The sequence below is a fragment of the Yersinia canariae genome, from assembly GCF_009831415.1.
Lineage (GTDB): Bacteria > Pseudomonadota > Gammaproteobacteria > Enterobacterales > Enterobacteriaceae > Yersinia > Yersinia canariae.
In genome coordinates this window covers 1,899,421-2,014,763 of the sequence record NZ_CP043727.1, presented here as the reverse complement: position 1 = coordinate 2,014,763, position 115,343 = coordinate 1,899,421, and the positions used below count along the sequence as shown (strand labels likewise).

Genomic DNA, 115,343 nt, shown 5'->3' with positions numbered 1-115,343 from the left:
TTTGTTTGATAACTAATTGGCAGGCAACCAGATCAGAGACCAGTTCTTGGTCATTAGTGAACATTTCAGACATGAATAATTCCTTCACAATAATATCGCGCAAGGATATCACGCTCACTGACATATTTCTTTAGCTGGCAGTGTCATGCTCACTATTTTATCAATGAATATTATCTGTGACTAATGAATAACCTACAGAGATAATTCAATGCATTGAATCAGCATATGAAGAGTTTATGGCGGTAAAAAGACAGATACGGGGTATAATCTCGTGCAATTATCCCGGAGACAAAATTAGACGTAAAAAAACCAGGTATGATGGTTATCAATCACCTGGTTCCAGGGAGAAGTTATTGAATATATATTGGTCACAATATTCCTAGTCTCACAGTTCATCACCTCCTGCGCCTTTACCTTTGTGCAAAACCATTACTGGCATTTTTAGAAAAACGGTTACACCAACAACCGCTATCAGAGTCATAATCACTGTTATCAACATGCGATCACCTCATCATTTTCGATTTCTATTTTTCCAAACTCAGCCCTTTATCTTTGGGGTACACTCCCCTTTCAGATGACACTACCCTTTTACTATGGCACCAGAAAGTTCTTTTGCAAATATGCGCTGAAAAGTCTTTACGGTTCATTTCCGACAATCAAGGGCAATTTGGTGTTTTGTGTTGTTAGATTCAACTTGTGTATACTGCACTACTCCTAACCCAAAAAAACAGACTAAATAATGTCACAAGAAAATCATCTCGCGTTAGTCTGCGCCCTCAGTAAATGGGTCGAAACCCATCTGGGGCGGGTCATTTACCTCGAAGAACTCGCCGCGTACTCGGGCTATTCGCTTTGGCATATGCAGAAAATATTTAAAGAAGTCACCGGGATATCATTAGGTAAATACATTCGTGAAAGACGTTTAGCGGGGGCGGTCTACCAACTGAGAAGCAGTGATAGCACTATTTTTGATATTGCTTTAGATTTTGGCTTTGGTTCGCAGTCGCACTTTACTTACATGTTCAGAAAACGTTACGGTATAACCCCGTATGACTTTCGGCAAAATACAGATATTGACCTCAATATCGCCTTACCCTTGCATGCTATTCACCAGAAATTAGCGTAATTCCTACAATGGCATTATTCGCCTGAATGCATACGAGCGCTATTCGGCGAATATATTCTCAGTTTTTCTTGTAGCAATTCTGTACATCAATAGTTTGTATTTCGTTGCGTTGGCGATCTGCCATGTAGGTCATCACGAACATGGTGCTCACCACAATAAGTGAGGCCAACAGTAAACCAATCAATGCAATGACTTTATTGTCATCAAACAAGCTCTTGTCCATACATTCTCCCTAATTTCTATGGCGCATCAAATTAGCCATAAGATTACAATCAGCGTTATTGCAATCAACAAACATGATGTTGTAAGTAAAACCACGAGCGCAAATTGCGCATCGCCAATTCCCGTTGAATAGTCACTATTCGGGGTAATATTTTGTTGTTTTTTCAAAGCAATACCTACTGGTGAAACCGCACCAGCCGTAAACCTGCATAAGAAAAATCGCGTTTTATTGAGCGTGTTTTACCTAAAACCATCCAAACGCTAGCCAGATAACTGGCTTTTCCAACGCGATCCTGTCGTAGTCTGCGTTATAGATCAAGCCCATCCATTGTAAAAATAGGGGAATGTTCTAAACACATTAAGATAGATAATGTATTACAAGTCGTAGTCGGGCCATATTCTTCCCAGACTATTCGCTTAGTTTATCACACCGTAATTATGCCCGTCGCAAGACTGTATAGCGCAGCGGCAGCCGCAATGAGTGCCACAGCAAAAAGACATTTTTCAATAGCCGAAAAGACTAATTTCTTTTGCTCGCGTTTAGCGATAATAAACAGCAAGGTTCCTGGGCCATATATTACTGCCGATAATAATATGTATTTCAAACCGCCCGCATACACCATCAATACTGCATAGAACGTGGCTATCAGGGCAATAATAAAATCTTTCTTATGACCTTTCGGCTCCGTAATATAAGTCTCTCGGGTCCAGGCCAATTTCAAACCATATGCCGCGACCAAGAGATAGGGAATCAGAACCAGTGAGCTGGTTAACTCAAGTGCCAGCTGGAAAGCATATTCTGTGAAAAGCGTAACAATTAAGAATAATTGGATAAAAATATTCGACATCCAAACCGCTGCGGATGGTACTCCGTGTCTATTCTCCGTGGCCAATATGCTGGGCATGATATTACTTTTGGCTGCGCAATAAAGTGCTTCGGCAGCCAGCAAAGTCCATGACAGGTAAGCGCCCATGACTGAAATAATCAGCCCGATACTGATAAATATAGCCCCCCAGCGGCCCACAATATGCTCTAACACTCCCGCCATCGACGGTTGACGTAATGCCGCTAATTCAGGGCGCAGCAACACACCATAAGAGAGCATCGTCACCAACACCAGCAGACATAAAACGCCGATAAAACCTAAAACAGTCGCAATACCGACGTGTTTTCTTTCTTTGGCGTAGCGGGAATAAACACTCGCGCCTTCAATGCCAACAAAAACAAATACAGTGACCAGCATGGTGCTGCGAACTTGAGAAAATAACGTCTCAGAACCTGCGCCTATTTCTAATGCTGCATGGCCAGCATAACCATAATCATCCAGATGGGAGAGGTCACCAACAGTTCCCAAAGACTGGGTACCCCAGAAATTTAATGCAAAAGTATCGGTGTGAAATGCAAATGCCAAAACAATGATAAAAATAAATATCGGAATAACCTTGGCAAAAGTGGCAATGGTATTAATCGCCGCAGCCTCTTTGATGCCGCGTAACACCATAAAATGGAAACTCCACAAAATGAATGATGCAATTAAAACTGCGGATAAAGTATTGCCGTCACCGAATAGCGGAAAAAAAGCACCTAGCGTTGATTTAATCAATACAAAATAAGAGACACTGCCAATACACGCGCCGGCCCAAAAACCGATCGCCGATGCAAAACCGGCATAGTCGCCAAATCCGGTTTTAGCATAAATATAAACACCGGAGTCGAGATCAGGTTTACGTTGTGCCAATGTCTGGAAAACAAAGGCCAGAGTCAGCATCCCTCCGCCAGCAATCCCCCAAGCAATGAGTGCGCCAAAACCCCCAGTTGCCCGACCAAATGTTGCAGGTAAAGAAAAAATACCGGCCCCAATCATTGAACCGACAACCAATGAAGTTAATGACCACAATGACAGTTTTTTATTTAATGAGGCCGCCATATTTATATCCCTTTACATGAGTTAATCTCCTGTAAACCAGATTAACCTAATAAAAGATTAAGTCCTATAGATGCTATTCAGTGAAAATGTGAGCTTCCATGAAAAGCTGAATATTCATAGTTGAGTATAGCAAGATAGAATAATGCGCGTGGCCATTCTGAAAATGGTGTCGTGCATTTGTGAGCTTCTGAACTAAATGGAGTGCTAATCTATTGATAGGTGGCCGATGCCACCCGATCTTATCTCTATAAGCTTATATTCAGCTAAGCAGCTCTTTAGTCAAATAATAGCGATGATACTCATCCACGACATTTTCTAGCGCCATTTTCAATTGATATCCTTGTTTTTCATAGAAAGGGCGTGCTTGAAAACTGAATGTATCGACTTGGGCGAACTTACATCCACGTTGTATTGCCTCTTGCTCCACCGCCCGCATCAATTTACTGCCAGCCCCAGAATGGCGTAACGTATCTGATACCCACAGTAATTCAATACTCAAATAGTTACCTAAGGTATAGGCGGTAATTCCCCCTAACTTTTCACCATGCTCATCGGTTATAAACACGGCTAATGGTTTACGGCCATTATCACCGACAAAATTACGGTTAAACGCCTTCAACCCCGCCATAATTTCTGCCACATCCTCAGCCGCTGGGGTATCCGTCATCGTCAACTTCATTATCATTACTCCTCGCTATGAAAGCACTCACACCACTCGATTTTATCTTTACTTCTGGCATATTCTCACAGATAAGAATTTTATTATCAGTCAATAAATGGCAAAATAAACGCTATTGAGAATTATTTATATTTATCATACTGCAACCGTTTTTTCTTATTTTGTGTCGTGATTTCCCTCTGTAATTGTAAGGATGCCTGATGCTCCGCCGTTTTTTTTCTTATTACACCCCGTACAAAGGGCTTTTCTATCTGGATTTCGGCTGTGCCATTTTGGCCGGGCTGCTGGAATTGAGCTTCCCGATGGCCGTAAAACTGTTCATTGATAAATTGCTCCCTAACCAAGATTGGGTGTTGATAGTCTGGGCTGCTACCGGCTTGTTACTGATTTATCTCCTCAATACCGCGCTCATGGCGATAGTTAACTATTGGGGACATGCTCTCGGTGTCGGTATCGAAACTGATATGCGCCGTCAGGCATTTAGTCATCTGCAAAAGTTATCATTTAGCTATTACGATAATATGAAGACCGGCCATATCATTACCCATGTCACGAAAGATCTGGAGGAAGTTGGGGAAATTGCCCATCACGGCCCAGAAGACCTTTTCATTGCGGTGATGACATTTATTGGTGCTTTTATTCTGATGGCCTCCGTCCACCTGCCGCTGGCAATGCTTACGATTATTATTGTGCCGTTTATGACCTATCTGGTCAGTCGCTATGGTGCCCAAATGACAGAAACCTGGCGTCGACTCTTTGGTCAGGTGGGGAATTTTAATGCCCGTATTGAAGAAAGCATTGGTGGCATTCGCGTGGTAAAAGCTTTCGCTAACGAATCTCATGAGAAAAAGTTATTCGCCAAAGATAACGAAGACTACCGCACGACGAAATTGCGGGCCTACCGCATTATGACCACCAGCATGACCATGAGCTACCTCAGTACCCGCCTGGTACAGTTGATTGTGATGGTAGTCGGCACTTGGTACGTGGTTCATGACCAACTCAGTTATGGTGGCTTTGTCGGTTTTCTGTTGTTAGTTGAGGTCTTTTTCCGGCCAGTGGCAAAAATAACTTCTGTACTGGAAAGTTATCCGAAAGGAATCGCTGGATTTAAACGATTCACTCAACTGATTGACACATTGCCCGACATCGTCGATCAACCCCAAGCGCGCCCGGTCGGTCATCTGCGCGGAGATATCTGTTACCAAAATGTCAGTTTCGGCTATTCACCACAGAATAAAATCTTTACTGACTTAAACTTGCAAATCCGTGCAGGTGAAACTGTGGCTTTCGTCGGGCCATCGGGAGCCGGTAAGACCACATTGTGCTCATTGCTTCCGCGCTTCTATGAGCTTGATGATGGTGCAATTACTATTGATGGAATTAATATCCGTGACATGACACAGCAATCATTGCGCAATAATATCGGTATCGTTCAGCAAGATGTTTTCCTATTCGGCGGATCTATCCGTGAGAACATTGCCTATGGCAAGTTAGATGCCAACGATGACGAAATTATGGCGGCAGCACGGCAAGCTCGCCTGGATGATCTCATTGAAAGCTTGCCAGATGGCCTTGATACTGTGGTCGGCGAGCGCGGGGTGAAATTATCAGGTGGTCAGAAACAGCGCCTCTCTATTGCGCGTATCTTCCTGAAAAACCCGCCAATTTTGATTCTTGATGAAGCAACCTCTGCGCTGGATACCGCGACAGAACAAGCCATCCAACTGGCATTGACGGAATTATCACAAGGGCGAACCACTCTGGTGATTGCTCACCGTTTAGCCACGATTCAAAATGCGGACCGCATCATTGTGGTCGATAAAGAAGGTATTGTTGAACAAGGTGACCATCGCGAGTTACTTGCCCGTCAAGGGGCGTATGCCAAATTACATAATGCTCAGTTCAGTGCCGCCTAACACAGTAAAAACCCACCCGCAGATGGGCGCGAATGGTAAACTGGAGGAAAATTCCGCCAAAGCCATTCCATCGCGGGCTTAAATAGGGTACAAGGACGCCATGAAAATTCCAAAACGAATCCAACCGCTGGTTGATGACGGCTTGGTTGACGAAGTCATCCGTCGTTTAAAAAGTGGCAAAGAAGCTGATGTCTACGTTGTCCGTTGTGGGCAGGATATTCGCTGCGCGAAAGTTTATAAAGAGGCCGAGAACCGCAATTTTAAACAAGCGGTTCAGTATCAAGAAGGCCGTAAGGTACGTAATAGCCGCGATGCGCGTGCCATGGCCAAGGGGTCTAAATTTGGCCGCAAGCAACAAGAAGAAACCTGGCAAACTGCTGAGGTGGATGCGCTGTACTTGTTAGCTAATGCTGATGTTCGTGTGCCACAACCTTATGCTTGCCTCGACGGTGTGTTGCTAATGGAGCTGGTCACCGATGCAGACGGGCTCGCTGCCCCTCGGCTCAGTGATGTCCCTTTCAGCAAAGAACAGGCTCTGATTGATCATGCCATTATGATCCGCTATGTGGTGCGGATGCTGTGCGCTGGATTGGTTCATGGCGACTTGTCGGAGTTCAATGTCTTAATCGACAAAGACGGCCCCGTGATTATCGACTTACCACAAGCGGTCAATGCCGCAGCGAATAATAATGCTAAAGCCATGCTAGAAAGAGATGTGGCGAACATGACGCATTATTATGGTCAATACGCCCCTGAATTGCTTGGCAGTAAATATGCCAAAGAGATGTGGGCGCTCTATGAAGATGGCAAGCTGCATCCTGAGACCCCATTGACTGGCAAGTTTGCGGAAAGCACTCAAGCCGTTGATGTTGAAGGCGTACTGGAGGAGATTCAGGCGGTTATCGCTGAAGAACAAGAGCGCCTGCGCGAGGCGCAAGACCCTTACTAATCAATCATTAAATCATCAAAAATAGCGCGAGGGTGAAATATCATACTGAATTATTTCACCCTCCCCGTGTTGGGTTTATTGTCAGCCAGGCCAGTACACAATTAGCTATCTCGACATATACCGCACAGCCATATTATCTGATAGTTTCAAATTATCTGATAGTTTGTGGCCATAGCGTCGCAGACACTGCCCAACATTTTTTGATTAGCTCAGCGGCTCCGTTTCAACCCGATTTTTCCCTGCTGTTTTCGCCCGATAGAGCGCTTTATCTGCAGCTTTTGACAGATCTGCCGCCAGCAGGTGCTCACCCGGCTCAGAGACTGACGCCACACCAATACTGATGGTCACCCGCCCATAAGGGGACATTCCATGAGGTATATCCAGCTCCTCAATAGAGCGGCGCATGCGCTCAGCAACGACTTTCGCATCTGACAACGAGCTTGGTGCAAGCAAGACAATAAACTCCTCACCACCATAACGCGCCAGAATATCTGAACCGCCCCGGATAGATTTTGACAATGTCTCAACAATGGACTTCAAGCAGACATCCCCCATGGCATGCCCATAAAGATCGTTAAAACTTTTAAAATTATCAAAATCAATCATCAAAACTGACAGGGCTCCGCCTTCTGCTTGATTTTTCTGCCAAATATGCTGATAAATGTCATCAAAGTGCCGGCGATTGGCCACTCCCGTCAACACATCAGTTTGTGATAATGCTTTTAGGATCGATTCTGACTGTTTAAGTTCTGTAATATCAAAAAACGATCCATACCAGGTAACAGCGCCATCATCTTGTCGGGTGGGGAAAGACTCGCCATGGAGCCAATGCGTCCCTTTTCCCGGCAGCACAACACGGAAATCACAACTCCAGGCTGATAAATTCTCCTGAGAGGTGATAACAGCCTGTCTTAGCATTTCTATATCGTCCGTATGAATACGGCTAAATAACGGATTTTTCTCTTTCGGTATATGCAAAACATCAGCGGGCGAAAGACCAAATATTGGTTTTATCCCCTCACTGCAATAACTAAAATAAGATTCCCCGTCAGAATTCAAATAGTAAGCATAAATCATCGCCGGTAAGTTTTTAGTCAGCCTGTCCATCATCTGCTGACTTTTTTCCAATTCCATCAGTAAGGATTTTCTTTCTGAAACATCCGCGATGACACTGATGTAACCTAAAACGCTACCGTTCTCGGATGTTATTTCATGGATACTCAGTGTACCCCAAAAACGTTTGCCATCTTTACGTTGATAGCACCACTCACTGGCCTCACGCCGATTAAGTAATAAATCATCCAGCGCAGCTTGGGAATTACCGTTTTCGGGGATATGTAACACCTCAGAAATAGGCTTCCCGAGAACTTCATCCTTAGAATAGCCAAAAATTTTCTCGGCACCGACATTATATATAGTAATGCGGTTATCTAAGTCTGTTGTAATAATAGCAATCTGCTTCTCTGCATTCAAAAGCACATCCAGTTGAAGATTAGACAATTCATTTTTCCCATTACCTCTCTTCACTGGCCCACCTTTTGGGTGCTTACCAAATACTTTTCTGGAAAAGGAATCCAGGCAGTTATGATAAAAAGAAAGTAAAGACATAAGGATAAATCACCTATTATTCAATGGTAAAAAAATACAATTAATTTACTTGATATTATCAATAATAACATTGCGAATTATAACACATGATAATGAGCCAGTGTAGATCCGCCCGATAACATCATATGCCTCGATAAAACCTGACATTTAACTTGATAATATCATTACAAAACCCGCCAAGAAAACTGAGTCATCAATCCGTTATAGTCCCCATGATTTATGTTGAACAACTGGAGCGAACATGAAAACGTTATTTATGATATATATATCCGCAATATTATTTTTCAATACTGCCACCGGCTATGCTGCACAAACGGCTCATAATGAAATCAAAAAACCGTCAGGTGAAACATGCAAACGCCCTCCTGCCCCCCCTAAAGATAAAAATGGCCACCCGCTGCCTCCGCCTAGAGAAAATAATAGCCACGCGGCTAAAGGCCAGCCTCCTCATGAGGGTAAACCACTGTGCGCACCACCGCATGATAATAAAAAACCATAATATTGAGAAGCTATCACTTCCAATATTGGGGATATTTAAACTGTCGCAGATGAAAAGACAAATAGCATTTTCATCTGTATCTCACCATCTATTTAATAAGCAAAATATATATATTAAAGTAATTTAACTTATCTGTATTCTGGCAAAATATAAACTTATGGTTCATTCTAAATATCGGGTAGAAACACTCATTTCTCACTAACTTTATTGGATGAAACAAAACAGATTGATAAGGAATAAATTATGCTTTATAAATCATTAGGTCATATTTCCATTGCAGTCCTATTATTAACAACAATACCCCCACTGTCCGCCTCATCTACGACCCCGACAGAGATGACCTGTAAAGAATTTCTTGATCTTAATCCCAAAAGCATGACACCGGTTGCCTTCTGGATACTGAACGAAGATACTCAATATAAAAAAGGCGACAATGTTGATTTTCAGGAAGTCGATACTGTATATACGCCTAAAATCATTGATGTCTGTAAAAAATCACCGGATAAAAAAGTATCCGACATAAAACCAGATATTATGAAGGCGACTAGTAAATAAATGTAATATTATTCATAGCCCAGCCCAATCAGGAGGGGCTATCGTGACGTTTGATTATTATTAGGGAATCATCATGCTAAAGAAGAAAATTATGTTGTTATCATTACTGGTATTACCACTCGGCCAAGCATTGGCTGTTGATTGTCAAAAAGCGGCAACACAACTGGATATGAACCAATGTACAAATTCCGATTATAAAAAAGCCGATGCCGAACTGAATCGAACTTACAAAGAAGTTCTCGCCAAAACACCTGTCGCCCAAAGACCATTATTGAAGAGCGCACAACTGACTTGGATAAAATATCGTGATGCAGATTGCATGTTCCAAGCATCTGCAACCGAGGGAGGCTCAGTACATCCCATGATTATTTCTGCTTGCCTGACCCATAAAACTGAAGAGCGCACGACACAATTGAAATCACTCCTAAACTGCCCTGAAGGGGATTTAAGTTGCCCGTTGTAGTGTCAAGCTATCCACGCTCGCTATGATTAACGCTGCCTCATCACTGAGGGTGTTACTCCATAAGCTGTTTTAAAACAATTACTAAAGTGGCTGGCAGAGCTAAAACCACACTCCAAAGCAATATGAATAAGTGGCATTACACTGTTTCTCAATAATTGTTCCGCGCGAGACAAACGGACTTTCAGTACAAACTGATGCGGTGCCAACCCAGTGCTTTGTTTGAACATACGTGCGAAATGGAATTCACTCAATCCGGCCTGCTCAGCAAGATCTGATAATAACAGCGCTTGCGCGAGGTGGTCGTCAATAAACTCTTTCACCCGCTTTAACACAATCGGGGCCAAACCACCACGAACAGCAGGAATTGCCCACTGCAACTGAGTGTAATTCTTGAGTAAATGGGTCATCAGCAGAGTTGCCGCGCTGCTGAGCGCTAAATGATTTGCTTGTTCTTGCCAAGCACAATTCAATAAAAATTGGCGATATAACAGTGTAATTTGTGGATCTTCGGCAAAAATACGCTCATCGACCTGAATGGATTGAGGGCTACGTTCCCAGATTTGTTCTGCCAATAAGCGCAGATGTTTATCGGTGCAATACAAATGCACAAATGACAAATCATCTCGCACATCCCAACTCGATAAACTGCCCTTTGGCATAATACAAAAACGATCCGGGCCGCCGCCATTTTTCCACCCTGCCCGCGTTTTGTGGTAGCACTCATAACCATCGGCAACATACAAACTCAGAGTGTGATGATCCGGACTCTCTTGCGTAATGCAATCATCGCGATTTGACCAGGCCGCTAATTGAATACCCGAGCCAAGTTGCACACAATCATGCAAGCGAGCTTTATGTTCTCTAAGGGTTTCAAAGGCTTGGTAGCGTTCCAACATCACACGGACTTCCTGTTATAAAGCTGATGCAATCAGTTTAATGAGTTGCTGTGCCGCAAACCATGGTTTCCCGTTATTTATCTCAAAAATGCGCAAGATTTTGCAACTCGCAGCAACCTACTGAAAGCCGTGCCTGTCTGTCAGGTAGATACTGATGTTTTTTAGACGTGACGAGACATCACTATGAACGCGCTGCTTTATTTGCTGGTTGTATTGATTTGGGGAACAACATGGATTGCAATTACCCTGCAACAACAAGGAGATGTTGCTATCACGGTGTCTATATTTTATCGGTTTGCATTGGCGGCCGGTATCATGATGATTTTTTTGCTGCTCGTTCGCCGCTTGCGCCATCTCGCCCTACGTGACCATCTGTTTTGTGTCGTCCAAGGGTTTTGCGTCTTTGCCTTTAACTTTTACTGTTTTTATCATGCGGCGGCTTATATCAGCAGTGGTCTGGAGTCCGTCATTTTCTCCATGGCCGTATTATTCAATGCTATCAATGGTATAATTTTCTTTCGCCAACGTCTCAGCCCTAACCTGCTGCCCGCCAGTATTCTGGGGATGATAGGTATTATTGCTTTATTCTGGCAGGACCTCACTGCAACTCAACTGGCCCCCGAATTACTGAAAGGGATTGGCCTGAGTCTATTGGGGACTTACGGTTTCTCACTGGGCAATATGATAAGTAGCCGCCACCAGCGCCGAGGGTTGGATATTCTGTCAACCAATGCTTATGCCATGACGTATGGCGCGGTGCTAATGGGAGTGTTTAGCTTAATTCAGCATCACTCTTTTACTATTGAACTGACACCACGTTATCTTGGCTCATTACTCTATCTGGCTATTTTCGGTTCGGTCATTGCCTTTGCCGCTTATTTCAGCTTGATTGGCCGTATTGGTGCCAGTGGCGCGGCTTACAGCACATTGTTATTCCCTTTGGTTGCGCTAACCATATCAACCTTCTATGAAGGCTATCACTGGCACCTGAATGCTATTATCGGTTTACTACTTATCTTACTGGGTAATTTGGTTATGTTCTCCAAGCCGGGTATGGTGCAATCCTGGTTTAAACGGCCATATCTGGGATAATTCCCCATCACAGCGAAGTCTGTGCCGAATTAATACGCGAAAATGCACCCCAATTGTGAGGTGCATTTTATCTTCATGCTCAATCAACTTCTCATACTCTAACTCGGCGATCATTTAACAGAATGAGGCGCTCAATATCCCGCTGAGGGATAAAATTTTATTCTGTTTCATGTATATTTACCTGGTAAGAAATAAATTAAGTTTTTCAATCAGAAATTTATCTGTCTTTTTGCTGAAATCTTTTTAATGACTCAACATTAAATAAACATCGATGCTGAATAGAAAATATTTTTAATGGTGAATAAATTCAATTCCATATAGCCCACCGATGGCATTTATTGTTTCCAGTAAATGCGCGCCGTCAGCCGGCGGTAAGGCGGTATGATTCTCTGGTACAGATGTTGGCTGCCACCAAGAAAGTCCGGTAAACCATGCGGTAATCTTAGCCATTGTCGCCCCCACATTATTGAGTAAACCGAGTAGAACTGATGAGTTAAGAGTAAACGCTGAATCCATCAATAAATGAAATAAGCATTATTGCTTTCAATATGCAAAATTTAGCTATTAAAGAACTGACTTAGCGAATTTCGCATTTTGGGGATGCCAGTCGTACTTCAAGGCGTTATATTGAATACACATTTATCTTTAATAGATAACGCCCCTGAAGGAGTTCCGCATGTTTGTTGTCAGCTTGACTTACCATCAACCTATCGACGTCGTTGAATCACTGACTGAAAATCATAAAGAGTGGTTGAAAAAGTATTATGCTCAAGGCGTGTTTATCGCCTCTGGTCGTAAAGTGCCGCGCACTGGCGGTATTATTTTGGTGAAAAGTATTGAGCGTGAAGCGCTGGATAAGATATTGGCAGAAGATCCGTTTAATGCGGTGGCTAATTACAGTGTGACTGAGTTTATTCCTTCAATGGCTATTGAATCAGTCGAAGCGCTCAAAACACTGTAATCGCGAGATATAATAAGTCATCGCTACAGCCATGACTGATGCCATGGCTGCTTCACAAGATAAGCAGATTATAATGCGGCCCGCTGCTGCCGCTGCTCCATAATGCGAGGTAAATTCTCCTCAAGCCAGAGAGCCAATCCTTCAACCTGCTCCTGAACCTCTCTTCCCAATGAAGTGAGTTTGTATTCCACATGAGGTGGCACCACCGGATACGCAATACGGTCAATAAATCCATCTTCTTCGAGATTTTGCAGAGTTTGCGCCAGCATTTTTTCACTAACACCGCCAATTTTTCTTCTCAAGGCACTGAAACGTAAAGTTTCATTACTCAACGCGATGAGTATTAATACCCCCCAGCGGCTGGTAACTCGCTTGAGAATTTCTCTGGACGGGCAATTTACATTGAGCAATTCACCCCGCCGAAGTTGCTCCGGAAATGAAACAGTGTCGGCCAAATTTTGTGGTTTCATTATTTTCATACTAACCTTTTAGTGCGTACTTACTTTTAGTTAGTATATTGCATATGATGATCTTAAGGGCGAGTTTTTAGCACATTTCTTCGTGTTTTTGCCTTCAAAATAGCTCGTCACCTTCCCAATAGACCCAAAGTCATTGGCGTTCCAGGTTGGTAGCATGTGAATACCCCCTGTGACCTCAAGCACAATGGGGATAACCTCACATTTGGAGCGTCATAATGATCGCAGTAACTGGTGCCACAGGCCAACTCGGCCGCCTTGTTATTAACGCATTACTTAAAAAAGTACCTGCCAGTGAAATTATTGCCGCAGTCCGCAGCCCTGAAAAAGCCAGTGATTTGGCGGCATTAGGGGTTCAGGTACGCAAAGCTGATTATAGTCAACCCGCCACCTTGGAGGCCGCTTTCCAAGGGGTTGATAAACTGCTGTTAATCTCATCCAGTGAAGTCGGACAGCGGCTTACTCAGCATGCTGCCGTCATCAAGGCAGCCCAACACGTAGGCGTCAAATTATTGGCGTATACCAGTTTGTTACATGCCGATAAAAACCCACTGGGATTAGGTGAGGAACACCGCGCCACAGAAGCACTTTTACGTGAGTCTGGCCTGCCGGTGGTGCTATTGCGAAATGGTTGGTATACCGAAAACTATGCTGCAAGTATCGCGCCGTCTCTAGCGCATGGGGCATTCATTGGTGCCGTGGGTGACGGGCGGATAGCCTCTGCCAGTCGAGAAGATTATGCACAAGCCGCCGCTACCGTGCTGACCCAAGAAAACCAAGCGGGCAAAGTGTACGAATTAGCCGGTGATGACAGTTATACCCTGGCGGAATTCTCAGCAGAAATTGCCCGTCAATCAGGCAAACCTGTGATATATAAAAACTTATCTGAAGCTGACTTCAAGCAAGCACTGCTTGGTGCCGGTTTACCTGAGGAGTTCGCCGCCCTTCTGGCAGATTCTGATGCTGGGGCGGCTAAAGGCGGGTTATTTGATGATAGCCATACTTTGAGCAAGCTTATTGGCCGCCCAACCACACCTTATGCCAAAGTCATTGCTGCAACCCTGACCTCACTTTAGCTTTTTGGGCATAACTTTTTGACCGGTAACCCTTGCGCTACCGGTCAAAATCCATCGTTATCTTAAGATTTCGCCGCATCCAATGCTTGAGCCAGGTCATTGAGGATATCGTCAATGTGTTCAATGCCAATCGACAATCTCACCATATCCCGCGGTACACCTGCTTTAATAAGTTCTTCATCATTGAGTTGACGGTGGGTTGTTGACGCGGGATGACACGCCAATGATTTGGCATCACCAATATTCACCAACCGCACGATCAAATTCAGTGCATCAATAAATCGCCCACCCGCAGCCTGGCCACCATGAATACCGAATGACAATATCGCCGCCGGTTTACCCCCGAAATAGCGCTGGGCTAATTCATGCTCAGGATGATCAGGTAAACCGGCGTATTTCACCCAACTGACTTGCGGATGTTTTTGCAAATAATAGGCAACTTTCAATGCATTTTCTGTATGCCGCTCCATGCGCAAAGCAAGAGTTTCTAGCCCCTGTAAAATCAGAAATGCATTGAATGGCGACAGTGCCGCACCGGTATTTCTCAGCGGCACAACCCGGCAACGCCCAATATATGCCGCCGCCCCAAACTGCTCGGTGTAGGTCACGCCGTGATAAGACGGGTCCGGAGTATTTAATTGAGCAAAGCGCTCAGGATATTGCGCCCATGGGAACTTGCCGGAATCGACGACAATGCCACCAATGCTGGAGCCATGACCGCCGATATATTTGGTCAATGAATGCACCACAATATCCGCGCCATGTTCAAAAGGGCGACAAAGAATCGGCGTCGCGACAGTATTATCAACAATTAGCGGTACGCCATGGCGATGGGCGGCATCAGCCAGTTTTTTCAAATCAACAATATTGCCCGCAGGGTTGCCAATTGATTCACAAAAAACAGCTTTTGTCCGGTCATCAATCAGGGCTTCTATTGCTTCAATATCATCATGATCAGCAAATCGGGTTTCTACTCCATAGCGCGGTAACGTATGGGCCAGCAGATTGTAAGTTCCACCATACAGCTTAGCCACCGACACAATGTTATCCCCGGCTTCAGCAATAGTTTGAATAGCATACGTAATCGCCGCCATCCCGGAAGCAACAGCCAATGCCGCAATCCCCCCTTCCAATGCCGCAACTCGTTGTTCCAATACATCATTCGTCGGGTTCATGATGCGCGAGTAAATATTGCCCGCGACTTTTAAGTCGAATAAATCAGCACCATGCTGGGTGTCATCAAAAGCAAAGGAAGAGGTCTGATAAATGGGTACCGCAACGGCCTTGGTGGTTGGATCCGGAGAATAACCTGCATGAATAGATAATGTTTCTAACTTCATTTTTATCCCTTCTTAAATGACGATACCAGCCCGCTGCGAGTACGCAATAGTAGCCGAATGCGATAAAAGTTAGCGTTGATGAACAGCGGACGCGACGTAGAAACTTACAATAGAGGAATTAGTGAGCGGCACATACCTCCATAAGTAATTATTTAGATATTAATTATAATTAAATGATATCAACCACAGACTGAACCCGTCGGAGGCCCACACCTTCCATCTACTTACTTTACATTCCTACAATTGCTTTATATTCCTACAAATCAACGTGCTATAAAAAATACCTCATTAGCGCTTTCTCCCTTTCTACTTGTCACGTATACTGTATAAATACACAGTATATTACTCGCTAGCAGCTTTGGGTTATCACTCTCTCCCCTGTATCAGTCATTTGGAGGTTTTATGAGTGCATTTGGTAATGCTGCACAAGATTATATTGAAAAAAGAATAGATCTTAATGAGCACTGTATTGTTCATCCTGCCGCCACTTTTTTTATGACGGCTGAAGGCGAATCTTTGGCCGATGCCGGCATCCACCATGGCGCACTGTTAGTGATAGACCGCAGTTTGCAGGCGAAACATGGAGATACTGTCGTCGTCACTATTGGGGGGGAATTCAGCATTAAGCGCCTTTACTTACGGCCCTTCCTCCGCCTGGAAGCGCTGAATGCCAGTTCCCCGCCACTAAAACTGGCAGAGGGGGATGAAGAGTGGGCAATTTTTGGTGTTATTACATTTAGTATCAATAAGTTAAAATCATGTTCGCTTTAGTTGATGTGAATTCTTTTTACGCCAGTTGCGAAACCGTGTTTCGACCAGATTTGTATGGCCGGCCTGTCGTGGTGCTCTCTAATAATGATGGCTGTGTGATAGCCCGCAGTCGTGAGGCCAAAGCCGTGGGCATCCCAATGGGTGCTCCCTACTTTAAAATTCAACCAATGATGCGCCAGCATGGGGTGATCGCGTTCAGCAGCAATTATGCGCTCTACAGTGATATGTCTGCGCGCGTGATGACCATTCTTGAGCAATTGGTTCCAGGAATTGAAATTTACTCAATTGATGAAGCCTTTCTCAACCTTAAAGGTGTGCAACATTCCATTGCGCTGGAAGAGTTTGGTCAATATGTGCGAGATCATATCCGGAAATTGACCGGCCTAAATGTCGGTGTAGGCATAGCCCCCAGCAAGACATTAGCCAAGTTGGCAAACCATGCAGCCAAGTTATGGCATAAAACTAAGGGAGTGGTCGATTTATCTCACCCCGAGCGCCAACACAAGTTATTGGCACTGATGTCTGTCGCGGAGGTATGGGGAGTGGGCCGCCGTACGGCGAAAAAACTCGAGATGCTGGGGATTACCACCGCATTGCAACTATCAGAAGCCAACCCATCTTTTATTCGTAAACATTTCAGTGTCGTGTTGGAGCGCACGGTAAGGGAGTTACGCGGAGAAGCGTGTTTGGCTGTTGCTGAATTTGCCCCGACCAAACAACAAATAATTTGCTCACGTTCATTTAGCGAACGAATTATTGAATATCAAAGCATGCGCGAGGCGGTTTGCAGTTATGCCGAGAAAGCCGCAGAAAAGCTGCGAAAAGAGCATCAATATTGTCGTCATGTCTCGACGTTTATCAAAACCAGCCCCTTTGCGCCCAATGAGCGATATTACAGTAATCTTGCCAGTACCCACCTCACCTTTCCGACACTGGATTCGCGGGACATTATTACTGCGGCGCTTAAATGCCTGGCTGCGATTTGGCAACCCGGTCACCGTTACCTGAAAGCTGGGATCGTATTAGGGGAGTTTTCAAGTCAAGGTATCGCCCAATTGGGGCTGTTTGATGAGAGCAAACCGCGCATCAACAGTGAGCAATTAATGGCGGCTATCGACAAAATCAATCAATCGGGTAAAAGTAAAATTGCATTCGTCGGACAAGGAATTAATCAAGAATGGCAGATGAAACGCGAAATGTTATCACCTGCATATACTACCCGCGTTAAGGATTTCCCGACCGCCATCATCAGATGACATCACTTGACATGTACTCTGGCATGCCGTTTTATCAATAAAAAGCATCAGAAACATTGATGGCGAATAAACTGAAACTCAGTCTGGACGGCAGAAAGAAAGGAATATTATGAGCGAATTTACCGGTTTTACTCAGGACGGCCTTACCTTCTTGCAACTTATCAGTCAGAACAATAATAAAGAATGGTTCGAGGAGCATCGTGATATCTATGACCAACATCTGCTGCAACCCATGCGAAAACTGGTGACCGACTTAAGTTCAGATATGCTGACTATTGATGAATTATTTGAAGTTCGCCCGGCAATTGGTAAGACGATTTCTCGAATGAACCGGGACACACGTTTTTCTCATAACAAATCACTCTATCGCAACAATATCTGGCTGACCTTTAAAAGGTCGCGTAAGAACTGGACGGACGCGCCAACATACTTTTTTGAATTTGGCCCAGACTGGTGGCGATACGGGCTTGGCTATTACAGCGCATCCCGCACCACGATGACACTTTTCCGGCAACAATTGGCCCATGCTCCCGCAGATTTTCTTAAGATAGCGGAGTGCATTCACCCAAATTTCTCAATTGAAGGTGAAAGTTATAAACGGCCACTGATTAAAGACCAACCACCGGAACTGGCCGCATGGTACAACAAAAAATCATGGGCATTAATCAGCCATCACCGAGACATGGACGTCCTGTTTTCCGAGCAATTAGTTGATATTTTAAGCAAAGACTTTAGGCGACTTTCGCCTATCTATGACTTTCTGATGAAAATAGAAGGGTTGAAGAAAAACCAGTTAATGTTAAACGGGCTGTAATCTCGTATTCATCACCCCTGTTAACTTTTCGGTCCCTGTACCCGCAGGGATTCGGTATTCCTAATTAATATCTTTCAGGTTGATACATAAGGCAACTGTAACAAATAATTATCATAACATTCATAATTAACAAATATTATGAATTCAGCTCCCAACAAACATCACACCATGTAACTTTTAAGTAAAAACCCTGCATATTTAACTGCAATAAAATGCCAATAGAAAAGAAAATTAGTACTGATTTAATAATCTCACCAATTGCCCGCAAAGATAACAACAAAAATAAATGTAACACACTGTTTTTAAAATACTTATTTTGTTGTTTTATTATTTTAAAAACAAATGAAAAGTTAAGTATAAATAATGAATTCAACTAAACTCATCTATCAATAAATATTAAAATGCTCTAAAAAAGTGCAATTAGATTAATAAATAGCACCTTTATGGGGAATTGATAATTTAATAAATAAAAGTATAAAGTTTTATCTATGACTGCCGATTATCCTCAGTAACTATTGTCTTCCGCTGTTATAAATAAACGCCCCCCATTTACTGAGGTTATTATGCGAGTGAACAAACCTGTCAGCCGGCAGGAGTATCCCATTGATCGCGATACCACCTTGCAATCTACTACCGATACTCAAGGTAATATCACCTATGCCAATGCCGCCTTTGTTCGTGCCAGTGGCTTTGAATATCAAAACTTGCTGGGTCAACCTCATAATGTGGTGCGGCACCCGGATATGCCCCCAGCCGCATTTGCTGATATGTGGCAAACCTTGAATGCAGGCCTCTCCTGGTCATCATTGGTCAAAAACCGCCGGAAAAATGGAGACTATTATTGGGTTCGAGCCAATGCGACTCCATTGCGACATAATGGTCGTTTAACCGGTTATATTTCTGTGCGAATTGCACCAACGCGTGAAGAAGTTAAGCTCGCCGAAGCGCTATATAGTGATATTAACTCGGGCAAAACCCAACATCGCCGAATTGCATTATATCGAGGATTGATTGTCCGCACTGGCTGGCTCTCTTTCCTTTCATTATTTCAAACACTGCCATTACGCTGGCGTTTACGCGGTGCATTACTGATTGCCGCACTACTACCAACAGTAGCAGCGGCTGGAATGGGCATTACCGGTTTATCATTACTTGGGCTAGGAGCAACCACCCTTTTCAGTAGCCTGATAACCACCCTTTGGCTTGAGCGCCAGGTCGCCCAGCCGATTGCAGCGATTTTACAGCAAGCGCAGGATGTCTCCTCCGGGCAAGCAGGTGATTATGTTCAACTAAATCGTGTGGATGAAATTGGCTATTTAATGCGGAGTGTCAATCAGTTAGGGTTGAATCTTCGCTCGCTGACAGATGATGTCAGTGGTCAGGTTGATGGTATTAACACCGCCAGTCGTGAAATTGCCGCAGGTAACCGTGAGCTAAAAACACGAACTGAACAAGCCACTTCCAATTTGCAACATATTGTCAGTGCGACTGAACAATTAGTGGCAACAGTGCAAAACAGCGCCAATAGTGCCAATGAAACCACATCACTCGCCGCCATGAGCAGCCATGCGGCGGAGAAAGGCAGCGAATTAATGCATCAGGTGATTAAAACCATGGGCACGATTAATGATTCCAGCCATCGTATTGTCGATATTATCAGTGTGATTGAAGGTATTGCTTTCCAAACCAATATATTAGCGCTCAACGCCGCGGTTGAAGCGGCACGTGCCGGTGAACAAGGCCGTGGTTTCGCCGTAGTTGCCAGTGAAGTCCGCCATTTGGCCCAACGCTCTTCCACTGCGGCGAAAGAGATTAAGCACTTAATCGAAACCAGTGTAGAGCGCGTTCGCGATGGTAGCGCATTAGTCCAAAATGCCGGTGCGACTATGGATAATATCGTCAAACAAGCCGGTCAAGTCTCTACTTTAATCAGTGAAATCAGCACCTCAACTCATGAACAGACGCAAGCTCTTGGCCAAATTAGCCAATCGATTGGTCAGTTGGATCAAATGACTCATCAGAATGCGGCCATGGTGGAGCAATATGCCGGTGCAGCTGAAGAGTTAGCTCATCGAACTCTGCGCCTGACAGCAGCTGTCCGGATTTATCGCCCACTAAATTAAGACATATTCAAAGGATATCTCACTGAAATAGCCTGAATAAATCAAGAGGATAAGCACAACCGCGCATTATCTGTTATGGATGCTATGGCCGAGTATTCATCTGTCATAGCAATAAACAGAAACCCCGCTATAGTGGGTAAGTGGTTATTCAATTATTAAATAAGGAGTTTTATGTCATCACTTAATCAAACATCTGTTCGCGCTCAACAAGGTGAAACTGATGCAAACTTACCTGGTGAAGATCATTTGATCGCCCATGAAGCTTTGCTTGTTGCATTAATGGTTGAATGCGCTAATGAGTCAGATAATGATCAATTTCTGTTCAGCGTTCGGGAAACACTTAATGGAATCTTAAGCTCTTCCCGTTATCTTGATGCGAGCAAAATAGCTAATGGCTTGATTGATGAGGCTGATAATAAAGCCAACCAATAGTCTCCAGCCCTCAATCATGAGGGCTTTTTATTGGTAGCGAGCGCCAACACTGCCGCACGGGTTGATCAATAATGGCAAGATAACGATAATCAACCGATGAATGCGGCAACATAACTCATTGAGGAAAGTAATGGCTTCGCTGAAAGAAGTGGCAAATCTGGCGTCAGTTTCATTAATGACAGTTTCTCGGGCAATCAATAACCCAGAGCAATTGCGCCCAGAGACTTATCAGCGAGTGATGCAGGCCATTGAGGCCCTCAATTATGTGCCAGATTTCTCCGCGCGAAAAATGCGGGGAAATACCGCTAAAACGTCAACACTGGCAGTACTTGCGTGGGATACCGCCACTACCCCCTTTTCTGTTGAAATATTACTGTCCATTGAACTAACAGCGCGTGAATTTGGCTGGAATAGTTTTCTGGTCAATCTTACTTCACAAGAAGATAGCGAACGTGCAGTTAACCAGCTGCTGGCCCAACGCCCTGATGGCATTATTTTTACGTCGATGGGGCTGCGGCAGGTCACCATCCCCGAACGCCTTCGGGATAAAAACATTGTGCTGGCTAACTGTGTCAGTGAAAACCATACCATCCCCAGTTACATTCCTGATGATTTTGATGGCCAATATCAGGCGATGAAATTGCTGCTAGGCCGTGGCTATCAGCGGCCATTGTGTATCTATCTTCCCGAAAGCACTCTGGCAGGCAAAGCTCGGCGCGCAGGTGCAGAAAAAGCGTGGCAGGAATCAGCGCTGCCAATAGAGCAATTGCGTCAGTGTCATTTAGCATGGGGAGATGAGCATTATCAAGATGTTATCCCACTATTGGACCGCTACTGTCCGGAGGGGAAACCTGATTTTGATGTACTTATTTGCGGCAATGACCGCATTGCTTTTCTGGCCTATCAAGTACTTTTAGCGAAAGGTATTACCATCCCACAGCAAGTGGCGGTAGTCGGTTATGACAATATGGTCGGCATCGGTGAACTCTTTCTACCGCCGCTGACCACAGTGCAACTGCCGCATTATGATATTGGTCGGGAAGCGGCCCTTCACGTGATTGAACGGCGAGAATCACGGCTGACACAGCGGCTACCTTGCCCACTGCTCGAGCGGGCATCCATTTCAGTAATTTAAAGGTTAGCGGGTCACTAAATGCCAATATTCACCGCGCAGCAGTTCCGCCTGACCATTCTCGGCAAACAGTGATAGATAGCGCTCATGCTCAGTTGGGTAGATACGGCTACTCATACAGGCCAGCCCATCATTGATAAACACTTCAATCGATGAGCTATCAATAAAGACACGCAATGATAATAATCCCGACTCAGCCAGAGCCACACTGCGATACCCCGTCAAACCATGCTGCGGATAATATCGCGCCAGAATGAGTCGATTAGCCTGATTATCCACATAAACAGATACTTGCCCCCCAGTTCCATGGCTATCACCCAGCCGCAAACCATATTTTTCCGCCTGACTGGCTACGGTATTCCACGTCAACTGCACTTCCATACTCCGGCAGTTTTCCACCAAAAGGTGTTTATCTTGTACCCGAGTGGCGGGAAGGCGTGACTGATTGGACTGCCTTAATGTTTCAACTTCTCGTATTGGTTGCATCAATAACTGGCCTTGAGTATCAAGACTTAACTCCCGTGGTAATGTCAGGCAACCACACCAATTATCAGCTTTGGTCGGCATAGGGGACTGCCACATATCCATCCATCCAATAATGACTCGACGGCCATCAGCAGTCAGTAGGGATTGCGGCGCATAAAAATCATGACCATGATCCAGCTCAGTAAAAGGTTGAGATGGCGTAAAATCCCCACCTGGCTGCCATTTTCCACGTAAGACTCCACTTTGGAATAAGTTGCGATTGAGGTAACCCTTCGCAGCCAGGCCCTGTGGTGAAAACATCAAGATTCGCTCATCGCCCAATGGGAAGAAATCTGGGCATTCCCACATATACCCCATATCATCATCTGCGCGCGCCAAAACATGCATAAATTGCCATTCCTGCAGCGAAATGCCGCGATATAGCAATACTTCCCCATGATCACGCGCATCTCGGGCACCGACAACCATCCACCAATAATCATCCTCAAACCACACTTTAGGATCACGAAAATGCATGATGCCCTCAGGAGGGGTCAGTACAACGCCCTGCTTGGTAAAATGTATGCCGTCCTGACTGGTCGCCAGACACTGGACTTCGCGAATGGCACTGTCATCCCCCTCATCCTTAAGCCAAACATGCCCGGTATAAATCAGACTTAGCACACCATGATCATCGACCGCACAGCCGGAAAAACAGCCGTCTTTATCCCACGACTCTCCCGGTGCTAATGCAATCGGCTGATGCTGCCAACACAGCATATCGGGGCTGGTCGCATGACCCCAGTGCATTGGCCCCCAATTTTCATCATACGGATGATGCTGATAAAACGCGTGATATTGCCCGTTGAAAAAAATCAGCCCATTAGGGTCATTCATCCATCCCGCTGGCGGAGCCAAATGGAAATTGGGATAGAAATTCTGACAGACCTGAGAAGCTAAAATTTGCAGTGCATCATTTGCCTGCTCAATTAATGGATTCATAGTGCTCACTTAGTCGTTAATTGCAGAGAAGGATCGTCGGTTCGCGATTCATCCCGCAGCATAAAGCCGGAAATAATCGTCAACCCGAGGACAATGGCTCCCATTATCATGTAGGTATCCGCGAACCCAATCTGGTCGTAGCCAATACCGGCCAACGGTGAAAATATGCTGGCACACACTTGAGTAACAAACTGAAATCCCACCAGATATAACGTGGCAGACAGGCGTGGATCGAAATTGGCGGCGATATACTTAAACATCGCGATCAGTAGAATGGGTAACTCGACTGCATGTAAGAGTTTCATCAGTGAAATAGTGGCGGCATCTTGGGCCAATCCTGAGCCAAATATGCGCATGGCCATAATCAATCCACTCAGCAATAAACCTTTTTTGGCCCCAATGCGATTAACCAAAAATGGCGCAAGGAACATGCCGCCAGCTTCTAAGAATACTTGCAATGAATTAAGGAAACCGTACATCTCATTGCCATGCCGAGGATCGGCAAATAAAGAAGAAAAATACACCGGGAATTGCTGGTCATATACGTTATAAACACTGACTCCAGTCACAAATACCACCAAGGCCCAGAAACGTGGCAGACGGAATAATGACAATGTATCAGTCAGCGTCAGAGCACTGCTCTTGCCATATTCCAACTGCCCCATCGCCTCTGTTTTAACTTCATGCAACCGCCACAGCAACAGTAAAAACAGTGCTGCCGAAGCCGAAGCCATCCAGAAATTAATGTTAGGATTAATATTAAACAACATGCCAGCAAAGAAGGTAGCCCCCGCCCAGCCCAGAGATCCCCACATCCGAGCCTTACCAAATTCGAACCCACTAATTCGGCTAACTCGCTCGGTATAAGACTCAAGGGCACCAACGCCTGCAAAGAAAGTCATTCCCATATATAAGCCGCCTACGACGGCACCGGCGAGCATATTGACGTGCAATAAAGGGGCATAAATATAAATAAAAAAAGGGCCACTGATCAGCAGCAAAATACCAATAGCCCATAAAAGATGTTTTTTAAGCCCTAACTTATCTTGTATCACTCCATATAGCGGCTGTGCACATAGCGCCGTTATAGCAATAGCAGAGAAAGTCGCCCCTGTTTCTGCCCCTTTTAATCCTACATATTGGTTCAGCCATATAGAAAATAAAGAAAACGCTGATGACCAAGTGAAGAAAAACGTAAACAGTAAGCCACTTAAAATCAGATATTGATTGCGAGCAGAGTGTTTCATGGCGAATTCCTGTTGAAGATTTACGCCTATTGTTAACGTTAACTTCTGGTTTTTAAAAGGTCTGCCACGTCTGTTTCGTGATGTTAATCACCAATGTTAACGTTAACAACTGGTTTTTGCGACATGAATCACGAAAATATGCAGGTTATAGATTTCGAAAAACGGCACAGAGTAAATCTTTCGCGGTAAAGATCATATTTGATAACCCTGCCCATACGTTTATTATGGTTTAAGCTATCTTTACGCAATAGCGCGCCGTTGACATTCTGGGTCAATCAGGCAAGTTTATCGGCCCAAATGAAAAAGGAGGAAAAGTGCTGCTGGATAAAATCCTACTGGTTGTCCTTATGATTTTATTATCGCTTTTTGCCTGGATGTTTTTTTCGCCCTATCATATGTATTCAACAGCTTATGAGTTTCTTGAGTTGTTTGGGTTCAAAGAGGGATACAACACTTTAGGCTTCGGCCCTCAGCCGGAAACATTAGACTAAACAAAAAAACAGGTGCCACTTTGGGCACCTGTCTAACGATATAAAATAGCCTTTTATCCACCCGCGACTTTATTCTCTTTGTTCTGTTTCTATTAACTCTTTGGGAGGCAGAACTGAATAACTGGCCACAATCGCCGTAAGGATAATAAATAAGTGCCCTTCTGAAGAATCCAGTAAGAAGGAGTTAAACAGGTGGCAGGCCAGATAAGCGCAAAGTAACGCAACCAATACATTTCTCGTGTGGGTAGGTAAACGCCAGGCTGAACGGAAATAACACCACATCCACCCTAGGAATAAGGCTAAGCCAACTACGCCAGATTGTACTGTTTGCATCAGATATTCATTATGCGGGTTTATACTATATTCACCTTGCGAAATATTGAACCAGAAGCCCCCGGCACCATGTCCCAAAACAGGAGCCTGCTCTATCAACTTCACAGATTCAAGCATAAATGCCGTGCGTAACCCCATCGAACTGTCACAGGATGCTTTATCCCCGCCCACTTCAGTCACAGCCAAACAAGTTTTAATCTCGCTAACACCGAGCTGTAGACGTTCCACGGCGCGATTGGGCACTATCATCACGATGGTGGCCACGATAATTGCACAAACCACCATTCCCAAACGCTGACGGGTTGATAGCGACAGTAGCCCCCACACACCAAAAGCGGCGGCCAGCGCCACATAGCCCGTTCTGCCCTGCACCATAAACACAATGTTATAGACGGCCATACACACTAGCAGTGTATATCCCCAGCGCTTAAAACCCTGGCTACGGAAAGCCAAAGAGAGCCATATGACCGCGGCTAAAGCCATAAAGAAGTTATGTGTTATTTGTAATTTAAATACTGTCGGATTTAATGGATCAATATGGCCCAATGGCATATGAAGGACGCCAACCCACAAGCTCGCGAGCAAGATAACGGCATTTGCCAATAAAAAGCCTTTAGCGAAATAACTCGCCAGTGAGCGGGAAAGGACAAAAAACATGGCTAACGGCAAGATATACAACAGCTTTGAATACTTGCCAACCATCACTTTGCCGTACTGATTGTGATACCAAAGTAAAGATACCGCTAGCAGCAAAAACATCACTGCAGGCAACCAAATCAGTGGTTTTTTTGCCAATTCCTTCACATAACGGGTATCGCGGCTCAGCAGTAAACAGACAACAGCCAATACCATCGACAAATTCATTATAAAATTAGAAGTGGGTAGACCAATACCTAACAGGAATGCAGTTGCGCAAGACAAGATGCCAACATATCGATGAACTGGCGGCGAACCGGGCAAAGTAGCAGGAGAAATCATAAGTCACTCACTTCAGATTAATAACCAAGAGAGGCTGCGTGACATATGTGTACCCAATATTGCAGCCCCAAATCTATAATATAGCCAACCTGAGTATACCGGTTGGCTATGAGAAACATTTCAGATAAATGCAGTTATGCCGCGAGTGAACGGAACAGGTAACGGAACCACCATAATGGCCGCCACCAACCTTTACGTTCAGGCACTGTTGGCGGGCGTGAATGTACTTTCTTGATTTCCCAATTAAAGTTAAGGAATATTCGGCTATGACCATATTCCGCGCCAAAGAGAGCAATTTCATTTTTCTTGCGGTCATCAATCGGCGCGTTATGCGTCAAGTCACGATCCAGAGAATGATAGCTTTTCTTTCTATCAACATTGCGCTCAATACATCTGTATTGCTTAGGCAGATAGCGCGGCGTGGAGCCATGGTCTTTGTGGAACTTCACAAAACGATAATCTTCCGAACCATAATGGCCGGCAAACTCTTCGTCGTAGCCATAAAGTCTGAAGAATCTAGCTCTAGACATAAAGAACAAATTCGGATGACCACGATAGGCCTTGCCCGTTTTTTCATCAGTACGATAGATGCGATACAGGGAGCGCCCTGGATTACGAGCATTAACCAAATAACGCATCGTGTCTTCCGGTAGCAAGCAATCTAAATCGGTAATGATTATCTTGTCAGATTTAGCGTACGTCACACCCAGATTGCGAGAGCCAGCCTGATTCCACGGGATATCAGTGGTTATTCTTAACCACGTGAAATTCAAGTCATAATCTTTTACTTCGTACTCTAGTGGTGAACAATCATCTACGATGACAAATTCGACAGCATCTTTAATATCATCAGGATAAGATTCATATTCCTTCAACAAAGACTCAACGGAATCCATATTTCCCTGATTACAGTAAAAATGAGTTACATAAGTCAGTTTGATGTGCTGCTTATCTAACGGATGCCGTGCTTTAACGATTTCTACATCCTTCGTCACAATATAAACCTCTGTTTTAAGAGAGAAAATAAAAAATTTTTATAATTTCTTGAGTTCTGGTGATTAAATGACAGACATGTGCTAAATAACTTTGCCGTAAAGGATAAAGAGTTAACCTGCTCAGTCAATATTTTATTCATATTATTGTATTGATGATGATATGTGCGAATAAAAATCAGCTAACAGCTTAGGCCTCGAGTGCCTTTTCCCGCGAGTAAGGTTAGACCCGTAGTTACATCGCCATTGCGGTATCTGAAATTCGACGCATAGACGCAACCAATACTCCATGCAACAGGATTGTTTACATTGCTGAGTATGCTACAAGGGAATGTGAGGGATATTTAGATAGGATTAAAACCACGGAAGCCGAAGCCTCAGTGCGGTGTTACTTAAACTGCCGATTACATGTTCTGAATAATGGCGTCGCCAAATTCACTACATTTCAACAATTTAGCGCCATCCATCAAGCGTTCGAAATCATAGGTCACAGTCTTGGCCTGAATTGCGCCTTCTGTGCCTTTGATAATTAAATCAGCCGCTTCGAACCAGCCCATATGACGCAGCAGTAGATAGACCCAAAGCCAGTAACCAAATGATTTTAAAATGGTTTCTGGCTTTTTTATTTCGTTTTATTAAATAAAGTCAGTGATTGTAACCATATGATTATTAAGTAAAGAAAAATAGTTTTGCAGAAGCTATTCCCAATCTAAAAGGAATTTTGTACTGTATATGCGAACAGTTAAATAAAAGGCGTTCGTATGGCAATCAATCACAAAGACGAATTTACAGGAGACATGGGAAAGTGCAGATGACTGGTTTCAGGCTTAAATCACCCCCCTATCAGACCGGTGACCCATCAGCCAATATCCCCCTGATATATAACCAGTATTTGTGTTACAACTTATTCGTTCTATGATGCTCAACTAAAATTCAGATTTGGATGGTTATATGCTTCGCTTAATGTTGCTTCTATGCTTCACCCTAAATCTATTAGGGTGTACCTCGGTCGTAGATCAAAAGCAATCTTATGATAGCTATACAATAACTCCTGGTGTAGGTATAGAAAATCTTTCACTTGGTGATTCCATCGAACATGCAACATCAAACTTTTCAAAAGATTTAGTGATGAAAGATGGTTATCTACTCCTTCCAACGAAGGGGATAGATGCTTCGTACAACAATGAAGGAAAAATAGCCGCGGTCTTTCTGTATTACAGACTTCCAAAATACAAATCATTTGAAGGTATAACCGATAAAGGAATAGGCAAAAATAGCTCTATACAAGATGTATATAAAGCCTATGGAACCCCAACGAGAGAAGGTGATAGTGTAGTTTCAGAGTTTGGAGCAATGCCTGGAGCGCATGAACACACGATAACCTATCTTCACTCCGGCATAGAGTTTACTTTTTGGGATAAGAAACTTGCAGACGTCCGAGTAATTAGTCCACGCTAGTTGATGAGTATGTACTGCGAGAACTAGTTGTCTTATCTATGCATGGAAAACTTGAGATAAGTCGGGGAACACATTATCTAATCCACATCTAGCCCCCACATTTCTGGTTCAGTATCCATGATGAGACTGTATTAAGCGCCCCAGGCGAATATGAGTATTTCCCGGACAACAGAAACAATCCCTGTATCCACAAAGGCCACTGAGAGGCAAGCTGATAATCAAACCATCCGCTGCGTAAAAGCCCGTGAGTTGCCCCTGGTAATTGCCTGATACAACGGGGTGTGCTCGCTGGTAGTGCCTTGGTCCAGACCGCTACTGTTTCATCAGGGTCTACATTCCGGTCATCTTTACCCATCAGAATTAAAACCGGAGTGTGTATACCTGAAATATCTTTCGTCGCATCAGCCTGGGAATTCATGCGTTCGAAATTCTGTCGCGTACATTGCGAGTTACAAGGGATAATCGCAGCTTCTTCTGTAAACTGCCGATCAAAAACCACTGCTTCGTGCTTTTTAGCATCCAGAATTTCAGTTATGGTATAGCCCTCAGCTTTAAGCCTTTGTCCCGTATAGTATATTCCCTGATTTCGCCAGTTTATCGCAGCACCTATCAGCACAGCAAAGTCAGTTGTTGCCAGTTGGCTAGCCTGCGGTACGACCCAACCAGCTTGCGAGAACCCAAGATAACCTCCGCGACTTTTTTTCAGTTCTGGCTGTTCTCTCAGTTTGTGTAACGCTAAAACGGCCTCATCTGCGCGATCTGACATCGTCTGTGCCTGCCAGTTACCTGCACTTTCACCCACCCCTGGTTTATCCCACGAAAACACAGCAATTCCTTGTGATATAAAGAATTTAACCAACGGAATATATCCACCTTCTGACCAGCGGTCCTGAGGCCCATCCCCATGAATTAAAAGCACGAACGGCGGCGAAACCTTACCGGGAGGTAGAATTAACGTCCCCTCCAGGACATCTTGATGATGCTTAAAAGATATAATACGTTGCTGCCCGTAACCTGAAAGATCGAAATCAGATAGCCGACTGAACAAAAAAGTAATGAAAACGATAGTCATAATTGAAAATGATACAATATATTTAATCATATATAGTTCTTTTATGAGTTATAAAATATTAAAGATCATTTCATTCTTTTAATACTTTATAAACGGTTGAGCGCGCAATATTAAGTTCTCGTGATATTTTTGTTGCATTATTCCCATTGTTTATAAGGGTTATTATTTTTAATCGATCTACAGTTCGTTTACGTCCAAAGCGAATACCTTTCAGCTTTGCTTCCTGTCTGCCTTCATTCGTGCGCCCCAGTATTCTTCTGCGTTCAGCTTGCGCAATAGCACACAGAATGGTCACCACCATTCTTTCAATTGCACCGTCGGTAAAAATCCCTTAATCAATGAACCGGGCGGCCACATCCTGTGCATCAAATTCCTTTATCAGTTGGAGCATATCGGCAGTATCGCGGCCAATCCGGTCAAGTTTTTTGACCAGAATGACGTCGCCTTCCCCTACCTATCAAGTGACTGATGGCTGATTGATACCCGAGCGTAACCAAAAAGTCGCATAAATGTACCTTAAATTGAATATCGGACAGCTCGCATCTATTATGGCAAAAAACCGATTTAGTAGACAGCCATGTCCGCCATTCTATGCTGTATGATAATTTGTAATATTTCGGACGGTTACAAAATTGTACCCCCGTCCGGCAGGGGGAGGGCAATCCCCCCAGCCCCACCACTTTAGATAGGACAGTGACCGGACAGCATCATATAAACCAATGATTTATGATAAATAACCGGATGAAGCAATGACCTAGTTTGGACCAAAAAGGATACGCAAAAGATACGCGACTCTTTTAAAGATTAAGAACCTCTGTTAACCCAGCGGTTTTTTTTTCGCCCTTATATATTTCCCTGTTGTGGTGGGTGGTACATAATCGGACATCACACAGTGCCTTCATGGCATCTCTTTTTAGACTGAGAGGGAATTCTTAATAGGTGTACCACAAACGAAATTAGAATTGCTTTTAGCTATTGATAAAAGTTTCAGTAAATTAAATGGTTACCTTAATTCCATCCCGCTTGAACTTACGTTAGATAAATCAATGGAGGGTCACGCGAAAGGCACCGATATGAGTGTTCGTGATCTTGTATCATATCTGCTGGGATGGAATGCACTCGTTGTAAAATGGATTGTTCGTGATGCAAAAGGTCAACCTGTTGACTTCCCGGAAACCAATTATAAGTGGAATCAACTTGGGCTTTTGGCGCAAAAATTTTACAGTAATTACAAAGAATTAAGCTACTACTCATTAATAAATCACCTTCAATCAGTAAATGATAAAATCGTGAAGCTCATTAATGAGCGTACTGATGAAGACCTATATGGAAAGCCATGGTATGGCAAATGGACAATGGGACGAATGATCTCATTTAACACGTCATCACCCTATGCTAATGGAACGATGGAGTAAGCTGGAGATTAGTTACATTACCCTATATTAAAAACACCACCCTTTATTGCACAATAATAAAACAAGTAAAAACATCTATATTCTAACTTACTGAACGGAAATAAATTAAAAATGGTTTACAGGAGTAACTTCCGGATGGATTCAAGGAGTGAGATACAATTTAAATATTGTTGCACCACTCCTATTTTTCAAGTTTAAAACTTCAGTATTTAACCCTGTATTAAAAATAAATTATCTATTCGAAATTAGTCAGTTAACTCACGGCCTCATTCTCAAAATAATTTCATCATAACTATATCTTAACTTTCCTATTAATATAACTTTGAGTTCAGATAGCGCCCCACATTGGGAGTAGTTCAGAAAACTAGTTATCCAGATACCAAAATTGAGATTTTTTTAAAAAAATAAGAAAAACAAGAAAATTCCTACAAATGTAAGCTTGGCATCTGATGATTTCTTGATCTAAATCAGGTTATTGTGGTTCTATGAATTATCGTTGTAAGTAATAGTTTTGACGTTCGTATGTATTTTAAAAAGTAAACGAAAATTCATATTAATAAATCCACTTTTTTATCATATTTTACATCAGGGTCATTACTCAACATGAAATTGTTTAACTGCAAATTATCTTGTATCGCTTTAACTATTATATCTGCGATGAGTACCACAACTTCTTATGCTGACATCGGTTTTACGGGCGATGTAATACCTGACAATCCTGATTGGGATATTCCAGGTGTAATAATCGTTGGTAATACGTCATATGGTGCTATGGATATTTTTAATGGTGGGACTTTGACCAGCGGAAATGTAGCCGCTGGGCTATGGAGCTATATTGGCTATAGTTCTACAGCCACCGGTGAGGTAACTATTGTTGGCCCAGACGCTAAGTGGATAAATAACGGAGTGCTCTTTGTTGGTTATAACGGTAACGGCACATTACAGATATTGGATGGTGGCGTTGTAAATAATCCTGTTAACGCGACGCATGTTGGTTTTGGTGTTGGGGCTGTTGGCTATCTCGAAGTCAGTGGGGTTGGTTCACAATTGATCAACGGTGGTGAATTACGCATTGGTGCTGAAAATAATAGCAATGGCATGATGCGAATTGCCGATGGTGCTGTAGTCACTAACCAAAATGATGCTGATATTGCATACCATCCAGGCTCTACTGGCAGCGTTGAAGTCACAGGCCCAGGATCAATCTGGAATGCCGGAAACCGTATGTTTATCGGGCATGAGGGTGATGGCAGTCTTAAAATCACCGATGGTGGTGTTGTTACTACTGCTACGATGGCTCGGGTCGGTGCGGGTACCACCGCAACAGGCTACGTTGAGGTAAGTGGAGCAGGCTCCCGCTGGGAGTTAGGAGATTTACTGGATATTGCTACCAACGGCCCAGGAACTATGATTATTTCTGATGGTGGCGTAGTAACCAGTCGCTACGGTCAACTCAATGGCTCTTTAGGGTTAGTCGAAGTCACCGGTACAGGCTCTCGTTGGGACAACATCGATTCTCTAAACGTTGGCCGATACACCGGCAGTGATGGCACACTCAACATTTCGAATGGTGGTACTGTAACAAACTCTGTCGGCTATGTTGGTAATATGGCTGGGGCCACTGGCCGAGTTAATATCTCAGGGGTTGGTTCTTCTTGGCTAAACTCTAGCTTATTAATGGTAGGCACGAGTGGTGATGGTTCAGTTGTCGTCTCTGATGGTGGGAATTTAAGTAGCACTGGCAGCTATGTTGGCTTTATCTCAGGTTCCAAAGGTGAAGTTCTCGTGACAGGGGCTAATTCCAACTGGACTAACATCGGTGATATACGCTTTGCGGAGTATGGAGGGAACGCCTCACTGACTATCAATAACAGTGGGACCGTCCAGACAGATGGTTTAACAATTGCTAACGACGCAACTTCAACTGGAGTGTTAAATATTGGTAGTGCCGCTGGTTATGCTGCAACCTCTGCCGGTTATATTAATACACCACTTATAACCTTGGGTAGCGGCGATAGTTCAATTGTCTTTAACCATACCGATACCAATTATCAATTCAATTCTGCCATTAGTGGTAGTGGTAAAGTGGCAGTTTACAACGGTACAACTGTACTAGATGGTATAAATAATTACAGCGGCACCACAACTATTAATGGGGGTACTTTAAGGGCAGGTGCGGCAAGCAGTTTCAGTGCGGATTCTGATTATATTGTTGATACAGCGGGGCTACTGGATTTAGCTGGTTTTGACCAAACACTGAACAGTCTGAACAACAGTGGTACTGTAAGCCTTAACGGTGCACCAGGTACTGTATTGACAGTATCAGGCGATTACATCGGCAAGGGTGGTTTGCTCAATTTTAACTCTGTACTGAATAATGACACCTCGGCTACTGATAAATTAGTCGTTAACGGCAATACTTCGGGTACAACTCGCGTGGGTGTAACTAACTTGGGTGGCAGTGGTGCAGCAACATTGAATGGCATTGAGCTGATTGAAGTCAATGGGCTGTCGAACGGTGAGTTTGTTAAACAAGGACGTATTGTTGCTGGCGCCTATGATTACTCTCTGGCGCGTGGTGTCGGAACAAATGCAAGCAATTGGTACCTGACAAGTACAGTTATTCCAGTTGACCCAGTTAACCCAGTTAACCCAGTTAACCCAGTTAACCCATCATTAATGATCAAACGTCCTGAAGCGAGCAGTTATGCAGCTAACCTGGCTGCAGTCAATAACATGTTCGTGACGAACCTTAATGACCGCATGGGTGAAACACAGTATATCGATGCATTGACCGGTGAACATAAATTAACCAGCCTGTGGTTGCGTAACGAAGGTGGTCACAACCGCTCTCGTGATACATCAGGCCAACTGAGTACACAGGCTAATCGTTATGTCGTGCAATTGGGTGGTGATATAGCTCAATGGAGCAGCAATACAACGGACCGCTTCCATCTGGGTGTTATGGCTGGGTATGGTAATAGCAAAAGTACCACTGTTTCACGGGCATCCGGCTACAACGCTAAAGGGTCAACCGACGGCTATAGTACCGGTGTATATGGGACTTGGTACGCGAACAACGAAGATAAAGCTGGACTATACGTTGACAGTTGGGTGCAATACAGCTGGTTCAACAATACCGTTGAAGGCCAGAACTTAGCTGCTGAAGAATACAAATCCAAAGGGGTAACGGCTTCTGTCGAAAGTGGTTATACCTTTAAAGTGGGTGAAAATGCTGCTAAGAATGCCACCTACTTCATTCAACCTAAGGCGCAAGTTACCTGGATGGGTGTGAAAGCTGACGACCATAAAGAAGCCAATGGTACGAATGTGTCTGGAGAAGGTGATGGTAATATTCAGACCCGCCTGGGTGTAAAAGCCTTTATGAACGGCTACAACGATCAGGATAAAGGCAAAGACCGTGTATTCCAGCCGTTTATTGAAGCAAACTGGATCCATAATACTAAAGACTTTGGCACAACAATGGATAATGTAACCGTGAAGCAGGATGGTGCTGCAAATATCGGTGAGTTGAAAGTGGGTGTTGAAGGTAAAATGAATAAGAACGTCAACCTTTGGGGTAATGTTGGCCAGCAGATCGGCAACCAAGGTTATAGCGATACTGCGGTAATGTTAGGAGTTAAATATAACTTTTAATACTGATTGTGATATTAAAACTAAATAAGTTTACTAACCGGGCAATTAAGCCCGGTTTTGTATTTATTACTCCTGCACTACAGGCCAATCAATCTCCGGCGCTGCGTCAATATCAACACGATTCAACATCACCCGATATTTCTTCCATGATTGAAGCGCCGTAACTTCATCAACGGTAGCCATCTTCAGATCAACGGCATCTTGCAGCAGCGCCATTGCACTGCTTGCCTGAGACATTAGATCAGTCTTTTTATATTCAGCCTGAGCGATTAACTCAATTTCTGATGGTGGTTGCACATCAACCCAGCAAGGTAAGCCATCAACGCCTGATTTCCTTTCTTTATCCGCTGGTGCCGTAATAAACTCTTGGAATACACGCTCATTGACTTCAACAACATCGTCAGGCCAACTTCCTGCTGCAACATAGCTGGCCATTTAGTATTTCCGTGATTATGTCCCTATCGATACAACTATTTGATTGGGACCACGGCCCCAATTTTAAAATTGGTTAAATGCGTTATCGCCCGGAACCTTATCTTTATTTGGCGGGTCGCTTCGAACACGGCTTGTTGGGTCCAGTCTTAAAACAACACTGAGCCTGATTAATTGAGAAATGCACTTGCTGGATTTACTCTAAAATCGCCATATTAAGCAAAAGTTCGACTTTGTTAGTGGGTGTCATGATTGTTTTTAGATATGCCTTTTCTGCGCTCTACATCTTCCTTGGAGTCTTTATCTCATCATTTTTCGGCGCTTATGTTACTTATGGCCTTAGGGAATGGTCACTTGATGCGTTTACTCTGGAATCCACCAAATATATAGCGAAACAATGTGCTATCTATGGCTTTTGCACTGTTTTTAGTGTTGCCGTAGTGTTGCCCTCTATGTTTCTCATAAAGTATTACATCTGGCCAATGCTTAAATATGTCGGCCTAAAAATTCGATATTTTTTCCACGGTTTTTAGCTATTTCATGGTTATCCTCACAACCGAATTGAGAGCATAGAAAAAGCCGCATATGTGCGGTCAATTAATGAATTAGTCTCATTTTTATGATAAACACATGCTTACTATAAGAATTTTCTTAAACAGAGAAAAAATGAAAGCAAAATGGCTTTTGGGCGCAATTTTAGTAACTTATTCTTTCTGCCCGCATGCTGCCTCCCTCCAGTAATAGACGGTTGGTCATATGTAGCAGGCAATGACTATAGTTTTTTTACACTAAAGACAACTCTGGTCATTTTGAAGAAAAGACAAGAACTATGTTTATCCAAAATGTACCCACTGACAAAAATACCGATAAGAAAGTAAGGTATAGAAAATTATCTATTACAGAGAACGACTGTGAACAAGGATACGGTGCAATTTCGCTCCATACTCCATCGGGTAAATTAAGCAGCACTGTCGATTACGTAAAGGGCTGAGACAATATCGCATCCAACCTGGGAGACTCATTGTGTTTGGTGGACTTTTCTAACACAAAGCCCCGGTAAACTGAGGCTATGCTCTCATTTGACACCAGAAACGAAAAAAAACCGCCGAGGTAGCGGTTTATTTGACTGGATAAGCGCTACTGCACAACCAACTCTTATCACAATAGTATGTAAAATTCGTAACGAATAGCTTTTTATGGTTTTTTTGTATTAGTTCAAACTTACACTGACACCTATTGTACTCTAGGCTCAATCAGATCTGACAGTCAGCTTAGTGCTGTGAGTTCAACGGGTCGGTGCAACGCTATCCTTGATCAAGGGGGACGTTGCCATGAAACGAAGAACTCGCATTTACTACACGCCAGAACAAAAGGCGATTATCTGGGACAGATACAAGCAAGGTGATTCTCTGCATGATATCGCCAGAATGTTCGACAGATACCATTCTTCTATTATGCCCACTATCCATCAGACAGGTGGCTACCGTCCTCCCGTGCGAAAGCGGCATCGATTAGCGCTTACGCTTGATGAAAGAGAGGAGATATCCAGAGGACTGGTAGCAAAACTCAGTATCAGGGACATCGCTGCCAAATTATCAAGAGCACCCTCAACAATTAGCCGCGAGGTCAGGAGGCATGGAGGTGCCAGGCAATACCGTGCAGCAAAAGCCGATACTGCTGCGTGGGAAAATGCTCTGAGACCAAAACCTTGCAAGCTAATTGAAAGCCCCACATTGTGTAAAATCATTGCAGAGAAGATGCATCAGGACTGGTCGCCGGAACAGATCGCCGGTTGGCTGAAACGCTGTTATCCGGATAATCAGGAAATGCATGTGTCACACGAAACGATTTATAAAACGCTTTTTATACAAACCCGGGGGGCATTAAAAAAAGAGCTGCAGCAATGCCTCAGAAGCGGAAGAGCGGTTCGTAGATCCCGAACGTCATCACTTAAAGGGAAAGGATTAGGGAAAATCCCGAATGCGATACCTATCAGCGAAAGGCCACCGGAAGCCGCAGACAGAGCCATACCTGGTCACTGGGAAGGTGATCTGATCCAGGGCTCGAAAAACTCCTATATCGTCACCCTTGTAGAACGCCATTCCCGCTTTGTTATGTTGACCAAAATCAGGGACAACAAGACCATAACGGTTATATCTGCACTCATCAGACAAGCCCGGGAATTGCCTGTTGAGCTTTATAAAACATTAACCTGGGATCGGGGAGCTGAAATGACCAGCCACACCCGGTTTACTGTAGCAACAGACATCCAGATTTACTTCTGTGATCCTCAATCTCCCTGGCAACGTGGCTCAAATGAAAATACGAACAGGTTGCTCAGACAATATTTTCCAAAGGGAACTGACTTATCGGTTCACAGTCAGCAGAGACTGAACAGCGTTGCCAGACAGCTCAACGAAAGACCGAGAAAAACGCTAGACTATGAATCACCCGCAGAACGGTTCAATAAGTGTGTTGCGTCCATCAGTTGAACTCACAGCCATAAGCGGACATTGATGGAAGTTGAATTTGTTTAAATACCGCGATGTTTTTCTAATTTGATATCAGTGCCGTTAATATTTGTTTCATTGCCCCAGCCCAGTTGCATGTAGAATTTCGCCGCGCGACTATTTTTATCGGTTTCCAGCCAAGCAATCTCATGATGTTTGAATAATTCCTGCTCAGCTAGCAAAACAAGCCTGCGACCTACACCTCTGCCTTCATATGCCGGGAGAACAAAGGCTGCAAAAAGACAACCTTCATCCGGTAAAATCATTGTAAAACCGATGATTTTGTCGTTTTCAGTCGCAACCCATGCGCAATGATTCTTCTCAATCATATCGGCCACGACGATTTCGGTAATCCCCATCTGCCGCATTTCTTCACGACTCAGATGATTCTCGATTACCGATGTTCTCACTTCGAACATACCATCAATATCAGAAAGTTGAGCTGTTCTTACATTGATACTCATTAGTCTTACTCCATGTTTTATAATAAATTTTGATAATGATATCCGCCATTATCTTTAGAGAACCATAGGAATTTGAGCTCCAAGGCTGCTAATTATATCCGCTTTTCGCTGATAGCCGCCCTCTATACTGCCAGGAAGCCAAGTGCCTGTAGTGGACACCCCTACCAGCGAGTATCGACATGAATGTCAGTCAGTACATCGCAATCCGCGAAGTAGCAGGTTCAGCGCGGTAATGGCTTTTGTCAGCCGCGTCTCGCTTTCATCACCTTCGGCAATCCAGAATGCCGCTTCTGCCAGGCTACCGTAAATCAGCGAAGCCAATCCCTCCGGATCGACGTCATCAACGACACCGTGCTGAATCAGATTGCGAATCAGACACCGCATGGATTCCACGCAATAACGTTGCGATTCAGGTGAAGAACCGCCCAGTACCGCTTTTGCATCACGCAACACAATGCGCTGAAATTCAGGTTCCAGCGCCATCTCGAGGTAAGCCCGACAGCGATTGCAAAAACCCTCCCACGGATCCGCTGCATTACTGGAAATCCCCTGTAGGCGTTGATCCATCTCTTCATCGATCTGCTCCACAACTGCCGTCAGCAATCCTTTTTTGTCACCAAAATGATGATAAAGCGCACCACGGGTCAGCCCTGCTTGCGCAGTCAGGTCATCCATCGAGGTTTCAGCGTAGCCATATTCGCAAAAAACCTTACGGGCAGTTGCTAACAATGTAGCTCTTGTCTCTTCCATCTCAGCGCGGGTTCGGCGAACCATAATCCTCTCCTTACATACGATATGAATGATTATTTACAAACACTTCGTATGAATATAGAATTAGATTCATACGCGTTGTATGTATTGTCGCTGTGTCACCACGTTGTGGCAAGCAAATGCTACCGGAGATTATGATGGCTAATCTGTATCGAGACCTTTTTTCTGTCCCTGGCACGGGACATTTTGCCGTTGCTGGTCTACTTGCGCGGATCCCATTGCCGATGGCAGGCATCGGGATTATCACTCTATTTTCGCGGCAGAGCGGTGGTTATGCGCTGGCAGGAGCAATTTCCGCGACCTTTGTTCTGACCTACGCCCTGCTGTCACCACGGATCTCCCGATATGTGGATCGTTATGGGCAGCATCGAGTTTTGCCTGCGGCTTCGGCTATCAGTGTCACCGGCTTTCTCATCCTCATAGCCTGTTCCCACTGGAATGTTGCCAACTGGGTCCTTTTTTTCGGCGCAGTCCTGGCGGGGTTTATGCCCAGTATGTCTGCCATGGTACGGGCACGCTGGACGGTGCTGTACCGGGGCCAGCCGCGTTTGCAGACAGCCTATTCGCTTGAAACGGTGCTCGATGAGCTGACGTTTATTGTTGGGCCGCCCCTCTCGATTGGCCTTTCCATCGCGTTGTTTCCCCAGGCAGGTCTACTGCTCACGGCACTTTTGCTGTTTTTAGGCGTGTTTGCACTGGTAATACAGCGCGGCACGGAACCTCCGATTATGGCACCCTCCTGCTGCAAAATTGGCTCTGGTTCGGTCATTCATATGGCAAGCGTACGGCTGTTGGCGCTGCTGATGGTGGCAATGGGCGTCATTGTCGGCACGGTTGATATCGTGAGTGTCGCCTACGGAGGACAACTGGGGCACCCGGCAGCCGCCGGCCTGGTTTTATCAGCGTATGCCGTTGGTTCATGTCTGTCCGGATTAATCTATGGCTCACTCAAACTGAAAACCCCGCTCCATCGGCTGTTGTGGTTGGGCGGGCTGGCAACTGCCACAACCACTATCCCACTGATACTGGTCACAAATCTTACCGCACTGGCGGCAGCCGTCCTGGTGGCGGGCCTCTTTTTCGCCCCAACCATGATCGTGGCCATGTCGCTCATTGAACGGCAGGTGGCTGAAAGCCAGTTAACAGAGGGCATGACCTGGCTGCTGGCCGGGCTGAATGTGGGCGTTGCGCTGGGCGCCGCAATCGCCGGTCAGGTTGTTGATAGCAGTGAACCACGGATTGGATTTTACGTCGCCTTATGTGCCGGAATCCTGGTACTGCTCATGGCACTTTTAAGTCATTTCACCCTACACAAGCAGGATAATCGCACCTGAGCTGGGTGCGTTCTCCAGGATCTGAATGATGATTACATTTTCTACCATGAAATCTGTTCGCAACTCTTGGACAGCAGTGATTGCTGTCGGTCTGGCAACTTTCTCTGTTGTCACAACAGAAATGCTCCCGGTGGGCTTGCTGACATCCATAGCCGGAACACTCAACATCACCACCGGAAGCGCGGGTCTGATGATTTCCCTGCCAGCATTTCTGGCAGCTTTATTCGCGCCATTCGTCATCATTGCATCAGGTGGAATAGATCGCCGATGGATACTGTGTGGCCTGCTGGTGTTGCTGGTGATGGCAAATCTTGCCTCTGCACTAGCACCCAATTTGATCTTAATGCTCGCAGCCCGGATTCTGGTCGGCTTCTGCATGGGGGGAATATGGGCAATCGCGGGCGGTCTTGCCTCACGTCTGGTTCCGGAGAATGCTATTGGCCTGGCAACCTCCATTATCTTCGGTGGTGTTGCTGCTGCATCGGTATTGGGCGTGCCCCTGGGTGCGTTTATTGGCGATGTCATCGGCTGGCGCTGGGCATTTGGAATCATGGCACTTTTCAGCGCATTGGTGCTTGTCTTCCACCTTGTGGTCATTCCGGCGTTGCCCGTTACGGGTTCGGCTAATATTAGCCAGTTCATTGCCCAACTTGGCAACCGCAAAATACAAGCGGGCTTATTCCTGACGTTGCTGCTCGTAACAAGTCATTTCGTGGCCTTTACCTTTGTGCGCCCACTACTGATCTCAGTGTCAGGATTTGATACGCAGTGGATAGGTGCCATCTTGTTCGCCTACGGTGTTGCTGGCATCGCCGGTAATTTTTTGGCGGGCACCACCGCAGCGCGCTATACAACATTCACCCTGATTGTGATTGCGACAGGTCTTGTGTTAACGCCGTTACTGTTCATTACCACCGGGCAATCGGTCACAGGTGGTGGTGGTGTCCTCATATTCTGGGGGCTGGCTTACGGTGGGCTTTCTGTCGGACTGATGACCTGGATGATGAAAGCCGCACCCCGTGCCGTGGAGATCGCTGCTGCGCTTTATGTCGGGGTATTCAATACAGGGATTGCGCTGGGATCATGGAGCGGGGGTCAGATCGTAGATATGTTGGCCCTGACAGATACACTCTGGCTGGCCTGTGGGTTAGCAACTGCAGCCTTACTTTTGGCAGTGGCTGCTGGCCTGAATCGAGGTGATACGTAATAAGATCGGATCCTGCCTTGCCGAAGAGGCCATTACGGTCACTGACGTCCGCTTCTCGCTGTGAGTTCAACTGCCGCATGCAACTATTGCAGGCGGTTTTGTGCCAGAAGCAGACATCATAAGTACCACGAATGTGAAGACCAAAAAACAGGACCTTTTAGTTCTGTAATGCTTCGATATCACTGGACATTATTGCAGTAAGGTTTTGAGTAATCTTTTCTACGGGCCAATCCCACCACGCCAGTTTTTCCAGCGTTGCTATCGTTTCATCAGCAAAACGTTTCTTAATCACTTTGGCAGGATTACCACCTACAACCGCATATGCAGGTACATCAGAAGTAACCACCGAACGTGAAGAGATTATCGCCCCGTTGCCGATCTTTACTCCTGGCATAATCAGCGCTTTATACCCGATCCACACATCATTGCCGATCATAGTATCGCCTTTGTAGGGTAAATCACCGGCTTGGGGCATGGACTTTTCCCATCCATTCCCGAAAATATAAAATGGGAAAGTAGAGAAACCAGAAAGTTTATGGTTTGCTCCGTTCATAATGAACTGGACACCTTTTGCTATGGCGCAAAACTTACCGATAATCAGCTTGTCACCAATAAAAGGGAAATGATAGAGAACGTTGCGCTCGAAGTTTTCTGAGCCCTCTGGATCGTCGTAATAAGTAAAATCACCCACTATGATGTTTGGATTTGTCACAGTATTTTTGACAAAACAAACCTGAGGAAATCCCTTCATTGGATGTGTATTGGATGGATCTGGTCCGTACATACTCCCTCCCGCTATGAATGACTCTAATTTTTGAAGGCTAACGCATCATAATGTCAGTAGACCTTTTAGCTTGAGCGGAAAAATTTTGTGCATCGACTCGTTGAACTCACAGCCATTACCTGACGATGTATTCTTTTATGCTAACACCCTCAATGCTGTATATGCCTGTTCGCTTAATTCGCTTGCCTTTTTTATCAGTAATAGTGGCTTTAAGTGTGCTGCAGCGAATGGAATGACGTTCATCAAGCACCAGCCGAATTGCTTCTGAAGGATCTTCCACCTCTACAAGGTCCTCGGTCTTATCAAGGCCAAATGGTACAAGGTGGAAGGCGGTTTTTCCCGATGATTTTCTTGTTATCTTGGCAGGGTACAGCACGTCTCCACTTTTATGGATAAATTCAAGGCGTTCAATGTAAATCATGGCAATTCTCCTTAGTTTGTCTGCATGAATGTACAAACCGAAGATAGGAGATACAACAAAAAAGATAGGTAAAGCTAAAATAGCCCAAGATGCCTCATAACAAGTTGAATTAAAAGTATAATTTTGCAATCTATATGTAAGCAACTAAATCGTTGACTAGCCTTATAACCAGCTAAAGTGACCTGACCTGCTCGCTATGACTCAAGACACCTTGATGTCAGTATGCATTCCGAACTTCCTCTCCTCGCTCACAGCAGAACAAGGTCCAATCATTTGATGCTGTTCTTCCTTTAAATAAGGTGAGTGAACTCACTCTGCCCCGTAAGGGCCGTGAATAACTTCGTGATAATTGTCTATGTTTCTATCTGCCGTTCCGCGAGAACATGTCTAGCTGCGCTTGATGCCCATTCATCAGATTGATCAAGGTGTTCAATCTCTGACTCTGCTATCGGCGTTACGCGGATCAGCGAAACGGAACCGAAAGGCAGATTATCAATCCTACGGCCATCACGGCTGAGGATGATTCGGGTCATTGGGTTATATTCGTCTGTAAGAGTGCAAAACAGGATTGCGCCATATTTTTCAACATCAGCAGCAACCTGATACCCATCGGCAACGAGCTCACCCAGGTTAATCAAGAGATGAGCCCAGTCATCAATCTGGTGGCTGATGATAACGGTTACCCGTTGGTTAGATCGCTATCTCGCAATCCAGCAAGAACGTTACGACAGTGAGGAAATAAAGCTCAATACACTTAAGCAAAAAAGTGCGCCTGTCGAAGCGTTCAGCCGTCATTGTGGAATGTTACTCCTTCCTGATGTTGGCGCTAGGGATATAGCTTCTGTCATCGAAGAGTATAAAGACAAGGGACAAAAACGGATGGCACAGGTTGTCCGCATGGTGCTAATCGATGTGTACAAGGAAGCGCAACATGCTGGTGAGGTTCCTCCCGGCTACAATCCCGCGCTAGCTACCAAGCAACCAGCAAATAAAGTCACTCGCGTTCGTTTAAGTTTTGACGAGTGGAATTCTATATTTAGCACAGCGGCTGACATGCAAAACTATATCCAGAATTCAATGCTTCTTGCTCTGGTTACGGGCCAGCGGTTGGGGGATGTAGTGAATATGAAGTTCAGCGATGTTTGGGATAATCATCTCCATATAGTACAAGAAAAAACCGGTACCAGATTAGCTATACCGCTAAACCTAAAATGTGATGCCATCGGTTACACGTTGCAAGACGTTATAACACGTTGCCGTGATCTGATAGTTAGTCCATACATGCTCCATTACCACCATACAACATCAATGGCTAAGCGTGGCGGTAAGGTGTCAGGAAATGCAACCACCACGGGGTTCTCTGCTGCAAGAGATAAAAGTGGATTAGATTGGAAGGACGGTACACCTCCAACATTTCACGAGCAGCGGTCATTATCAGAAAGGTTATATCGCGATCAAGGGATAGACACTAAGACGTTGCTTGGACATAAAAACCAAGCTATGACTGATAAATATAATGATGACCGGGGTAAGGAATGGCTAGTTTTAACCGTTTAGTTTGGGTTGTTTTTTGTACAGTTTTGCAGAATGGTTTTGCAGAAGAAATGAAAAAGGGTTGAAAACCCACGGAAGCCGAAGCCTCCGTGAGGTGTTACTTAAACTGCCGATTACATGTGCTGAATAATGGCGTCGCCAAATTCACTACATTTCAACAGTTTAGCGCCATCCATCAAGCGCTCGAAATCATAGGTCACAGTCTTGGCCTGAATTGCGCCTTCTGTGCCTTTGATAATTAAATCAGCCGCTTCGAACCAGCCCATATGGCGCAGCATCATTTCCGCAGACAAGATAATAGAACCTGGGTTCACCTTATCTTGGCCCGCATATTTCGGCGCTGTACCGTGAGTTGCTTCAAACAATGCGCACTCATCACCAATGTTGGCACCAGGGGCAATACCGATACCGCCAACCTGCGCTGCCAATGCATCAGAAATGTAATCGCCATTCAGGTTCATACACGCGATAACATCATATTCAGCCGGGCGCAGTAGAATCTGTTGCAGGAAAGCATCGGCAATAACATCCTTAATAATGATGTCGTTACCGTTGTTTGGATTCTTGATTTTAACCCACGGGCCGCCATCGATCAGCTCACCACCAAATTCCTCACGCGCTAACTGGTAACCCCAGTCTTTAAATGCGCCTTCAGTGAATTTCATAATGTTGCCTTTATGAACCAGAGTGACTGATTCACGATCGTTGGTAATTGCATACTCAATTGCGGCACGTACCAAGCGCTTGGTCCCTTCTTCTGAACACGGTTTTACACCGATACCACATTGTTCAGGGAAGCGGATTTTCTTCACGCCCATCTCTTCACGCAGGAACTTAATCACTTTTTCAGCTTCTGGTGAACCGGCTTTCCATTCAATACCCGCATAGATGTCTTCCGCGTTTTCGCGGAAAATGACCATATTAGTCAGCTCAGGGTGTTTTACCGGGCTTGGGGTACCTTCGTAATAACGCACAGGGCGCAGGCACACATACAAGTCGAGTTGTTGGCGCAAAGCAACGTTCAAAGAACGAATGCCACCACCAACCGGAGTGGTTAATGGGCCTTTAATTGCAACGCGATATTCACGAATCAGATCTAATGTTTCTTCTGGCAGCCAAACATCTTTGCCATAAACATGGGTTGATTTCTCGCCGGTATAGATTTCCATCCAGGAGATTTTACGCTCACCTTTATAGGCTTTCTTAACCGCAGCATCCACCACGTTGATCATGGCTGGGGTCACATCAACGCCAATGCCGTCACCTTCAATAAATGGAATGATCGGATTATGCGGAACAACCAGTTTACCCTGAGCATCGACAGTAATTTTCTTACCTTCTGCCGGAACAACTACTTTGCTTTCCATCAACCTCTCCTTCAGCGCAATTTTGTTAATGCCTTGTAAGATTCGTGTCAATACTACTTGAATATTCGTTCCACGCCAATCCGAAACAGATTGAGGTATAATGCGCTAATCATTCGAAATCGCAATAATCATGAATAAATTCTCTGTTAAAAATCACAAAGTTAACCGATTCAGCACCAAGACACAGGCTAAACAGGCGAAGCCCATGGCCCCACGACGAGTATTGTTATTCAACAAGCCATTTGATGTTTTACCACAGTTCACAGATGAGTCCGGGCGCACAACTTTGAAGGAATTTATTCCTTTTACAGATGTTTATGCTGCCGGTCGGCTTGATCGTGATAGCGAAGGTTTACTGGTATTAACTAATGATGGCAAATTGCAGGCCATGCTCACGCAACCCGCCCAGAAAACCGGTAAAGTCTATTTTGTACAAGTCGAAGGGGTGCCGGGCGATGACGTGCTCAGCCAATTAAGGGCTGGAATCACCTTAAAAGACGGCCCGACATTACCCGCCGGTGCGGAATTGGTTAGCGAACCTACATGGTTATGGCCGCGTAATCCGCCAATTCGAGAGCGCAAAGCCATCCCCACAAGTTGGCTAAAGGTCACTCTTTTCGAAGGCCGTAACCGGCAGGTGCGCAGAATGACAGCCCATATTGGCTTCCCTACCCTGCGCCTGATACGTTTTAGTATGGGAAATTTAAGCCTTGATGATTTACAGCCCGGCGAATGGAAGGAGATAAAACATGTTTAAGCCCAATGTCACCGTGGCATGTGTTGTGCATGCTCAAGGGAAGTTTTTGATCGTCGAAGAGACTATCAATGGCAAAAAATTATGGAATCAGCCAGCGGGCCATTTAGAAGCTGATGAAACTCTACTACAGGCCGCAGAAAGAGAATTGTGGGAAGAAACCGGTATTCGGGCCACTCCGCAATCTTTTTTGCGTATGCACCAATGGCTAGCACCGGATAAAACCGCCTTTTTGCGTTTCGCTTTTGTTATTGAGCTACTGGCCCCCTTACCCACACACCCCCATGACAGCGATATCGACTGCTGCCTGTGGCTCACTGCTGATGAGATACTGCAAGCGGGTAATTTGCGCTCACCCTTAGTTGCTGAAAGTATCCGTTGCTATCAACAACCCGAGCGTTATTCGCTTGATCTGGTTGGCTCATTTAACTGGCCCTTATAAAAGGCTAATTTGATTTACTCAGGTAATTTTACCGAGAGTGCGAATCTACCATGCAGCAATGCAGTCAACGTGATAAAATCCGGCGCTTGTTTTTATAATGCCTTACCCGCGTTGAAAAGTTAGTCGGATAATGTCATCCGTCATCGCCTTCTCTGGGGCTGTAGGTATTTACGTTAGTGAGACTCCCATGTCAGATAACAGCCAGAAAAAAGTAATCGTCGGTATGTCCGGCGGTGTCGATTCTTCCGTTTCCGCCTACCTGCTCCAGCAACAGGGCTATCAAGTTGCCGGCTTGTTCATGAAGAACTGGGAAGAGGATGATGGCGAAGAGTATTGCTCAGCAGCGACCGATTTGGCCGATGCTCAAGCAGTATGCGACAAACTGGGCATGGAGTTGCACACCGTCAATTTTGCTGCAGAATACTGGGATAACGTGTTCGAACTGTTCCTGGAAGAATATAAAGCAGGACGCACTCCTAACCCTGATATTCTGTGTAATAAAGAAATCAAATTTAAAGCTTTCCTTGAGTTCGCTGCCGAAGACTTGGGTGCGGACTACATTGCTACCGGTCACTATGTCCGTCGTCAGGATGTCGAGGGTAAAAGCCGCTTGTTGCGTGGCCTTGATGGTAATAAAGACCAAAGTTATTTCCTTTACACCTTAAGTCACGAACAACTCGCTCAAAGCCTGTTCCCTGTCGGTGAATTAGAAAAGCCAGAAGTGCGCCGTATCGCCGAACAACTTGATCTGGTTACCGCCAAGAAAAAAGACTCAACGGGTATCTGCTTTATCGGTGAGCGCAAATTCCGTGATTTCCTGGGCCGCTATCTGCCTGCCCAACCCGGCCCAATCATGACAGTTGACGGCCAACATGTGGGTGAACATCAGGGGCTGATGTATCACACTCTGGGTCAACGCAAAGGTTTAGGTATTGGCGGCACGAAAGATGGCGGCGATGACCCTTGGTATGTTGTGGATAAAGATGTTGCCAACAATATCTTGCTGGTCGCGCAAGGACATGAACATCCTCGTTTAATGTCAGTGGGCCTGATTGCCCAACAATTACATTGGGTTGACAGAGAACCTGTCACCGCCGCTTTCCGCTGCGTGGTAAAAACTCGTTACCGCCAACAGGACATTCCTTGCACTGTGACGCCACTGGATGACGAGCGTGTTGAGGTACGGTTTGACAATCCCGTGGCCGCAGTAACGCCCGGCCAGTCTGCGGTTTTCTACCAAGGCGAAGTCTGCCTCGGAGGTGGTATTATAGAAGAGCGCTACCCACTGCCTGGTTCAGTTACAAACTAATTCAACCCATACCCTAAGTTGCGGGAAGGCGGGAAGTCGAGAGCAGAAAACGCACATGCCGCTTGAAGTATGACGGGTATATTAATGAACCAGAACGATTACAGGAGTGACCGTGGCGAAAAATTATTATGATATTACGTTGGCATTGGCGGGAATCTGCCAGTCAGCTCGCTTGGTTCAGCAATTGGCTCATGAAGGTCAATGCGACAATGATGCATTGAAAACGATGTTGAATGGGTTGCTACAAACTAACCCACCTTCAACTCTGGCGGTATATGGCGGTAATGAACAATCCCTAAAAATGGGGTTGGAAACACTGCAAAGTGTCTTAAACGCCAACCGCCAAGGGCCTGCGGCTGAATTGACCCGCTATACTCTGAGCCTGATGGTGCTTGAAAGAAAGCTCAATGCCAATAAATCGGCTATGAATACGTTAGGTGACCGCATCAGCCAGCTTGATCGCCAACTGGCACATTTCGATCTTGAATCTGAAACAATGATGAGTTCGCTGGCCGCTATTTATACGGATGTTATCAGCCCGCTCGGGCCACGCATTCAAGTTACTGGCTCACCCGCCATTTTACAAAGCACATTGGTGCAGGCAAAAGTTCGAGCCGCCCTGCTGGCGGGGATCCGCTCAGCCGTGCTTTGGCAACAAGTCGGTGGAAGCCGCTTGCAGTTAATGTTCTCGCGAAATCGTCTGTTTAAACAGGCGCAGAGTATTCTTGCTCATAATTAAAATCCTTTCTCAGGAGTTGCCACCGATGGAATTATCCTCACTGACCGCCGTTTCCCCTATTGATGGACGCTACGGCGACAAAGTCAGCGCACTGCGCCCAATCTTTAGCGAATTCGGTTTGCTGAAATTCCGTGTGCAGGTCGAAGTACGTTGGCTGCAAAAACTGGCCGCCTGTGCAGAAATCAAAGAAGTTCCCGCTTTTGATGCTAACGCAAACGCTTACCTTGATAAAATTGTGCAAGAATTCAGTGAACAAGATGCGCAGCGCATCAAAACCATTGAGCGCACCACAAATCATGATGTGAAAGCCGTTGAGTACTTCCTGAAAGAGAAAGTTGAAAGTGTGCCGGCATTGCATGCCGTATCAGAATTTATCCACTTTGCCTGTACTTCAGAAGATATCAATAACCTGTCACATGCCTTAATGTTGCAAACGGCGCGTCAGGATGTCGTATTACCGATGTGGCGTCAGATTATTGATTCCATCAAAGCACTGGCCCACCAGTACCGTGATTTACCGCTGCTATCCCGTACTCACGGCCAGCCGGCGACGCCGTCCACAATCGGTAAAGAACTGGCGAACGTCGCTTACCGGATGGAACGTCAATTCCGTCAACTGTCACAAGTCGAAATTTTAGGCAAAATTAATGGCGCAGTAGGTAACTACAATGCCCACATTGTTGCCTACCCTGAAGTTGATTGGCATCAATTCAGTGAAGCTTTTGTCACTTCACTGGGGATCAACTGGAATCCCTATACGACGCAAATCGAACCTCATGATTACATTGCTGAACTCTTCGATTGTGTAGCGCGTTTTAATACCATCCTGATCGATTTTGACCGCGATATCTGGGGTTATATTGCATTGAGTCACTTCAAGCAAAAAACCATCGCCGGTGAAATTGGCTCGAGCACCATGCCTCATAAAGTGAACCCAATCGACTTCGAGAACTCCGAAGGCAATCTGGGGCTGTCCAATGCAGTGCTCGGCCATTTAGCCAGTAAACTTCCAGTATCGCGCTGGCAGCGTGACCTGACCGACTCCACTGTGCTGCGTAACTTGGGCGTGGGCCTGGGTTATGCCGTGATCGCATATCAGGCGACGATGAAAGGCATTAGCAAGTTAGAAGTCAATGAAGCGCATTTATTGGAAGAGTTGGACCATAACTGGGAAGTTCTGGCCGAACCTATCCAAACCGTCATGCGTCGTTATGGCATTGAAAAACCGTATGAAAAACTGAAGGAATTGACACGAGGAAAACGTGTTGATGCAGCGGGTATGCAAGCATTTATCGACAGCCTTGCTCTACCGGAAGAAGAAAAAACCCGCCTGAAAGCTATGACACCGGCCAACTACATTGGTCGAGCCATAACCATGGTCGATGAATTGAAGTAATGTATTAGCCTCAAGTACAGGTGGCAAAACAATGCCACCTGTATAATTGCTTATTCCCCTGCGTACTGCCCCTGTTTAGCCCCGGTTTAGCCGCTGTCATTGATAATACAAGCGATGTCAAAAAGGACGTTACACTCGCTGGAGCTATTATCATTATGTTGAAGAAAACACTACTTTCTCTCGCCCTAATGGCGACCTGTACTGCCGCCATGGCCGCTGATTACACCTATGTCGCCGGTGGCCTGCAATATGGTTCAATCAGTAGTAATGACCGCTTTGATAAACAATTTAATCAAGGCCAATACAGCCATATCGGCAACCGTGATATGGGCGGAATCTACCTTAACGGCGGCTATGGTTTTGATAACGATCTGTTTATTGATGGCCGTATAAACAGTATTGCCAATAGTGACCGGGGTCTTGCGGAAGCCGTCCTTGGGTTGGGTTACCATGTTGCATTCTCACCCAATATTGATTTTTACACCTTAGTGGGTGGCAGCCGGCATGCCATGGTGTTTGATGCCAGCAAAGACGGTAAAAAAACCAATACTTACAATAGTGCTACTGGTGAAGTCGGCATCAAAAGCACGTTATCACAGGATATCGGGCTTGATGTTGCCTACCGTTTGGCAAACTATGATGGCCGGGCATTCCATGAAGCGCGGATAACAACAGACTATGCTCTGACAGAAAGCCTCGCCGCTGAAGTGGGTTACACCTACCATAACTGGAAAGTCAGTGATCAGGCGATGAAAGTAGGTTTGCGTTACACTTTCTAAGTCACTGTTTTAATTTTTACTTGTCGGGTAATATCATGTTACCCGGTTAACGTCTTATCGAGGAATGTTGCATGCGGGTTTTAGTTGTCGAAGATAATGCTTTGTTGCGTCACCATCTAACCGTGCAAATGCGTGAAATGGGTCATCAGGTTGATGCGGCGGAAGATGCCAAAGAGGCAGACTATTTCTTGCAAGAACATGCCCCAGATATCGCTATTATCGATCTTGGCTTGCCGGGTGAAGATGGGTTGAGTCTTATACGTCGCTGGCGTAGCCATCAGACAAATCTCCCGATTTTGGTGCTGACGGCACGCGAAAGCTGGCAAGATAAAGTCGCGGTGCTGGAAGCTGGTGCAGACGATTATGTTACCAAGCCTTTTCATCTGGAAGAAGTTATCGCGCGTATTCAAGCTTTGATGCGGCGTAATATCGGCCTGGCATCTCAGATAATTGAATTTCCTCCGTTTCAAATTGACCTTTCACGTCGAGAGTTGTGCGTCAATCAGCAACAGATTAAACTGACCGCTTTCGAATACACTATCATTGAAACTCTTATTCGTAATGCAGGAAAAGTCGTCAGCAAAGATACGTTAATGCTGCAACTTTATCCTGATGCAGAACTGCGTGAAAGCCATACCATTGATGTATTAATGGGCCGTTTACGTAAAAAACTGCAGGCAGAACATGAAGGTGAAGTGATTATGACCATCCGTGGTCAGGGATACCGTTTTGACGCCAACTAGACATCATGTTCAGGAAAAATAACAAGCCATTCTCTCTTCGTGCCCGTTTTCTTATGGCGACAGCCGGTGTCATCTTAGCGCTGTCGTTATCCTATGGTATGGTCGCCGTCGTCGGCTATATTGTCAGCTTTGATAAAAACACCTTCAGTGCCCATCGCGGTGAAAGTAATTTATTTTTCAGTTTGGCCCAGTGGCATGACAACAAGTTGAGCATCTCAGTTCCGCCAGAACTTGAACTGAACATACCTACACTGGTTCTGATTTACGATAAAAATGGCAATATTCTGTGGCGTCAACGAAATGTGCCCGAACTTGAGTCTCATATCGAAAAGAGTTGGTTACAAAAACCGGGGTTTTATGAGCTGGATACCGGTACACATATCAGTAGCATGATGTTGGGTGATAACCCGAAAGCGCAAGACCAGCTAAAAAAATATGATGATACTGACAGCAGCGCTCTCACTCATTCCGTATCCGTGAATACTTATCCCGCGACACCGCGTTTACCACAGCTCTCTATTGTGGTTGTCGATACGATTCCGCAAGAATTACAGCGCTCAGATTTGGTCTGGAACTGGTTTAGTTATGTCTTGCTAGCGAATTTACTGTTAGTTGTTCCTTTGCTTTGGCTTGCCGCCTATTGGAGCTTAAGGCCCATTAAAGCCCTGGCCAGTCAGATAGGTCAGTTAGAAAAAGGTGAGCGAGATCAACTGGATGAGAATCCTCCACGCGAATTGCAGAGCTTGGTTCGAAATCTCAATATTTTGCTAACCAATGAACGCCAGCGGTATACAAAATATCGCACAACGCTCTCCGACCTCACTCATAGCCTCAAAACGCCGCTGGCAGTATTGCAAACGACATTGCGCTCTTTGCGCACGGGGAAGCAGACGACCATTGAAGAAGTGGAACCCATTATGCTTGAGCAGATAAGTCGTATTTCTCAGCAAATTGGCTATTATCTACATCGGGCCAGTATGCGCTCCGAACATAACGTATTGATTCGCGAAATTCATTCTGTTCCCGCCCTACTTGATAGCCTGTGCAGTGCTCTCAATAAAGTTTATCAACGCAAAGGGGTGGTGTTGACGTTAGACATTTCACCTGAAGTGACTTTTTTGGGCGAACAAAATGACTTTATGGAAGTGATGGGCAATGTTCTGGAGAATGCTTGCAAGTACTGCCTGGAGTTCGTCGAAATAACGGCCCTGCACTCTGAAAAACAACTCACCATCGTCGTTGACGATGATGGGCCGGGTATCCCTGAAAGTAAAAGACAATTGATTTTCCAACGAGGCCAGCGTGTGGATACTTTGCGCCCGGGGCAAGGGCTTGGATTATCTGTTGCGGCCGAAATTATTGAACAATATCAAGGCAAGATAACCATCACGGAAAGCCCCTTAGGGGGAGCAAGGATGATGGTGATTTTTGGCCAGCAAAATGATTATCACGCTGATTAATAAATTTGCCTAACAACACCTGATACTAATGACAGGCATCCGTTATAATCGCAAGCAAGTTCACCCATATCCTGGAATAAACATGGATTACCAACTCAATCTCGATTGGTCTGATTTTCTGCAACGCTACTGGCAAAAGCGCCCCGTCATACTCAAACGTGGCTTTAAAAACTTTATTGACCCGCTCTCACCAGATGAGCTTGCTGGCTTAGCCATGGAGAATGAAGTCGATAGCCGGCTGGTGAGCCATGAAGATGGCCGCTGGGAAGTGAGCCATGGCCCATTTGAGAGTTTTGATCACTTAGGTGAAACTAATTGGTCATTACTGGTACAGGCCGTTGACCACTGGCATGAACCCGCCGCCGCCTTGATGCGCCCATTCCGCCCACTTTCTGACTGGCGGATGGACGATTTAATGATCTCCTTCTCAGTACCCGGGGGCGGTGTTGGCCCGCATTTTGACCAATATGATGTTTTTATCATTCAAGGCACCGGTCGCCGCCGCTGGCGAGTGGGTGAAAAAGCAGAAATGAAGCAGCATTGCCCTCATCCTGACCTGCTGCAAGTTGGGCCATTCGACGCCATTATTGATGAAGAAATGGAACCGGGTGATATTCTCTATATTCCACCGGGCTTTCCTCATGAAGGCTATGCACTTGAAAATGCACTGAATTATTCAGTCGGCTTCCGTGCCCCTAATAGCCGTGAGCTGGTCAGCGGCTTTGCCGACTATGTGCTTTCTCGCGAGTTAGGCAGTTACCGCTATAGTGATCCGGATTTACAATTGCGGGAACATCCCGCCGAAGTGCTACCACAAGAAGTCGATAAACTTCGGGCCATGATGCTTGATTTAGTCCAGCAACCCGAGGATTTCCAAAATTGGTTTGGCGAGTTTATTTCTCAATCTCGTCATGAGCTGGATATCGCCCCGCCAGAGCCGCCTTATCAGGCTGGTGATGTTTATGAACTTCTCAAGCAAGGTGATGAATTACAACGACTTACTGGTCTGCGTGTTCTGCGTATTGGCGACCAATGCTTTGCTAACGGTGAGTTAATTAATACCCCGCATTTACAAGCCGCCGATGCTTTGTGTCAACACTTCAGTGTTGATGCTGCAAAACTGGGTGATGCACTCGAAGATCCTTCCTTCCTGGCAATGCTTACCGCGCTCGTGAACAGCGGTTATTGGTATTTTAACGATTAATATTAGCCACTTATGATACACAAACGCCCCGATAAACGGGGCGTTTTAATTAGGCAGCCAGACTTATTACTCTTTAGCTCGTTTAGCCGTTAGCTCAGCAATACGCATGATAACTTCGACTGCTTTTTCCATCCCTTCCAAGGTTATAAATTCATGTTTACCATGATAATTATAGCCACCTGTAAAGATATTCGGGCAAGGTAAACCAAGGAAGGATAACTGCGCACCATCAGTGCCACCACGAATCGGTTTCATGATAGGTGTGATATCGCAATCGCGCATCGCCTGCTGTGCTATCTCGATGATATGTGGATGCTTAATTATATGCTCACGCATATTGTAGTAGCTATCGTCCATAATGATTTCGATATAACAATCGCGGTGTAAACCTTTGCCTACCCGTTTAGCAATATCCACCATGTTTTTCTTACGTGCTTCAAAACCATCGCGGTTAAAATCTCGTACGATATAGTGCATTTCAGCGCGTTCAACCGTGCCTTTAATGCTTTGTAGATGATAAAAACCGTCATAACCCTCTGTACATTCAGGAGTTTCATTCGCGGGTAATTCTTGATGGAAACGAGTTGCCAGCGACAATGCATTCACCATCACCCCTTTGGCGCTGCCGGGATGCACATTATTACCGACAATCTTTATCGTCACCGATGCCGCATTAAAGTTCTCAAATTCCAACTCACCGACACCACCGCCATCCACGGTATAAGCCCATTGCGCATTAAATCCTGCCACATCAAAGAAGCGCGCACCTTTGCCCACCTCTTCATCCGGCGTGAAAGCAATTCGGATCTCCCCATGCGGCACATTATTGTGTTTTAAGCGCACCATCGCAGTGATAATTTCGGCAATACCCGCTTTATCATCAGCCCCCAGTAAAGTCTTACCATCAGTGGTAATTAATGTGTGTCCGAGCAGTTGATGCAAAATGGGAAACATGACTGGGGACAAAATCTCATCACCCATCCCCAAAGCGATATCACCACCACGGTAGTTTTCTACAATCTGCGGGTTAACATTTTTACCCGAGAAATCGGGTGAAGTATCAAGATGAGCAATAAAACCAATGGTGGGGACCGGCCAGGAGACATTTGCAGGCAATGTTGCCATCACACAACCGTGGTCACTCACGCTAGTGTGAGAAAAACCCAGCGCCTGCAACTCATGTTGTAATACCAAGGCCAGCTTGCGCTGCCCTTCAGTGCTCGGCACGGATTTTACATTGGCTTTTGCTTGTGTATCAAAAGAAACATAGTTGAAAAAGCGGTCGAGTAATTTGTCCATGGTTCCCACCTTCATAATTGTGAATATCATTATGGGGAAGTGATCACCATCAAATATTGCGTCAGGTCAGTTTAGACAAACTTAAGCCAGAATAATAAAACGTCGTGAAGAGCCGAGCCGGATGAATTATTTCTCAACCAGCCCGGTTTATTGCTTATTCAGTCGCCATTTTGGCTCAATGAACACCGTGAATAACACTACGGCATACATTATGCCGAGTCATTTAGTCGCCCTGGCGATTCTCGCCTCGCGTTGTCAAAAATTCGCGTACATATTCAGGAACCACTTTGCTGGCTAATCCATAGTGTTTTTCATCAAACTGACTTTCCACCTGGCTTGGCTCCAGATTCAACTCGACAGTATGAGCACCATGCAAACTTGATTCATGAACAAAGCCGGCCGCAGGATAGACATGACCTGATGTACCAATTGAAATAAAGAAATCTGCTTCGGCCAGCGCCTGATAAATCTCATCCATTCCCATTGGCATTTCACCAAACCACACAATATGTGGGCGCAGAGGCGATGGGAATTGGCAACAATGGCAGCGCTCGCCCGCGCTGAGGTCACCCGGCCAGTCCAGAACTTGACCTGACTGTGTGCAGCGCACTTTTAGCAGTTCGCCATGCATATGAATTACGCGAGTGCTTCCCGCCTTCTCATGCAAATTATCTATATTTTGAGTGATCAGCACAAAGTTATCACCCAGAACAGCTTCCAAATCAGCTAATGCAAAATGAGCGGCATTCGGTGCAATGTCCGGCTGCTGTAACTGACGTCGACGTGCATTATAAAAGGCCTGAACTAATTCAGGATCACGGCGATACCCTTCAGGAGTAGCAACATCTTCCACCTGATGTTCTTCCCACAAACCATCTGCGGCGCGGAAAGTACGAATACCGGATTCCGCTGAGATACCGGCTCCAGTCAGCACCACCACAAACGGCTTTTTCATTTCTGATGTCGCGGCACTGTCTCGATGAAAAATACGGGAGCGAAAACGCTGATGCCGCAAGTGCTTATTCTTGCGAAACCGACATAGCCGATGACGAATGCGCATAACCTTTTGCCTCTATTTTAGCTATTTTTATTTGCTATTGATTAAATAACGCTCAGACAAATGCAGGAACGCCGCCCCACGAACACCGCCCGAATCACCATAACGCGCTTTCTCGATGCGCGGCAAGCGGGCTACTCGCAATAAGTGCTGCGGCAGCCGTTTTGGTAGTTCTTGATAAATATGCTCGAAATTAGATAATCCACCACCAATTACGACCAAATGCGGGTCCAGCATAGTCAATAAATTACCTAAACAAGCGGCCAGTACATCCATAAAGCGTTCAACATGTGCTACAGCTTTGGATTCACCGACATTATAGTTGGCAATAATTTCAGTCGCTGGCAAGGATTGCTGATTGAAGTGTTTGTACATCCATTCAAAGCCACGCCCTGAAATGTAATTCTCAATACAGCCGTTATGACCACAACCACATGCTACCCGCGGAATATCTGCCCCCAGAATATCCAATGCATCTACTGGCAAGCGAAAATGACCGAATTCGCCGGTGATATGGTTACGCCCACTGACAATATTGCCATTCACAATCAGCCCACCACCGACACCCGTGCCAAGAATCAGCCCTAATACTGTTGGATAGCGGCGAAAATCGGGATCCCAAGCTTCCGACAATGCAAAGCAGTTAGCATCATTATCAATGCGAACTTCGCGCTCAATCAATGTGGAGAGGTCGCTTTGCAATGATTGCCCCATTGCCGCAGGCACATTTGCCGTGAATACCGTCCCATCGTCCGCATTGGGTAGGCCAGGAATACCAATGCCCACACTGCCTTTAACACCGCAATGGGCGTCTGCTTCCAATGTTAAGTGATGTAATGTTTGCAATAACAGTTGGTAATCTTCACGCGGTGTAGGGACGCGCTTATGCCAGATTCGTTGCAGGTTAGCATCAAAAACGCCTAACTCTATCTTGGTGCCACCCATATCAAAACCGTAATACATAAGCTCGCCCCTTACCCATTATTGTCCAGAGAAATGATTACCAAAGTGACTTTTTTTAGATTCTTTTATTGCCCGCTTAGCACCCGCGCCGGATCAATACGGCTGGCACGACGAGCCGGATACCAACTGGCGATTAGGCTCAAAACCAACGCTGTTGCTAACACGCAAGCCACATCAAACCAGTGCAGTTCTGACGGTAAAAAGTCGATAAAATAGATATCACCTGACAGAAATTGATGGCCAATCAGCGTTTCCAATCCACGAATAATGTTGGTTAATTGCAAAGAGACAATCACTCCCACAACCGCACCACTAACACTGCCGATAAGCCCGGCTAACAAGCCATACCAGATAAAGATTGCCCGGACCAGGCCATCTTTAGCCCCTAATGTGCGTAACACCGCTATATCACTACTTTTATCTTTAACGGCCATGACCAGAGTGGAGACAATATTAAAACTGGCCACCCCAATCACCAAAATCATAGCTAAGTACATGATAGTACGGATCATTTGGATATCGCGATACATATAGCCGTAGGTGCCAATCCAACTGCTGATATACACATAAGCATTTGTGACTTCACCGGCATTGCGCACCAGTTTGTTGGCGTTATAGACATCATCAACCTTGATGGCTATACCAGTGACACTGTCACCCATATCCAGATATTGTTGTGCATCCGCTAAAGGTACCAATGCGAGACTATGATCCAGTTGCCCGCTTAATTGAAAGACGCCCGCCACCTGCAAGCGGATGCGCTTGGGCTGTAGCAATTTCATCTCAGGGTCACTATTAGGGATCATCACCGTCAGCCACGACCCCTGTTTCACACCCAAGGCATCGGCCAGACCTTTTCCTAAAATAATCTGTTGCTGACCTGCTTTAAAATTATTCCAGGCGTTATCAAGCACAAAACTGGGCAGTGCGCTGAGACGCTGCTCGGCCTCGGGATCAACCCCTTTGACCTGCACGGCGCGCAATTGCGTGGCATTTTCAATCAAGCCAGTGAAATTGATATAAGGTGCCGCGGCGACAATTCCGGGAACTTTTTCAATCCGTTGCAAGGTTTGTGGCCAACCACTGAAAGGCTGATTAACAACGGCAATTTCGCCATGTGGTACTACTGCCAAAATTCGGTTTTTAAGCTCACGTTCGAACCCATTCATAGCACTTAAGCCGACGATCAGTACCGCCACACCCAGGGCGATACCCAACGTGGAAATCACGGAAATTAATGACACCATTCCGCCGCGACGGCGGCCACGGCTAAAACGTAAACCGATGAGGAGTGAAAGTGGCGAAACGCCCATTCCCATTGCCACTATTCTGCCCCCACCAATGTCAAATGCTGTTGTAGCTGACCATCACGCATTTCTAACTGGCGACTCATGCGTTTCGCCAATTGTAAATCGTGGGTGACCACTAAAAAAGCCGTCCCCTGACGAACATTCAATTCACCTAACAAATTGAAAATGCTATCGGCGTTGCGCTGGTCAAGGTTACCTGTCGGCTCATCAGCCAATACCAGCGACGGGTTATTGACTAGCGAACGCGCAATCGCCACTCGCTGGCGTTCACCACCAGATAATTCGGACGGGCGATGCTTACTGCGCTTTTCCAGCCCCACAGCAACTAACATAGCCCGGGCTTTATCCTGTGCTTCACTCGGTTTAGCGCCGCCAATCAACAGTGGCATTGCCACATTTTCCAATGCGGTAAAATCGGGCAGCAAATGGTGAAATTGATAAATGAAACCTAATTCGCGGTTGCGTAATTCAGCTTTAGCCGTGGAAGACAATTGATTCAATGAGCGCCCTTGATAAATCACCTCGCCGGAAGTCGGTGAATCCAGACCGCCCAACAAGTGCAATAAGGTGCTTTTACCCGAACCAGAACTGCCGACAATGGCCATCAGTTCACCGGCTTCAATAGTAAACGACACATTGCGCAATACGTCGGTATGCAGTTGGCCTTCCTGATAGCGTTTGCACAGGTTTAAACACTGTAATAAAGGATGATTACTCATAGCGTAAAGCCTCGGCAGGTTGTGCGGCGGCAGCGCGCCAGGAAGGGTAAAGCGTAGAGAGCAAAGCAATCACCATCGCCAATAGGGCAATCACGGTCACCTGAACCGGATTAATCTCCACTGGCAAGGTCGCGCCATCAATCAGTAAACCGAGCACGGGGATGATGGTGTTCAATTGGCTGGCGAGCAAAATGCCCAGCCCCGCGCCAAGTAATGCGCCAATGACCCCGGCGGTTGCGCCTTGCACCATAAACACCAACATAATTTGGCGGCGGCTTAGCCCTTGGGTTTGCAAAATCGCCACTTCGCCCTGTTTTTCCATCACTAACAGGCCGAGCGAAGTAATGATATTAAAGGCTGCGACAGCAATAATCAGGCTGAGCAACAAGCCCATCATATTTTTTTCCATCCGCACCGCCTGGAAGAGTTCGCCTTTACGGTCACGCCAATCTTTCCATACCGTGCCTTCTGGTAGGGCTTGCTGGCTCAGGCTATCAACCGCCAATGGTTGTGAGAGGAATAAACGCCAGCCGGTAATGTTACCCGCAGGATAGCGCATCAGGCGCGACGCATCCTGCTGATTTACCAGCATTTGGTAGCCATCTACTTCACTGTCTGCGGCAAATGTGCCAATGATATTAAACAGGCGCTGGCTGGGAATACGCCCCATTGGAGTGAATTGGCTGGCACTCGGCACCATTAAACGCAGGGTTTCACCCCGCTTAACACCCAACTGACCGGCTAATTTCTCCCCGAGGATCATATTGTAGCTACCCGGCTGTAGATCTTTCAGGTGCACATTAACCAAATAATCCGTCAGCGGTTCATGCTGATCAGGGTTAACACCCAGCATCACACCGGCGGCCAGATTGCGCGCGCTTTGTAACACCACATCAGCGGTGGTCAACGGCACGATATCAGTAACACCATTAAGTGATTTCAGTGATGATGCAGGCGTCTTGTTCGGGTCAAGAGAACCTTGCGGCGTGGTAATCAGCGCCTGCGGCATCAGCCCCAAAATGTTATTCTGCAAATCACGCTCAAAACCATTCATCACAGATAGCACCGTGATCAACGCCATCACTCCCAGTGTGATGCCTATGGTAGAAAGCCATGAAACGAACCGACCAAAACGGTCAGATGCACGGCCGCGCATATAACGCAGGCCAATAAATAATGCGACAGGTTGATACATGAAATCTGTTTAGATCCTGTTGCTAAAGCAAAGTGATCGAGGATAATAAAGGGTACTACCGCTTTATGGAACCATTAACCGCCTATATCTCCGGCTTTTATTCCAAATCAGAGCGCCAATCTGTGGCTATGCCTTTCCACGTGCTAGGATAGCCGCCGAGATAATTTGTCGTCTGTTGTGCTGAAACTGTCCTGTTGAAACAAAACACGGGCCAACCCTATACCAAGAGACTGTTTAACTGCTTATGTCCCAACAACATCGTTATTCATTGCCAACGCGACCTGGCGATACCCGCCAGTTAGGCCAGTTGACTGGCTCGGCTTGCGCTGTCGAGTGTGCAGAAATCATTGAGCGCCATGATGGCCCGGTAATGTTAATTACCCCTGATATGCAAACGGCACTGCGCCTACGTGATGAGATTCAGCAGTTTTCTTCCCGCCCGGTGAACACCCTCTCCGACTGGGAAACTCTGCCGTACGACAGTTTTTCACCTCATCAGGATATTATTTCAGCCCGCCTTTCTTGTTTGTATCAGCTTCCGACAATGGAACGCGGTGTTATTATTCTCCCGATTAATACCTTGATGCAACGGGTTTGCCCGCATGAGTTCCTGCATGGGCATGCGCTGGTGATGAAAAAAGGCCAGCACCTGTCACGAGATAAATTGCGCGCTCAGCTCGAACAAGCGGGATATCGCAGTGTCGATCAGGTCATGGAACACGGTGAGTTTGCTACCCGTGGGGCTTTGCTTGATCTGTACCCGATGGGCAGTGAAGAGCCATATCGCATTGATTTTTTTGATGATGATATTGATAGCTTGCGCGTGTTTGATGTGGATTCGCAGCGCACATTATTAGAAGTTGAACAAATCAACTTACTCCCGGCCCATGAATTCCCGATTGATAAAACCGCCATTGAATTATTCCGCAGCCAATGGCGTGAACAGTTTGAAGTGCGCCGCGATGCTGAACACATTTATCAGCAAGTGAGCAAAGGTATCTGGCCTGCCGGTATTGAATACTGGCAACCGCTGTTTTTCAGCCAACCATTGCCCACACTTTTTAGCTACTTGCCTGAAAATACCTTATTGATTAATACCGGCTCACTGGAGAGCTCCGCAGAGCGCTTTTGGCAGGATGTTAATCAGCGTTTTGAAAGCCGTCGCATTGACCCAATGCGCCCATTGCTGGCCCCTGAGACTTTATGGTTACGGGTCGACTCGCTATTTAGTGAGCTAAAAGAGTGGCCACGGGTTCAGTTCAAGACGGATGAATTGCCCGCCAAAACAGCCAATACCAACTTACATTATCAGGCGCTACCTGATTTGGCCGTTCAGGCCCAGCAAAAAGCGCCCTTGGATAATTTGCGGCGCTTTATTGAGTCATTTAGCGGCAGTATCGTGTTCTCTGTGGAAAGTGAGGGCCGACGCGAAACCCTACAGGACTTGCTGGCACGGATAAAAATCAGTCCAACACTGATAACCCAACTATCTCAGGCCATGACGCCCGGTCATTATCTGATGATTGGCGCCTCTGAGCGCGGCTTCCTTGATACGAATAAGCAATTAGCGCTGATTTGCGAAAGTGACTTGCTGGGCGAGCGCGTTAGCCGCCGCCGGCAAGATAATCGCCGCACCATCAACACCGATACTCTGATCCGTAATTTGGCAGAACTGCGCCCCGGTCAACCCGTGGTTCATTTGGAACATGGTGTCGGCCGCTATCTGGGCCTAACTACGCTAGAAGCCGGCGGAATTAAAGCTGAATACCTGATATTGACCTATGCCGGGGAAGACAAACTGTATGTGCCGGTCTCCTCATTGCACCTGATCAGCCGCTATTCCGGCGGTGCGGATGAAAATGCGCCGCTGCATAAGTTGGGGGGTGAAGCCTGGAGCCGCGCGCGGCAGAAAGCCGCCGAAAAAGTACGTGATGTGGCCGCTGAGCTACTGGATATCTATGCACAACGCGCTGCCAAATCTGGTTTTAAATTCAAGTTCGATAGAGAGCAATATCAGTTGTTCTGCCAAAGTTTCCCATTCGAAACTACGCCGGATCAGGAACAGGCTATCAATGCTGTGCTCAGTGACATGTGCCGACCGCTGGCCATGGACCGTCTGGTGTGCGGCGACGTAGGTTTCGGTAAAACCGAAGTGGCAATGCGGGCAGCATTCCTAGCGGTTGCGAATAATAAGCAGGTTGCGGTATTGGTGCCGACCACCCTGCTCGCCCAACAGCATTTTGACAACTTCCGCGACCGCTTTGCCACTTGGCCGGTGCGTATTGAAATGATGTCCCGTTTCCGCAGTGCCAAAGAGCAGCAAGTTATTTTGGAGCAAGCGGCAGAAGGGAAAGTCGACATTATTATTGGCACCCACAAATTGCTGCAAAGTGACCTGCGCTGGCAAGATCTTGGTCTGTTGATTGTCGATGAAGAACATCGCTTTGGTGTGCGCCATAAAGAGCGAATCAAAGCGATGCGTGCAGATGTCGATATTCTGACACTCACCGCGACCCCGATTCCGCGTACTCTAAATATGGCCATGAGCGGCATGCGCGACTTGTCGATTATTGCCACCCCGCCCGCGCGCCGCCTTGCGGTGAAGACCTTTGTGCGCGAGTACGACAGCCTGGTGGTGCGCGAAGCCATTCTGCGCGAAATTCTCCGTGGCGGGCAGGTTTATTACCTGTATAACGACGTGGAAAATATTGAAAAAGCAACCCAGCGACTGGCTGAGTTGGTGCCGGAAGCGCGAATTGCCATCGGCCACGGGCAAATGCGTGAGCGGGATCTGGAGCGGGTGATGAATGATTTCCATCATCAGCGTTTTAACGTTTTGGTCTGCACCACCATTATAGAAACCGGCATTGATATTCCGAGCGCCAATACCATTATCATCGAACGCGCCGATCACTTTGGTTTGGCCCAGCTACACCAATTGCGCGGCCGAGTCGGGCGCTCCCATCATCAGGCCTATGCTTACTTGCTTACGCCTAATCCGAAAGCCATGACTACCGATGCCAAAAAACGGCTGGAGGCCATCGCGTCGCTGGAAGATCTCGGTGCTGGTTTTGCCCTGGCAACTCATGACCTTGAAATCCGTGGTGCTGGCGAGCTATTAGGCGAAGACCAAAGCGGTCAGATGACCACCATCGGTTTCTCTTTGTATATGGAGTTACTGGAAAGCGCAGTAGATGCACTGAAAGAAGGCAGAGAGCCATCACTGGAAGATTTGACCAGCAATCAGACCGAAATTGAAATGCGTATGCCGGTACTGCTACCCGAAGATTTTATTCCAGACGTGAATGTCCGGCTTTCGTTCTATAAGCGTATCGCCAGTGCCAGCAATGAAGCTGAGCTCGATGAATTGAAAGTCGAACTCATCGATCGCTTCGGTAAACTGCCGGATGCGGCCCGTTATCTGTTACATACGGCTGAATTGCGCCAACAGGCCCGGAAGTTGGGTATCAAGCGTATTGAAGGTAATGAGCGCGGCGGCTTTATCGAGTTTGGCGAGAAGAACAAAGTTGACCCGGTTTACCTGATTGGCTTGTTGCAGCGTCAGCCGCAAATATACCGATTGGAAGGGCCAACCAAACTGAAATTCATACAAGATCTGAGTGATCGGGCACAGCGGTTGAAGTTCATCAGTGAGCTACTGGCCGCATTTGCTCAGCATTGTACGGCTTAATCAAACCGTTAACGTGGGTTTCAGAGAGAAGAAACCCGCGTTAATGTTAATGCCACTCGCTTAACTTTTATACTCGTCTTACTGGGTATAAAACACGTTAAACGATCAGAATTAACACTACACCGCGGGCTTTTGATACAAGGTCTTGGACAACAGATTTTGTATTATGCTCGGTTGTTCAGTATCAGTTGACCATTTTTATCGATTGGAATCTGCGTACCTGGATCACGATCCATGCGAATTTTTCCCTGCTGATCGCCAATTTTGTAGGTTACGTCATATCCCAACATTTTCTGTGACTTATCGTAAACAGTTTGGCAACGTTGTTGAGTGGTTGTATAGGTATCACTGTCCTGCATATTACTTTGGACACGATTACCTGCATATCCACCGGCCAGCGCACCGGCAACGGTCGCGATATCTTTACCCCGGCCGCCGCCAACCTGATGGCCCAGAACCCCACCAGCAACAGCACCCAATACTGAACCCGCGATTTGATTCTCATCCTGCACCGGTTTGCGGTGAGTCACGGTCACATTACGACATTCCTGACGAGGCGTTTTAATCGTCTCTTTAATCGGTGTCGCAGCAATAACTTGTGCATATTGCGGTGCGCCGGAGAAGACATTCATACTCGCGACAGCGGCAATTCCCAGAGCAGCCGCAATACCGATACCCACACCTGCTAACATTGATTTGTTCACAGGAAATCCTCCTGAAAGAGTTACCACGCATCTTCTGCCCCAGAGCTTCCAATTGAAACGAAGGTCTGACAGCATCCGGCATTTTTACCGGATTACGGCGTGCGTGACTCGCCGTGTGTTTCTACGCAGAAGTCTGCACAATGTGCTTTAACCTAGCAATAAGACAAATGGACGAAACACCCAGATAATAGGTGTGAATGAATGTGTTTAGGAAGAATCTGACTGCGGTGATTTGTTGTTGCAGAATTTTATGCTGAAAATTTAACATTACGTGCGAATGGCTTTAGCAAAACGTGCGCAACTTTGCGGTTGATAACAACACAACTTGTCACTCAGTGAGGGCGTGTTGACCGCCCCCAAAGCTGGTTTCCCCTTCATTTGACTTTATCAACAGTCTGAATCCGCTGCCATAATTAACTGGCAGCGGTAAGTTTAAAGCTCTAAACATTCGCCAAAATCATTGGCGTTGCAGCAAGCGAGAAACAAATCAGTCGGGAACCCATTTGAACAACATTTATGCCAGCTCGCAGGGTGAGCCTCAAGCATGAAAGAAAATTAGTGCAATTTAAGACGCGGGCGAATAACCCGGTTAATCCCACCCACCAGCATCATCAGACCTGTTTTGGTATAACCATGCAATGCGACCTGATGCATACGATACAGTGAGATATAAACAACACGAGCAACACGCCCTTCCACCATCATAGAACCGCGCATCAAGTTACCCATCAGGCTACCGACAGTGCTAAATTTAGACAGTGACACCAGAGAACCATGGTCTTTATAAATGTATGGCTTCAACGGCTGATCATTGAGCAGTGCCAGAATGTTGCTGTAGCAGCGGCTGGCCATCTGATGGGCTGATTGCGCGCGCGGCGGGACGAAACCGCCACTTGGCTGTGGGCAAGAAGCACAGTCACCAATAGCAAAAATATTCAGATCACGAGTGGTTTGCAGTGTCGGCTCCACCACTAACTGATTGATTCGGTTGGTTTCCAGCCCGGCAATATCTTTCATAAAGTCCGGTGCTTTAATACCCGCCGCCCATACCATCAAATCAGCATTAATGAACTCGCCATCTTTGGTATTCAGGCCCTTTTCATCAGCGCTGGTCACCATAGTTTTGGTCAATACACGAACACCCAGTTTGATCAGTTCCTGATGAGCCGCGGCCGAAATACGCGGAGGTAATGCCGGCAAAATACGCTCACCCGCTTCAACCAACGTGACATTCAGTGCCTGATTGTCTAAGCCCTCAAAACCGTAGCTGTGCAGTTGTTTCACGGCATTGTGCAGTTCGGCAGACAGCTCAACACCGGTGGCTCCCCCACCAACAATCGCGATGTTAACTTTGCCCTTCTCACCCGGTTGCGCTGAATACTTCAGGAACAGGTTAAGCATTTCATTATGGAAACGGTGTGCCTGATGGGGATTATCGAGGAAGATACAGTTTTCTTTCACACCCGGCGTGCCAAAGTCATTCGACGTACTACCCAGAGCAACCACTAAAATGTCATAGGTTAATTCGCGTTGAGTCACCAACACATCACCATGCTCGTCGCAAATCTCAGCCAGGCTCAGAGTTTTGGTTTCACGGTTAATGTCTGTTAAAGAACCCAACTGGAAATTAAAATGATGGTTGCGGGCATGAGCCAGATAGCTCAAAGCATCAACACCATCATCCAAAGAGCCGGTAGCGACTTCATGTAACAATGGTTTCCACAGGTGGCTGTGGTTACGGTCAACCAAAACAATCTCAGCTTTTTTGCTACGACCCAGTTTATGGCCCAGACTGGTTGCCAGCTCCAGCCCCCCAGCACCACCACCAATAATAACGATTTTTTTCTTCGGCGTTGTCAAAATGACCCCCTAAATGTGAACCAATTGTTAGCTAAGGGTAAATGAATAATATCCTTAGATAACATAGGGTTCGCTGATGCTAATTCAATAAACTATAGTCAGAATATCATGCAGGGTTATTTGGTCATACCAAAATTGATATATATCAACTTTTTTTGATTAAAGTGCCAGCGGAGGAATTTTTTCTGGAATAAGATTCAAATAGTTAGCGTTTTGTCACAGTTTATAAATTTTTTATTTGATGAGAGTTAAAGCGTAATTCTGACGTTTTTGCTCATAAAAATGGCCTGAAAAAAGCGACTAATGCCCTTTTTTCAAGCCAGATTGCGGATAATAATGGGCCTTACAATTAACCAGTTTTTAACAAAAAACCGGATAATCACAGGGCATAGCTATTATCATCCCAACGTTTTGAATGCTTTGATCCGCTGAAGATGAGGTGACAAATCTTTAAATTTGTGGCTTTGCTTCTCATCCCAAACAATTTCATAGTAAGGATGCAAATCACCCGCAGTCAGCTTGCTATCAAGAATTTCATCATTACGCGACAACACCACCAAGCAGCGATCACGATTTTTCTCGCGGAAGTCATTGATACACTTACTGGCGATATCAACATACTCTTCCGGGCGATCAATTTTGCCGCTCATATTGTTCTGCGGATAAAGATTAGGATTGAATGCGACCTGGCGGATCCCACACAGGAAACCAATACGTTCAGCCCAAAAACCGCCCAATCCCACACCGCAAATCAGTGACTTAGCATCGCCGCCCTGCACAATGGCTTTATCGACCTCTTTCAGTAGGTACTGCATATCATGGCGAGGATGCAAAGTGCTGTAGCTAATAAAACGCACATCCGAATCAATAAATTGCAGTTGCAGGACTTTTTCGTGATTACCGGGGCTGTTGGAATCAAAACCATGTAAATAAATTATCATATTTATCCTCGCGGCTTATTGGGCATATAACCTATCCCAATAGACTCTTATGTGCATCCCAACGTTCGCTGAGTGCCGTTAATGCCTTATTCGCCTGCTGCCAACGCGATGATGCCATCAACGTCTGGCGGTCAATCGGCCCAGAATGATACAAGCGTGTTAATTTCTCTGCATTGACCGGCGACAGGTTATCTAACACACTTACCGCGCCCTGACGGTTATTACACACCAGAATCATATCGCAGCCTGCATCCAAAGAGGCTTGCCCGCGCTCGGCGTAACTGCCCATGATAGCCGCACCTTCCATCGACAAGTCATCAGAGAAAATAACGCCGTCGAAGCCCAACTCTTGCCGCAATATGTTTTGCAGCCAGTAAGCCGAACCACTCGCCGGACGCGCATCAGCTTCAGTATAAATCACGTGCGCAGGCATAATGGCGTCCAATAACCGCCGCGCGATCAATTCGCGAAATATAACCATATCATGAGTGCGGATTTCTGCCAGTGGTCGATTATCCCGAGGTGTCTCTTTATGAGAATCTGCCGTCACCGCACCGTGCCCGGGGAAGTGCTTACCGGTGGTCTTCATGCCCGCACTGTGCATCCCACGGATGAAACATTCGGCCATATTCAGTGCCTGCTGCGGGTCACTGTGGAATGAACGCTCACCAATAGCGGCACTGACATGGCCAATATCCAATACGGGTGCAAAGCTGATATCAATATCCATTGAGATCATTTCAGATGCCATTAACCAGCCCGCGTCTTGTGCCAACTGAGCCGCAGTGGCGGCATCATTTATTGCCGCAAAAGACTGAGCCGCAGGCAGGCGAGTAAAACCATCACGAAAACGCTGTACACGGCCCCCTTCTTGGTCGACCGCGACCACCAACCGCTCACGGGAAGCCGCTCTAACCTGACGGACTAGCTCACGCAATTGCTCAGCATCATGAAAATTACGGCTGAATAAAATCAGGCCCCCCACCAGCGGGTGCTTTAAAATCTCGCGTTCTTCAGCATCCAACTCATAGCTGGCAACATCTAACATCACTGGCCCCACGACAACCTCTCTTTCAATAAAATCAAAATGACAAATTAAAACGCTGGCGCAGCGGGGCTGCCCATTGCAAAAACTCACTGTCGCCGGTCTGCTGCCAGCGGACCTCGAACCACATCAGCATGAGGTAATCAATCCACGGCAACCACTGCTGTATCTGGCGAGATAACCGGTCAATATCGTGGTAACCTTGCTCATTATGACAATAATGGTGTAAAAAAGCCTGTTGCTGGGCCACTGACTCACTATCGCCACGCAACCCTTTATGACTGCAAAATAAAGCGGCAATATCGAGTGCAATATCACCATCGGCTGCATATTCCCAATCAATCAATTTCAGCCCGGTCGAGGTCGCCAAGAGATTGCCGGAGTGAATATCCATATGCAGAGGAGCCAGCTTCACCGGCTGCGGTTGCGGCCGACGTAGAAAATCTTGATGCAATCGCAGCCAACTTGGTGAGCGGCGTTTGGGATCAATCTGCCTGGCATAGCGGATGAGCTGAGCGCGTAAATCCAGACGGTAACCACTGGCGGGGAGGTGATGCACGCGGGCCAGTAGCTGTGCCAACTGACCACTGCCTGATAATTCAATGAATTGCTCGTCAGTGACAACGTCACCTTCCAGCCAATTAACCACCAGCCAGTGCTGATTGGCCGCAATAATAGTCGGTGCCAAATGGCGGCCTGCGACATGCCGCAGCAGTTTACGTTCCCGCCGCCGATCGACGCCCAACTGGGTTTTCTGTATCGATTGCTCACGCGCCAGCCAATCAATACTCTGGCCCGTGTTTGACGCGAGAGTAATACGCCAACTTTCACCCGTCAGCCCGGACACTGGGCTAATATGGCAATCGGCGATTTTCACCGCCGGTCTTATGCTTTCGATCAGCGCATGCAAGGAAGAATCAGCGTTTGACTGGGCCATTACCTGACCAGATGATTTCGCCAGTTTGCGCCTGCATCAGTTGCATCTCTAGGGTAGGTGACTTCACATCACCGCTGATATCGCTGTACAGCACATATTGGGCACTGACATAGCGAGCCAAACCAATGGCTTTGCTGCGTGAGCCGAGGCTATCTTCTTCCGACAACCCCAATGTTTGCTTGGCAACGGCCAATTGCTGCGGTGAGATTAAAACAAACTTTTTATTTGATGACAGCACTTGATGTAATGCGGACGTCGCTTTCGCCGTTTGCAACGCACCATTAGTGTTATTTTTGACACTATCAAGCAATAGTATGCTGCCGTTCGCCACATCGTTATTGCCCACCATTTGTGCCACCAAAGGCTCTACACTGGCGGCCCAATCAATTGATTGCTGCATTTTGGGCGGTGGCGGAACATTGTCTACCGGCGGTGGAGTCTCAATAACAGGTGGTGTTACCGGTTCAATGGTGACTGGCGGCGTAGTCGTTGGTTCAACAGGCGGGCGAGTCATACAACCTGTCAGCACAAGGGCCGCCAGAGCCAAAGATAAATACCTTTTCATTGTCCCACTCCAATAGCGCGATTATAAAAATAAGTGAAGGCGCGCACTTTGCGCATTAAAATTATTATTAACTGATTGAATTTCAACATCTTCGTCTGGCGCAATGACGATAAACCGGGGCGCTTCCAGTGGCGGTACCTCCAGGCCCTGCACATCATACCAATAAAAGCGGTAGTTTATTTTTATCGGCTTATTCTGACTATTGGTAATAATTGAGCGCGCCACATTATTGCCAGCAGATGTCGAAATTGCAGGTTGAGAGGCCAAAATACCTGCCGTCAGCACTGACGAATCCATTACCACGGTTTGCTGCTTATTTACCGCAATCCCTTTCGGGCTGCTGCACCCCAGCAATGTCGCCATACTTGCGAACGCAATCACCGGTAATAAAAACGCCTTCGTGCGGCGCATAGGCTTACCTCAGTTAAATGTCGTTATTTATGAGATAACAAGGAACCCAGATCACGGCCACCGACCAAATGCATATGGATATGGTAAACCACCTGCCCTGCATGACGATTGCAGTTGATAATCAGACGATAGCCATCTTCAGCAATACCTTCCTGCTCTGCAAGTTTAGCAGCCACGGTGATCATTCGACCCAATGTTGCTTCGTGTTCTGCTGTGACATCATTCACAGTTGGGATAAGAATATTTGGAATGATTAAAATATGAGTGGGTGCCTGCGGGGCAATATCACGAAACGCGGTCACCAGTTCATCCTGGTAGACCACGTCGGCAGGGATTTCACGGCGGATAATTTTGCTGAAAATCGTTTCTTCGGCCATTACGCATTTCCTTGAAAAGGATAAAAATGATGAATGCGTAGTATGAGCGACAATTTCTATTGATTTCAACCTCAATCATTAACCACGGGCATAAGCTGCTGCTTTTTCAAACAAAACCTGATCAGGGCGAATACCTGTATATAGCACAAATTGCTCAACCGCCTGAATAGCAAAGACTTCAGCACCGGTAATAACTGTTTTTCCCTGCGCTTTTCCATAGCTTATCAGCGGGGTCATAGCGGGCAGTGCCACCACATCAAAAACGACCTCGGCACGGTCAACCTCAGCTTCGGTAAACGCCATTTTGTCAGCATCTTGGCCACCTGACATCCCCACAGGAGTAGCATTGATTAACATGTCGGCGTGGATCCCCTGCATATCTGGCTGATAGACATAGCCAGATTGCTGCGCTAATTGCTGCCCGGTCTTTTCATTAGTTGCGATAATAAAACCTTGCTTAAAACCGGCATTTTTTAGTGCAAAAGCCACGGCCTTCGCCATTCCACCACTGCCACGCAGTGCAAATACTTTCTCTGCGGGAACCTGATAGCGCTGTAGCAATTTCGTAATGGCGATATAGTCGGTGTTATACGCCTTCAAATAACCATCAGTATTCACCAAGGTATTAACTGAATTAATTGCTGCGGCAGATGCATCCAGCTCATTAACCATCGGAATAACGGCCTCTTTAAAAGGCATTGAAATCGCACAACCACGGAACCCCAGCGCCCGCACACCACCAATCGCCGCCGCCAGGTCAGTAGTGGTAAAAGCCTTATACAGGTAATCAAGGTCGAGGGCGTCATACAAAAAATTATGAAAACGGGTACCAAAGTTGCTGGGTCTGGCTGCCAGTGAAATACAAACTTTGGTGTCTTTGTTCAAGTAGCGGGTCATCTTCTCACCTCAAATAATCATTGCGCGCAGTCTACGGCCCTCTTTTGCAAAAAAATGCTGAGGACACAAACGCTTGCTGTGCTGAAAATTATCGGCTAAAAAGATGATATAAAAAACTGCTGAATTTTCATTAACTAGGTTCCTCTTTTATGACCAGTCGACGCCTTGAACAGCAATATTTGCGATTACTCAACAGGGTTGGGATTCAGCCAGTTGATATTACACTGCAAGAATTAGCTGACAAACTCAGCTGTACCAAGCGCCATATGCGGACATTACTGGTTCAGATGCAACACGCCGGCTGGCTAATGTGGCAGGCAGAGGCTGGTCGTGGCCGCCGATCACATTTACAACTATTGCGGAACACTCATCAGCTTTTAATTGAAAAAGCGGAACAGTTATTGGATTCCGGTGATTTTAATGAGGCGATTGCATTACTCGGCGAAGACAAACAGCTTATAACCCCTTTGCTGCGCGCTAAGTTAGGGTATCGGGTACGTGATGACTATCAGGCCCTGCGCATTCCTTACTACCGCACCATGCCAAACCTTTATCCCGGCACCCCATTACGCCGCTCGGAACTGCACTTAGTCAGGCAAATTTTTAATGGTCTGACACGGATAAACGAGGAAAGCGGTGAGGCCGCAACTGATTTAGCCCATAAATGGCGAATGCTAGACCCATTACACTGGCGTTTTTATTTACGCCCGGCAGTGCAATTTCATGATGGTCGAGAGCTTTCCAGCCGTGATGTAGTCAGTTCGTTAACTCGCTGCGCGGCCTTACCCCTGTTCTCACATATTCAAAAAGTCAGCCAACACGGGCCATTAAGTCTGGTCATCGAACTTAATCAGCCGGATCCTCGTCTTCCCCAGCTACTGGCACATCACAGCGCACTGATTTTGCCAGAAGATCACGCAGCACAGCCAGATTTCGCCTCTCACCCCGTGGGCACTGGCCCTTACCGGGTTGCTGAAAATGATAATTGGCATTTGCAGATGAAATCCTTTGACCACTATTTTGGCTTTCGTGGTCTGCTGGATGAAGTCGAAGTTCTTATATTCCCTGATTTAGCGCGCCAACAAGAGCGCCTACATGCAAATGGCCCGGTGGTGTTATCTGAGCAATTAACTATGGCAAATATCCAAAGTGCGACCTGGCTAAGCTCCAGCATTAGTGATATTGACTATGTATCTGGCTCTGCGGCCAGTCTCACAGGTAAACCGTCAGACTCAACACAAGAGATGTTTCTGGAGCGCGGCGGATACTTTTTACTCTGCGATAGCCGCTCCCCCCATTGGCACAGCATTAAACAGCGCCGCTGGCTCCGCCAGACACTCAATCCTTATCACCTTATCCAACGCCTAATTGAACCGATACGCCCTTTTTGGGTTCCCGCCAGCAGTGTATTACCCACATGGTTTCATGGGATTGATTCAGGGGAGAAATTCTCTCCTTTTCCCCCCAATACCACGTCAGAATCTACGGAGATGCCAATATTAACTCTGGCCTATCATGCCCAGCACCCTGAATACCTGATGTTAGTGACTGAAATGGCTCACATTCTGGAGGAACAGGGGATCAAGTTGGAAGTGACAGAACTGGACTACGCCACCTGGGCCAGCGGTGAGGCCAATGCTGATTTGTGGCTGGGAACAGTCAATTTTGCGGTACCTGAAGAGTGGAATGTTGGCGCATGGGTGCTCGGCTCCCCCCTGCTGCGCCAATCTATTACTGGTGGTGACGAAGCGAGTTTACAAACTTATCTGAATGATTGGCGCAACCAAACCCTCGGCAGCGAACAATTAATCAGAGAAGTGATAGCCGGGGGTTGGTTACAACCTTTATTCCACCACTGGATGCGCCTAAAAGCCCCTGAGCATGCCCAAGGTGCGCACCTAAATAATCTGGGTTGGTTTGATTTTCAAACAACCTGGCTAGAACCAGAATAATGGTGAATAAATCAGAACTCATTCAAAATAAATAATCTAATAAAATCAATGTAAAAAACACAAAAAAAGGGAGGCTTTCGCCTCCCTTTTGCACTCCCCTGACCTGAATTAATGGTTACGGATATACTCGTCCATATCAGTTTTCAGGTTATCAGATTTTGTCCCGAAGATAGCCTGAACACCTGAGCCTGCGACCACTACGCCAGCAGCACCCAGTTTCTTCAGACCGGCTTGGTCAACCTTGGAGATATCCGCTACGCTGACACGCAGACGGGTGATACAAGCATCCAAGTTAGTGATATTTTCTTTACCACCAAACGCTGCGACCAGTGCCGCAGACATTTCTGTGCCGCCCTGTACAGTTTGTTCAGTAGAGTTGTCTTCACGACCTGGTGTTTTCAGATCCAGTTTGGCAATCAGCACACGGAAGATGGTGTAGTACACCAGACCGTAGCAAATACCCACCAGAGGGAACAACCAGATACGGCTGCTATTACCACTCAATACCACGAAGTCAATCAGGCCGTGGGAGAAGCTGGTACCGTCACGCATCCCAAGCAGGATACAGATTGGGAAGGCCAGGCCTGCCAGAATTGCATGGATAACATACAAGATTGGCGCCACGAACATGAAGGAGAATTCGATTGGCTCGGTAATACCCGTCAGGAATGAGGTCAATGCTGCGGAGATCATGATCCCGCCCACTTTCGCCCGGTTTTCCGGTTTAGCGGAATGCCAGATGGCAATTGCAGCCGCTGGTAAGCCGTACATTTTAAACAGGAATCCACCAGACAGTTTGCCCGCAGTTGGGTCACCCGCCATATAACGAGGGATATCACCGTGGAATACCTGACCCGCTGCGTTGGTGTATTCACCAATTTGCATTTGGAATGGTACGTTCCAGATATGGTGCAGACCGAATGGAACCAGCGCACGTTCAACAACGCCGTAGATACCAAAGGCAACAACTGAGTTCTGGTAAGCCGCCCACTGAGAGAATGTCTGGATCGCCGTGCCGATAGGTGGCCACACGAAGGACAGAATCACACCCACGAAGATCGCGGTGAAACCAGAGATAATCGGAACGAAGCGTTTGCCCGCAAAGAAGCCCAGATATTCAGGCAACTGAATACGGTAGAAGCGGTTAAACATGTAGGCCGCTATTGCGCCCGCAATAATCCCGCCCAGTACCCCGGTATCTGCTAAATGCTTGGCAGCAATTTCTTCTGCCGGCAGATGCAAGACCAGTGGTGCTACCACCGCCATGGTTTTTACCATGATGCCGTAAGCAACAACTGCCGCCAACGCGGACACACCGTCGTTATTGGTAAAGCCGAGTGCAACGCCAATAGCAAAGATCAATGCCATGTTAGCAAAAACGGAACCGCCCGCTTCTGCCATTACGTGAGAGACTACCGTTGGTAGCCAGCTAAAATTCGCGGAACCGACACCCAGCAGAATACCTGCGATGGGTAAAACGGATACCGGTAGCATTAGCGATTTACCTACCTTTTGCAGGTTTGCAAATGCGTTCTTAAACATAGTTGAGTGAGCTCCTGAGTAATAGTGCTTTTTTCTGCTTTTTCTCGCGTTTATTGGCGTTACAAAGGGGGGAGTAAGCCTTTGCGAATCAGGGTGTCTAAAGCACCCCTTTAATTTTTACGAAGAGTAAAATAAATAGCCTGCTTAATGTTTGATGGCAGTCACGTTTCTTTCAAGAAAGCGCCTATTTTGATTCAAACTGCGCATTTTTTGTAAAAAAACGTCAATAAGAGCTGCCCTCACCCAATAAATCGGGTGAGAACATTACTCGTTTCGGCGATTAATTACGAGCTTAAAAAAAAGTATTATTAAGGAAGTTGGTGCGGTTCACGGGTAAGTCGTGAGGAGTCTTGATGAAATAACCGGCAGAAGTTCTCTGTGGTGGCTTGCGCCAAGGACTCAAGACTAACGCCCTTCAGTACGGCCATATATTCTGCAACATCACGGACATAAGCAGGTTGGTTCTCTTTGCCACGATGCGGAACCGGTGCCAAATAAGGTGAGTCGGTTTCGATAAGCAACCTGTCCAGGGGCACATAACGCGCGACATCACGTAGTTGCTCAGCATTGCGGAAAGTGAGAATACCCGAGAATGAGATGTAAAAACCGAGATCCAATAACGTCTCTGCGGTGGCTTTATCTTCTGTAAAGCAATGTAAAACCCCGCCACACTCTTGCGCCTGTTCTTCACGCAAAATAGCAAGTGTGTCTTCACGCGCATCTCGGGTGTGTACAATCACCGGTTTATTTAATTTGCGACCAATACGAATGTGTTCACGGAATGAAGCTTGTTGCAGCGGGATATTGTCTTGCTGATAGAAGTAATCCAGCCCCGTCTCCCCCATCGCCACCACATTATCTGCCGCCGCAAGCTTTGCCAACTGCTCAAAATCATAGCCACCATCCAGATTCAGGGGGTGAACACCACATGAAAACGCGACGTTTTCTCTCTCTCCGATAAGGGAGGTCATGGCCGAAAAACCCGGTAACGTGGTGGCTACGGCCAGAACAAAACCCACATCCCGCGCTTTCGCTTTGGCTAATACATCATCGACACTGCTGTGCAACGTCTGGTAATCAAGGCTATCAAGATGGCAGTGAGAATCTATTAACAACATAATATTAAACTCTTTTATACTTTTCATACTTGAAGCCGCAGGGTTACTGCGGTTCCAAGTTTATTGAGTATCTAACGAAGATAAGGTGGAATAAGTACCCGTGGTCAGGGCTGTTTCCCAGTTGAGCAAAAACTCGGTGAGTAACAATTCACGATTAACACCTACTACGGATAATAATTGATGGCGGCAATGACCGAGCGCGTGAGTTGCATGAAGTAAAACCGGTGTCGTGGCCATTTGTGCCAATTGTTGTATCAGAGGCAATTGATCCTGATTGACAGTAAACTCACCCGCACCTTGCTGCCACTTCAAAGCATCCAGCAGCAATGAAGAAACCCATTGTAGGCGTTCTGGCGCATCATCATGGTTAAGCTGCGGTAACAACGATAGTAAATCCGAACTGTGCAGGGCACTGCTCAACGCGCTACACAAGGTAGTTCTGATTGCCCAGCGTTCAGGTTGGAGCAAACGTTCAGCTGCCAACGGCGCTCCCTCACTTAATTTAAGTGCGGCCAGCATCGCAATGGGCTCAGCCTGAACTTGCCGCTGTAGCCATTGTAAGCTGAGTGCGCTATCAGGGCAGGCCAGATGCCAGTAAAAGCATCGGCTGCGCAATGTTGCCAGCAGGCTAGCTGGCTGATGACAATCGAGCAAAAAATAGGTTTTTTCTGGCGGCTCTTCCAGAGTTTTGAGTAACGCATTCGCCGCGGCATCAGTCAGCAACTCGGCATGGGGCAGCCACACCACTTTTGCCCCGCCTTGCTGTGCATGAGAATAAAGTTTTTCAATCTGTTGGCGCACCAATTCAACACCAATGCTGCTTTTGCCCTTCTCCGGCGCCAGCACATACCAGTCAGGGTGATTGCCCGCCAACATCAAGCGACAACTATGGCATTCGCCACAGCTTTTCTCGCCTTGCCGTTGCTGGCACATCAACCAGCGGCTGATGCCATAAATCAGTGCTTCTTCGCCATTTCCAGGCAACGAGTGCAGTAGTAATGCATGATGTCCACGCCCGCCAATATGCTGCCCTACCCACTGGCGGTAAGGCACGGTAAGCCATGGGTACCATTTCATTACGCTGTTTCTCGGCTGGTCAACCATTGTTTGAGTACCTGACGGATAGATTCACTTACCTGCTCAAGTGATTGAGAAGCATCAATGGTTTTGATGCTGGGATCTGCGGCAGCCAATTCGAGATAACGGGTGCGAGTGCGCTCAAAAAAGGCCAGTGACTCTTGCTCTATGCGATCTAATTCGCCGCGCGCGCGGGCGCGCGCCAGCCCGATAACCGGCGGCAAATCCAGATACAAGGTCAGGTCAGGGCGGAACTCACCCAATACCGTGTCACGTAAGGATGTCATGAGTTGGCCGTCAATCCCACGCCCCCCACCTTGATAAGCTTGTGAGGACAAATCATGGCGATCTCCCACCACCCAGCTACCCCGCCCCAACGCAGGTTTTATCACGTTTTCAACCAATTGCACGCGAGCAGCATACAACATCAATACTTCAGCTTTATCTGTCAGGACTTCACCGTCAATACCTTGCTTAATTAAGTCACGCAGCTTTTCTGCCAGCGGTGTTCCCCCAGGCTCACGTGTGAAGACAATATCGTTAATCCCTTGGGCGTGTAACGTGGCAACCACGACATCTCTGGCGGTGGTTTTCCCTGCCCCTTCAAGCCCTTCAATAACGATAAATTTACTGTTCATTTTTATCCTTTAGCGATTGACGATAAACCCGCACCGCTTGGTTATGGCTGGCTAAATTGGTCGTAAAGGTATGACCCCCCTTGCCATCTGCCACAAAATAAAGATAGGCCGTTTTAGCCGGATGGGCGGCAGCCGTGAGTGATGCCAGCCCCGGCATCGCAATCGGCGTCGGCGGCAAACCCGATATAACATAGGTATTATAAGGCGTTGGGGTATCTAAGTCTTTACGAGTAATGTTGCCGTTATAATTATCCCCCATGCCATAAATCACTGTTGGGTCGGTTTGTAGCCGCATACCAATGCGTAAGCGGTTGATAAATACCGAGGCCACTTTGGTGCGCTCCTCGTTGACCGCCGTTTCCTTTTCGATGATTGACGCCATAGTGACCAAGTCGCCCGGTGTCTTATAAGGCAGGGACTTATCGCGCCCTTGCCAGATTTCATCAACTGTTTTTTCCATCTTTACATGGGCACGTTTCAGTAATGCCAAATCTGTGGTGCCGGCAGTATAGGAATAGGTGTCCGGGTAGAGCCATCCCTCAGGGTGTTCACTGTCCTTCAGCCCCAGCAATACCGCGATTTCGGCATCACTTTTTCCTTCCAATACGTGTTTTATATATTTTGATTGTTGTAATTCATCCATCCAATCACGCAGCCGCTTACCTTCAATAAAACGCACGGTAAATTGTGCTTCTTTACCGCTGGCAAGCAGTTCTAACATGCCGCGCACGGTCATTCCGGGGGTAAAACGATAAGTCCCCGCTTTGAATTTGGCTAATTCAGGTTCAAGACGCAGCAGCCATGGAAACCAACGGGTGTTTTTAATCAGGCCATCGCGCTGTAGCAAGTTCTCCAGAGCAACCCGCCCAGTGCCGGCAGGGAGTTTAAAGATGGTTTCTTGCTGGATAGCCAGAGGTTGATCCGCAAAGTGTTGTACTCTCTGGTAACCCAACAGCAGTAATCCCAAACAGACAACAACCAAAAGGATTAATGCTTTGGTGCTTTTTATTTTCATCGGGCAGCCATCTTCAAATTAAAGGTAATCATAAGTACAAAAAATCAAAATCGTCATCATGTTCATGCTTCGCAACAGTGCTGATTTAGGAAATCAAATAACTGGCGTGAATGGTAAACCCACTGTTCGGCGCGATTTACCGGCAATAGCGGCATCAGCGCATTACAAACGATAACTTCATCTGCCTCTGCCAACACATCCACCGGTTGTGCCACAATTGTCACCTGCCGACCATGGTTAGCCAGGCAGGTAATAATTCGTTGGCGCATTATGCCATCGACACCTGACTGGCGCAGATCTGGCGTCAATATCTCATCACCTTTGCGCCAGAATAAATTAGCCGCACAGCATTCCACCAGCATGCCGTCAGTGTCAAGCACCAGTGCTTCATCCGCCGCTGTCTGGTCAAGATGCGCGCGAATCAATACTTGCTCCAGCCGATTCAAGTGTTTAACACCCGCCAGCAATGGGCTGCGCGCTAACGATATCGGGCTTAGCGCCAATGAAATCCCTCTTTCACGCCAGCTATGGTAATGAGCTGGGTAATCACTGAGGGAAATGATTCGCGTGGGATGCTGACATGCCGTACCACTGTAGCCGCGCCCGCCGCTCCCCCGGCTAATAATCACTTTCAGCACACCATCTTCAGTATGACTTGCCGCCTCAATCATTTCTTTGGTCAAGGCATTCCAATTGACAGCGGGCATTAATAGCCGTTCAACCGCTGACTGCAAACGCAATATATGTTTATCAAGCCACACGACACGGCCGAGAGAAACTCGGGCGGTAGTAAAACAGCCATCGCCAAACTGCACAGAGCGGTCTGAAGCTGAAATCAAATTTTGTTCAACACCATTAATCCAGAACATTCAGATTCTCTTCAAATGAGAGGGGAGTATTTTCTCTATATTCAGTTGGGAAATAGGTATTGCCCATAAATATAAATTGTACTTGATGACAGTATCAGATTTAAGCCAGTGACTGTTTTCAGATTTGTCTCTCTTATTGAGACAATTATTATGGAAGGATGTTATGACTGATGCATGTTTAAGCTAATAAAAGACCCGGAGAACCGGGTCTTTTGCGCCGTGGAAGCTTAACAGCCAAAGTTATACCTTGCGGAAAACCAAAGAACCGTTAGTGCCGCCGAAGCCGAAGGAGTTACACAGGGTGTATTCCAAATCTTTTACCTGGCGAGCTTCATGCGGAACAAAATCCAAATCACAACCTTCATCTGGATTATCCAGGTTAATGGTTGCCGGAATGGCCTGATCACGCAGAGCTAACACTGTAAAGATAGATTCAACTGCACCTGCTGCACCTAACAAGTGCCCAGTCATGGATTTGGTGGAACTGACCATCACTTTATAGGCATCTTCACCAAATACAGACTTAACGGCCTGCGTTTCAGCTTTATCGCCAGCAGGAGTAGAGGTGCCGTGGGCATTGATATATCCGATTTGAGACGTGCTCACACCCGCATCACGTAAAGCATTAACCATTGCCAGAGCTGCTCCAGAACCATCTTCCGGTGGAGAGGTCATGTGGTAAGCATCACTGCTCATACCAAACCCAACAACTTCCGCATAGATTTTTGCGCCGCGTTTTTTCGCGTGTTCGTACTCTTCCAGCACCATCATGCCTGCGCCATCCCCCAGAACGAAACCATCACGGTCTTTATCCCATGGGCGACTTGCCGCCTGTGGGTTATCGTTACGAGTAGACAATGCACGAGCAGCACCAAAACCACCGACACCCAATGGCGTACTGGCTTTTTCAGCCCCACCTGCCAGCATGACATCAGCATCATTGTAAGCAATGATACGAGCCGCGTGACCGATGTTATGCACACCAGAAGTACATGCCGTTGCAATAGAAATGCTTGGTCCACGCATCCCGTACATAATGGTCAGATGGCCGGCAATCATGTTAACAATGGTTGATGGCACGAAGAACGGGCTAATTTTACGTGGCCCACCGTTCACCAGCGAGGTGTGGTTTTCTTCAATCAAACCCAGCCCACCAATACCAGAACCAATAGCGGCACCGATACGAGGAGCGTTGGCTTCGGTTATTTCAAGCCCGGAGTCTTGCATAGCTTGCATGCCAGCTGCGACACCGTACTGTATGAAAGCATCCATTTTGCGTGCATCTTTACGCGAAATGTAATCTTCACAATTAAAATCTTTTACTAAGCCAGCAAATCGCGTTGCATAGGCACTAGTATCGAAATGGTCGATCAGGCTGATGCCACTCTGCCCGGCAAGAACAGCTTTCCATGTGGATTCGACTGTATTACCGACAGGAGACAACATGCCCAGTCCAGTCACAACAACTCGACGCTTAGACACGGTTGTCCTCCAAGGAGGGAAAATAACACTTAGGACAAAAAAAAACTTAGGCGGTCGAGTGACCGCCTAACTATCTAAACTTAAAGCATTTTCGCTTACTGCTGGTTAGCGTTGATAAAATCAATAGCTGCCTGAACAGTAGTGATTTTCTCTGCTTCTTCGTCTGGAATCTCAGTATCAAATTCTTCTTCCAGAGCCATTACCAGCTCAACGGTGTCCAGAGAATCCGCGCCAAGATCTTCAACGAAAGAAGCACTGTTCTTCACTTCGTCTTCTTTAACACCCAGTTGTTCAACGATGATTTTCTTAACGCGTTCTTCGATAGTGCTCATACTCTTAAATTTCCTATCAAAACTCGCTTTCGCGATGGTTTTCGTAGTGTATAAAATGTTGAAAAAGATGCAACTAAATCTAGGCTGGTCAAACCACGATTTTACGCTATTTTGCGGTTTTTACCTCAAATAACGCAAATACTTTCGTGATTTTTAAATCATATACATGCCGCCATTGACATGTAATGTTTCACCAGAGATGTAGCTGGCCTCGTCAGAGGCTAAAAATGCAACAGCGCTGGCGATTTCTTTTGCTTGCCCAAGCCGGTTAGCTGGTACTTGGGCTAAAATGCCTGCGCGTTGATCATCTGTCAACGCCGTCGTCATGTCCGTCTCAATAAAGCCAGGTGCCACAACGTTGACAGTAATGCCACGTGAAGCAACCTCACGCGCCAAAGACTTGCTAAAACCGATCAGACCCGCTTTAGCTGCCGCGTAGTTAACCTGCCCCGCATTGCCCATTGTCCCGACTACTGAACCGATGGTGATGATACGCCCAAACCGCTTTTTCATCATAGCGCGCATTACCGCTTTTGACAGACGGAATACGGAAGTTAGATCGGTGTCAATAATATCCTGCCACTCCTCATCCTTCATACGCATCAGCAGGTTATCACGCGTAATACCTGCATTATTCACTAAAATGTCAACTTCTCCAAATTCCGCACGAATCGTTGCCAGAACAGACTCGATTGACGCGGGATCCACGACATTCAGCATTAAACCTTTACCCTGCTCGCCCAAGTAGGCACTGATAGCTTCAGCACCCTTCTCACTGGTCGCTGTACCAATAACACGGGCACCACGTTCAGCCAGCAATTCTGCAATCGCACGGCCAATACCGCGGCTAGCGCCGGTTACCAGCGCAATTTTTCCTTCGAAGCTCATGTTATCCTCTTTCTTAGTTTTCAAGCGCGCTGGTCAGCGTAGCAACATCGTTTACCGGTGCTGCGGCTAAAGTATCCACGATACGCTTAGTCAAGCCAGTCAAGACCTTACCCGGCCCAACTTCTAACAGCAGCTCAACACCTTCTGCTGCGATAAATTCAACACTTTCAGTCCAACGTACCGGATTATATAACTGGCGTACCAATGCGCTACGAATCGCGTCTGGCGACACTTCAGTTTTGACATCTACGTTGTTCACGACAGGGAATAGCGGTGCCTGGAATTCAATTTCCTCTAGGGCAACGGCTAACTTATCTGCCGCGGGTTTCATCAATGCGCAATGGGATGGCACGCTGACGGGCAAAGGTAAGGCGCGTTTCGCACCAGCAGCTTTACACGCCGCACCTGCACGTTCTACAGCATCTTTGTTGCCCGCAATAACCACCTGGCCTGGTGAGTTAAAATTGACTGGCGAGACAACCTGCCCTTGCGCGGATTCTTCACACGCTTTAGCAATAGACTCGTTATCAAGGCCAATAATGGCATACATTGCGCCCGTACCTTCAGGTACCGCTTCCTGCATCAGCTTACCGCGTAATTCAACCAGACGAACCGCCTGTTTGAAATCCAGTACGCCAGCACACACCAGAGCTGAGTATTCACCCAGGCTATGGCCGGCCATCATCGCAGGCAATTTACCGCCTTGATGCTGCCAAACGCGCCAGATAGCGACGGATGCCGTCAGCAAAGCTGGCTGTGTCTGCCAAGTTTTATTCAATTCTTCAGCTGGGCCTTGTTGCACCAACTGCCAGAGGTCGTAGCCCAATACTGACGACGCCTCACTGAAGGTCTCTTCAACTATCGGAAATTGTGCGGCCAAATCAGCCAGCATGCCAAGGGCTTGAGAACCCTGGCCTGGAAATACCATTGCAAATTTCGACATTTTGCTTTCCCGTTAACAAAAAACTGCTTGTTAAATCAAAAACGAACCAGCGCGGAGCCCCAGGTAAAGCCGCCGCCAAACGCTTCCAGTAGCACTAAGTGCCCGCATTGAATACGACCATCTCTTACCGCTTCGTCTAACGCCGCAGGGACGGATGCCGCAGAGGTGTTACCGTGGCGATCGAGTGTGATCACCACTTTATCCATCTCCATACCTAACTTTTTAGCCGTTGCGCTGATGATACGCAGGTTAGCCTGATGTGGCACCAGCCAATCGAGCGCTGAGCGGTCCAGGTTATTAGCCTGCAACGTCTCGTCCACAATGTGGGCAAGTTCAGTCACCGCAACTTTAAACACTTCATTACCGGCCATCGTGACATAAGCTGGCTGCTCTTGCTGTTGGCGATCTTGATACGGCAAGGCGAGCAATTCGCCATACTTGCCATCTGCGTGCAGATGGGTTGACAGAATGCCTGGCTGCTCGGATGCGCCCAGTACCACTGCACCGGCACCATCACCAAACAGAATAATCGTGCCACGGTCTTCTGGATTCAATGCTCGAGAAAGCATATCTGAACCAATAACAATGGCATGTTTGACTGCGCCACTTTTAACATATTGATCAGCAACACTGAGTGCATAAGTAAAACCTGCACAGGCCGCGGCTAAATCGAAAGAGGCCGCATCTTTGATACCCAGCATTTGCTGCACCTGGCAGGCCGAGCTTGGGAAAGCATGGCTTGAAGAGGTGGTGGCCACGATAATCAACCCGATATCGTCCTTAGCAATACCGGCCATCTCTAGCGCTTTTTCAGCGGCCTGGAAACCCATGGTTGCGACTGTTTCATCCAAACCAGCGATACGCCGCTCACGAATACCTGTTCGGGTGACAATCCACTCGTCCGAGGTATCCACCATTTTTTCTAAATCAGCATTACTGCGCACTTGTACGGGCAGATAACTCCCCGTACCGAGAATCTTAGTATACATGTACGATCAGTCACTCTTGGGTAAAACCGCTTCAAGGCGCGCGGCAATCCGTTGTGGGACTTGCCGCTGCACCGCCTGCACAGCCTGTTCGATGGCAACTGCGAATGCGCGTTGATTCGCCGCGCCATGGCTTTTGATTACGATGCCCCGTAATCCTAACAGACATGCGCCATTATACTGGTCGGGGTTCAAATGACCGAACCGCTTAGCCACACGTTTTTGCAGCCAACGGCCAATAAGTTTAAGCCACCAGGACTGTTTGCTGCCATCGCCCGATGATTTGAGCAGTGACAAGAACATTCTTATCACACCTTCCATAGTCTTTAGAGTGACGTTACCCACGAAGCCGTCACAAACCATCACATCAGTCTTGCCTGTCAGCAAATCATTGCCTTCCAGATAACCAATATAGTTGACCGCCGGTGTATTTTTTAATACTGCGGCGGCTTCGCGGATATTATCCAACCCCTTGGTTTCCTCTTCGCCGATATTAAGCAAAGCAACGCGCGGGTTTGTTATGCCAACAACTTCTTCTGCCATCACTGACCCCATGACGGCAAACTGCACGAGCATCGTGCTATCACATTCAACATTGGCCCCTAAATCCAGTACCACAGTCTTACTGCGCTGCTGATTTGGGATAACCGTCATTAATGCTGGGCGCTCTATTCCATCCAGTGGCTTGATAGTCATCTTCGCCAACCCCATCAATGCCCCAGTATTCCCTGCACTCACGCAAGCTTCGGCTTCGCCGTTTTTAACCAGTTCCAATGCTATACGCATGGAAGTACCGCGGCTGGCACGGATAGCTTGTGAGGGTTTAGCATCGCTGGCAATAACATGCTCAGCGGGGATTACCTGTAACCTTTCCAGCAACAAAGGATCAGTATTAACAAGTAACGGAGTGATGGTGTCGGGATTCCCGACCAGCAGGAGTTTAAGCTGTGGATTAGAGGCCAGTGCCTGCAATGAAGCAGGCACTGTGACGCAGGGACCGAAGTCCCCACCCATTGCATCTAACGCTAGGGTTAGACAAGTCAAGGTATCGCCTTGCTAAAGAAGATTAGCAAGTACTACTCAGCCGATAACCTTGCGGCCGCGGTAGAAACCGTCGGCTGTGATGTGGTGACGCAGGTGAGTTTCACCGGAAGTTTTGTCCACAGACAGAGTGGCAGTGGTCAGCGCATCGTGTGAACGGCGCATGCCACGTTTGGAACGAGTTGGTTTGTTCTGTTGTACGGCCATTGACCTTACTCCTTAATTACTTTCTTTAAACTGGCTAATACGGCAAATGGATTAGGTTTCTCCGCCTCTTCAGGCAGTTTGCCAAATACCATGTCCGCCTCGGACACTTCACAGTGTTCAGAATCATGTACCGGAACGACAGGCAGTGAAAGAATAATTTCGTCTTCTATCATTGCCAGCAGATCAACTTCGCCAAATTCGTCGACTTCGATCGGCTCGTACGCTTCCGGTAATGCTTCAGCCTGCTCATCATTGACGATCGGGCTAAAACAATACGTTGTATGAACATGGTGTGCAAACGTGTTACCACAGCGCTGACACATCAATGTTACATCGACGTCCGCATGACCTGTAATAACCGCCAGACGCTGATTATCGATATTAAACGATAATGAGGCCACGACATCGCTGTCCACACTTACCACTGAGTCGGCTACTCGTGTAACCTGCTCAGGTGAATAGATACCTGCGTAATCTAAACGTTTCTGAGCGGTACGAACCGCATCAATGGTCAGGGGTAATTTTACCTTTTGCATAGGGCGCGCATATTAACTTTGTAACGACATAGAGTCAAAGAAAAAGGCCGTTTTACTGCACCTTTCACCAATATTCGCTTCCGAAGCGGAAGACAGTTTAAAATGTCTGATTAAATTACGCCACGGTTTATGGAAAATATTATGCCGCAATTAGTGCTTGCCTCAACATCATCATACCGCCGCGCATTGCTGGAAAAGCTGCAATTACCCTTTATTACTGCTGCGCCAGAAGCCGATGAGACCCCGTTGCCGGCCGAAACTGCCAGCGCGCTGGTGCAGCGTTTAGCCCTGGCCAAGGCCCAAGCACTGGCCGCTCGTTACCCACAACACTTGATTATCGGTTCTGATCAAGTGTGTGTTATCAACGGGGATATCATCGGAAAACCTCACAATCATGAGAATGCATTCAAACAATTACAACAAGCCAGCGGGCAATGTGTCACTTTTTATACTGGTCTGGCGCTGCTAAATACAGTGACGGATAGCTATAATTGTCTGTGTGAAACATTTGATGTTTATTTTCGCACATTGAATAGTGCAGAAATTGAAGGTTATTTAACGCGGGAACAACCCTGGGATTGTGCTGGCAGTTTTAAAAGTGAAGGTTTGGGGATCACATTATTTGATAAGTTATCAGGCCGTGATCCCAATACGCTCATCGGCCTGCCATTAATAGCCCTCACTCAAATGTTAATTGAGCAAGGGGTCAATCCATTACTTTAAAATTGATAGCGTTAAACCGCCGCTTTCTTGCGTAATACCGACAAACAATGACGTAATTGATTATCCAGTGGTGCCTCAATGCGCATTGTTTCACCGGTATTCGGGTGTTCAAAACGTAATGCTGCGGCATGCAGGAATAAACGATGCAACCCCGTCCCCTGCAATTGCTGGTCAAATTCGCGGTCACCATAACGATCATCAAACGCAATTGGGTGACCAGCATGTAGCGCGTGAACACGAATCTGGTGAGTTCGACCAGTGATCGGGCTGGCTTTTACTAGCGTGGCATGCTCAAAACGCTCTTCTATTTTAAAGCGGGTTTCTGATGGTTTGCCTTCGCTACTGACTTTCACCATGCGCTCGCCACTTTGCATAATATTCTTCAGCAAAGGGGCCTGCACAGCTTTGCAATGTGGTTGCCATTGCCCGCGCACCAAAGCCAAATAATCTTTCTGCATACCTTTCAACCGCAGTTGCTCATGCAAAGAACGCAAGGCCGAGCGTTTTTTGGCTACCAGTAAAACACCAGAAGTATCGCGGTCAAGGCGGTGAACCAATTCCAGGAAGCGAGCTTCAGGACGTAGCGCGCGCAAAGCTTCAATTACCCCAAAACTTAAACCGCTTCCGCCATGTACCGCAGTGCCAGAAGGTTTATTCAACACTAAGAGATAATCGTCTTCAAATAGAATGCAATCGGCCAATGCAGCAACTTTATCAAGTTTAGCTGATACCTGAATTTCTTCGCGCTCGGCAACACGCACCGGTGGTATACGCACCACATCGCCATCAACCAGCTTATATTCTGGTTTAATGCGCCCTTTATTAACACGAACCTCACCTTTGCGTACGATACGGTAGATCATACTTTTCGGCACACCTTTCAATTTAGTGAGCAAAAAGTTATCGATCCGCTGACCGGCTTCGTCGGCAGAAATGGTGATTAATTGTACTACTGGATTATTCGTTTTCATGGGGCGCGATTCTAAATACACCGAGGAATTAGCGCCACCCCTTTTTCTGTGCTTAACTGTCAATCTGGCTATTTAAAGATAACGTTTGCGCGCATTTATTGTTTAATAAGACAACGATAGCCGCCAACACTGTGAATACAGTAAAAGAATCTTTACGTAGACAGGTAAAGTCATCTTGCTATATCAGTGTCAGCAATGGAATAATGTGATTAATTCTGCGTTGATTCTCGTTAGACCAAGAGACTTGTGGAATAATAAACTTTGCCTGATCACACAAAAACGCAGCAATGGCGTAAGACGTAATGTGAAATCAAGCAATTAGCGGGCTGCGGGTTGCAGCTTGGCCGGTAAGTGGGTAAAGCTCTGTTGTCTTATATTCAGAAGCTGCCCTTTATATAAAAAGCGCTGTTTTTCAGAAAGAAACACAGGCTTACCGAAATAATGCGCCCCTATGCAGGCGACAACCGTGAGGTTGACGGCTTTGCTAGAAGACTCGGGGTCATCGGTTTACCCGGCCATGAGGTTATTTTGCTCGCAGTTCTAACGCCAATGTAAAAATAACGAGTAAGTTAAAGATGAAAAGAATGTTGATTAACGCAACTCAGCAAGAAGAGTTGCGTGTTGCCCTTGTAGATGGACAGCGGCTGTATGATTTGGATATTGAAAGCCCAGGTCATGAACAGAAAAAAGCGAATATTTACAAAGGTAAAATCACCCGAATCGAACCCAGTCTGGAAGCCGCTTTTGTTGATTACGGCGCTGAACGACATGGTTTCCTCCCATTAAAAGAAATTTCTCGCGAATATTTCCCTAGTAATTATTCCTCTCATGGCCGCCCAAACATCAAAGATGTGCTGCGCGAAGGCCAGGAAGTTATTGTTCAGGTTGATAAAGAAGAACGCGGTAATAAAGGTGCCGCACTCACTACTTTCATCAGCCTGGCGGGTAGTTATTTAGTTCTGATGCCTAACAACCCACGTGCGGGTGGTATTTCTCGCCGTATCGAAGGTGATGACCGCACTGAACTCAAAGAAGCTTTATCCTCCCTGCAATTGCCTGATGGCATGGGTCTGATTGTTCGTACCGCCGGTGTAGGTAAATCCGCTGATGCGCTGCAATGGGATTTATCATTCCGTCTTAAGCACTGGGATGCGATTAAAAAAGCCGCTGAAGGCCGCCCTGCTCCATTCTTGATTCACCAGGAAAGTAACGTGATTGTCCGCGCTTTCCGTGATTATCTGCGCCCGGATATCGGTGAAATCCTGATCGATAACCCTAAGGTTCTCGAGCTGGCTAAAGAGCATATTGCCGCACTTGGTCGCCCAGATTTCAGCAGTAAAATCAAATTGTATAGTGGTGAAATCCCATTATTCAGTCACTACCAGATTGAGTCGCAGATTGAATCTGCATTCCAACGCGAAGTGCGTCTGCCTTCCGGCGGTTCTATCGTCATTGATACCACCGAAGCGCTAACGGCGATTGACATCAACTCCGCCCGCGCTACCCGTGGTGGCGATATCGAAGAAACGGCATTCAATACCAACCTGGAAGCCGCAGATGAAATTGCTCGCCAGTTGCGTTTACGTGACTTGGGTGGGCTGATTGTTATCGACTTTATCGATATGACCCCTGTGCGCCACCAACGTGAAGTGGAAAACCGCTTACGTGATGCCGTCCGCCAAGACCGCGCGCGTATTCAGATTGGTCGTATTTCCCGCTTCGGTTTACTGGAAATGTCCCGCCAGCGCCTCAGTCCATCATTGGGTGAGTCAAGCCACCATGTGTGCCCACGCTGTAGCGGTACCGGTACCGTACGTGACAACGAATCTCTGTCACTTTCTATTCTGCGCTTGATTGAAGAAGAGGCGCTGAAAGAAAATACCCATGAAGTTCACGCGATTGTGCCGGTACAAATTGCTTCGTACCTGCTGAATGAAAAACGTGAATCGGTTAATGCTATCGAAAAACGCCAAGGTGGTGTGCGAGCAGTGATCGTGCCAAACGATCAGATGCAAACGCCGCATTATTCTGTGCTGCGCGTACGTAAAGGTGAAGAAGTCCCTTCTCTCAGCTATTTGCTGCCACAACTGCATGAAGCAGAAATGGCGCAACCGCTGGAAGAAGCGACCATTGAGCGCAAACGCCCAGAACAACCTGCATTGGCGACTTTCTCTCTGCCAACTGAAGTACCGCCAGAAGCGGCTCCTGTTGCTGCGAATGTTAAACCGACAGTGGCGCCACAAGCTGCAACTGCTGCAGTGGCAGAACAACCTGGTTTCCTTAGCCGCCTGCTCAGTGGCCTGAAAGGTCTTTTCGGTGGTTCAGCAGAAGCTGAAGTCAAACCGGTTGAAGTTGAAAAAACTGAAACCAACGAAAATCGCCGTAATGATCGCCGTAATCCTCGCCGCCAGAATAATGGCCGCAAAGACCGCGGTGACCGTACACCACGCGAAGGTCGCGACAATACTCGTGAGAACAATGCTCGCGATAACAACCGCGACAATACTAACCGTGATGACACCAATCGCGAGGGCCGTGAAGATCAACGCCGCAATAAACGCCCATCTCAACAAGCTGCTGCGCCACAAGCGCAAACTGACATTGTAGAAGCGGATAAAGCACAGCGTGATGATCAGCCACAACGCCGTGGTGATCGCTCGCGCCGTCGTCAGGATGACAAACGTCAGGTTCCACAAGACGTTAAAGCTAAAGTTGATGTTGCCGAGGTCAGTGTTGTAGAAGATGTACAGCAGCAGCCAGAGCAAGAAGAACGTCAGCAAGCTGTTATGCAGCGTCGTCAACGTCGCCAATTGAATCAGAAAGTCCGTATTCAATCCGCGAATGATGAGCTGAATGTTTTGGAAAACAAAGCACCAGAAAACACGGTCAGCGAGCCTGTTGCTCACATAGCTGCGCCAGTGGTGCAGGAAGAAGTGAAATTACTGCCGCAGGCCAGTGCTCAGGCTGATGATGAGGTGACGAACGATCGCAATGCCAACAATGAAAATGGCATGCCACGTCGCTCTCGGCGCTCACCTCGCCACCTGCGTGTGAGTGGTCAACGCCGCCGCCGTTATCGCGATGAGCGCTACCCAACACAATCTGCCATGCCTCTGGCTGGTGCGTTCGCCTCGCCAGAAATGGCATCAGGCAAAGTGTGGGTGCGTTATCCGGTTGCTCAAGCTGTTGAACAAGCCTTTGTGGAAAACCCGGTTGAAGAACAACAGCCAGTGGAATACGGACAAGAAGTTGCCGTTGTCGAAACGCAAGTTGCTATTGTAGCTGCGCCAGTTGTTGTCGCGGCTGTGGCTGAAATTATCGCTCCAGCACCTGCGCCACAACATAAACCAGGAGGGTCTTCATCGTCCGCCGCTGCCGTACCTGGCCGGGCACCTGTTCCTGCTATTGTGGAAAAGGACGTTGTAGAAACAGCAGTCGTGGAGACAGCAATAGTAGAAACCGCCATTATAGAACCTGTGGCAGTAGAATCTACCGTTGAAACTACCGCAGTTGAAGACGTTGCTCAGGTGACTGCAACAGAAGCTGAGATAATCACAGCAGTAGAGCCGGCAACAGTTGTCGTTAAAGAAACCATCGAGCCAGCTACTGTCGTGAAAGAAACTGTTGTCGTTGCCGAGGCTGTCGTTGAAGAACCCGTCATTGAAGAAAATGCGGTTACTGAGACAGCAGACGAAAACGTTTTGGCTGAAGAGCAGACCATCGCAGAAGTTGTTGTGGCAGAGACTGTAGTTGCGGACGATATTGTTGAAAATACACCAGCTGAAGACAGTGTTGTAGAAGAAGCGAATGTCACTGAATCAGTTGTAGATGCTGATCCAGCGGTTGTCGTACCACAGCAACCTGTAGTTGCTCATCCTGAAGGTGTGTTATTCAAACACTATGCTTCAGCACCAATGACCAAAGCACCGGCGCCAGATTATGCTCCTGCAACGCCAACCCAAGGTCAGTGGGAGCGTCCAGCCTTTGATTTTGCAGGTAAAGGCTCTGCGGGTGGTCACGCTGCGGCAACGCAAGCAACAGCGCCAGCAACAAAACCACAATCGGTCGAGTAACAGCAACATCGTTAAGACCTAATATGACAAAACCCGCCATCTGGCGGGTTTTTTTATCTCGACGATATTCTCAAGCTATCTGCTTCACTTTCTTAATCTCAAGGCTTTCCAGCTTGCCCTCAATCGCTTTAACAAACTCTTTAAAATGCTCGGTTTTGTTATGTTTTTCCAATGCATCGTCAGACGCCCAGCGCTCGAAAAACACAAAAGAACCTTTTTGGTCGCTTTCAGCATGGAGATCATATTGCAGATTCCCCTTTTCCTCACGACTCGGGTCGATGACCTGATGAACCGCGGCTTTAACTTCGGTAATAAATTCTGGTTTCGCCACTAAACTGGCAATAACACGGACTTCCATAGCTATTCTCCCATCTGTACATTTAATTAGCGTATTTGACGATAAATCAATCGCTCGCTTAATTGGGCAATTTTACTCGTAGCCTCTCTATAAGAGCCCCTTTTTGCATTGTTTTCAACTTAACCGTAACAATCAGATGCATCCGGAGCACTTTCCGCTTATCCTTAGACCCCGCCGGAACAGCACAAAAATCCCTATATCCCATGACTGCGGAGCCCGTTGAATGACTGCACAACCTCAAACCCTGAAAATTCGCCGCCCGGATGACTGGCATATTCATTTACGTGATGACGAAATGCTGAGTACCGTGCTGCCCTATACTTCCGAGGTGTTTGCCCGGGCCATCGTCATGCCAAACCTGACCCCACCGATCACCACGGTTACCAGTGCTATGGCATATCGGGAACGTATTTTGGCTGCTATCCCTGCGGGCCATAAATTCACGCCATTGATGACGTGCTACCTGACCAATACTCTGGATGTCAACGAACTGACCCATGGTTTTGAAAAAGGTGTGTTTACCGCAGCCAAGTTATACCCAGCCAATGCCACGACCAATTCAACACACGGTGTATCTGATATCCCAGCGATTTATCCGCTGTTTGAACAAATGCAAAAAATAGGTATGCCGCTGTTAATACACGGTGAAGTGACCGACGCTGCTATTGATATTTTTGATCGTGAAGCGCGCTTTATTGAAAAAGTTCTGGAGCCTATCCGTCGTCAATTCCCTGAATTGAAAATTGTCTTTGAGCATATCACCACCAAAGACGCGGCCGACTATGTGCTGGCAGGCAATCGTTTTCTTGGTGCGACCATCACCCCTCAGCATTTGATGTTCAACCGCAATCACATGTTAGTGGGCGGTATTCGTCCTCACCTGTTCTGCTTGCCAATCCTCAAGCGCGGCACTCATCAAGAAGCCCTGCGCCAAGCGGTTGCCAGCGGCTCTGACCGTTTCTTCCTTGGAACTGACTCTGCCCCACATGCCAAACATCGTAAAGAGTCATCATGCGGTTGTGCCGGAGTTTTCAACGCACCTTCTGCTTTACCGGCTTATGCCACGGTATTTGAAGAAATGAATGCGCTGGAACATCTGGAAGCATTCTGCTCTTTAAATGGCCCGCGCTTCTATGACTTGCCAGTTAACGAAGATTTTGTTGAATTGGTGCGGGTGCCATTCCAACAACCGGAGGAAATCCCATTAGGAAATGAGTCCATCATTCCTTTCCTTGCCGGTCAGACTATCAACTGGTCTGTTAAAGACTGATAACTGTTGCTGTAGAGAGCAACTTTCTCTACAGCTAAATTTTTTTTATTTGAGAGTTGCGGCCCGAACACTTACACTGTATAAATAAACAGTATGAATATTCGGAGGGCCAAATATGCGTGTTGAAGTCAGTATCGACAAAAAAATCCGTTACCCGCAGGTGCTATCGAAGCACTAACCCATGAATTGAGCAAACGGCTGAATACTAAATTCCCAGACACCACCACCGCAGTACAAGTGCGTTATGCTGGAGCCAATAATCTTTCTGTTTTAGGCGGCGCTAAAACGGATAAAGATCTTATCTCTGAAATATTACAAGAAATATGGGAAAGCGCAGACGACTGGTTCGACGCGGAGTAGCCCACTGCAATATGCTGTTAATAGCAGCAATACATTGTAGATAAATGCTGTTTTGCCGGGGAATCGCTCCTCGGCTTTTTTATATCAATAGGTAAATGACCTTTCCATTTCACCTTTTTTTTATCTTTTCATTTCCGATCAATTAATCACCAAAAAATAAATAATTTGTAAAAGTCTGTTGATAATCTCCACATTCATCAATGGTTGCGTATACTAAAAAAGCTCACTCAGTATTGAGCCGCATTGATCCTCGTTAGTCACTCCAGTCAGTAACTACTATATAAGGGGTCTTTATGGACAGAAATGATGAAGTTATCCAGACTCACCCGCTCGTAGGTTGGGATATCAGCACGGTAGATGTATATGACGCGATGATGATACGTCTTCATTACCTGTCTTCCATGGATCAACCGCCAGAAGATGCGCTGGTTGATAGAACGCTCTGGCTAACGACTGATGTTGCACGTCAATTAATAAATATCTTAGAAGCAGGCATTGCTAAAATTGAGTCATCAGAATACGAAAATTTGGACCATTGTAAGCATTAATTATCACCAGCCATTTATTTTTCAATACTCATAAAAAGGCACTCGTGAATTTCACTGGGTGCCTTTTTATTAACCGCTACGACTATAATATTGCTAACATCCCTTTTGCTCTCCCCGGTCACGTGCTATTACTATCGTTTTAATTTTATCGCTACTTGCTGCCTTTAATTTAAATCGTTCTGGTCATTGTCAGGATAAAAACTGCATTACAACTCAAACAGTATTAAATAAGGCCGCAGTAATATTCACCAAGGTGAAAAATATGGATTATGATTTAATTGTCATTGGTAGTGGCTCAGTCGGCTCTGCGGCAGGTTACTACGCCTCACAGGCCGGTTTAAAAGTGCTGATGATCGACAGCGCAATGCCCCCTCACCAAGCTGGCAGTCACCATGGCGATACCAGAATCATTCGCCATGCATACGGTGAAGGCGAGAAATATGTTCCATTAGTATTACGTGCCCAAACGCTTTGGGATCAACTGTCTACCCAAACAGGTGAAAAAATATTCCAGGCCAGCGGTGTGCTTAATTTAGGGCCTGCTGATTCTGTATTCCTGAAAAATGCTCAACAAAGCGCTCAAGAATTTAATTTACCGGTCGAAACACTAAATGCAGCACAGGTCCGTGAAAAATGGCCCGTGTTTACCATTCCGGATAATTATATTGGCGTGTTTGAACCACAATCAGGTTTTCTGCGTTCAGAATTAGCGATAAAAACTCTGATTAAAACCGTCACTGATGCCGGTTGTGGCATTCTATTCAACTGCCCGGTCACTGCTATCGAACCCTTAGATGACGGCATTGATGTCGTGACTATCGATGGAACCTACAGTGCCAGGAAAGTCGTTGTCACTGCCGGAACTTGGGTGAAACAGCTACTGCCGCAATTGCCCGTGACCGCTATACGCAAAGTCTTTTCCTGGCACCATGCCGATGGCCGCTACAGTGAAGGGAATCATTTCCCCGCATTCACGGTAGAAACACCGGATAACATTCATTACTACGGTTTTCCCTCTCAAAATGAGGAACTAAAACTCGGTAAACATAATGGTGGGCAACCAATAGAATCAGCAGCACAACGCAAGCCATTTGGCAGTTATGCTGAGGATGGTACCGAGGTATTTGGCTTTTTGCGTAACTTCTTACCCGGCGTGGGGGTTTGCCTACACGGCGCGGCATGTAGCTATGATATGAGCCCAGATGAAGATTTCATCATCGATACTTTGCCAGATAACCCTAATATTATGGTGGTGACAGGATTAAGTGGCCATGGGTTTAAGTTTGCCACCGCACTGGGTGAAATAGCCGCCCTTTTTGCACAAGATAAATCGTCACCTATTGATATCTCTGCATTTTCTTTGGCGAGATTCACTCATTCTTAGTGCCAAACCTGACAATTTGCTGAGTCAGCGCCAGCCAATGACTATTTATATCTCAAATGAGTCATTGGCAACTCATTTTCGTTGCTTATATTTTAACATTAGTATAAAACACTGCTAGTTGAATAATAGTCAGGGTCTTTATTCGTTAAATCCGCTAAAATACATCGCAAATCCCGAATTGACGCCTTAGTCGTCAGAGGATTACCTTATCCTTGTATGCAATCAGGTATGGTTGCAGTTAGACAAGGATGTATGTCACATGAAAATATTAATTATTGACGAATGTTTTTATACCCGTTCAGGGGTAAATACTTATTTAAATAACTCTGCATCACTCAATTTAATGGATGTTCCTACCGTTGAGCAGGCAACATCTGCTATTCATGATTTTAATCCTGAGATAATAATTGTTAATCTTACACAATATTGTCGATTTGGTGGAAATTGTCCTTTATTAGAACAATTTCTAAGTTGCTGTGGTCAGGCGAAAGTTTATATTTATCTGGATGCATCATATCCATTTAGTGAAACACCTATTCCTCTGACTGACTCCGTTTCAATCTTGGCTAAAAGACATTTGCTTGAGCTACTTCAAAACTTATCCAATGTGTCACCGGACGTAAGTCAGCCATCGCCCCCCTGTTCATCATCGCTTTTCAGCCCGCAAGAACATAAAGTCATGTGTTATTGGATGACAGAAATGCCCAACTATCGTATAGCCAGAAAATTAAATATCAGTGATAGTACAGTTTACTCACATAAACGTCATATTACTGAGAAAATAAAAGTAAGAAATCGCTTAGAGTTGTGTTTTATTTATAATGTATTTAAATACTTATACTGAATTTTTTTCCACTTGGAGTCGGATGTGGCAATTAGCATTCAAAACTTAGTGGAGTAAGTAAAGATATAAAAATGAATTTTAATAATGTAGCCGGGAAAATATAACGCGAAACTATTTGCTGTTAAAAAAATCGGTTACATTTACTTTGATTATTTTATATAACTCACCTCAAACTTATCTTTTCACACCTATCTGTTGCTAATTTATTTATTTTATTAAACCAATAGTCGCGAATTTAACCCTCATCTTATTGTTTACATAATCAAAACTCCCTATAATGAGCGATGATTTTAGCCGCAGGTAGGCAGCATGTTAAATAAATTGCTCTCAATGGTTATCAATAATGTGCGGGAGCATCTAATGCTCTATATCTGTTTATGGCTAATACTGTTGGCCCTGGATATTTATTTCTTTTTCTATTAATTTACCACTCTCACGCCATTCTCTCCTTTTGGGTTGGGCCAACAGGCATCACTTCCACCTGCGGCCCTCAGATGTTTACATCACAATGTTGGCGCGTCGGACTCAACTTTAGCGGGCTTACCATCACTCAGTAACACGGCAAATTTATAACCGGCCGGTGTTAACTCCAATGCAATCTTGGCAATAATAGTTAATGGTACCGAGAGCAACATGCCTATCGGCCCCAATAGCCAGCCCCAGAAAATCAATGATAAGAACACCACCAGCGTTGATAATCCTAAGCCGCGCCCCATCATGCGCGGGTCAATAATGTTGCCGCCAATCAGGTTGATGAGAATATAACCGCCGGTCACAGCAAATGCATCGGCAAAACCGTTAAACAGCAAGGCCTGAATAATCGGTGGGATGGCAGCCAATACTGACCCAATATTGGGAATATAATTTAGAACAAATGCCAATAACCCCCACAGGAAAGCAAACCGAACGCCCATTGCTGCCAAGAATAGCCAAATGACAATCCCTGTAGCAATACTAATAATTGTCTTAATCACCAGATAATGCGTAACACCATTCAATGCGCGTCTGAGAATCGCATTCCCTTGCTCTGGATTATCAAACATCAACTGCATTTTATAAGGGAGACGCTCAACTTCAAACAGCATAAATACGACGGTCATTAACAGCAAGAACGTGCTGGCCATCGCACCGGAAAGGTGGCTAAGTAAGCGGGTAATAAAGTTCATGGCCATGCTGGGATCGACATGTTTCATGATGTCATCCACCGAGAACTCAATATTAAAGCGCATGGCGAATTCTTGTAAGTCACGCATTTTTTCCAGCATCATTCCGCGATATTGCGGTAATGAGCGGGCAAATTCATTTAATGAAGAACCTAAGCGGCTAAACAGTAATGCCATCAATAAAACAATAATGGTTACCAGTAAGACGATAGCTAATGTCCGAGGGATCTTTATTTTCTCGAGTAACTTCACCAAAGGGTTTAAAACAATAGCGAGAAATATCGCCAGTAAAAAGGGAACTACAATAGGCGATGCCGCCTTGATCCCGGCCATAATCACGACCAACATTGCCAGCATCGCAACTAACCGCAACCCTTGGCCACTTACCACAGGTTTTGTCATTATCAATCCTTGTATTGGAATCGCCACGGCTTAAATGGCAAAAAAAAAGACGTTACCGGATAAAATAACCGACAACGTCTATTTTTAATAGCACCGGATATTACTTATCGGTGCCCTTTTCCGGCATAGGAATATGCATGGTAGTTTGTAATAACCCTTTCGACTTATTAAAAATCTTAATGCCGTTTTCACGCCCCGCACGGCGAGCGCGTTGCTCTTCTTGCGGTAACTGTAGTTCTTCCTGGCAAATAGGGCTACAACAACCTTCAAATTTCACAGCACAAGCTGGGCATTGAATAAACAGTAAATGGCAACCATCATTCTTACAATTAGTGTGCGTGTCACTTGGTGTGCCGCACTGGTGGCAATGCGCGATGACATCGTCAGAGATGCGCTCCCCCATCCGCTCATCAAAAACAAAGTTTTTACCAATAAACTTAAGCGGTAAACCTTGTTCTTTTGCTTTGCGGGCATATTCAATAATCCCGCCTTCTACGTGATAAACATTTTTAAAGCCATTATGCAGCATATAAGCGCTGGCTTTCTCGCAACGAATCCCGCCAGTACAATACATCACAATATTCTTATCTTTATCATGTTGTAGCATATCAACCGCCATCGGCAGTTGTTCACGGAAAGTATCTGAAGGAACTTCTATTGCGTTTTCAAAATGACCCACTTCGTATTCATAATGATTACGCATATCGACAAACAGAGTATCGGGGTCATCAATCATCTGATTGACCTGATCAGCTTTCAGATAGTGCCCAATATTGCTTGGGTCGAAACTGTCATCGTCGATGCCGTCGGCCACAATACGCTCGCGAACTTTCATGCGCAGCACCCAAAATGACTTGCCGTCATCTTCATGCGCGACATTCAATCGCACTTGATCCAGAGCAGGATGAGCCGCAAATAACGCGACTTTAAATTCATCATAACGATTAGCAGGCACGCTAATTTGGGCATTAATCCCCTCTTTGGCAACATAAACTCGGCCAAAGACGCCAAGCTTAACAAATTGGCTATAGAGGTTATCGCGGAAGACTTTCGCATCTTCCAGCGTGAAGTATTTATAAAAAGAAACTGTGGTGCGCGGTTCGGTTTCAGCCAACATGCGCGCTTTAAGTTCCTCATTAGAAATTCGGTTATGTAACACTGGCATGGTGTACGTTCCTGTCTTTCAAAGAGGTTACTGGTAAATATTTAATTACTGCTCAATGGGTTACGTAAGTCATTAGGCTGCTAACCACAGTAAATCATCGCGCAATAGAACTGATGTTTTGGCACCGGTTACCCCGTGCGGCGCATATAATACCTGAAACACCGCCACGGCACATCTTTAGCACTTTTCTCTGTTGGGTAAATGGACGCCGTTTATCACCTCACGGGCGGCGTTCCCCTCTGTCACGGCAGCTATTTGTCGCGATGAGCGCGATCGGTAAAACCCGAGGCAACAATACCCGCTAACAGAGCAATTCCGGCGGCAATCAGTAAGGGTTTGCTCTGCCAATCAGCACCGAAATAGCCCAACAGCCCCCCAGCGGCCAGTAGACTCGCACTGAGTTTTGCAACTGACATCACCCGCTCCCCAACATGATTAATAGTGATAATTTATACACTGAAAATATCTTAACCCGGAAATAAAAATCCCTCACCAACGCGAGGGATTTGTTTATCTGTGGGCTAAAAATTTTGGGGTATTACCCTATCCGCTGCAATTTTGCCGGTAGTCCCTGCCGGACAGCCGCGCCACTCACCCAGTCCAGCCAAGTGTTGGGCACTTCCCTGGTTGGGTCGGTAAAGCCCAAATCATTCAGGTTGGTTCCCTGCCCGATTCGTGAATCTGATGCCATTGCGACGCCATCCAGTGAATGAGTTCTGGCCCCCATTTCGCGGTGACCATAGCCATGCTCAATAGCAACAACTCCCGGCATAACACCGTCCAATAAACTGACCTGCACTTCCATCTGCCCCCCAGGAGTCATTAACAGCGCAATATCACCATGCTCAATCCCATTGCGCTGCGCATCCAGTGGATTTATCGCCACCAGATTAGTGGATTTGACCGCACGCAAGCGCTCAATCATGGCCGTTGAGCTACTCATCAAGTGAGATTTAAATGACATCAGTCGCAGTGGCCAGTCAGTTGCCGGATAATGTTCGAACACATCTGAGCCGTCCGCCAGACGCGGCGGATACCAGGTCGGGCACCCGCTGTAGCGCTCGCCGGTAATGGCATGGTGATGTTTCGCCACATTCTCATTCCAGATTTGCAATGGTTTTTTCCATTGCGGCCCAGTGGCATCGCCATTCCAGCTTTTCTCATAAGGTGCGAACCGCCCACCGCGCGCCAGCAAATAAGCCACCCGCCGCTGTTCATCCTGTTGCAAACTGCGCTGAAGTGCAGGCCACAAGCGGTCAACGCCGGTTAAACGTAACTCATCATCCGCCGCCGCAGGCAGCGGTTTTTCACCACCATACGCAATATTGGCGGCTGCGCGTAAGTAATAATCTTCTGATCGTTCCAGCGGCAAGTTATTGCCCTCACTGTCCTGCATCGCATTAGCCCCAAACCCCGGTAATTTCAAGGCCTTGGCGACAGCAATCAAGAAGCTTTCCATTGCCACTGGCTCGCCTTGCGCCGTGCGAGCCGTACGTGATTCGACTACCGGCCAACGGGCGGTACTGGCTTTCACTAATACCCCGGCCCAAGGAGCACTAAACCCCCAGCTCTCAAAGTTATGAGTATCCGGTACGATGTAATCCGCCAATGCCGTGGTTTCATTCATAAAAGCATCAATGGCAATAAATAGTGGCAACTGGCGCGGGTCTTGCAGCCGCTCTTCAATCAGATTGCGCAGGCCAGCAACCCCATACAACGGATTTGTCATATGGCTTATCCAGGCTTTTAGCGGATAAGGATAACCCGCCAATGCTGGGGCTAATTGCTCAGTTAATTGCCCGCCCACAAAGGGATACCACGGGCCTCGGGCCGGATAGCCAGATTGCCCCTGCCGGACTTTTTCCTGATACTCTTCTGATTTTTCATAGGGTTGCTTACTGCGCGACAGAGGTAAACCTTTGGGTTTGACCATACCGGCAAAGGTGGCGAGCTGATAACGCGGCCCGTCAGCAAAGCCATCAAACTTGCCGCCGCCAACTGAAACGCCGCCTTTAAGGTTGAGATTGCCAATCATGGCATTCAACATCATGACCGCCCAAGTGGTATAAAACCCATTACCGCCCATCATGCCGCCATGAGAAATCACCGCCGCCTGGCGCTGATAAGCCGTGAACTCCCGGGCCAGTCCGATAATGGTTGCCTCCGGCACGCCGCACTGCTGGCTGTATTCTGCCAGTGTAAAACGGGCTGCGGCCTGTTGCAGACATGTCATGCCCGACTGCACCTGCACCCTTTGCCCGTCATGCAAGGTGACATCCCGGGTAACGAATAATTCGGCCTGTAGTACCTGTGGGGCGGGCTGTAATAAACCCTCGGCCGTTTGTACTAATACTGGGCTTTCTTCCCCCTCAACGACCGCTTCACCACTTAACATACTGGCGCGTAAAAACTGACCAACCAATGGATGGCTTTCTGTAGTGATAACCAAGTGGCTGGCGTTGGTCCAACTGCGCTCTGCCGCGGATTGCATGGCCATTTCGCCGGCCAGGGAGAGATAATCGCGATTAAAGCGATTTTGCTCGATAATCCAGCGGATCATCCCCATTGCCAGAGCGGCATCTGTTCCCGGCAATACTGGCACCCAACGGTTGTGCTGATTGGCTAAAGTGGTGGTCAGCGGCAAGGCGGGCGCAACTACGACATAATTGAAATTATCGCGCTGACGAGCATTGGCTAACTGACGCCCCTGGCGCTTAAATGGATTACCAGATTGTGCCGGTGATGTCCCCAAAAACAGCGCGAAACGGACGTTATCCCAATCGGGCTTAACATGGGCATTTTTATCTAAATCCCCCATCAGCGCACCGGAACCGGCACGGTAGGCCAATCCGCAATATGCCCCGTGGCTGCCCAGATTTTTGGTACCAAAGGCTTGATTTGCAAAACGTTTGATAAAAGCATCGCGCCCATCATCGCCAGCATTGGTTACCAGTAACTGATTAGCTTTAGGGCCCAAAGAGGGTTGTTTAGCATCAATCGGCGTCACCAAATCACGAATAGCCCGCAGCCCCTCGACCGGCCCTTCGCCAAACAAGTCCCCGCCTTGTGTCACCTCAGCAACCAATTGCTCAAAACTGATACGCTGCCATTTACCACTGCCACGCGGCCCCACGCGTTTCATCGGCTCAGTGATTCGATAAGGGCTATCTACCCCCTCCAACAGGGTTGCTCCACGGGCACAGGCGGTGGAACGCCCCGCCATTCCCTGCTCGCCGCCAAGGCGTTGCAGTGCTTCGCTAAGCGGCAACTGATAAGGAAAATGGTGGTCATGAGATAATGGATGATAAGGGTTACCGGCGATGCGCAGAATTTTGTTCTGCTGCGTATCGACACGCACTCGCAAGCCGCACAGTGTCCAGCATCCAAAACATTGGGTCATGGAAACCGCCTGTTGTGGATTCGGCTGCCATTGCGCCCCGACACGCCCTTCTGTCGGCAAAGCATTGGCACTGATGGGATCAAGTGTCAGTTTGCCCGCGCTGCCATCGACCAATCCGGCCAATGTTTTGCGCGCAACAGCATGGTAGCTGGCACCAAACGCCACGACTCCCCCTAAGGCTAAGCTGCCTTTTAACCATTGACGCCGTGTAGATTTAGCCATGATGCATTTCCCCTTCAACTCGGTTTGAACCGGCGTATTTTTGTTCAATCCAGCTGACGCTTTCGCGAATAGCAATGATTGCAGTGACCCATAGGCCGAAAGTTCCCACAATTGCCAGCAAACCTTCGCTGCCCAGTGGCAAGGAGTAAGGGTTGGCTAACACATTGTATTTAGGCAATGTTTGCGTTTGCATCAGCAATAACCAGCGCACCGACCAACACAACACCAGGGCAATCAGTACCTGAACCGCCACCAGCGAGGTTGAGAATGTTTTTTTCCTATTGAACAGGCTAAGCCCGAATAGCAATGACCACAGAGCAACCGGCATTGCCGCGGTAAACGGGGACTGAGCTGCCCAGTGGCGCAGGGCTTGCGCGGAAGGGTTATCACCACTGGCCCACAGCAACGTAACCCCTGCCAGCGCCACTAAAGTGATAAGTTGCCATTTTGCCAGAGGGCGCTGATATTGCGGATCACGCCATAGCCACCCGGCCAACAGCGCAGGGATTGCCTGACAGGCAGTCAGGAAGATAAAGAGAGGTAGCCATAAGCTAAACCACAATGGTTGGGCGCGTAATATTGAGACCTCGCGTCCGGTGTATAGCAAAATACTGATAGCAGAAAGTGCGCAAAGAAATGCCAACCCCGCCAGCAGTCGTGGCAACGGTTTGGCCTTTAATCGGCTATAAATCAGTGCCAGAAAATAGCCCATGACCAACATGCTAAACAGCGGCAAAAAGAGTGAGCCCCAAGACATCCACGACCACGGAGTAAAGTGCGCATAAAAATGCCAGACACGCGCCGGTTGGTGGAGATCAGCATTCAGCGCCAGAGGGGCGACCACGACGGCGGTCACCACCAGCATCAGTGCGGTAAACTCCAATTGGCTTTGTTGCACAGACCGCGCCCCTCGGCGGGAAAGCAGGCGCTGCCCCCCCGCAAACAACACCGCTCCACACGCTAGCCCAATAAAGAAGAAATACTGCACGGCCCAAGGTAACCAGGCGATATCCTGCGGGCGGGCTAAAATTTCCCGGATCATACTGTCCTGGATCATGCTTGAACCTCCTGCCAGAGTGCGGGCTGGCCTTGTAATGGCTGGGTAAACACCTCGTTTAATCCGAGGTAAAACACCTGTGGATGTGTCCCTTGCTCCGGTTTCAATACTTTGATGTCAGCAGCATGCTCCAGCAGCATGTTGCGTAAGATGCTGTCGCCGTCACGTAAATCACCAATAATCCGCGCCCCACCAACACAAGATTCCACACAGGCAGGTAATAATCCGGCATCAAGGCGATGAACGCAGAAAGTGCATTTATCCGCAGTTTGGGTGCTGTGATTAATAAATCGAGCTTCATAAGGACACGCCTGCACGCAATAAGCGCAGCCCACGCAGCGGGTATTATCAATAACCACAATGCCATCTTGCCGCTGATAAGTGGCCTGTACCGGACAGACCGGCACACAAGGTGGGTTATCACAGTGGTTACACAGGCGAGGTAATAACACGTTAGTCACACTTTCAGCCCCCGATAACGCAATCTGATACTGATTGACGGTGGTGCGGAACTGGCCTTGAGGCAATTGGTTCTCAATAGCACAACTGACGGTACACGCCTGACAACCAATGCAGCGGCGCAAATCAATCAACATGGCATAGCGCCGCTTGATATCACCTTGTTTACGCACCGGTTCCATCTGCCAACCGGCCTCAGCCAATGGCACCAGTGCCGCTCCGGCGGTCAAAACGCCCAAGCGCTGTAGAAATGCTCTTTTCCCTTGATCCATTTTTCTTCTCACCCTCTTCTTGATACAGGGATTGTAGAAATTGGCGAACAGAAGCCCTATTGTGGTTTTCCACATTCCCTTTAGGGACTTGATCCAGGACAATTGCACACCGCGACGGGGATCATAAAAAAGGAACATGCATGTATTTCAGAGTGCTGGCGATAATGCTGTTTGGATGTATTTCTGCCGCCCATGCCCGTGATTGGACCATTGGCGTGCTCGCATTACGCGGTGATGCTCAGGCGCAGACACATTGGCAACCGCTGGTCGATAATTTGAATCAGCAACTTCCGGAACAACATTTTCAGTTATTGCCGCTGGACTTACATGCCATGAAGAGCGCCGTGGCGCAGAATCGAATTGATTTTCTGCTCACCAATCCGGCGCAATATGTGCAAATTGATAGCCACTTTCCCCTGCGCTGGCTGGTTTCTTTGCGATCAAGTCATGAACCTGATGGCACCAGCCGCAACATCATTGGCAGTGTTATTCTGGTGCGCGCAGACAGTGATATCCACTCGCCGCAAGGGTTAATGGGTAAAGGTGTCGGTGCCGTTTCACCGGAGGCTTTTGGCGGTTATTTGTTGGGATACAAAGCATTGCGTGATGCCGGACTGCAACCGGAACAGGATTTTAAGCTGCATTTTTCGGGCTTCCCGGTGGATGCCTTAATTTATCTGCTGCGTGATCGCGCAATTTCTGCAGCTATCGTCCCCACCTGTCTGTTGGAAGATATGCAAGCGGAGGGGCTGATACATGCCCGCGACTTCCGGCCATTATTGGCCAAACCGCCCACTATTCCTTGCCTAACCAGCACGGAGTTGTATCCCAACTGGTCATTTGCAGCGTTATCACATGTTCCGGATGAATTAGCCGATAATGTGACACGAATTTTACTCAGCCCCAGTGATAACCAGCCCCTGCTGTGGGGCGCGCCCTCCTCTACCAGTCAGGTAGAAACCCTGTTGCGCTCTGTTAATCAGCATCCACAGCAACCTTATTTTTGGCAACAAATAGCCGATTGGGCCCAACAACATCGGTTATTGATTGCTGCTATTGCATTGATTCTGCTCTTGCTCGGCGCTAATCATATTTGGGTCGCCTTTCTGGTGCGCCGCCGCAGTCGCCAACTGGAACAATTGCACCAGCAGCTCAGGGCCAAGGAAAATGCACTGGAACAAGCCCAGCGCTTGAGTATTCTGGGCGAAATGGCCTCGGGATTTGCGCATGAACTGAACCAGCCACTGTCGGCCATCCAACATTATGCTGATGGCTGCGCAATTCGCCTGCAACGGGAGCAAGCTGACCATGCTTTATTGCCGATTCTGGCGCAGATTAGCCAACAAGCTCAGCGCGGGGCCGATACCATTGCTAACCTGCGCCTGTGGGCGGGGAAATCGCCCGCTCATGAAAGAGCAACAATAAGTCAGCCACTGCATGAACTGCTCAAACATCTCTGGCAGTTATTGGGCGCAGAACAGCACCAACCGCCTTGCCAGTTGCACACGGAAATTGACCCACAGATAGTGCTGCACTTGCCCCCGACCTTACCAGACCAAGTGCTAAGTAATCTGATAACCAACAGTTTGCAGGCCGGCGCGCGTCAGTTATGGTTTAGTGCTCACCAACAAGCCGGCTGGGCAATTCTGACATTACAAGATGACGCCGGGGGATTGACTCCGGAACAACTCAGCCAACCTTTTGCCCCTTTCCGCTCCACCAAAAGTGAGGGACTCGGGCTCGGTCTGGTGATTTGCCAACGACTGATAACCAGCCAGGGTGGGAATTTGACATTGCGTAACGAGGTTGCCGCCACCGGCAATAGGGGGCTGTGTGTCACCCTAATGTTGCCACTCACCCCAACTAAGGAGCTTACTTTTGTCACTGATTCATCTACTTGATGACGATATTGCTGTTACCGACGCCTGTCGTTTTTTGCTGGAAAGTCTCGGTCACAAAGTGAAAGTCTGGCATAACGGCGAATCTTTCCTGGCGCAAGCTGATTTATATCAGCCCGGCGTATTATTGCTCGATATTCGTATGCCATTGCTTGATGGCACTCAGGTTTACACCCAGATGCGCCAGTTAAACAGCACCCTGGCGGTGATATTTCTCACCGCGCACGGCGAGGTGCCTCAAGCCGTTGAGCAGATGAAACTGGGGGCGGTCGATTTCTTACAAAAGCCGGTTGCAACAGCACCTTTAATGGCTGCTTTACAACTGGGATTTCTGCATTCAGAACAACGTGTTACGCGCCGTCAGGTACAACTGCGCTATGCCTCTCTGACACCACGGGAACAGATGATTGCCCAGTGGGTTATGCAAGGTTTGATTAATCGTGATATTGCAGATATTGCCTGTGTTTCCGTGCGAACCGTCGAAGTGCATCGGGCCAAAGTGATGGAAAAAATGGCTGTCAGTAGTTTGGCTGAATTAGTTAGCTTGCTAAATCCGATAAAATAGCCCCATCAGCTTTGGTCATATAATCATCAAATAAGTGATTTAACTGATGAAATTTACAACAAAAAAGCAGAAAAATGACTTTTTGGTGCGGTCTTTTTTCCTGTAATCCCCTAAAAATGCCACAATAGTCTACCTTAAAACGACAGATAAATAGGTTGGTATCGCCCTATTGAGGTTCTCTCATAAACACGATAGGCACCGTCAATAGCAAATAGTTAACTATACGAATGAATTACAATGACGATGAAAACAGATATGAAAGTTCCTTCTTTTAATCGCTCACTACTGCATCCACGTTATTGGCCGACTTGGTTCGGTCTCGGTATTCTCTACCTATTAGTGCTGCTTCCCTATCCCGCCATCTACGTCATGGGAACCTCTCTTGGCCGTTTTTCCATGCATTTTCTCAAACGGCGCAAACAAATAACGCAACGCAATCTGGAGCTATGCTTCCCCGATATGCCACAAAGTGAGCGGGATGAGTTGTTGGTTAAGAACTTTGAATCCGTCGGCATGGGGCTATTTGAAACCGGTATGGCGTGGTTTTGGCCAAACTGGCGTATTGAGCGCTGGTGCAGTGTCAGCGGGCTGGAACATATCCAACAAGCCCGTGATGAAGGTAAAGGTGTTTTGCTGATAGGTTTGCACTTTCTAACACTGGAGCTGGGTGCGCGTATTTTTGGTATCTATAATCCGGGGATTGGCGTTTATCGCCCGCATGACAATAAAGCTATGAATTGGATGCAAACCTGGGGCCGGATGCGGTCAAACAAAGCTATGCTCGATCGTAAAGACCTTAAAGGAATGGTGCGCAGCCTCAAGCAAGGTGAAATTATCTGGTATGCGCCAGACCATGATTACGGCCCACGCAGCAGTGTATTTGTACCTCTATTTGCTGTAGACCAAGCCGCTACCACCACCGGGACTTATCTACTGGTGCGAATGGGTAAGCCCGCAATCATTCCTTTTACACCGCGTCGTTTACCCGACGGCAAAGGCTATCAACTGATTTTACAGCCGGCAGTGGATAACTTCCCATTGGATAATGAAGTTGAAGCGGCGGCCTTTATGAATAAAGTGGTCGAAAAAGAGATTGTGCGCGCGACGGATCAATACATGTGGCTGCATCGGCGTTTCAAAACCCGTCCAGCAGGTGAACCTTCGCTGTATGAGTAACTTCAGCTACTCCCAGCAATCGCTCGGGAGTAGGCATACCGGGCCTTGCAGACGCGAGGCTGATGAATATCCGAGCCACAATGGCAGCCCGCACAACCTTAGCTTGAAAGATCCAGAGATTACTTATACGAAAAAGATATTACAGATGATAATGATAATTAATTTACATCAATTTTTTTGATACAATCAGTCAGTATTATCCAATAGAAATATAGTACGAGTCTGACGATACTGAATTAATTTCTCTGAGTTATCTTCTGGTTATCCCCTAAATAATTCGAGTTGCAAGAAGGCGGCCAACGCACATGCGCTTGAAGTATGACGGGAATATTTTTTCTTGATAAGGATATATATGCTCGCAACTCTTAATCTCTGGTTCACTCGACTGACAGACCATCCTAACGGCGGCAAACTCTTATTACGCCTGACGTTCGGTATTTTAATGTTATTTCATGGTGTGGCAAAAATTCAGCACGGTACCAGTTGGATAGCTGAGTCTTTACAAGCGCAAGGTATTCCCAGTTTTGTTGCTTATGGCGTTTACATTGGCGAGATTATTACTCCTCTTCTGATTATTCTTGGCTTGTTTACCCGCCCTGCGGCATTTATTTATGCTGTTAACCTGTTAGTTGCTGTATTGATGGTCGGAACAGGAAAATTCTTTACTTTGACGCAAGTGGGTGCTTGGGGTCTGGAAAACGAAGCAATGTATTTCTTGGGTGGCGTGGCTATCATGCTGCTGGGAAGTGGCCGTTATTCCGTCACTAAAAATGAAGCTTACCGCTGATAACAAAGATTGATATTTTACTGTAATAGATGAGCTGCTGCGCTAATCGCGCAGTGGCTTTTTAATAAAAACCAACATTCATCTCATTGATGTCAATGCACTATAAGCGCATACTTACCAAGCTAAGTATTTTACTCTTGCGCTTTGCTGCCCCTTTCAAACGCCCCAATCGACGAATAAAGAGACACAAAGCAATCAGTTTGTTTAAAAAACAACCCTTGCTTAATCGGTAATTTATGACCTCGGCACCACAACCTATTAACTGGAAAAGAAACTTATTTGTCACTTGGTTAGGCTGCTTTCTTACTGGCGCGGCATTCAGTTTGATCATGCCATTTCTGCCACTGTATGTGGAAGAGTTGGGTGTGAGTGGTCACCAGTCATTGAATATGTGGTCGGGTCTGGTATTCAGTATCACTTTCCTGTTTTCGGCTATTGCCGCGCCTTTCTGGGGCAGCCTTGCTGACCGTAAAGGCAGAAAAATCATGCTGTTGCGCTCTGCACTTGGCATGGGGATAGTGATGGTGCTGATGGGCATGGCGCAAAATATTTGGCAATTCCTGGCCTTGCGCGCCCTGTTAGGGCTTTTGGGGGGATTTATTCCCAATGCCAATGCGCTTATTGCGACACAGGTACCGCGTAACAAAAGCGGCTGGGCACTCGGCACCCTCTCAACCGGCGGGGTCAGTGGGGCATTAATCGGGCCATTGATTGGTGGGCTGTTGGCCGACAACTATGGCCTGCGGCCAGTATTCTTTATCACTGCCGGCGTCTTATTCGCCTGTTTTGCAATGACCTGGTTCTGTGTCAGAGAACAGTTTGCACCCGTCTTGAAGAAAGACATGCTCAATGGGCGTCAGGTTTTTAACTCACTGAAAAACCCTAAGTTAATCCTCAGTTTGTTTGTCACCACCATGATTATCCAGATTGCGACCGGCTCTATTGCGCCCATCTTGACGCTGTATGTGCGCGAACTGTCGGGTGATATTCATAATCTGGCCTTTGTCAGCGGCATGATTGCCTCAGTCCCTGGTGTTGCTGCGCTGATAAGTGCGCCTCGATTGGGCAAACTGGGGGACAAAATCGGGCCAGAGCGCATTTTGATTGCCATGTTGGCATTATCCATCCTGATTCTTATCCCGATGGCCTTTGTTCAAACTCCCTTGCAACTGGGCATTCTGCGCTTTTTATTAGGTGCCACAGATGGCGCATTGTTGCCGGCGGTGCAGACCTTACTGATTTATAACTGTACGAATCAGGTCGCGGGTAGGATTTTCAGTTATAACCAGTCATTCCGTGATGTCGGCAATGTCACCGGCCCACTATTAGGGGCGGCGGTGTCGGCCAGCTATGGTTTCCGTGCGGTATTTTGCGTCACGGCAGTGGTCGTCTTGTTTAACGCCCTTTATTCTTACTGGTGCTTGCAACGCGCCCCGTTAAAAGCACAGCGCCGCGACATTCAGCAGCATGATAACTGAGTCAAAATAGCGCTATTAAGCCCACGAAATGCACTTCCTGCTGATAACCGACATTGCTTTGCACTTTTTCTGTCTAATTTCTCACCCCAATACCGTGATAAAGAGCCAAATAATCTATCAATTTAAGCTTTAACTGATTGATAAATGCAATGCATGTCGACTTTTCATCTAAAAATACGATATAACCCCCGGTGGAAATTAAAAAATGACGTTATTATTGCGTTAAATTCTACTGTAACGAGTGTTAAACCTGACCACTGGCCGCAGCGCCAAAGCGTTGACACTCGATGATGGCTTATTCGCTCATTTTAAGGCGATTCTATGGGAAGACTTTATGCAAACCTCTGTTAACACCCCTGGCGGTCGTACATTCTTTGGGCATCCCTACCCGCTCAGCGGACTATTTCTTTCCGAAATGTGGGAGCGATTTTCGTTCTACGGCATCCGCCCTCTCTTAATTCTATTTATGGCGGCTACCGTTTTTGATGGTGGTATGGGCCTGCCCCGTGAGCAAGCTTCGGCTATCGTCGGTATTTTCGCCGGCAGCATGTATCTGGCCGCGTTGCCCGGCGGGTGGCTGGCGGATAACTGGCTTGGACAACAACGCGCCGTCTGGTATGGCTCGATTCTGATTGCCTTGGGCCACCTGTCAATTGCCTTGTCGGCCTTTTTCGGCAATGACCTGTTCTTTATCGGTTTAGCATTTATTGTGCTCGGCACTGGCCTGTTTAAAACCTGTATCTCGGTCATGGTCGGCACCCTCTATAAGCCGGGTGATACCCGTCGTGACGGTGGTTTCTCACTGTTTTATATGGGAATTAATATGGGGTCGTTTATTGCGCCGCTGCTCTCTGGCTGGTTGCTGCGAACCCATGGCTGGCACTGGGGCTTTGGTATCGGCGGGATTGGTATGCTGGTAGCATTACTTATCTTCCGTGGCTTTGCCATACCGGCAATGAAGCGCTATGACGCAGAAGTTGGCCTGGACTCAAGCTGGAATAAACCCACTAACCAACGCCAAGGCGTCGGTAAATGGGTAACGGCTATTATGTTGGTTGTGGTGGTCATCATTGCCCTGATTTCACAGGGAATTATCCCGATTAATCCGGTGTTGATTGCCAGCTTGCTGGTCTATGTGATTGCCGCCTCCGTGACACTCTATTTCGTTTATCTGTTTGCTTTTGCCAAAATGAGCCGTAAAGATCGCGCCCGTTTATTGGTGTGCTTTATTTTGTTAGTGTCTGCGGCATTTTTCTGGTCTGCTTTTGAACAGAAACCGACCTCATTTAACCTGTTTGCCAATGACTATACCGACCGCATGGTGATGGGCTTTGAAATCCCGACCGTCTGGTTCCAGTCAATCAATGCGTTATTTATCATTCTGTTAGCACCAGTATTCAGTTGGGCATGGCCAGCACTGGCAAAGAAAAAAATTCAGCCGAGCAGTATCACTAAGTTTGTTATTGGTATTTTATGCGCTGCGGCAGGTTTTGCCGTGATGATGTATGCCGCTCAGCATGTCCTCAGCAGTGGTGGCGCGGGGGTTTCACCGCTGTGGTTGGTAATGAGTATTCTGCTGCTAACATTAGGTGAACTGTGCCTTAGCCCTATCGGGCTGGCGACCATGACCTTGCTGGCACCGGACAGAATGCGCGGTCAGGTCATGGGGCTGTGGTTCTGCGCCAGTTCATTGGGTAACTTGGCAGCGGGCCTGATTGGCGGTCATGTTAAAGCTGATCAGCTTGATATGTTACCGACTCTGTTTGCGCGCTGCTCCATTGCGCTCGTTATCTGTGCGGCGGTGTTGATATTACTTATCGTGCCGATTCGCCGGCTGATGAACAACACTCAGGGCCAACAAACTGCCTGATACTGACGCGATATCAATATTGTGATTGATATTGATATCGCATTCGCCCGCCGTTAAAGCTCCCACGCGCGCTGCTGCAAAACCACCCGATAACCATCTGTATCTTCGAAGGTTTTCCCACTAACATCCCAGTAAGGATTGTAAGAGGTGACCAGACGAAAACCGGCGGCCAACATTTGCTGGCACTGCCCTGCCCACTGCATTTCATCCGGCAGATAAAACACGAATAAGTTATCCTGCGTTGGTGCCCCCCCGACTCGAGTACCGCGATGATGAGTAAACTCTAAATGATAAGCATGATGTGGATGACCCAGAATAACGCCGTCAAATCCTTGATGATCAGTAAAATGACCGAGTTGGGTGAACCCTAATCCACAGCAGTACATTTCGCTGATTAAATGCAGATTATCGGTGGCTCTGGCAACGCGCATCACCGTGGCTGGTGATAATACTGGCGTCCCCTTAACTAAGTTGTTAGCGGGTAAATCACCGGGTTTGGATGACATTGGACTCTCCCCTGATAACACATTTGAATACTGAGGCGAAAAATGGAAATAAGGCTTGCACGCCCTTCGGATTACCCCGCCATATTACAGTTACAGTCACAAAATACCCCAGAAATTTTAAGCTCAGGGCAGCGCAAACAGGGTTTTATTGTGTCGCAAATGAGTGAAAAGCAACTGGATTCCATCAATCAGGAACTGGGTATTCTGGTGGCTATTGAGGATGAGCAGGTCACGGCGTTTGTTAATCATGATAACCCGCACTCACTCGCCGCACATGTGAAAGGGTTAAATATGACGCCGGCCTGTGAATTTAGTTGTCAGCAACAACATTATCAATTGCTGATTTTTGCAACTGCCGCCTAGCTTTACTCGTAAGGGCCGTGGCGGGCATCGATAGGCAGCATAAAGGTGTCGACAATCATTGATAATGGAACATCAATGACCGTGACATATTTCCAAGGCCCTTCGCGCATATCCCACTGCACTCCGGGATAATATTGGTGTCCATGCCCCTGCCCCGGTACTGTTCGACTGATAATACTGCCGCAACCGGATAACAGCATAATACCGGCCGCGAGAATAATAATGCGGGCCTGAATACGCCAAGGGCTTATCAGTTTAAACATGAGATTCAATCAACTCTGAGTATTAACAGAAAAACGGGCAATCCCTCTGCCCGTTTTCTTGACCATTGCCGT

The 115,343-nt window shown here is 46.8% G+C and carries 108 protein-coding genes and 3 pseudogenes (2 of these 111 only partly in view); 48 read left to right on the top strand and 63 right to left on the bottom strand.

Going from position 1 to position 115,343, the window contains the following annotated elements; translation table 11 throughout:
• Positions 1-73 carry the 5' portion of a DUF2766 family protein gene (locus F0T03_RS09300; protein WP_159678002.1) on the bottom strand. It extends 167 nt beyond the left edge of the window, so 73 of the gene's 240 nt are visible here — the first part of the coding sequence; its start codon is at positions 71-73; its stop codon lies beyond the left edge, outside the window.
• A 666-nt stretch (positions 74-739) separates the two neighbouring features.
• Between F0T03_RS09300 and F0T03_RS09295 the strand changes: the two genes are divergently transcribed.
• Positions 740-1,126 (top strand): helix-turn-helix domain-containing protein, encoded by a 387-nt coding sequence (locus tag F0T03_RS09295; RefSeq protein ID WP_145554627.1) that lies wholly within the window; start codon positions 740-742, stop codon positions 1,124-1,126.
• A gap of 58 nt (positions 1,127-1,184) precedes the next feature.
• Here the strand turns inward: F0T03_RS09295 and F0T03_RS21540 are convergent, their stop codons facing one another.
• The 3 genes from F0T03_RS21540 to F0T03_RS09280 form a co-directional block, all read right to left on the bottom strand.
• Complete coding sequence (locus F0T03_RS21540; protein WP_145554628.1) at positions 1,185-1,349, bottom strand: hypothetical protein; 165 nt, start codon at positions 1,347-1,349, stop codon at positions 1,185-1,187.
• A gap of 424 nt (positions 1,350-1,773) precedes the next feature.
• On the bottom strand, positions 1,774-3,276 hold the full coding sequence (locus F0T03_RS09285) for an amino acid permease (RefSeq protein WP_159678000.1): 1,503 nt from the start codon (positions 3,274-3,276) through the stop codon (positions 1,774-1,776).
• 259 nt (positions 3,277-3,535) lie between these two features.
• Complete coding sequence (locus tag F0T03_RS09280) at positions 3,536-3,955, bottom strand: GNAT family N-acetyltransferase (protein WP_159677998.1); 420 nt, start codon at positions 3,953-3,955, stop codon at positions 3,536-3,538.
• Positions 3,956-4,155: 200 nt separating this feature from the next.
• On the opposite strand from F0T03_RS09280, the gene F0T03_RS09275 reads away from it, so the two are divergent.
• Both F0T03_RS09275 and F0T03_RS09270 read left to right on the top strand, forming a co-directional pair.
• Entirely contained in the window at positions 4,156-5,874 is a 1,719-nt protein-coding gene (locus tag F0T03_RS09275) for an ABC transporter ATP-binding protein (protein WP_159677996.1), read from the top strand.
• Between the two features lie 100 nt (positions 5,875-5,974).
• A complete protein-coding gene (locus F0T03_RS09270) occupies positions 5,975-6,823 on the top strand; it encodes a PA4780 family RIO1-like protein kinase (protein WP_145553824.1) in 849 nt (282 codons plus the stop codon).
• A gap of 204 nt (positions 6,824-7,027) precedes the next feature.
• Here the strand turns inward: F0T03_RS09270 and F0T03_RS09265 are convergent, their stop codons facing one another.
• Positions 7,028-8,431: a sensor domain-containing diguanylate cyclase gene (locus F0T03_RS09265; protein WP_162526924.1), complete on the bottom strand. Its 1,404-nt coding sequence runs from the start codon at positions 8,429-8,431 to the stop codon at positions 7,028-7,030.
• 742 nt (positions 8,432-9,173) lie between these two features.
• On the opposite strand from F0T03_RS09265, the gene hdeB reads away from it, so the two are divergent.
• Both hdeB and F0T03_RS09255 read left to right on the top strand, forming a co-directional pair.
• Positions 9,174-9,485, top strand: coding sequence for an acid-activated periplasmic chaperone HdeB (hdeB, locus tag F0T03_RS09260; protein ID WP_159677991.1), 312 nt, complete (start codon positions 9,174-9,176; stop codon positions 9,483-9,485).
• A 73-nt stretch (positions 9,486-9,558) separates the two neighbouring features.
• Positions 9,559-9,948 (top strand): lysozyme inhibitor LprI family protein, encoded by a 390-nt coding sequence (locus F0T03_RS09255; RefSeq protein WP_145556594.1) that lies wholly within the window; start codon positions 9,559-9,561, stop codon positions 9,946-9,948.
• A gap of 26 nt (positions 9,949-9,974) precedes the next feature.
• Here F0T03_RS09255 and F0T03_RS09250 read toward each other — a convergent pair whose 3' ends face one another.
• The gene (locus F0T03_RS09250) at positions 9,975-10,844 is read right to left on the bottom strand and encodes a helix-turn-helix domain-containing protein (RefSeq protein WP_145556595.1); all 870 of its coding nucleotides are present in this window, start codon (positions 10,842-10,844) and stop codon (positions 9,975-9,977) included.
• A 183-nt stretch (positions 10,845-11,027) separates the two neighbouring features.
• Here F0T03_RS09250 and F0T03_RS09245 point away from each other — a divergent pair, with 183 nt between their 5' ends.
• Positions 11,028-11,936, top strand: a complete 909-nt coding sequence (locus F0T03_RS09245) for a DMT family transporter (RefSeq protein WP_145563138.1) — start codon at positions 11,028-11,030, stop codon at positions 11,934-11,936.
• Between the two features lie 291 nt (positions 11,937-12,227).
• Here F0T03_RS09245 and F0T03_RS21535 read toward each other — a convergent pair whose 3' ends face one another.
• Positions 12,228-12,386, bottom strand: coding sequence for a hypothetical protein (locus tag F0T03_RS21535; RefSeq protein WP_167515574.1), 159 nt, complete (start codon positions 12,384-12,386; stop codon positions 12,228-12,230).
• A 226-nt stretch (positions 12,387-12,612) separates the two neighbouring features.
• Here F0T03_RS21535 and F0T03_RS09240 point away from each other — a divergent pair, with 226 nt between their 5' ends.
• A complete protein-coding gene (locus F0T03_RS09240; protein ID WP_145557285.1) occupies positions 12,613-12,897 on the top strand; it encodes a YciI family protein in 285 nt (94 codons plus the stop codon).
• A gap of 68 nt (positions 12,898-12,965) precedes the next feature.
• On the opposite strand, the gene F0T03_RS09235 is transcribed toward F0T03_RS09240, so the two are convergent.
• Positions 12,966-13,376, bottom strand: coding sequence for a winged helix-turn-helix transcriptional regulator (locus F0T03_RS09235; RefSeq protein WP_181952505.1), 411 nt, complete (start codon positions 13,374-13,376; stop codon positions 12,966-12,968).
• A gap of 215 nt (positions 13,377-13,591) precedes the next feature.
• On the opposite strand from F0T03_RS09235, the gene F0T03_RS09230 reads away from it, so the two are divergent.
• Positions 13,592-14,449, top strand: coding sequence for an SDR family oxidoreductase (locus F0T03_RS09230; RefSeq protein ID WP_145557283.1), 858 nt, complete (start codon positions 13,592-13,594; stop codon positions 14,447-14,449).
• A gap of 62 nt (positions 14,450-14,511) precedes the next feature.
• On the opposite strand, the gene F0T03_RS09225 is transcribed toward F0T03_RS09230, so the two are convergent.
• Positions 14,512-15,789 carry a bifunctional O-acetylhomoserine aminocarboxypropyltransferase/cysteine synthase gene (locus F0T03_RS09225; protein WP_145557281.1) on the bottom strand — a complete coding sequence of 426 codons (1,278 nt, stop codon included), beginning with the start codon at positions 15,787-15,789 and terminating at the stop codon, positions 14,512-14,514.
• Positions 15,790-16,191: 402 nt separating this feature from the next.
• On the opposite strand from F0T03_RS09225, the gene umuD reads away from it, so the two are divergent.
• From umuD to F0T03_RS09195, 6 genes are all read left to right on the top strand, one after another.
• Entirely contained in the window at positions 16,192-16,560 is a 369-nt protein-coding gene (umuD, locus tag F0T03_RS09220; protein WP_159677989.1) for a translesion error-prone DNA polymerase V autoproteolytic subunit, read from the top strand.
• Positions 16,548-17,816 (top strand): translesion error-prone DNA polymerase V subunit UmuC, encoded by a 1,269-nt coding sequence (gene umuC / locus F0T03_RS09215; RefSeq protein ID WP_159677987.1) that lies wholly within the window; start codon positions 16,548-16,550, stop codon positions 17,814-17,816. The genes umuD and umuC overlap by 13 nt, the downstream gene beginning before the upstream one ends.
• 106 nt (positions 17,817-17,922) lie before the next feature.
• Positions 17,923-18,630: a DUF2461 domain-containing protein gene (locus F0T03_RS09210; protein WP_159680804.1), complete on the top strand. Its 708-nt coding sequence runs from the start codon at positions 17,923-17,925 to the stop codon at positions 18,628-18,630.
• A gap of 563 nt (positions 18,631-19,193) precedes the next feature.
• A complete protein-coding gene (locus tag F0T03_RS09205; protein WP_159677985.1) occupies positions 19,194-20,753 on the top strand; it encodes a methyl-accepting chemotaxis protein in 1,560 nt (519 codons plus the stop codon).
• A gap of 171 nt (positions 20,754-20,924) precedes the next feature.
• A complete protein-coding gene (locus F0T03_RS09200) occupies positions 20,925-21,185 on the top strand; it encodes a hypothetical protein (RefSeq protein WP_145557272.1) in 261 nt (86 codons plus the stop codon).
• Between the two features lie 130 nt (positions 21,186-21,315).
• Positions 21,316-22,320 carry a LacI family DNA-binding transcriptional regulator gene (locus F0T03_RS09195; protein WP_159677983.1) on the top strand — a complete coding sequence of 335 codons (1,005 nt, stop codon included), beginning with the start codon at positions 21,316-21,318 and terminating at the stop codon, positions 22,318-22,320.
• Between the two features lie 3 nt (positions 22,321-22,323).
• On the opposite strand, the gene F0T03_RS09190 is transcribed toward F0T03_RS09195, so the two are convergent.
• Complete coding sequence (locus tag F0T03_RS09190; protein WP_159677981.1) at positions 22,324-23,784, bottom strand: glycoside hydrolase family 32 protein; 1,461 nt, start codon at positions 23,782-23,784, stop codon at positions 22,324-22,326.
• Positions 23,785-23,789: 5 nt separating this feature from the next.
• Positions 23,790-25,031, bottom strand: coding sequence for an MFS transporter (locus tag F0T03_RS09185; RefSeq protein ID WP_159677978.1), 1,242 nt, complete (start codon positions 25,029-25,031; stop codon positions 23,790-23,792).
• Positions 25,032-25,345: 314 nt separating this feature from the next.
• Here F0T03_RS09185 and F0T03_RS21530 point away from each other — a divergent pair, with 314 nt between their 5' ends.
• The gene (locus tag F0T03_RS21530; RefSeq protein WP_167515573.1) at positions 25,346-25,522 is read left to right on the top strand and encodes a hypothetical protein; all 177 of its coding nucleotides are present in this window, start codon (positions 25,346-25,348) and stop codon (positions 25,520-25,522) included.
• Between the two features lie 69 nt (positions 25,523-25,591).
• Here the strand turns inward: F0T03_RS21530 and F0T03_RS09180 are convergent, their stop codons facing one another.
• The 3 genes and pseudogenes from F0T03_RS09180 to F0T03_RS09170 all read right to left on the bottom strand — a co-directional run.
• Complete coding sequence (locus tag F0T03_RS09180; protein ID WP_159680802.1) at positions 25,592-26,815, bottom strand: O-antigen ligase family protein; 1,224 nt, start codon at positions 26,813-26,815, stop codon at positions 25,592-25,594.
• A 152-nt stretch (positions 26,816-26,967) separates the two neighbouring features.
• On the bottom strand, positions 26,968-27,828 hold the full coding sequence (locus F0T03_RS09175; RefSeq protein WP_159677975.1) for a glycosyltransferase: 861 nt from the start codon (positions 27,826-27,828) through the stop codon (positions 26,968-26,970).
• 401 nt (positions 27,829-28,229) lie between these two features.
• Positions 28,230-28,397: pseudogene (locus tag F0T03_RS09170) on the bottom strand (NADP-dependent isocitrate dehydrogenase); the annotation flags it as partial.
• Between the two features lie 379 nt (positions 28,398-28,776).
• Between F0T03_RS09170 and F0T03_RS09160 the strand changes: the two are divergent.
• Complete coding sequence (locus tag F0T03_RS09160) at positions 28,777-29,283, top strand: hypothetical protein (protein ID WP_159677970.1); 507 nt, start codon at positions 28,777-28,779, stop codon at positions 29,281-29,283.
• Positions 29,284-29,371: 88 nt separating this feature from the next.
• On the opposite strand, the gene F0T03_RS09155 is transcribed toward F0T03_RS09160, so the two are convergent.
• Together F0T03_RS09155 and F0T03_RS09150 are read right to left on the bottom strand one after the other, a co-directional pair.
• Positions 29,372-30,385: an alpha/beta hydrolase family protein gene (locus F0T03_RS09155; RefSeq protein WP_159677967.1), complete on the bottom strand. Its 1,014-nt coding sequence runs from the start codon at positions 30,383-30,385 to the stop codon at positions 29,372-29,374.
• A 40-nt stretch (positions 30,386-30,425) separates the two neighbouring features.
• Positions 30,426-30,862, bottom strand: a pseudogene (locus F0T03_RS09150) (recombinase family protein).
• A 428-nt stretch (positions 30,863-31,290) separates the two neighbouring features.
• Here F0T03_RS09150 and F0T03_RS09145 point away from each other — a divergent pair.
• Positions 31,291-31,770 carry a ClbS/DfsB family four-helix bundle protein gene (locus F0T03_RS09145; protein ID WP_159680798.1) on the top strand — a complete coding sequence of 160 codons (480 nt, stop codon included), beginning with the start codon at positions 31,291-31,293 and terminating at the stop codon, positions 31,768-31,770.
• 603 nt (positions 31,771-32,373) lie between these two features.
• Positions 32,374-35,427, top strand: a complete 3,054-nt coding sequence (locus F0T03_RS09140) for an autotransporter outer membrane beta-barrel domain-containing protein (RefSeq protein ID WP_159677964.1) — start codon at positions 32,374-32,376, stop codon at positions 35,425-35,427.
• 66 nt (positions 35,428-35,493) lie between these two features.
• Here F0T03_RS09140 and F0T03_RS09135 read toward each other — a convergent pair whose 3' ends face one another.
• Positions 35,494-35,862, bottom strand: a complete 369-nt coding sequence (locus tag F0T03_RS09135; protein WP_159677961.1) for a tail fiber assembly protein — start codon at positions 35,860-35,862, stop codon at positions 35,494-35,496.
• A 1,328-nt stretch (positions 35,863-37,190) separates the two neighbouring features.
• On the opposite strand from F0T03_RS09135, the gene F0T03_RS09130 reads away from it, so the two are divergent.
• Positions 37,191-38,351, top strand: a complete 1,161-nt coding sequence (locus tag F0T03_RS09130; protein WP_159677579.1) for an IS30 family transposase — start codon at positions 37,191-37,193, stop codon at positions 38,349-38,351.
• A gap of 41 nt (positions 38,352-38,392) precedes the next feature.
• On the opposite strand, the gene F0T03_RS09125 is transcribed toward F0T03_RS09130, so the two are convergent.
• Together F0T03_RS09125 and F0T03_RS09120 are read right to left on the bottom strand one after the other, a co-directional pair.
• A complete protein-coding gene (locus F0T03_RS09125) occupies positions 38,393-38,833 on the bottom strand; it encodes a GNAT family N-acetyltransferase (RefSeq protein WP_162526922.1) in 441 nt (146 codons plus the stop codon).
• A gap of 186 nt (positions 38,834-39,019) precedes the next feature.
• Positions 39,020-39,607: a TetR/AcrR family transcriptional regulator gene (locus F0T03_RS09120; RefSeq protein ID WP_159677958.1), complete on the bottom strand. Its 588-nt coding sequence runs from the start codon at positions 39,605-39,607 to the stop codon at positions 39,020-39,022.
• A gap of 134 nt (positions 39,608-39,741) precedes the next feature.
• Here F0T03_RS09120 and F0T03_RS09115 point away from each other — a divergent pair, with 134 nt between their 5' ends.
• Both F0T03_RS09115 and F0T03_RS09110 read left to right on the top strand, forming a co-directional pair.
• On the top strand, positions 39,742-40,938 hold the full coding sequence (locus F0T03_RS09115; RefSeq protein ID WP_159680794.1) for an MFS transporter: 1,197 nt from the start codon (positions 39,742-39,744) through the stop codon (positions 40,936-40,938).
• Between the two features lie 28 nt (positions 40,939-40,966).
• Positions 40,967-42,145: an MFS transporter gene (locus F0T03_RS09110; protein WP_159680792.1), complete on the top strand. Its 1,179-nt coding sequence runs from the start codon at positions 40,967-40,969 to the stop codon at positions 42,143-42,145.
• 157 nt (positions 42,146-42,302) lie between these two features.
• Here the strand turns inward: F0T03_RS09110 and F0T03_RS09105 are convergent, their stop codons facing one another.
• The 3 genes from F0T03_RS09105 to F0T03_RS09095 form a co-directional block, all read right to left on the bottom strand.
• A complete protein-coding gene (locus tag F0T03_RS09105) occupies positions 42,303-42,929 on the bottom strand; it encodes a Vat family streptogramin A O-acetyltransferase (protein WP_145554746.1) in 627 nt (208 codons plus the stop codon).
• 115 nt (positions 42,930-43,044) lie between these two features.
• On the bottom strand, positions 43,045-43,350 hold the full coding sequence (locus F0T03_RS09100) for a transposase (RefSeq protein WP_159677955.1): 306 nt from the start codon (positions 43,348-43,350) through the stop codon (positions 43,045-43,047).
• Between the two features lie 353 nt (positions 43,351-43,703).
• Entirely contained in the window at positions 43,704-43,988 is a 285-nt protein-coding gene (locus F0T03_RS09095; protein ID WP_246169944.1) for a hypothetical protein, read from the bottom strand.
• Positions 43,989-44,019: 31 nt separating this feature from the next.
• Here F0T03_RS09095 and F0T03_RS09090 point away from each other — a divergent pair, with 31 nt between their 5' ends.
• Positions 44,020-44,907, top strand: a complete 888-nt coding sequence (locus F0T03_RS09090) for a tyrosine-type recombinase/integrase (protein ID WP_159677952.1) — start codon at positions 44,020-44,022, stop codon at positions 44,905-44,907.
• 110 nt (positions 44,908-45,017) lie between these two features.
• Here F0T03_RS09090 and icd read toward each other — a convergent pair whose 3' ends face one another.
• A complete protein-coding gene (gene icd / locus F0T03_RS09085) occupies positions 45,018-46,271 on the bottom strand; it encodes an NADP-dependent isocitrate dehydrogenase (RefSeq protein ID WP_159677948.1) in 1,254 nt (417 codons plus the stop codon).
• Positions 46,272-46,401: 130 nt separating this feature from the next.
• Between icd and rluE the strand changes: the two genes are divergently transcribed.
• The 9 genes from rluE to F0T03_RS09040 all read left to right on the top strand — a co-directional run bounded on the left by rluE (position 46,402) and on the right by F0T03_RS09040 (position 55,097).
• Positions 46,402-47,028 (top strand): 23S rRNA pseudouridine(2457) synthase RluE, encoded by a 627-nt coding sequence (gene rluE / locus F0T03_RS09080; protein ID WP_159677945.1) that lies wholly within the window; start codon positions 46,402-46,404, stop codon positions 47,026-47,028.
• The gene (locus F0T03_RS09075) at positions 47,021-47,467 is read left to right on the top strand and encodes an NUDIX hydrolase (protein ID WP_145557257.1); all 447 of its coding nucleotides are present in this window, start codon (positions 47,021-47,023) and stop codon (positions 47,465-47,467) included. The genes rluE and F0T03_RS09075 overlap by 8 nt, the downstream gene beginning before the upstream one ends.
• 187 nt (positions 47,468-47,654) lie before the next feature.
• Complete coding sequence (gene mnmA / locus F0T03_RS09070; protein WP_159677943.1) at positions 47,655-48,776, top strand: tRNA 2-thiouridine(34) synthase MnmA; 1,122 nt, start codon at positions 47,655-47,657, stop codon at positions 48,774-48,776.
• Positions 48,777-48,888: 112 nt separating this feature from the next.
• Complete coding sequence (gene hflD, locus F0T03_RS09065; protein WP_159677939.1) at positions 48,889-49,515, top strand: high frequency lysogenization protein HflD; 627 nt, start codon at positions 48,889-48,891, stop codon at positions 49,513-49,515.
• Between the two features lie 25 nt (positions 49,516-49,540).
• A complete protein-coding gene (gene purB, locus F0T03_RS09060) occupies positions 49,541-50,911 on the top strand; it encodes an adenylosuccinate lyase (protein ID WP_159677937.1) in 1,371 nt (456 codons plus the stop codon).
• A gap of 155 nt (positions 50,912-51,066) precedes the next feature.
• Positions 51,067-51,690 carry a YPO1635 family putative outer membrane beta-barrel protein gene (locus tag F0T03_RS09055; RefSeq protein WP_159677935.1) on the top strand — a complete coding sequence of 208 codons (624 nt, stop codon included), beginning with the start codon at positions 51,067-51,069 and terminating at the stop codon, positions 51,688-51,690.
• Between the two features lie 71 nt (positions 51,691-51,761).
• A complete protein-coding gene (gene phoP, locus F0T03_RS09050; RefSeq protein ID WP_145557247.1) occupies positions 51,762-52,433 on the top strand; it encodes a two-component system response regulator PhoP in 672 nt (223 codons plus the stop codon).
• A 5-nt stretch (positions 52,434-52,438) separates the two neighbouring features.
• The gene (gene phoQ, locus F0T03_RS09045) at positions 52,439-53,893 is read left to right on the top strand and encodes a two-component system sensor histidine kinase PhoQ (RefSeq protein ID WP_145557245.1); all 1,455 of its coding nucleotides are present in this window, start codon (positions 52,439-52,441) and stop codon (positions 53,891-53,893) included.
• 82 nt (positions 53,894-53,975) lie between these two features.
• Positions 53,976-55,097 (top strand): ribosomal protein uL16 3-hydroxylase, encoded by a 1,122-nt coding sequence (locus F0T03_RS09040; RefSeq protein ID WP_145557243.1) that lies wholly within the window; start codon positions 53,976-53,978, stop codon positions 55,095-55,097.
• A gap of 66 nt (positions 55,098-55,163) precedes the next feature.
• On the opposite strand, the gene pepT is transcribed toward F0T03_RS09040, so the two are convergent.
• The 6 genes from pepT to lolC all read right to left on the bottom strand — a co-directional run bounded on the left by pepT (position 55,164) and on the right by lolC (position 61,640).
• Positions 55,164-56,396, bottom strand: coding sequence for a peptidase T (gene pepT / locus F0T03_RS09035; RefSeq protein ID WP_145557241.1), 1,233 nt, complete (start codon positions 56,394-56,396; stop codon positions 55,164-55,166).
• 223 nt (positions 56,397-56,619) lie between these two features.
• Positions 56,620-57,456 carry a Sir2 family NAD+-dependent deacetylase gene (cobB, locus tag F0T03_RS09030; RefSeq protein ID WP_145557239.1) on the bottom strand — a complete coding sequence of 279 codons (837 nt, stop codon included), beginning with the start codon at positions 57,454-57,456 and terminating at the stop codon, positions 56,620-56,622.
• Positions 57,457-57,483: 27 nt separating this feature from the next.
• A complete protein-coding gene (gene nagK, locus F0T03_RS09025) occupies positions 57,484-58,416 on the bottom strand; it encodes an N-acetylglucosamine kinase (RefSeq protein ID WP_145557237.1) in 933 nt (310 codons plus the stop codon).
• A gap of 65 nt (positions 58,417-58,481) precedes the next feature.
• The gene (gene lolE / locus F0T03_RS09020; RefSeq protein WP_159680790.1) at positions 58,482-59,729 is read right to left on the bottom strand and encodes a lipoprotein-releasing ABC transporter permease subunit LolE; all 1,248 of its coding nucleotides are present in this window, start codon (positions 59,727-59,729) and stop codon (positions 58,482-58,484) included.
• An 11-nt stretch (positions 59,730-59,740) separates the two neighbouring features.
• Positions 59,741-60,445 (bottom strand): lipoprotein-releasing ABC transporter ATP-binding protein LolD, encoded by a 705-nt coding sequence (gene lolD / locus F0T03_RS09015; RefSeq protein WP_145557235.1) that lies wholly within the window; start codon positions 60,443-60,445, stop codon positions 59,741-59,743.
• Entirely contained in the window at positions 60,438-61,640 is a 1,203-nt protein-coding gene (gene lolC / locus F0T03_RS09010) for a lipoprotein-releasing ABC transporter permease subunit LolC (RefSeq protein ID WP_145557233.1), read from the bottom strand. The genes lolD and lolC overlap by 8 nt, the downstream gene beginning before the upstream one ends.
• A gap of 244 nt (positions 61,641-61,884) precedes the next feature.
• Between lolC and mfd the strand changes: the two genes are divergently transcribed.
• Positions 61,885-65,331: a transcription-repair coupling factor gene (gene mfd / locus F0T03_RS09005; protein WP_159677933.1), complete on the top strand. Its 3,447-nt coding sequence runs from the start codon at positions 61,885-61,887 to the stop codon at positions 65,329-65,331.
• A gap of 164 nt (positions 65,332-65,495) precedes the next feature.
• Here the strand turns inward: mfd and F0T03_RS09000 are convergent, their stop codons facing one another.
• The 9 genes from F0T03_RS09000 to F0T03_RS08960 all read right to left on the bottom strand — a co-directional run bounded on the left by F0T03_RS09000 (position 65,496) and on the right by F0T03_RS08960 (position 73,068).
• On the bottom strand, positions 65,496-66,035 hold the full coding sequence (locus F0T03_RS09000; RefSeq protein WP_145557229.1) for a glycine zipper 2TM domain-containing protein: 540 nt from the start codon (positions 66,033-66,035) through the stop codon (positions 65,496-65,498).
• Between the two features lie 555 nt (positions 66,036-66,590).
• Positions 66,591-67,895, bottom strand: coding sequence for an NAD(P)/FAD-dependent oxidoreductase (locus tag F0T03_RS08995; protein ID WP_159677931.1), 1,305 nt, complete (start codon positions 67,893-67,895; stop codon positions 66,591-66,593).
• Positions 67,896-68,293: 398 nt separating this feature from the next.
• On the bottom strand, positions 68,294-68,836 hold the full coding sequence (gene ycfP / locus F0T03_RS08990; protein ID WP_145557225.1) for an alpha/beta hydrolase YcfP: 543 nt from the start codon (positions 68,834-68,836) through the stop codon (positions 68,294-68,296).
• Positions 68,837-68,867: 31 nt separating this feature from the next.
• The gene (gene nagZ, locus F0T03_RS08985; protein WP_159677929.1) at positions 68,868-69,896 is read right to left on the bottom strand and encodes a beta-N-acetylhexosaminidase; all 1,029 of its coding nucleotides are present in this window, start codon (positions 69,894-69,896) and stop codon (positions 68,868-68,870) included.
• A gap of 22 nt (positions 69,897-69,918) precedes the next feature.
• Entirely contained in the window at positions 69,919-70,818 is a 900-nt protein-coding gene (gene thiK, locus F0T03_RS08980) for a thiamine kinase (protein WP_159677927.1), read from the bottom strand.
• Positions 70,799-71,383: a penicillin-binding protein activator LpoB gene (lpoB, locus tag F0T03_RS08975; protein WP_159677925.1), complete on the bottom strand. Its 585-nt coding sequence runs from the start codon at positions 71,381-71,383 to the stop codon at positions 70,799-70,801. Before lpoB ends, thiK begins: the two co-directional genes overlap by 20 nt.
• 21 nt (positions 71,384-71,404) lie before the next feature.
• Positions 71,405-71,794, bottom strand: coding sequence for a YcfL family putative periplasmic lipoprotein (locus F0T03_RS08970; RefSeq protein WP_159677923.1), 390 nt, complete (start codon positions 71,792-71,794; stop codon positions 71,405-71,407).
• A gap of 23 nt (positions 71,795-71,817) precedes the next feature.
• Positions 71,818-72,171 carry a purine nucleoside phosphoramidase gene (gene hinT / locus F0T03_RS08965; RefSeq protein ID WP_005273079.1) on the bottom strand — a complete coding sequence of 118 codons (354 nt, stop codon included), beginning with the start codon at positions 72,169-72,171 and terminating at the stop codon, positions 71,818-71,820.
• Between the two features lie 78 nt (positions 72,172-72,249).
• A complete protein-coding gene (locus F0T03_RS08960) occupies positions 72,250-73,068 on the bottom strand; it encodes a shikimate 5-dehydrogenase (RefSeq protein ID WP_159677921.1) in 819 nt (272 codons plus the stop codon).
• A gap of 149 nt (positions 73,069-73,217) precedes the next feature.
• On the opposite strand from F0T03_RS08960, the gene F0T03_RS08955 reads away from it, so the two are divergent.
• Positions 73,218-75,020: an SgrR family transcriptional regulator gene (locus F0T03_RS08955; RefSeq protein WP_159677919.1), complete on the top strand. Its 1,803-nt coding sequence runs from the start codon at positions 73,218-73,220 to the stop codon at positions 75,018-75,020.
• A gap of 108 nt (positions 75,021-75,128) precedes the next feature.
• On the opposite strand, the gene ptsG is transcribed toward F0T03_RS08955, so the two are convergent.
• From ptsG to yceD, 14 genes are all read right to left on the bottom strand, one after another.
• Positions 75,129-76,562: a PTS glucose transporter subunit IIBC gene (gene ptsG / locus F0T03_RS08950; RefSeq protein WP_145557210.1), complete on the bottom strand. Its 1,434-nt coding sequence runs from the start codon at positions 76,560-76,562 to the stop codon at positions 75,129-75,131.
• Positions 76,563-76,870: 308 nt separating this feature from the next.
• The gene (locus F0T03_RS08945; RefSeq protein ID WP_145557208.1) at positions 76,871-77,680 is read right to left on the bottom strand and encodes a metal-dependent hydrolase; all 810 of its coding nucleotides are present in this window, start codon (positions 77,678-77,680) and stop codon (positions 76,871-76,873) included.
• A 60-nt stretch (positions 77,681-77,740) separates the two neighbouring features.
• A complete protein-coding gene (gene holB / locus F0T03_RS08940) occupies positions 77,741-78,757 on the bottom strand; it encodes a DNA polymerase III subunit delta' (RefSeq protein WP_159677917.1) in 1,017 nt (338 codons plus the stop codon).
• Entirely contained in the window at positions 78,757-79,395 is a 639-nt protein-coding gene (tmk, locus tag F0T03_RS08935) for a dTMP kinase (RefSeq protein ID WP_159677915.1), read from the bottom strand. The genes holB and tmk overlap by 1 nt, the downstream gene beginning before the upstream one ends.
• A complete protein-coding gene (mltG, locus tag F0T03_RS08930) occupies positions 79,385-80,410 on the bottom strand; it encodes an endolytic transglycosylase MltG (protein ID WP_145557202.1) in 1,026 nt (341 codons plus the stop codon). The genes tmk and mltG overlap by 11 nt, the downstream gene beginning before the upstream one ends.
• 62 nt (positions 80,411-80,472) lie before the next feature.
• Positions 80,473-81,279 carry an aminodeoxychorismate lyase gene (gene pabC / locus F0T03_RS08925; protein ID WP_159677913.1) on the bottom strand — a complete coding sequence of 269 codons (807 nt, stop codon included), beginning with the start codon at positions 81,277-81,279 and terminating at the stop codon, positions 80,473-80,475.
• Positions 81,280-81,519: 240 nt separating this feature from the next.
• Entirely contained in the window at positions 81,520-82,761 is a 1,242-nt protein-coding gene (gene fabF / locus F0T03_RS08920; protein ID WP_145557198.1) for a beta-ketoacyl-ACP synthase II, read from the bottom strand.
• A gap of 95 nt (positions 82,762-82,856) precedes the next feature.
• Entirely contained in the window at positions 82,857-83,093 is a 237-nt protein-coding gene (gene acpP, locus F0T03_RS08915; protein ID WP_002220787.1) for an acyl carrier protein, read from the bottom strand.
• Between the two features lie 153 nt (positions 83,094-83,246).
• Positions 83,247-83,981 carry a 3-oxoacyl-ACP reductase FabG gene (fabG, locus tag F0T03_RS08910; RefSeq protein ID WP_004713222.1) on the bottom strand — a complete coding sequence of 245 codons (735 nt, stop codon included), beginning with the start codon at positions 83,979-83,981 and terminating at the stop codon, positions 83,247-83,249.
• A gap of 13 nt (positions 83,982-83,994) precedes the next feature.
• Positions 83,995-84,924 carry an ACP S-malonyltransferase gene (gene fabD / locus F0T03_RS08905; RefSeq protein WP_145557196.1) on the bottom strand — a complete coding sequence of 310 codons (930 nt, stop codon included), beginning with the start codon at positions 84,922-84,924 and terminating at the stop codon, positions 83,995-83,997.
• Between the two features lie 35 nt (positions 84,925-84,959).
• Positions 84,960-85,913, bottom strand: a complete 954-nt coding sequence (locus F0T03_RS08900) for a beta-ketoacyl-ACP synthase III (protein ID WP_159677911.1) — start codon at positions 85,911-85,913, stop codon at positions 84,960-84,962.
• 6 nt (positions 85,914-85,919) lie between these two features.
• Positions 85,920-86,954: a phosphate acyltransferase PlsX gene (gene plsX, locus F0T03_RS08895; RefSeq protein ID WP_159677909.1), complete on the bottom strand. Its 1,035-nt coding sequence runs from the start codon at positions 86,952-86,954 to the stop codon at positions 85,920-85,922.
• 36 nt (positions 86,955-86,990) lie between these two features.
• Positions 86,991-87,158: a 50S ribosomal protein L32 gene (gene rpmF, locus F0T03_RS08890; protein WP_002210931.1), complete on the bottom strand. Its 168-nt coding sequence runs from the start codon at positions 87,156-87,158 to the stop codon at positions 86,991-86,993.
• Positions 87,159-87,163: 5 nt separating this feature from the next.
• A complete protein-coding gene (gene yceD / locus F0T03_RS08885) occupies positions 87,164-87,694 on the bottom strand; it encodes a 23S rRNA accumulation protein YceD (RefSeq protein WP_004709643.1) in 531 nt (176 codons plus the stop codon).
• Between the two features lie 141 nt (positions 87,695-87,835).
• Here yceD and F0T03_RS08880 point away from each other — a divergent pair, with 141 nt between their 5' ends.
• The gene (locus F0T03_RS08880) at positions 87,836-88,417 is read left to right on the top strand and encodes a Maf family protein (protein ID WP_159677906.1); all 582 of its coding nucleotides are present in this window, start codon (positions 87,836-87,838) and stop codon (positions 88,415-88,417) included.
• Between the two features lie 11 nt (positions 88,418-88,428).
• On the opposite strand, the gene rluC is transcribed toward F0T03_RS08880, so the two are convergent.
• Positions 88,429-89,388 carry a 23S rRNA pseudouridine(955/2504/2580) synthase RluC gene (gene rluC / locus F0T03_RS08875; RefSeq protein WP_159677904.1) on the bottom strand — a complete coding sequence of 320 codons (960 nt, stop codon included), beginning with the start codon at positions 89,386-89,388 and terminating at the stop codon, positions 88,429-88,431.
• A 575-nt stretch (positions 89,389-89,963) separates the two neighbouring features.
• Here rluC and rne point away from each other — a divergent pair.
• Positions 89,964-93,461: a ribonuclease E gene (gene rne / locus F0T03_RS08870; RefSeq protein WP_159677902.1), complete on the top strand. Its 3,498-nt coding sequence runs from the start codon at positions 89,964-89,966 to the stop codon at positions 93,459-93,461.
• A 70-nt stretch (positions 93,462-93,531) separates the two neighbouring features.
• Here rne and F0T03_RS08865 read toward each other — a convergent pair whose 3' ends face one another.
• Positions 93,532-93,819 carry a putative quinol monooxygenase gene (locus F0T03_RS08865; RefSeq protein WP_145557184.1) on the bottom strand — a complete coding sequence of 96 codons (288 nt, stop codon included), beginning with the start codon at positions 93,817-93,819 and terminating at the stop codon, positions 93,532-93,534.
• Positions 93,820-94,042: 223 nt separating this feature from the next.
• Between F0T03_RS08865 and pyrC the strand changes: the two genes are divergently transcribed.
• The 6 genes and pseudogenes from pyrC to F0T03_RS08835 all read left to right on the top strand — a co-directional run bounded on the left by pyrC (position 94,043) and on the right by F0T03_RS08835 (position 98,648).
• Entirely contained in the window at positions 94,043-95,089 is a 1,047-nt protein-coding gene (gene pyrC, locus F0T03_RS08860) for a dihydroorotase (RefSeq protein WP_159677900.1), read from the top strand.
• 115 nt (positions 95,090-95,204) lie between these two features.
• Positions 95,205-95,449 (top strand): annotated as a pseudogene (gene dinI, locus F0T03_RS08855) (DNA damage-inducible protein I).
• A gap of 293 nt (positions 95,450-95,742) precedes the next feature.
• Positions 95,743-95,997 carry a biofilm formation regulator BssS gene (gene bssS, locus F0T03_RS08850; protein WP_145557178.1) on the top strand — a complete coding sequence of 85 codons (255 nt, stop codon included), beginning with the start codon at positions 95,743-95,745 and terminating at the stop codon, positions 95,995-95,997.
• Positions 95,998-96,259: 262 nt separating this feature from the next.
• Positions 96,260-97,381: an N-methyl-L-tryptophan oxidase gene (gene solA / locus F0T03_RS08845; protein WP_159677898.1), complete on the top strand. Its 1,122-nt coding sequence runs from the start codon at positions 96,260-96,262 to the stop codon at positions 97,379-97,381.
• Positions 97,382-97,640: 259 nt separating this feature from the next.
• Complete coding sequence (locus tag F0T03_RS08840) at positions 97,641-98,225, top strand: helix-turn-helix transcriptional regulator (RefSeq protein WP_159677896.1); 585 nt, start codon at positions 97,641-97,643, stop codon at positions 98,223-98,225.
• A gap of 309 nt (positions 98,226-98,534) precedes the next feature.
• Positions 98,535-98,648 (top strand): DUF2770 family protein, encoded by a 114-nt coding sequence (locus F0T03_RS08835; protein ID WP_145554617.1) that lies wholly within the window; start codon positions 98,535-98,537, stop codon positions 98,646-98,648.
• Between the two features lie 80 nt (positions 98,649-98,728).
• Here the strand turns inward: F0T03_RS08835 and F0T03_RS08830 are convergent, their stop codons facing one another.
• The 6 genes from F0T03_RS08830 to ttrB all read right to left on the bottom strand — a co-directional run bounded on the left by F0T03_RS08830 (position 98,729) and on the right by ttrB (position 106,365).
• Positions 98,729-99,790 (bottom strand): AI-2E family transporter, encoded by a 1,062-nt coding sequence (locus tag F0T03_RS08830; protein ID WP_145554616.1) that lies wholly within the window; start codon positions 99,788-99,790, stop codon positions 98,729-98,731.
• 100 nt (positions 99,791-99,890) lie between these two features.
• Positions 99,891-100,955: an oxygen-dependent tRNA uridine(34) hydroxylase TrhO gene (gene trhO / locus F0T03_RS08825; RefSeq protein ID WP_145554615.1), complete on the bottom strand. Its 1,065-nt coding sequence runs from the start codon at positions 100,953-100,955 to the stop codon at positions 99,891-99,893.
• A 251-nt stretch (positions 100,956-101,206) separates the two neighbouring features.
• Positions 101,207-101,371, bottom strand: coding sequence for a hypothetical protein (locus F0T03_RS21525; protein ID WP_167515572.1), 165 nt, complete (start codon positions 101,369-101,371; stop codon positions 101,207-101,209).
• A gap of 122 nt (positions 101,372-101,493) precedes the next feature.
• Complete coding sequence (gene ttrA / locus F0T03_RS08820) at positions 101,494-104,577, bottom strand: tetrathionate reductase subunit TtrA (RefSeq protein WP_159677894.1); 3,084 nt, start codon at positions 104,575-104,577, stop codon at positions 101,494-101,496.
• Positions 104,570-105,634 (bottom strand): tetrathionate reductase subunit TtrC, encoded by a 1,065-nt coding sequence (gene ttrC / locus F0T03_RS08815; RefSeq protein ID WP_159677892.1) that lies wholly within the window; start codon positions 105,632-105,634, stop codon positions 104,570-104,572. The genes ttrA and ttrC overlap by 8 nt, the downstream gene beginning before the upstream one ends.
• Entirely contained in the window at positions 105,631-106,365 is a 735-nt protein-coding gene (ttrB, locus tag F0T03_RS08810) for a tetrathionate reductase subunit TtrB (protein ID WP_145554612.1), read from the bottom strand. Before ttrB ends, ttrC begins: the two co-directional genes overlap by 4 nt.
• A gap of 140 nt (positions 106,366-106,505) precedes the next feature.
• Here ttrB and ttrS point away from each other — a divergent pair, with 140 nt between their 5' ends.
• The 6 genes from ttrS (at position 106,506) to F0T03_RS08780 (ending at position 114,139) form a co-directional block, all read left to right on the top strand.
• Positions 106,506-108,266 carry a tetrathionate respiration histidine kinase TtrS gene (gene ttrS / locus F0T03_RS08805; RefSeq protein WP_159677890.1) on the top strand — a complete coding sequence of 587 codons (1,761 nt, stop codon included), beginning with the start codon at positions 106,506-106,508 and terminating at the stop codon, positions 108,264-108,266.
• Positions 108,244-108,828, top strand: a complete 585-nt coding sequence (ttrR, locus tag F0T03_RS08800; protein ID WP_159677888.1) for a tetrathionate respiration response regulator TtrR — start codon at positions 108,244-108,246, stop codon at positions 108,826-108,828. Before ttrS ends, ttrR begins: the two co-directional genes overlap by 23 nt.
• 255 nt (positions 108,829-109,083) lie before the next feature.
• Complete coding sequence (locus tag F0T03_RS08795; RefSeq protein WP_162527025.1) at positions 109,084-110,004, top strand: Kdo(2)-lipid IV(A) acyltransferase; 921 nt, start codon at positions 109,084-109,086, stop codon at positions 110,002-110,004.
• A 352-nt stretch (positions 110,005-110,356) separates the two neighbouring features.
• Positions 110,357-110,791 carry a DoxX family protein gene (locus tag F0T03_RS08790; protein ID WP_145554609.1) on the top strand — a complete coding sequence of 145 codons (435 nt, stop codon included), beginning with the start codon at positions 110,357-110,359 and terminating at the stop codon, positions 110,789-110,791.
• A gap of 236 nt (positions 110,792-111,027) precedes the next feature.
• Positions 111,028-112,269 (top strand): multidrug efflux MFS transporter MdtG, encoded by a 1,242-nt coding sequence (mdtG, locus tag F0T03_RS08785; protein WP_159677886.1) that lies wholly within the window; start codon positions 111,028-111,030, stop codon positions 112,267-112,269.
• Between the two features lie 334 nt (positions 112,270-112,603).
• Positions 112,604-114,139 carry a peptide MFS transporter gene (locus F0T03_RS08780; RefSeq protein WP_145554607.1) on the top strand — a complete coding sequence of 512 codons (1,536 nt, stop codon included), beginning with the start codon at positions 112,604-112,606 and terminating at the stop codon, positions 114,137-114,139.
• 53 nt (positions 114,140-114,192) lie between these two features.
• Here the strand turns inward: F0T03_RS08780 and F0T03_RS08775 are convergent, their stop codons facing one another.
• Positions 114,193-114,645, bottom strand: a complete 453-nt coding sequence (locus tag F0T03_RS08775; RefSeq protein ID WP_425511050.1) for a VOC family protein — start codon at positions 114,643-114,645, stop codon at positions 114,193-114,195.
• 42 nt (positions 114,646-114,687) lie between these two features.
• Between F0T03_RS08775 and F0T03_RS08770 the strand changes: the two genes are divergently transcribed.
• On the top strand, positions 114,688-115,008 hold the full coding sequence (locus F0T03_RS08770) for a GNAT family N-acetyltransferase (RefSeq protein WP_159677884.1): 321 nt from the start codon (positions 114,688-114,690) through the stop codon (positions 115,006-115,008).
• Between the two features lie 2 nt (positions 115,009-115,010).
• On the opposite strand, the gene F0T03_RS08765 is transcribed toward F0T03_RS08770, so the two are convergent.
• Both F0T03_RS08765 and mdoH read right to left on the bottom strand, forming a co-directional pair.
• Positions 115,011-115,271, bottom strand: a complete 261-nt coding sequence (locus tag F0T03_RS08765; protein ID WP_159677882.1) for a YceK/YidQ family lipoprotein — start codon at positions 115,269-115,271, stop codon at positions 115,011-115,013.
• 71 nt (positions 115,272-115,342) lie between these two features.
• Position 115,343, bottom strand: partial view of a glucans biosynthesis glucosyltransferase MdoH gene (mdoH, locus tag F0T03_RS08760; RefSeq protein WP_159677880.1) — a 1-nt sliver only. The gene runs 2,582 nt beyond the window's last position; a 1-nt sliver of its 2,583-nt coding sequence is all that appears in the window; its start codon lies beyond the right edge, outside the window — the gene reads right to left on this strand; the stop codon is cut by the window's right edge — 1 of its three bases falls inside, at position 115,343.

Coding starts and splice junctions, on each gene's coding strand:
- F0T03_RS09295 (WP_145554627.1), top strand. CDS start 740: ATGTCACAAGAAAATCATCTCGCGTTAGTCTGCGCCCTCAGTAAATGG.
- F0T03_RS21540 (WP_145554628.1), bottom strand. CDS start 1,349: ATGGACAAGAGCTTGTTTGATGACAATAAAGTCATTGCATTGATTGGT.
- F0T03_RS09285 (WP_159678000.1), bottom strand. CDS start 3,276: ATGGCGGCCTCATTAAATAAAAAACTGTCATTGTGGTCATTAACTTCA.
- F0T03_RS09280 (WP_159677998.1), bottom strand. CDS start 3,955: ATGAAGTTGACGATGACGGATACCCCAGCGGCTGAGGATGTGGCAGAA.
- F0T03_RS09275 (WP_159677996.1), top strand. CDS start 4,156: ATGCTCCGCCGTTTTTTTTCTTATTACACCCCGTACAAAGGGCTTTTC.
- F0T03_RS09270 (WP_145553824.1), top strand. CDS start 5,975: ATGAAAATTCCAAAACGAATCCAACCGCTGGTTGATGACGGCTTGGTT.
- F0T03_RS09265 (WP_162526924.1), bottom strand. CDS start 8,431: ATGTCTTTACTTTCTTTTTATCATAACTGCCTGGATTCCTTTTCCAGA.
- hdeB (WP_159677991.1), top strand. CDS start 9,174: ATGCTTTATAAATCATTAGGTCATATTTCCATTGCAGTCCTATTATTA.
- F0T03_RS09255 (WP_145556594.1), top strand. CDS start 9,559: ATGCTAAAGAAGAAAATTATGTTGTTATCATTACTGGTATTACCACTC.
- F0T03_RS09250 (WP_145556595.1), bottom strand. CDS start 10,844: ATGTTGGAACGCTACCAAGCCTTTGAAACCCTTAGAGAACATAAAGCT.
- F0T03_RS09245 (WP_145563138.1), top strand. CDS start 11,028: ATGAACGCGCTGCTTTATTTGCTGGTTGTATTGATTTGGGGAACAACA.
- F0T03_RS21535 (WP_167515574.1), bottom strand. CDS start 12,386: ATGGCTAAGATTACCGCATGGTTTACCGGACTTTCTTGGTGGCAGCCA.
- F0T03_RS09240 (WP_145557285.1), top strand. CDS start 12,613: ATGTTTGTTGTCAGCTTGACTTACCATCAACCTATCGACGTCGTTGAA.
- F0T03_RS09235 (WP_181952505.1), bottom strand. CDS start 13,376: ATGAAAATAATGAAACCACAAAATTTGGCCGACACTGTTTCATTTCCG.
- F0T03_RS09230 (WP_145557283.1), top strand. CDS start 13,592: ATGATCGCAGTAACTGGTGCCACAGGCCAACTCGGCCGCCTTGTTATT.
- F0T03_RS09225 (WP_145557281.1), bottom strand. CDS start 15,789: ATGAAGTTAGAAACATTATCTATTCATGCAGGTTATTCTCCGGATCCA.
- umuD (WP_159677989.1), top strand. CDS start 16,192: ATGAGTGCATTTGGTAATGCTGCACAAGATTATATTGAAAAAAGAATA.
- umuC (WP_159677987.1), top strand. CDS start 16,548: ATGTTCGCTTTAGTTGATGTGAATTCTTTTTACGCCAGTTGCGAAACC.
- F0T03_RS09205 (WP_159677985.1), top strand. CDS start 19,194: ATGCGAGTGAACAAACCTGTCAGCCGGCAGGAGTATCCCATTGATCGC.
- F0T03_RS09200 (WP_145557272.1), top strand. CDS start 20,925: ATGTCATCACTTAATCAAACATCTGTTCGCGCTCAACAAGGTGAAACT.
- F0T03_RS09195 (WP_159677983.1), top strand. CDS start 21,316: ATGGCTTCGCTGAAAGAAGTGGCAAATCTGGCGTCAGTTTCATTAATG.
- F0T03_RS09190 (WP_159677981.1), bottom strand. CDS start 23,784: ATGAATCCATTAATTGAGCAGGCAAATGATGCACTGCAAATTTTAGCT.
- F0T03_RS09185 (WP_159677978.1), bottom strand. CDS start 25,031: ATGAAACACTCTGCTCGCAATCAATATCTGATTTTAAGTGGCTTACTG.
- F0T03_RS09160 (WP_159677970.1), top strand. CDS start 28,777: ATGCTTCGCTTAATGTTGCTTCTATGCTTCACCCTAAATCTATTAGGG.
- F0T03_RS09155 (WP_159677967.1), bottom strand. CDS start 30,385: ATGATTAAATATATTGTATCATTTTCAATTATGACTATCGTTTTCATT.
- F0T03_RS09140 (WP_159677964.1), top strand. CDS start 32,374: ATGAAATTGTTTAACTGCAAATTATCTTGTATCGCTTTAACTATTATA.
- F0T03_RS09135 (WP_159677961.1), bottom strand. CDS start 35,862: ATGGCCAGCTATGTTGCAGCAGGAAGTTGGCCTGACGATGTTGTTGAA.
- F0T03_RS09130 (WP_159677579.1), top strand. CDS start 37,191: ATGAAACGAAGAACTCGCATTTACTACACGCCAGAACAAAAGGCGATT.
- F0T03_RS09125 (WP_162526922.1), bottom strand. CDS start 38,833: ATGAGTATCAATGTAAGAACAGCTCAACTTTCTGATATTGATGGTATG.
- F0T03_RS09120 (WP_159677958.1), bottom strand. CDS start 39,607: ATGGTTCGCCGAACCCGCGCTGAGATGGAAGAGACAAGAGCTACATTG.
- F0T03_RS09115 (WP_159680794.1), top strand. CDS start 39,742: ATGGCTAATCTGTATCGAGACCTTTTTTCTGTCCCTGGCACGGGACAT.
- F0T03_RS09110 (WP_159680792.1), top strand. CDS start 40,967: ATGATTACATTTTCTACCATGAAATCTGTTCGCAACTCTTGGACAGCA.
- F0T03_RS09105 (WP_145554746.1), bottom strand. CDS start 42,929: ATGTACGGACCAGATCCATCCAATACACATCCAATGAAGGGATTTCCT.
- F0T03_RS09100 (WP_159677955.1), bottom strand. CDS start 43,350: ATGATTTACATTGAACGCCTTGAATTTATCCATAAAAGTGGAGACGTG.
- F0T03_RS09090 (WP_159677952.1), top strand. CDS start 44,020: ATGATAACGGTTACCCGTTGGTTAGATCGCTATCTCGCAATCCAGCAA.
- icd (WP_159677948.1), bottom strand. CDS start 46,271: ATGGAAAGCAAAGTAGTTGTTCCGGCAGAAGGTAAGAAAATTACTGTC.
- rluE (WP_159677945.1), top strand. CDS start 46,402: ATGAATAAATTCTCTGTTAAAAATCACAAAGTTAACCGATTCAGCACC.
- F0T03_RS09075 (WP_145557257.1), top strand. CDS start 47,021: ATGTTTAAGCCCAATGTCACCGTGGCATGTGTTGTGCATGCTCAAGGG.
- mnmA (WP_159677943.1), top strand. CDS start 47,655: ATGTCAGATAACAGCCAGAAAAAAGTAATCGTCGGTATGTCCGGCGGT.
- purB (WP_159677937.1), top strand. CDS start 49,541: ATGGAATTATCCTCACTGACCGCCGTTTCCCCTATTGATGGACGCTAC.
- F0T03_RS09055 (WP_159677935.1), top strand. CDS start 51,067: ATGTTGAAGAAAACACTACTTTCTCTCGCCCTAATGGCGACCTGTACT.
- phoP (WP_145557247.1), top strand. CDS start 51,762: ATGCGGGTTTTAGTTGTCGAAGATAATGCTTTGTTGCGTCACCATCTA.
- phoQ (WP_145557245.1), top strand. CDS start 52,439: ATGTTCAGGAAAAATAACAAGCCATTCTCTCTTCGTGCCCGTTTTCTT.
- F0T03_RS09040 (WP_145557243.1), top strand. CDS start 53,976: ATGGATTACCAACTCAATCTCGATTGGTCTGATTTTCTGCAACGCTAC.
- pepT (WP_145557241.1), bottom strand. CDS start 56,396: ATGGACAAATTACTCGACCGCTTTTTCAACTATGTTTCTTTTGATACA.
- cobB (WP_145557239.1), bottom strand. CDS start 57,456: ATGCGCATTCGTCATCGGCTATGTCGGTTTCGCAAGAATAAGCACTTG.
- nagK (WP_145557237.1), bottom strand. CDS start 58,416: ATGTATTACGGTTTTGATATGGGTGGCACCAAGATAGAGTTAGGCGTT.
- lolE (WP_159680790.1), bottom strand. CDS start 59,729: ATGGGCGTTTCGCCACTTTCACTCCTCATCGGTTTACGTTTTAGCCGT.
- lolD (WP_145557235.1), bottom strand. CDS start 60,445: ATGAGTAATCATCCTTTATTACAGTGTTTAAACCTGTGCAAACGCTAT.
- lolC (WP_145557233.1), bottom strand. CDS start 61,640: ATGTATCAACCTGTCGCATTATTTATTGGCCTGCGTTATATGCGCGGC.
- mfd (WP_159677933.1), top strand. CDS start 61,885: ATGTCCCAACAACATCGTTATTCATTGCCAACGCGACCTGGCGATACC.
- ycfP (WP_145557225.1), bottom strand. CDS start 68,836: ATGATAATTTATTTACATGGTTTTGATTCCAACAGCCCCGGTAATCAC.
- thiK (WP_159677927.1), bottom strand. CDS start 70,818: ATGGCCCAGTCAAACGCTGATTCTTCCTTGCATGCGCTGATCGAAAGC.
- lpoB (WP_159677925.1), bottom strand. CDS start 71,383: ATGAAAAGGTATTTATCTTTGGCTCTGGCGGCCCTTGTGCTGACAGGT.
- F0T03_RS08970 (WP_159677923.1), bottom strand. CDS start 71,794: ATGCGCCGCACGAAGGCGTTTTTATTACCGGTGATTGCGTTCGCAAGT.
- hinT (WP_005273079.1), bottom strand. CDS start 72,171: ATGGCCGAAGAAACGATTTTCAGCAAAATTATCCGCCGTGAAATCCCT.
- F0T03_RS08960 (WP_159677921.1), bottom strand. CDS start 73,068: ATGACCCGCTACTTGAACAAAGACACCAAAGTTTGTATTTCACTGGCA.
- F0T03_RS08955 (WP_159677919.1), top strand. CDS start 73,218: ATGACCAGTCGACGCCTTGAACAGCAATATTTGCGATTACTCAACAGG.
- ptsG (WP_145557210.1), bottom strand. CDS start 76,562: ATGTTTAAGAACGCATTTGCAAACCTGCAAAAGGTAGGTAAATCGCTA.
- F0T03_RS08945 (WP_145557208.1), bottom strand. CDS start 77,680: ATGTTGTTAATAGATTCTCACTGCCATCTTGATAGCCTTGATTACCAG.
- holB (WP_159677917.1), bottom strand. CDS start 78,757: ATGAAATGGTACCCATGGCTTACCGTGCCTTACCGCCAGTGGGTAGGG.
- tmk (WP_159677915.1), bottom strand. CDS start 79,395: ATGAACAGTAAATTTATCGTTATTGAAGGGCTTGAAGGGGCAGGGAAA.
- mltG (WP_145557202.1), bottom strand. CDS start 80,410: ATGAAAATAAAAAGCACCAAAGCATTAATCCTTTTGGTTGTTGTCTGT.
- pabC (WP_159677913.1), bottom strand. CDS start 81,279: ATGTTCTGGATTAATGGTGTTGAACAAAATTTGATTTCAGCTTCAGAC.
- acpP (WP_002220787.1), bottom strand. CDS start 83,093: ATGAGCACTATCGAAGAACGCGTTAAGAAAATCATCGTTGAACAACTG.
- fabG (WP_004713222.1), bottom strand. CDS start 83,981: ATGAGCTTCGAAGGAAAAATTGCGCTGGTAACCGGCGCTAGCCGCGGT.
- fabD (WP_145557196.1), bottom strand. CDS start 84,924: ATGTCGAAATTTGCAATGGTATTTCCAGGCCAGGGTTCTCAAGCCCTT.
- F0T03_RS08900 (WP_159677911.1), bottom strand. CDS start 85,913: ATGTATACTAAGATTCTCGGTACGGGGAGTTATCTGCCCGTACAAGTG.
- rpmF (WP_002210931.1), bottom strand. CDS start 87,158: ATGGCCGTACAACAGAACAAACCAACTCGTTCCAAACGTGGCATGCGC.
- yceD (WP_004709643.1), bottom strand. CDS start 87,694: ATGCAAAAGGTAAAATTACCCCTGACCATTGATGCGGTTCGTACCGCT.
- F0T03_RS08880 (WP_159677906.1), top strand. CDS start 87,836: ATGCCGCAATTAGTGCTTGCCTCAACATCATCATACCGCCGCGCATTG.
- rluC (WP_159677904.1), bottom strand. CDS start 89,388: ATGAAAACGAATAATCCAGTAGTACAATTAATCACCATTTCTGCCGAC.
- rne (WP_159677902.1), top strand. CDS start 89,964: ATGAAAAGAATGTTGATTAACGCAACTCAGCAAGAAGAGTTGCGTGTT.
- F0T03_RS08865 (WP_145557184.1), bottom strand. CDS start 93,819: ATGGAAGTCCGTGTTATTGCCAGTTTAGTGGCGAAACCAGAATTTATT.
- pyrC (WP_159677900.1), top strand. CDS start 94,043: ATGACTGCACAACCTCAAACCCTGAAAATTCGCCGCCCGGATGACTGG.
- bssS (WP_145557178.1), top strand. CDS start 95,743: ATGGACAGAAATGATGAAGTTATCCAGACTCACCCGCTCGTAGGTTGG.
- solA (WP_159677898.1), top strand. CDS start 96,260: ATGGATTATGATTTAATTGTCATTGGTAGTGGCTCAGTCGGCTCTGCG.
- F0T03_RS08840 (WP_159677896.1), top strand. CDS start 97,641: ATGAAAATATTAATTATTGACGAATGTTTTTATACCCGTTCAGGGGTA.
- F0T03_RS08835 (WP_145554617.1), top strand. CDS start 98,535: ATGTTAAATAAATTGCTCTCAATGGTTATCAATAATGTGCGGGAGCAT.
- F0T03_RS08830 (WP_145554616.1), bottom strand. CDS start 99,790: ATGACAAAACCTGTGGTAAGTGGCCAAGGGTTGCGGTTAGTTGCGATG.
- trhO (WP_145554615.1), bottom strand. CDS start 100,955: ATGCCAGTGTTACATAACCGAATTTCTAATGAGGAACTTAAAGCGCGC.
- F0T03_RS21525 (WP_167515572.1), bottom strand. CDS start 101,371: ATGTCAGTTGCAAAACTCAGTGCGAGTCTACTGGCCGCTGGGGGGCTG.
- ttrA (WP_159677894.1), bottom strand. CDS start 104,577: ATGGCTAAATCTACACGGCGTCAATGGTTAAAAGGCAGCTTAGCCTTA.
- ttrC (WP_159677892.1), bottom strand. CDS start 105,634: ATGATCCAGGACAGTATGATCCGGGAAATTTTAGCCCGCCCGCAGGAT.
- ttrB (WP_145554612.1), bottom strand. CDS start 106,365: ATGGATCAAGGGAAAAGAGCATTTCTACAGCGCTTGGGCGTTTTGACC.
- ttrS (WP_159677890.1), top strand. CDS start 106,506: ATGTATTTCAGAGTGCTGGCGATAATGCTGTTTGGATGTATTTCTGCC.
- F0T03_RS08795 (WP_162527025.1), top strand. CDS start 109,084: ATGAAAGTTCCTTCTTTTAATCGCTCACTACTGCATCCACGTTATTGG.
- F0T03_RS08790 (WP_145554609.1), top strand. CDS start 110,357: ATGCTCGCAACTCTTAATCTCTGGTTCACTCGACTGACAGACCATCCT.
- mdtG (WP_159677886.1), top strand. CDS start 111,028: ATGACCTCGGCACCACAACCTATTAACTGGAAAAGAAACTTATTTGTC.
- F0T03_RS08780 (WP_145554607.1), top strand. CDS start 112,604: ATGCAAACCTCTGTTAACACCCCTGGCGGTCGTACATTCTTTGGGCAT.
- F0T03_RS08775 (WP_425511050.1), bottom strand. CDS start 114,645: ATGTCATCCAAACCCGGTGATTTACCCGCTAACAACTTAGTTAAGGGG.
- F0T03_RS08770 (WP_159677884.1), top strand. CDS start 114,688: ATGGAAATAAGGCTTGCACGCCCTTCGGATTACCCCGCCATATTACAG.
- F0T03_RS08765 (WP_159677882.1), bottom strand. CDS start 115,271: ATGTTTAAACTGATAAGCCCTTGGCGTATTCAGGCCCGCATTATTATT.